Genomic DNA, 111,207 nt, shown 5'->3' on the forward strand with positions numbered 1-111,207 from the left:
GACAGGGTGGCCAGGGAAGAGTCGCTCAGGGTGAAGGTGACCAGCTTGCTGGCCACCACCGCGCCGGTGGTGTCGGTGACCTTGGCACGCGCCGTGTACCCGCCATCGACGCCGATGCTGGTGACCGCCGTGCCGGCGGAGTTGTAGAGCGCGACGCTCACGGCCGCGGCGATCGTGGTCGAGCCGCCCGAGCCGCCAGTACTTCCGCTGCTGCCGCTTCCGCTGCTCGACGAACCGCTTCCCGTTCCGCTCAGCGAGGTACCCCCGCCGCCGCCACCGCCGCCGCAGGCGACCAGTGCGGTGGCCAGCAGGCCAGCCGCCACGAAACGCGTCCAGCGCGCCAGAGTTCCCATCCCGTTCTTCATAGCTCTTCTTCCTCGTCTTGTCCCGGACTGACGCGCTGCCTCAGCGCGCAGCGTTCTGGTCGGTGATCATCTTCGGCGTGATGAAGACCAGCATCTCGGTCTTGTTGTTCACGTCGGCGCTGTTGCGGAACAACACCCCCAGGTAGGGGATGTCGCCCAGCAGCGGCACCTTGTTGATGGTAGTGGTCTGCGTCAGCTCGAAGATGCCGCCGATCACCACCGTGCCGCCGTTCTCCACCAGCACCTGGGTCTTGATGTGCTTGGTGTCGATGGCGATGCCGGCGGTGGTGGTCTCGCCGCGCGAATCCTTGTTGATGTCCAGGTCCAGGATGATGTTGCCTTCGGGCGTGATCTGGGGCGTGACTTCCAGCTTCAGATTGGCCTTGCGGAAGGCCACCGAGGTGGCGCCGCTGGCCGTCGCCTGCTGGTAGGGGAACTCGGTGCCCTGCTCGATCAGCGCCTTGGTCTGGTCGGCGGTGACGATGCGCGGGCTCGACACCAGCTTGCCCTTGCCGTCGGCCTCCAGGGCGGAAAGCTCCAGGTTCAGGAAACGGTTGGCCGAGGCATTGAAGATCGACAGCGCGAAGGTCGCCGCGCTGGTGCCGGTGGCGGTGGTGGCGGGCAGGTTGACGAAGTTCGAGGTCGTGTCGACCGTGCCGCCCGCGCCGGTGGTGGCCACCACGTTGTTGTAGGTGGTGCCGACCGCCAGCCGGTTGCCGCCGCCCAGGCTGTAGCCCGAGGTGCCGCCCTGCTGGGTGCGCAGGTCGGAGCTGCCGAGCTTGACGCCCAGCGAGCGGCTGAAGGTGTCGGAGGCCTCGACGATGCGCGCCTCGATCAGCACCTGGCGCACCGCCTTGTCCAGCCGGGTGATGAGTTCCTGCACCTGGCGCAACTTCTCGGCCGTGTCGGTCACGAAGAGCTGGTTGGTGCGCGGCTCGGCGATCACGCTGCCGCGCTGCGACAGGAATCGCGCGTTGTTGGTGCCGCCGATGGCGGAGGTTGCGCCGGCGGCGCCGGCCAGCGGCACGCCCAGCAGCTGGCCGACCATGTCGGTGGCCTTGGCGTAGTTGAGCTGGTAGGCCTGGGTGCGCAGCGGCTCCAGGTTCTGGATGGCCTGCAGGGCTTCCAGGTCCTTCCGGGTGCGCGAGTCGATCTCGTCCTTGGGCGCGATCCACAACACGGTGCCGTTCTTGCGCATGCCCAGGCCCTTGGCGTCCATGATGATCTGCAGGGCCTGGTCCCAGGGCACGTCCTTCAGCCGCAGCGTCAGGGTGCCGACGACCGTGTCGGAGGTGACGATGTTGAAGTTGGTGAAGTCGGCGATGACCTGCAGCAGCGAACGCACGTCGATGCTCTGGAAGTTGAGCGACAGGCGGTCGCCGGTGAAGCCGGGGCCCTGCGTGAGTTTGGTGGGGTCGACCTTCTTGGGCCGCACTTCCACCACGAACTGGGTGTCGCTCTGGTAGGCGCTGTGCTCCCAGTCGCCGCGCGGCTCGATGGTCATGCGCACCCGGTCGCCCAGCTGCGAGGTGCTGACGGTCTGCACCGGGGTGCCGAAGTCGGCCACGTCCATGCGGCGGCGCAGGCCTTCGGGCAGGGAGGACTTGAGGAATTCGACCACCAGGTTGCCGCCCTGCTGGCGCAGGTCCACGCCGACACGGTTGTTGGGCAGGCTCACCACGATGCGGCCGGTGGCGTCGTCGGCGCGGCGGAAGTCGATGTCGCGCAGCGGCTCGACATCGCTGGTGGTGGCCTCGGCGAACGAGGGGCGCGGCGCCAGCGTGGCGGCGCCGGCGGCCGAGGGCTCCAGCGAGACCAGCAGCGCATTGCCCTCGATGCGGGCGGTGTAGGCGGTGGGCCGGCGCAGGTTCAGCACCACCCGGGTGCGGTCACCGGCCTCGACCACGGTGGCCGTGCGCAGGTTGCCCTGGTTCAGGTCGACCGAGGGCTTGCCCAGGCCGTTGACGATGCCGGGGAAGTCCAGCGCGATGCGGGCGGGCGACTGGATGGCGAAGCCGGTCGGCAGCGCCTGCGGCGGCGCCGAGAAGTCGATGCGCAGCAGCTCGCCGCTGCCCTGAGCGAAAGCCGTCATCGACTGGATGCTGGACTGCGCCCATGCACCGGCGCACAACATCCCTCCCGCCAAGCCTGCCGCGACGCAGCGCAGGAGGCGGCGCACTCGTCCGTGGCATTGAATCATTTCGTTATCTCCTGAAGCTGCAGGCTCGTGTTGCGCTCGATCCAGTCGCCGCCCGGGTCCTGGACGACCTCACGGATGCGGGTTTCGGTTTCGGTAATGGAGGTGATGCGGCCGAAGTTCTGGCCCAGGTGTTCGCCGATGCGCACCTGGTAGAGCAGCGTGCCGACCTTGATCAGCGCGGCCGGCCGGCCGTCCTTCTGCAGGCTGCCGACCATGGTCAGGCCGTCGAGCGGATAGGCTTCGAGCGGCTCCTTGCGGCGCGCCAGCTCGGGCGCCAGCAGCACGGTGTCGCTGGCGCTGCGTTTGGTGTCGCGCTGCAGGGCCTGGGTGAGTTTCTCGGCGCTGAAGGGGTCGACCGCACCGCCCTGCAGATAGTCGGCGGGGGTGAACTCCTTGGGCGGGCTGAGCGGCGGCACGCGGGTGCGGGCCTGGGCGCGCTGCTCGGTCATCCAGGTGCTCAGGTCTTCGTCCACCGCGTCGCCGCAGGCCGACAGCAGGCTGGCCAGCGGCAGCAGGCACAGGGCCAGGAGGGGCAGGCGCCTCATTTCTTGGCTCCCGCGGCGGCCTTGCGCTGGGCCTCGATCTCTTCCTGGTCGAGGTAGCGGAAGGTGCGCGCCGTGACGTCCATGGCCAGCAGGCCTTCCTTGGTCGGCGTGATGGAGAGGTTGTCCAGCGTGACGATGCGCGAGAGATGGGCCACATCGGCGGTGAAGGCGCCCATGTCGTGGTAGCGGCCGGTCACGCGGACCTGGATGGGCAGCTCGGCGTAGTAGTCACGCACCTGCACATTGCCCGGGCGGAACAGCTCGAACTGCAGGCTGCGGCCCAGGCCCGCCTGGTTGATGTCGGACAGCAGGGCATCCATCTCGGCCTTGCTGGGCAGCTGCTTTTCCAGCTGGTTCACATAGACGCGGATCTGCTCGCGCTGGGTCTTCAGGGCCTGCAGGTTGATCGCCTTGGCCATCTTGACCTCGTAATCATGGCGCAGCACGGTTTCCTTGGCGACTTCCTCGTCGAGCTGGGTCTGGAAATCGCTCAGCCACACATACCAGGCCACGCCGACCACGGCCAGCGCGATCAGCAGGTAGACCAGAAAGCGCGGCGCCGCCGGCCAGACGGAGGGGTCCTTGGGATCGAGCCCGCGGAACTGGCTCTGCAGCCGCTCCGACAGCTCGGCGAAATCGATTTTGGAGAAAGACGAGGTGGCCATGGCGGATACGTCTTTGTCAGCGTGCCGGCGCCGGCACGGCGGCGGCGGCGGGCGCGGCAGGCTTGGCGGCGGCCGGATTGGCGGCGTTGGCGGCGGCCTGCATCTCGCTGGAGCGCAGCAGCCGCACCGAAATCGTGAAGTTGGCCACCCGGCGCTGGTCGCGCGGGCCGAGGGTGACCGAGCCGGTGACGATCTCGATCAGCTGCGGCTTGGCGAAATACGGCGTGTTGTTGCCCAGGTTGCGCAGCAGCTCGGACACCCGTTCGTTGCTCTGGGCCGAACCCTTGAGGGTGACGGTCTGGTCGACCTGGCGCATGTCGGTGAGGTAGACGCCGTCGGGCAGCTCGCGCACCAGCTCGTTGAGCAAATAGACCTGCAGGTTGCGGTCGGACTGCAGGTCTTCCACCGCCTTCTGGCGCGCACGCAGGGCGGTGATCTCCTGCTCGATGGTGGCGATCTCCTTGATCTGGCCTTCGAGCGTGCGGATGGCGCCTTGCAGCGTCTGGTTGCGCAGCTGCTGGTCGTCCAGCCGGGTCTGGAAATAGAAATACACGCCGGCCGACAGCAGCGCGCCGACCAGCACCGCGGCACCGGCCGCGCCGTTGAACGCGTCCTTGCGGCGCTTGCGGGCGGCCTCGCGGTGCGGCAGCAGGTTGATCAGGATCACTGCAGGAACCTCCGCATCGCCAGGCCGCAGGCCGTCAGATAGGAGGACGCATCACGCAACGTGCGGCTCGATGAGCGCACACCGGCGCCCACCGTCATGCCCTCGAAGGGATTGGCGATGGCGCAGGGGAAACCCGTCTGGGTGGCCACCGACTCCGGCAGGCCCGGCAGCGACGCGGAGCCGCCCGCCAGCAGGACATGGTCGACCCGGTTGTAGGGCGTGCTGGTGAAGAAGAACTGCAGCGCCCGCACGATTTCGCCGGCGGTGTTCTCGACGAAGGGTGCCAGCACGGCGGTGGAATAGTCGTCCGGCAGGTCGGCGTTGCGCTTCTTGATCTCGGCCTCCTCGGCGCTGAAGCCGTACTGGCGCACGATCATCTGGGTGAGCTGGCTGCCGCCGAAGGCCTGGTCGCGCTCGTAGACCACCTCGTCGTTGCGCACCACCTGCAGGCTGCTGCCCACGCCGCCGATCTTGAGCAGGGCGACCATGGAGTCCTGGCCGCTGTGCGGCAGGGTCTCGATCAGGCGGGCGGCGGCCAAGCGGGCGGCATAGGACTCGATGTCCAGGATCACCGGCTTCAGGCCGGCGGCTTCGGCCAGGCCCTGGCGGTCCTGCACCTTCTCCTTGCGGGAGGCGGCGATCAGCACCTCGATGTCCTCGATCGCGCCGGGGCTGGCGCCGACCACGCAGAAATCCAGGCTCACTTCGTCGAGCGAAAAGGGGATGTACTGGCTGGCCTCGGATTCGACCTGCACTTCGAGGTCGTTCTCGTTGAGCCCGCCCGGCAGCACGATCTTCTTGGTGATGACCGCGGAGGACGGCAAGGCCATCGCCACGTTGCGGGTGCGGGTGCCGCTTTTCTTGACCAGGCGGCGCAAGGCCTCGGCCACGTCGTCGAAACGCTCGACGTTGCCGTCGACGATCCAGCCCTTTTCCAGGACTTCGATCGCACAGCGCTCCAGGGTCAAGGTGCCGTCCTTCGCACGGCCCAGCTCCACCAGCTTGATGCTGGACGAGCTGATGTCTATGCCCAGGAGCGGCGCGGCCTGGCGGCTAAAGGGCAAAGCCAGCGAAATCAATGAGGCACCTTGCTCAACATTTTTATGAAACAAAACGCTAACGGTACGCCGCATCCTATCAGCACCGTCAGACACCATGACCAATTCGCCACCGCGCATCCGGAGAACGCGCGGCGCCAAAACAACATCGGCGCGGGCGGTTTGCGGCGGAAGTGCTCGCCCACGCCTGACAGTTGCTGACATCCCTCCCACAGTTCCGACGAATCGCCGCCTCCCCGGATTTCTATAATGCCGGGTTACCCAACGCGAGACGCCATGGCCACCGAACCCCGCGAGCCCCGCGAAACCTCCCCCGGCCGCAAGGCCAGCAAGCCCCCTGCTCCCCGCTCCTGGTGGTACTGGCCGCTGCGTGTGCTGCTCGGCTGCGTCGGCCTGGCCGTGGCGCTGGTGCTGGCCGCGACACTGACGGTGGGCGTGGCCCTGGCCGTGGCCTATCCCAACCTGCCCGACATCTCCGACCTGGCCGACTACCGGCCCAAGCTGCCGCTGCGTGTGTTCTCCACCGAAGGCGCGCTGCTCGGCGAGTTCGGCGAGGAGCGGCGCAACCTCACGCCGATCGCCGACATCCCGCAGGTGATGAAGAACGCCGTGCTGGCGGCGGAAGACGCGCGTTTCTACAACCACGGCGGCGTCGATTACGTGGGCGTGCTGCGCGCCGGCCTGGCCAACGTGAACCGGGCCAAGAGCCAGGGCGCCTCCACCATCACCATGCAGGTGGCGCGCAACGTCTATCTCTCTTCCGAGAAAACCTTCACCCGCAAGATCTACGAGCTGCTGCTCACGCTCAAGCTGGAACACATGCTCTCGAAGGACCAGATCCTCGAGATCTACATGAACCAGATCTACCTGGGCAACCGCGCCTACGGCTTCGCCGCCGCCTGCGAGGCCTATTTCGGCAAACCGCTGCAGAAGATCACCATCGCCGAGGCCGCCATGCTGGCGGGCCTGCCCAAGGCGCCCACCGCCAACAACCCGATCAACAACCCGCGCCGCGCCCGCGCCCGGCAGCTCTACATCATCGACCGCATGGCCGAGAACGGCTTCATCGACCGCGACGACGCCGCCACCGCCAAGGCCGAGGAACTGCACCTGCGCAACGCCAGCGACAACAACCGGGTGCATGCCGAGTACATCGCCGAGATGGTGCGCCAGATGGTGTTCAACCAGTACGGCAACGATGCCTACACCCGCGGCCTGAACGTCTACACCACCGTCAGCGCCGGCGACCAGGAGGCCGCGTACAAGGCGCTGCGCAAGGGCCTGATGGACTACGAACGCCGCCAGATCTACCGCGGCCCCGAGCAGTTCATCGACCTGCCCTCCGACCCCAAGGAAGTCGACGAGGCGGTGGACGACGCCCTGGCCGACCATCCCGACAACGGCGACGTGCTTTCGGCCGTGGTGCTCGATGCCGGCCCCAAGCGGGTGGTGGCGGTGCGTGCCGACGGCGACCGGGTGGAGATCACCGGCGATGGCCTCAAACCCGCCCAGTCGGGCCTCAGCGACAAGGCCGGCCCCAACATCCGCATCCGCCGCGGCGCGGTGATCCGGGTGGTGCGCACGCCCAAGGGCAGCTTCGAGATCACCCAGATCCCCGAGATCGAAGGCGCCTTCGTGGCGCTGGATCCACGCAGCGGCGCGCTCAAGGCCCTGGTCGGCGGTTTCGACTTCGGCAAGAACAAGTTCAACCACGTGACCCAGGCCTGGCGCCAGCCGGGCTCCAGCTTCAAGCCCTTCATCTACTCGGCCTCGCTGGAAAAGGGCTTCACGCCGGCCACCGTCATCAACGACGCGCCGCTGTACTTCGACGCCGGCACCACCGGCGGCCAGCCCTGGGAGCCGAAGAACTACGGCGGCGGCTACGACGGCCCGATGACCATGCGCCACGCGCTGGAGAAGTCCAAGAACCTGGTCTCGATCCGCATCCTGCAGTCCATCGGCACCAAGTACGCACAGGACTGGATCACCCGTTTCGGCTTCGACAAGGAAAAGCACCCCGCCTACCTGCCGATGGCGCTGGGCGCCGGCTCGGTCACGCCGATGCAGATGGCCGCGGCCTATTCGGTGTTCGCCAACGGCGGCCACCGGCTCAACCCCTGGCTGATCGCCAAGGTGGTCGACCAGAAGGGCCGCGTGCTGCTGGAAACCCGGCCGCCTGCGCTCGACGCCAGCAACCAGGTGATCGAGCCGCGCAACGCCTTCATCATCGACAGCCTGCTGAACTCCGTGGCCCGCGTGGGCACGGCCGCACGCACCCAGGCCATGCTGAAGCGCCCGGACATCTACGGCAAGACCGGCACCACCAACGATTCCATGGACGCCTGGTTCGCTGGCTTCCAGCCCACCCTGGCGGCCATCAGCTGGATCGGCTACGACACGCCGCGCAACATGGGCGACCGCGAAACCGGCGGCGGCCTGAGCCTGCCGGTGTGGGTCAACTTCATGGAATATGCGCTGCAGGGCGTGCCGGTGCAGGAATACCAGCCCCCGGCCGGCGTGGTGAACAACGGCGGCGAATGGTTCTACGAGGAATACGCGCGCAACGGCGGCATTCCGAGCCTGGGCGGCGATCCGGGTGCTGCGCCGACCGGCGCCACGCCGGATGCCGCGGTGCCGGCCGCGCCGCCGGCCACCGAAGAGCGCAACAAGATCCTCGACCTGTTCCGCTGAACGGCGTCTAGAAGGCCAGGCTCAGTCCCGACTGGGCGCTGGCCTCGCGGCTCAGGATCTGCAGCATCTCGCCCTGGCCCTTGGTGTCGGTCCAGGCGCCTTCCTGCCATTTGAAGTGGTAGCCGCCGGACTTGGCCGCCAGCCACATCTCGTGCAGCGGCTTCTGCTGGTTCAGCACGATCTGGCTGCCGTTGGCAAAGGACAGGGTCACCATGCCGCCGGCGCGCTGGGCGTCGATGTCGGCATCGGTCTCGTCGTTGAAGCGGTCGCAGCTGGCCTCGACATGCCTCAGCAACAGCTCGGCAAGGTTCAGGAACTCGAGGTCGGTCATTACTACAATCTGCTGATGTTGAAAGTGCCGCAAATTCTAGTCAGGGCCATCACCCTTGTCGGCGGGGTGGCTGTATTGGCGGCCTGCGGACAGAAGGGCCCGCTGGTCCTGCCGACCGAAGTGGCCGCGCGGCAGCGCGCCACGATGGTCCAGACCCTCAAGCCCGACTGGGCACGCAGCCGCGATACGGGCGCGGGCAAACCGGCGGCGGCCGCCGCCGCACCGGCCGAGCCGGAAGCCAACGTCACGCCGCCGACCCCCACCGACCTGGTGCCCGAATCCTTGATGACGCAATAAGACCGGCCCGGCCGGCACGATCGAGGCGATCGTGTTCTTTCGACCCCTTCTTCTTTTCACGCCATGATCCCCTCCCCCCTGCCGGGCGCGCCGCAGCTCGCCTACCGTGACGACGCTCTGCACCTGGAAGACGTCGCCCTGGCCGATCTGGCCCGCAGCCACGGCACGCCCCTCTACGTGTATTCCAAGGCCGCGATGCTGGGAGCGCTGGCCGCCTACCAGCGCGGCTTCGCGGGCCGCGAGGTGCAGATCTGCTACGCCATGAAGGCCAACTCGACCCTGGGCGTGCTGCAGCTGTTCGCCCGCGCCGGCTGCGGCTTCGACATCGTCTCCGGCGGCGAACTGCGCCGGGTGCTGGCCGCGGGCGGCGAGGCGGCCAAGGTGATCTTTTCCGGCGTCGGCAAGACGCAAGCCGAAATGCGCGAGGCGCTGGCCGCCGGCATCGGCTGCTTCAACGTGGAGAGCGAGGCCGAGATCGACGTGCTCGACGCCGTCGCCCGCGAGATGGGCGCGGTCGCGCCGATCAGCATCCGGGTCAATCCCAACGTCGATCCCAAGACGCATCCCTACATCTCCACCGGCCTGAAGGGCAACAAGTTCGGCGTGGCGCACGAACGCGCGGTGGCGGTCTACCAGCATGCGGCCGCACTGCCCGGCCTGCGGGTGCTGGGCATCGACTGCCACATCGGCTCGCAGATCACCGAGGAGACGCCCTACCTCGACGCCATGGACCGGGTGCTCGACCTGGTCGCGGCCATCGAGGCCCAGGGCATCCGCCTGCACCACATCGATTTCGGCGGCGGCCTGGGCATCGACTACCAGGGCGACACGCCGCCCGCCGCCGACGCCCTCTGGACCCGGCTGCTGGCCAGGCTCGACGCCCGCGGCTACGGCCAGCGCAAGCTGCTGATCGAGCCCGGCCGCTCGCTGGTGGGCAATGCCGGCGTCTGCCTGACCGAGGTGCTCTACAACAAGCCCGGCGAAAGCAAGAACTTCTGCATCGTCGATGCCGCCATGAACGACCTGCCGCGGCCGGCCATGTACCAGGCCTATCACGCCATCGTGCCCCTGCGCCTGCCCGCCGCGGGCGCGGCGACGACGACGGTGGACGTGGTCGGCCCCGTCTGCGAAAGCGGCGACTGGCTGGGCCGCGACCGCGTGCTGTCGGTGCGGCCGGGCGACCATCTCGCGGTGCTGTCGGCCGGCGCGTACTGCATGAGCATGGCCAGCAACTACAACTCGCGCGGCCGCGGCGCGGAAGTGCTGGTGGACGGCGCGGTGGCCCATCTCATCCGCCAACGCGAGACCAGCGAAGACCAGATGCGCGGCGAACGCCTGCCGGACTGAGATCGCGGGCCGGCTTCGGCCGGACCCCTTGCCGACTTTTCGCTTCCGCTGCGCGGTCTTCGCCGTGTCGGCGTACAAGCCTCCAGCGCCCGGCAAAGTGGCGGACCTTATTGACCCAAAGGCCCGTCATGTTCGACTCTCCAGTGGCCGCCACCCGAACATCGGGCATGGCGTCGACCGCCCCTCATGCCACCGAAGGCACGCTGATCCGGCTGCACGTCAGCAGCGACGACGTATCGCGCACCAGCCTGAGCTGGCAACAGATCCCCTCCGCCGTGCTGGCCAGCCTGGCAGCCCTGCCGCGCACCGCCAGCAACGCCGCCTTCGCAGCAGCCAACGCCGCCACCGCCCTGATGCCCGACCGGCAGACCCTGGGCAACTTCACCACCGGCGTGGTGCGTGTGGCCGAAGTCTTCACCCTGGTGACCACCGCGGCGCTGGTGGCCAACCTCTACCGCCAGCACCGCCACCATCTGCCCGGCGAATGCGGCCGGCCGCCCACGGACTACCAGGACTACATCAACGACTAGGAGCCTGGGCGGCCGCACGCACCTGCCCGCCCTTCTTGTTCTTCTTGCCGATGAAGCGGTACCACAGCCGCCACAGCAGCAGCAGCGCGATGATGCCGGCGTAGACGAACACCTCGTTGAAGTTGTTCTTTCCCGCGCGCATCCAGAAGAAATGCAGCAGCCCCAGCCCGGCGATCAGGTAGACCAGCCGGTGCAGCGCCTGCCAGCGTTTGGCGCCCAGTGCCTTGATGGCGCGGTTGAAGGAGGTGGCGGCCAGCGGCGTCAGCAGCACGAAGGCCGAGAAGCCCACCAGGATGAAGGGCCGCTTGGCGATGTCGGCCAGGATCTCGCCGAAGTCGAAGCCCATGTCGAACCAGCCGTAGCACAGCAGGTGCAGCACCACGTAGAAGTACACATACAGCCCGGTCATGCGCCGGTAGCGCGCCAGCGCGTTCCAGCCGCTGATGACCCGCAGCGGCGTCACCGCCAGCACGATGCAGATGAAACGCAGCGCCCAGTCGCCGGTGCCGCGCACCAGGGCCTCGGGCGGGTTGGCGCCCAGGCGGTCGGTGAACGCCGCGTAGAGCAGCCAAGCGAACGGCGCCAGGCACAGCAGGAAGAGCAGCGGCTTGGCGGCGGGATGCAGGAGGATCTTGTTCATCGTGGCGGGGCCGGTGGCGGCCTGATCGGAGGTTGCGCAGTTTACGCAGCAAGCCCTCGCCCGGATGCGGCTAGCGCCACAAGCACCGGCGCGGCGGGCGGATAAGCACGGAAAACACGGCTCACTTCAAAGCCGTCGATGGCCTCGGCGCCCTTATGGTCATGGACCACAGGCCCGCCCTCCTCCGCACCGCCGAAACACCGTCGCACGCCGATGTCCGACTTTTTCAAGATTGCCCTCAGCACCGCCTTCTTCTGGCTGATCACCTTCGGCATCGTCTTCGCGCACGAATATGCAGGACAGAGCCGCTGCCTGAGCACCAAGCTGGTCAATGCCACGCTGCTGTCGGTGCTGCTGACCGTGCCGGTCTTTCTGCTGGTCTGCCACGCAGTGCTGTTTCTCTGCCCGGGCTGCAGGGCCTGAGGCCGCCAAGCGCTAGAAATTCTTCTTCAGATCCATGCCGGCGTAGAGCTTGCCGACCTGTGCTTCGTAGCCGTTGAACATCTCGGTCTTGCGGCGCTTGGCGAACAGGCCGCCGCCGTCGCCGATGCGGCGCTCGGTGGCCTGGCTCCAGCGGGGATGGTCGACGTTGGGATTCACATTCGAATAGAAGCCGTATTCGTTGGCCGCCGCCTTGTTCCAGGCGGTGCCCGGCTGCTGCTCCACGAAGCGGATCTTCACGATGGACTTGGCGCTCTTGAAGCCGTATTTCCATGGCACCACCAGTCGCACCGGCGCGCCGTTCTGGTTGGGCAGCACCTCGCCGTACATGCCGAAGCCGAGCATGGTCAGGGGATGCATGGCCTCGTCCATGCGCAGGCCTTCGGCATAGGGCCAGTCGAGCACATGGGAGCCGACATAAGGCATGGTCTTGGGATCGGCCAGCGTCAGGAATTCGACGTATTTGGCGTTGCCCAGCGGCTCCACCTTCTTGATCAGCTCCGACAGCGAATAGCCCACCCAGGGAATCACCATCGACCAGCCCTCGACGCAGCGCAGCCGGTAGACACGCTCTTCCTGCGGGCTGAGCTTGAGCAGGTCCTCGATGTCGAAGTTGCCTGGTTTCTTGACCAGGCCCTCGACCGCCACGCTCCAGGGCCGGGTCTTGAGGGTGTGGGCGTTCTTCGCGGGATCGGCCTTGTCGGTGCCGAACTCGTAGTAGTTGTTGTAGGTGCTGGCGTCCTTGTATTCGGTGGGCTTGTCCATGGCCATGGCGCCGTCGACCTTGGACGGCGTGGAGGCCAGCGCCGCCAGCTTGCCCGGCTTTTCGGTCGCGGCCATGGCCTGGCGGCCCGCCCAGGTAGCCAGGACGCCGCCGGCGGCGCCGCCGGCCAGCTGGCGCATCAGGCGCCGGCGGTCCTCGTAGACCGCCTGCGGCGTGATCTCGCTGGAGTGGGGATGGTCGAAACCGGAATCGCGGGAGCGGATCAGCATGGGTAAACCTCTTGATGGACCATTGGACTACGCGCTTCGAGCCGTGCCGGTTTCACAAAGTTCGCCGCTGCTACAGCGTGCCGTAGCTGTGCAGGCCGGACAGGAACATGTTCACGCCCAGGAAGGCGAAGGTGGTGACGGCCAGCCCGCCCAGCGCCCACCAGGCCGACACGGTGCCGCGCAGGCCCTTCATCAGGCGCATGTGCAGCCAGGCGGCGTAGTTGAGCCAGACGATGAGAGCCCAGGTCTCCTTCGGGTCCCAGCTCCAGTAGCCGCCCCAGGCCTCGGCCGCCCACAGGGCGCCCAGCACGGTGGCGATGGTGAAGAAGGCGAAGCCCACGGCGATGGCCTTGTACATCATGTCGTCGAGCACCACCAGCGGCGGCAGCTTGGCGGCGATGCGTTTTCGTCCGGCGAGGATGCCGGCCACGATGAGCGCCGACAGGCCGAAATACACCATCCAGTAGGCGCTGCCGTTACCGCCCGCCGTCTTGCGGAACACGATGGGCTCGAAGCACAGCACGATGCCCAGCAGCCACAGCGGCGCCAGCTTCACCCAGCGGGTCTCGCCCGCCTGCTGCTTGATGAGATAGGCGAAGGCCACCATGGCCGACAGCGCGAAGGTGCCGTAGCCGATGAAGTTGGCCGGCACATGCAGCTTCATCCACCAGCTCTTGAGGGCCGGCACCAGCGGCTGGATCTCCTGTGCCTCGCGCGCCACCGTGTACCAGAGCAGGAAGCCGACCGCGCCGCTGACCACCAGCATCACGAAGCCGCCCAGGGCGCGCGTTTTGTAGTGGTCTTCGTAGTAGAGATAGAAGGTGGTGGTGAGCCAGCAGAACAGCACGAAGACCTCGTACAGATTGCTCACCGGGATGTGGCCGATGTCGGTGCCGATCAGGTAGCTCTCGTACCAGCGCACCATGGTGCCGGTGAGCGCCATGGTCACCGCCACCCAGGCCAGCCGGGTGCCGACACGCGACATGGCCACGCCTTCGCCGCGCGACAGGGTGCCGATCCAGTAGAAGACGGTGCTCATGCAGAACAGCACGCTCATCCACAGGATGGCCGACTGGCTCGACAGGAAGTACTTCAGCCAGAAGACGTTGTCGGCACGCTCCAGCTCGCCCTGCCCGCCGTTCTGGTAGCTGGCCAGTGCCAGCAGCGAGAGCACGGCCACGGCCAGCATCAACCTGGCGGCCGGCCGCCAGAACCAGCCCAGCCAGGCGAAGAAGGGCATGGCGGCGATCAGGATGCCCTTCTCGTAGACGTCCATGAAGGCGCCGTAGCGGTGCAGGGTGAACAGGCCGCCGGCCAGCACGATGGCGGCGAAGATCCAGTCGAAGGCATTGCGCCGGGCGAAGAAGCCGGATTCGAGCGTCAGCGTCCGCGGGGCGGAGGACGGGTTCGAAGGGCTGGCGGTGGTGGTATTCATCGGAACTCCGGTGGTTCTCTCAAGGGGCGGCGTGCCGTGGGGGCAGGCGTCAGGTCGGGCTGGCGAGCAGGCGCTCGCGCAGGCGGTCGAATTCGCGGTCGGCGTCCAGGGTCTTGCGGTTGGCCGACAGCGCCATGGTGGCGTCGGAGCCGCCCGTGGCGGACGGCGCCAGCCAGATCCACAGCCGGCGCTCGCGCACGAAGAGCATCGAGAAGACACCGAGGATCAGCAGCGCGCAGCCGCCGTAGACCACGATGCGCCCGGGCGCGCGTGTCACCTGGAAGACGCTGGCCTGCACCTGCTTGAAGTCATCCAGCCGGAAGGCCATGGGCACCGGATACAGCGCCATGTCGCCGAGCGACAGCACCGCCTGGGTGAGGAAGGCGCGTGTGGTCGCCTCGCCCGCATCCAGGGGCTTCAGGCCGGCCTGGCTGCGTGTCTGCTGCAGCAGTTCGAAGAGGCAGCCGTTGAGGATGCGCACCAGCACCTCGCCGGCGCGCGAGCGCTCGGCCTCGGGCACGTTGGCCTCCATGAATTGCGAGATGGCCTGCAGGCCGCCGTGGCGCTGGGGGCTGCCCTCGGGCGCCTGCGGATCGCCGGCGAACAAGGACAGCGCGCGCAGGGCCGAGGCCTGCAGCTGCTCGGCCAGCTCGGGCCGCTGGCTATCCACCGAGGACGACACATAACGCCGCACCGCCTGCTCGCGCTGTTTCGGATCGGCCAGCGCCGCATGCAGGCGCATGAAACCGTCGAGGCTGCCGTTCTCGTCGGCCGGCAGGCGCAGGTAGCGGAAGGCGTCTGCCAGATCGGTGCGCAGGCCGAAGAGGAACACCGGCACGCCCTCGCCCAGGTCCACCGGCAGCATGTAGTTCTGGAACTCGGTGGCCTGGCCGGCCGCGTCGCGCAGCCGGTAGGTGATGCTGGGGCCGACGTTGCGCAGCGCGCGGTCTGCGTTGGGGCGGTTGGGCGCGCCTATGCGCGATTCGAACTGCTGCCGCAGGTCGACCTTGCGTACATCGACCGGGCCGCCGGCCGCGTTGGCGCCCGCATTGGCGCCGAAGTTCTCGACGTTGATGGTGCGCAGCGCGGCGAACTCCAGCGTCATCTTGCCGCCCTGGCGGTTGTCCAGCGTGGTGCTCTCGCCGATGGTGCCGTTGACCTCGAAATCCGCCGCCGCGCCCTGCATGGGCACGGCCTTGAGTTTGACCTGCGAGCCGCCGTCGTCGAAGCTGGACTGGTAGATCTCCACGCCGCGCCAGCTCACCGGATGGTTCACCTCCACCCGCGCGCTGTGCGCCTGGCCGGTGTCCCGGTCGTGGATCACGATGTCGCTGGCGAAGAGCTTGGGCATGCCGGTCGAGTAATGCTCGACGATGAACTTCTTCAGCTCGATGGAGAAGGGCAGGTCCTGCACCAGGATGCCGTCGGACTGGTTGAGGATGGCGCTGGACGACTGCGTGCCCTCGGACACCAGCAGGTTGCCGCGGAAGGTCGGGTTGGACGGCGACAGCCGGTGCTGCGGCGCCACCTCGGCGATGGTGCCGCCGCCCCGGTACGCCGTCTTGCCGTGCAGCAGCATCTGGGCACGCACCACCAGGTCGCCGTCGAGCAGGCCGCCGATGCACACCAGCACGATGGCCGAATGCGCCGCGATATAGCCCAGCTTGTGCGCCGCGCCGGCCTTGGCCGCGAGCATCCAGCCCTGGCCCGGCCGCTCCTGCAGCCGCACCCGCCAGCCGGCGCCGACCAGCGCGCCGCCCAGGCGCCGAGCCGCGGCTTCGGGGGCGTCCGGCAGCACGGCCTCGGCCCGCTGGCCGAAGGCGCGCAGGCTCTGCACCCGCAGGTTCTCCTTGTAGATGCGCAGGTCCGCCAGGATCTTGGGCGCGCTGCGGGCGATGCACAGCGAGGTGCTGGTCACCAGGAAGGCCAGGATCAGCAGGAACCACCAGGCGCTGTACACCCGGTAGAGCGATGCCGCGTCGAAGACCTCGGCCCAGAAGGGCCCGAACTGGTTGACGTAATTGCCGTAGGGTTGCTGCTGCTGCAGCACGGTGCCGATGACGGAGGCGATGCAGATCAGGCTGAGCAGCGAGATCGCGAAACGCATCGAAGACAGCAACTCGACGCCCGAGCGCACGAAGGCGGATGCGGAGCGGACTCGGATGCCGTGGGTGGAAACGGACATGAAGAAGACGGCGGGACGGCGGAAACGAAAGGCGCGGGAAAGCACGGAAAGAGCGGTCCACCCCGAGGGAATGGACCGCTCCAAGGCTGGAGTGTGCCGCAGCCTGCTTAGTTCAGTGGGATAGTGGGCCGTTGCCGAAAAATCAGTGCAGGCCGGCTATGAAGTCGGCCAGGGCCCGGATCTCGCGGTCGTTGAGCTTGGCGGCGACGTCGGTCATCACGTTGTTGTTGGTGCGCACCCCGTCGCGGAAGGCGGTGAGCTGGGTGGCCGTGTAGTCGGCATGCTGGCCGGACAGGCGCGGATACTGGGCCGGCATGCCGGCGCCGTTGGGGCTGTGGCAGCTGGCGCAGGCGGGCACCTGGCGGTCGGCGATGCCGCCGCGCCAGATCTTCTCGCCGGCGGCGACCAGGGCCTTATCCTTGGCGAAACCGGCCTTGGGCGCCTTGCTGGCGGCCCAATAGGCGATGTTGCGCATGTCGTCTTCCGACAGCGCCGCGGCGAAGCCCTGCATGATCGGGTTCTTGCGGGTGCCGGCCTTGAACTCGCGCAGCTGCTTGATGAGGTATTCCGGATGCTGCATGGCCAGCTTGGGCTGGGCCGGCACGGCCGAATTGCCGTCGGCGCCGTGGCAGGCGGCACATACGGCCGTGTAGCTTGCTTCGCCCTTGGCCAGGTCCGGCTTGGCGGCTTTCTGCACCGCGGCCGGGGCGGCCGCCCCCTCTGCCGCGAGGGCCTGCGAGAGGGACATCAGCAACGCGCATGCGCCCAACGCGGCCTGCAGCAAGACGGACAACTTCATATCGAGGGTCTCTTCTTATCAGCGCAAAACCCCATGATTCTACAATCGCCCCCCTGGCCGCAAGCCCGGTTTTCCCGGGGACGGCCCCCTCACTTTCCCTGCCCTCCAGACCTTCGGCTGGCCGACTTCCGGCTTTTGCCCAGGCCTGGGCACCCGCCCTGCCCATGACCACCAAGACACCCATCGCGCGCCACGTCGGCCTGCCCGAGACCGATCCCGCCGCCAAGGCCGCCATGGGCTGGATGCACACCGCGCGTTTCCTGACCACCGCCGCCCAGCTGCACCAGCTGCCGCAGCTCGACCTGCCGGAGATCGCCTTTGTCGGCCGCTCCAACGCCGGCAAGTCGACCTGCATCAACACCCTAGCGCAGCAGAAGCAGCTGGCCTACGCCTCGAAGAAGCCGGGCCGCACCCAGCACATCAACCTGTTCTCGCTGGGCCGCCAGGGCGGCACCGACGCCGTGCTGGCCGACCTGCCCGGCTACGGCTACGCCGCCGTGCCCATGCAGGACAAGATCCGCTGGCAGCGGGTGATGGGCCAGTACCTGGTGGCGCGCGAGAACCTGGTCGGCGTGGTGTTGCTCTGCGATCCGCGCCTGGGGCTGACCGAACTCGACGAGCTGCTGCTGGAACTGATACGCCCGCGCGTGGCCGACGAGGGCCTGAAGTTCCTGATCCTGCTGACCAAGTCCGACAAGCTGACCCGCCTGGAAGCCACCAAGGCGCTGCAGATCGCCAAGCTCAACGCGGGCGGCGGGGATGCGCAGCTGTTCTCGGCGCTCAAGCGCAAGGGTGTGGACGAGGCCGCGCTGAAGCTGCGCACCTGGGTGGACGAGGTTTCGCCGGCCTTTGCCGAGAAGGCTGCTGCCCGGCAGGCCGAGCAAGGCGAGAGTGAAGACGGGCTTTCGTCGGCAGGCGAGGCGGCGTAGGCAAACAGTCCGGGACCTTCGGTGATCGTCGGCCAAGCGAAGGCAGCACAAGTCCATGAACACGACAGTTCCTGGCAAGTTAAAATTGGTCCAGGAGCTGCCATGCAACACCACACATCTTTCCTCGCCATCCATCCCGCAGAGCAAAAATCTCGCGGAGATGCTGTGCCGGCCCAAAAGCAAGTCAAGCCGCGGGGCCCCAGCCCTGCGATGAGCGAGCTTCTGGCCAAAGTCAATGGCAGTACGCGCTATAGCGCGAGCAACGTCAAAGCTAGCCTGACCGACGCGCTGACGAAACGCAAAAACCCGGCTTGACGGAGTAAGTCCGTTAATAAAAACCCGCTCAGGCGGGTTTTCTTTCGCCCAATTTTTTGATGGCAACAAAAAGAGCTGTTCCGGCGGTCCAGTTAACGAAACTATTTCGTGCAGCGCTGATTGCCGATGGTGCGAATCCGCAAGTCATGCTCGCTGCGTTTGCGGACTGGAAGACCGATTGGCCGGCGTGGGAAGATCTGGATTACTACTTTGGCAAGGATGCTTTTTACACCGTGCCGAAGCGCTCAAATCGCAGCGTAGTGCGCCAAGTCCATATGCCACCTGAAGACCCGGCAAACTGGCCTGCCTCGACTTCGCCCCTCAGCTCGGCCAGCAGGAAAAAAATCGAGGCAGAACTCAGGGAGTGGAACAGGTTGTGGACCATTTCAGAGCGGCAACCGGGCAAACCCACCTCTGCACGATATCGGGTAAGCAGCCGGGTGCTTGTCTATGTCGATGGTGGACGCCACGGTTACCTGCTCCTTCATCTGGGCCGCGAGCCGGAGGGCCACGATGAAACAACAGCGGATATTTGCACCATGGAAATGTGGGCTGACGTGGCCGAGGCCTTTATCCACGACGGCACGATTTTGATTTGACTGCCGGGCGAGGCGACTCAGGCAGTCTTTTCGAACCTGGGCTGCATGACTCCCTGGTGGAAGATCATTTCAAAAAACATCGCGTGGGGTCGCACCCAAAATCCCGTGTCCTTATCGAGCTGCCGATACACCACCAACGCTTCTTCGGTTTCGCTGTGACGCGCGATGCATATAACTTCATATTCACCCCCTTTGTAATGCCTGAACCGCCCCAAAGGATGCTGCAAACGTGGCCACATAGGAATATATTCTTCCATGACTGACTCCAATATCGACACGTCATTAATCGATGCTGACTAGAATCTTTCAGACATGGCGCCCCGCCTCAAGCCCACGAAATGTCAGCAACGCATTTTCAAATTCAAAAGTTTCCGCCGGCAGTTCGGAAATAGAATTGACGACCAAAAACATCAATAGACCGTCGAATTTTCCTTGCTGCCCACATATACACCGTGAACAGTGACGGAATTTGTCTTCCGCACCGCGCAATCGCCGAAAGCTCCGGTGACGGCCGAAGCGCGTGCCGAAGCTCAATACACCGACGGCTCGCCCTCAGGCCGCGTCTTGAACCGCTTGTGCACCCAGTAGTACTGCTCGGGCATGCGGTCGATATAGCCTTCGAGCCGCCGGTTCATCAGCGCCGTGTCCTCGGTGGCGTCGGCGCCGGGAAAATCCTTCCAGGCCGGCAGCAGCTCGACGGTATAGCCCTGCGGCGTCAGACGCGGCAGCACGGTGATGATCTTGGCGCGGCCCAGGCGGGCGAAGCGCGGCACCGAGGGCAGCGTGGCGGCCGAAACGCCGAAGAAGGGCACGAAGACCGAATCGGCGGCGCCGAAGTCCATGTCCGGCAACAGGTAGAACACATCGCCAGCCCGCAGCGAGGCCACGATCTCCTTGATGCCGGTGGCGCGCGAGAACACCCGGCAATCACCGAAACGCAGGCGCCCGGCCTTGATCCACTCGTCCACCGCCGGATCGGCCTGCTGGGTGTAGATCGAGGTGTAGCGGCGCGGAACGCGGATGGCGATGGCGGTGGCGGCGGCGTCCAGGCCGTAGAAATGCGGGCCGAAGAGGATGGTGGGCGCATCGCCTTCGAGTTCCTCCACCGCGCCCACCAGGTTCAGCCGCCGGGCCACCACGGCCGGTGGCGCATGCCAGAGCCAGCCGCGGTCCATCCAGGACTGGCCGAAGGCCACGAAGGTGCGGCGCGCCAGGGCCCGCCGCTCGCGCACCGCCATGGCGGGGAAACACAGGCGCAGATTGGTCTCCACCACATGGCGGCGCGAGCCGATCAGCAGATAGAGCAGATGGCCGAGCAGCCAGCCGATGGCGCGCACCCAGCGCAGGGGCAGCACGGCGCTGCGCTGCATCAGCCAGATTCCGAGGCGGCTCATCATCGGGACAGTGTCCTCGGCTGCTTGTAGCGGGCATAGCCCCACAGGTACTGGCCGGGGGCCGAACGGATCAAGGACTGCATGTCTTCATTCAACGCTGCTGTGGCAGCGCTCAGGTCATCGGGCAGCGGCGTGCCGCGGGGGCGCACATGCACCACGAAACCACGGCCCCGGGAGAGGCGTTCGGTCCAGGCCAGCAGCACGGTGGCGCCGGACTGCTGGGCCAGCCGCGCCGCCAGGGTCATGGTGTAGGCCGGCTGGCCGAAGAAGGGCACCCACACGCCCATGCCGTCCGGCGGTACCTGGTCGGGCAGCAGGCCGACGGCCTCGCCGCGCCGCAGGGCGCGCAGCAGGCCGCGCACGCCGGCCAGGGTGGTGGGCACCGCTTCGAGATGCGGGCGGGCGCGGGCGCCGGCCATGCGGCGGGCCAGCCAGGGCTGGCGGGCGGGGCGGTACAACACGGTCATGGGGCCGTGCTCGGCGCCGTAGTCGGCGGCCAGCGCCTGGGGCGAGAGTTCGAAGCAGCCGATGTGCGGCGTCAGGAACAGGATGCCACGCCCGGCCGCATAGGCATCGGCGATGCAGCCGGCGTCGTCCCAGCTCCAGCGCGGCGGCCGGCCCCACCACAGGCGGGGCAGCTCGGCCACCATGCGGCCGGCGTGCGCCACCGCGCCGCGCACCTCGGCGAAGCGGTAGCCGGCCAGGGCGGCGTTGGCGAGAAAGCGCCGCCGGTAGCTGGGCGACAGGCCGAAGGCGCACCAGCCCAGCAAGGCGCCTATGCCCTGCAGCAGCCACAGCGGAGCGCGGGAGAAAAGCCAGATCACGAAGAAGTCGAGGGAGGGGAAAGGAGGGCCGGAGCATAGGGCCATGAAGTAACGGTCTGGAAAAGACCGCCAGACCCTCGCTAGAATTCGCGGGTCGCCGAGTTAATTTTGAGCAACTTGCAGGGCGACGTTAAACACAACTGCTAAAGCGTTCGCCAGAGCTCCGAGAGGACCGGGCAACGCCCAATGTCTTTCAACCCGGAGTTTATTCAATCACATGGCGAACGACTTTCTCTTCACTTCCGAATCCGTCTCCGAAGGCCACCCCGACAAGGTCGCCGACCAGATCTCCGATGCCATCCTCGATGCCATCTTCGAGCAGGACCCGCTCAGCCGCGTCGCCGCCGAGACCCTGACCAACACCGGCCTGGTCGTGCTGGCCGGCGAGATCACCACCAACGCCCACGTCGACTACATCCAGGTGGCGCGCGACACCATCAAGCGCATCGGCTACGACAACACCGACTACGGCATCGACTACAAGGGCTGCGCCGTGATGGTGGCGTACGACAAGCAGTCGAACGACATCGCCCAGGGCGTGGACCACGCCTCCGACGACCACCTCAACACCGGCGCCGGCGACCAGGGCCTGATGTTCGGCTACGCCTGCGACGAGACGCCCGAGCTGATGCCCGCGCCGATCTATTACGCCCACCGCCTGGTGGAGCGCCAGGCGCAGTTGCGCAAGGACGGCCGCCTGCCCTTCCTGCGTCCCGACGCCAAGAGCCAGGTCACGATGCGCTATGTGGATGGCAAGCCGCACAGCATCGACACCGTGGTGCTGTCCACCCAGCACAGCCCGGACCAGAGCGAGTCGCCCAAGAAGATGAAGGCCAGCTTCATCGAGGCGGTGATCGAGGAGATCATCAAGCCGGTGCTGCCCAAGGAGTGGCTGCAGGACACCAAGTACCTGATCAACCCCACCGGCCGTTTCGTCATCGGCGGCCCGCAGGGCGACTGCGGCCTGACCGGCCGCAAGATCATCGTCGACACCTACGGCGGCGCCTGCCCGCACGGCGGCGGCGCCTTCAGCGGCAAGGACCCGAGCAAGGTCGACCGCTCGGCCGCCTACGCCGCCCGCTACGTGGCCAAGAACATCGTGGCCGCCGGCCTGGCGCGCCAGTGCCAGATCCAGGTGGCCTACGCCATCGGCGTGGCCAAGCCGATGAACATCACGGTCTACACCGAAGGCACGGGCGTGATCCCCGACGAGCAGATCGCCGCGCTGGTGCAGGAGCATTTCGACCTGCGTCCCAAGGGCATCATCCAGATGCTGGACCTGCTGCGCCCGATCTACCAGAAGACGGCTGCGTACGGCCACTTCGGTCGTGAAGAGCCGGAGTTCACCTGGGAAAAGACCGATAAGGCTGCCTTGCTGAAGGCAGCGGTCGGCCGCTAAGGCCGTCTAGGACAGGCCGGCTTACATCGCCGGCCTTGTCCGACACCTGTCCGGCGGGGCCGGACGCATGGTGACTCCTGTACCCATTCCACAGGAGCATCGCCATGAACGAAAAACCAGACCGCGCCAAGGCCAGGACCACCCCCGTCGATCCCGCTGCCGAGGCCACGCGCGATGCGGCGCCCGACCGCATCGGCCCGTCCGACAGCGGCCAGCTCCCCGGCGGCCATGCCGAAGGCGGCTCCACCGGCGACCAGGTCGCCATGAATTTCGACGACGACGAGGTCTATTCCGGCACCGGCCGCAACGAGCGGCGCGGCGGCACCACCCATGCCAGGGGTGGCGACAGCGGCAAACTCGACAAGCCCGTCGAAGAGCTCTCGCGCAGCAACAATCCGCGCGAGCGCAACTTCTAAAAGCCGCTTATTGCCAGCCGCCGCCCATGGTCTTGTACAGGGCCAGGCGGTTGGATTGCTCGGCCAGCTCCAGCGTGATCAGCGTCTGCCCCGCGGCATACAGCGAGCGCTGGGTGACCAGCGTGTCGAGATAACTGTCCACGCCCGTGCGGTAGCGCTCCTGCGACAGGCGGTAGGCCTGGGCCGAGGCATCGCGCAGCGAGCGCTGGGCATCGAGCTGCTCGCCCAGCGTGGCGCGGGCGTCCAGGGCGTCCGACACTTCGCGGAAGGCCGTCTGCACCGCCTTGTCGTATTGCGCCACGTTGATGTCACGGGTGATGCGCGCCACATCCAGGCTGGCCCGCAGCGCGCCGCCGCTGAAGATGGGCAGCACGATCTGCGGTGCGAAGCTCCAGGCGCCGTTGCCCGAGTCGAAGAGATTCGACAGGTCGCGTGTGCCGGTGCCGCCCGAGGCGGTCAGCGTGATGCGCGGAAAGAAGGCGGCGCGGGCGGCGCCGATGTTGGCGTTGGCGGACTGCAGCGTGTGTTCGGCCGCGAGCACGTCCGGACGGCCCTGCAGCAGATCGGACGGCAGGCCGTCCGGCACGTTGACCAGCGCGGTCACCGGCTTCAGGCCCTCGTCGATGGACGGCAGCAGCGTGTCGGACACGGCCGAGCCCACCAGCAGCGTGAGCAGGTTGCGGTCCTGCGCCACGGCGCGGCTGTAGGCGGCCACGTCCGAGCGGGCGCTGTCCACCGTGGTGCGGGCCTGGGCCAGCGTCAGGCCGGACTCGTTGCCGATGTCGCGCGCCTTCACGGTGAGGTCGTAGGAGGCCTGCTGGCTGCGCAGGGTTTCCTGCGCCAGGCGCAGGCGGCGCTGGTCGGCCGCCAGGGTCAGCCAGGCATTGACCGTGTCCGAGATCAGGCTGATCTGCACGCTGCGCCGGGTCTCGTCCAGCGAAAGGTAGGCCTCCAACGCCGCGTCGTTGAGATTGCGCACCCGCCCGAAGAAATCGAGTTCGTAGCTCGCCAGGCCGACGCTGGCGCCGAACTGGTTGAGGGTGGTCGCCCGGTTGTTGGTGGTCAGGTCGGCCGGTGTGCGGGTGCGGCTGGCCGTCCCGGTGGCGTTGATGGTGGGCAGCAGGTTGGCGCGCTGGATGTTGTACTGGGCGCGCGCGCGGTCGATGTTGAGCGCCGCCACCTTCAGGTCGCGATTGCTGTCCAGAGCCTGGGCCACCACCTGGCGCAGGCGCTCGTCGGTGATGAAGGTTCGCCAGGCCAGCGCTGGCGCGGCGGTGGGCACGGCCTCGGCCACCGGCTGCGAGCCGGCCTTCCAGCCTTCGGGGATGGGCGCGGCGGGGCGCTGGTAGTCCGGCGCCAGGTTGCCGCAGCCGGCCAGCACCAGGGCCGCGGCGAGGGTCAGGAGACGCGTCTTCATGCCGCCACCTCCGCTGCCGGAGCATGCGGCGCATGGGGCGTGTGCGGATCCGGCGGCGCCGCCTCGTCCTTCTTGCCCGACTGGAACAGGCCGCGGATCAGCACGAAGAACACCGGCACGAAGAAGATGCCCAGCACCGTGGCCGAGACCATGCCGCCGAACACCGCCGTGCCGATGGCCTGGCGGCCCGCCGCACCCGCGCCGGTGCCCACCACCAGCGGCAGCACACCGAAGCCGAAGGCCAGCGAGGTCATCAGGATGGGGCGCAGCCGCAGGCGCACCGCCTCCAGGATGGCCTCCACCAGCGAGCGCCCCTGCTCCTGCAGCTGCACCGCGAATTCCACGATCAGGATGGCGTTCTTGCAGGACAGGCCCACCGTCGTCAGCAGCCCCACCTGGAAGTACACGTCGTTCGACAGCCCGCGCAGCCCCGTGAAGGCCAGCGCGCCGATGATGCCCAGCGGCACCACCAGGATCACCGAGAAGGGCACCGACCAGCTCTCGTACAGGGCCGCCAGGCAGAGGAACACGAACAGGATCGATACGGCATAGAGCAGCGGCGCCTGCGCGCCCGAGCGGGCCTCCTCGAAGGAAGCGCCGGTCAGCGCGTAGCCGATGCCCTGCGGCATCTGCTTCATGATGTCGGCCACCTTGAGCATGGCTGTGCCCGAGCTCACGCCCTGCACCGCGCTGCCCAGGATTTCATAGGCGGGCACGCCGTTGTAGCGCTGCAGCTGGGGCGAGCCGAAGGTCCAGCGCTGGCTGGAGAAGGACGAGAAGGGCACCATCTGGCCGGTGGCGTTGCGCACCGTCCACTTGTTCACGTCGGTGGGCAGCATGCGGTAAGGGGCGTCGCCCTGCACATAGACCTTCTTGACGCGGCCGCGGTCCAGGAAGTCGTTGACGTAGGTGCCGCCCAGCGCCGCCGACAGGGTGGAGTTGATGTCGGCCGTGGCCAGCCCCAGCGCGCCGGCGCGCCGGTCGTCGATGTCGATGGCGAACTGGGCGGTGTCGTCCAGGTTGTTGTTGCGCACGCCGGTCAGCTCCGGGTCCTTGCGCGCCAGTTCCAGGAACTTCGCGGTGGACTTCACCAGCGTGTCGTGGCCCAGCGAGGCCGTGTCCTGGATGAAGAAGTCGAAGCCCGACGAGGCCCCCAGCCCGCGCACCGCCGGCGGCAGCAGCAGCAGCACACGGGCGTCGCGGATCTTGGCCAGCTCGGCATTGGCACGCTTCACGATGGCCGCCGAGGTGTGCTCCGCGCCCAGGCGCTCTTCCCAGGGCTTCAACTTGATGAAGGCCCGGCCCGAGGCCTGGTCGCCGTTCTGGCCGGTGCTGGTGTTGATGTTCACCACCTCCGGCTGCTTGCGCATGATGTCCTCGAACTGGCGCATCACCTGCTGGGTGCGTGCGTCGGTGGCGCCGGCCGGCAGGCGGATGTCGGCCTGCAGCGTGCCCTGGTCCTCCACCGGCAGGAAGGAGGTGGGCAGGCGCACGAACATGAAGGCCATCACGCCGGCGATCACCAGATACAGCACCATGCTGCGCTTGCCGCGCTTGACCACCTGGCGCACTCCGCCCTCGGTGGCGGCCGCGGTGCGGTCGAAGCCGCGATTGAACAGCAGGAAGAAGCGGTCCAGCCAGCCCAGCGGCCCGCGCCGCACCTTCTTGTGGCCGTGCTCGTCGTGCTCGTGGTGCTTGAGCATGGTGGCGCACAGGGCCGGGGTCAGCGTCAGCGCCACCAGCACCGACAGCGCCATGGCCGCGACGATGGTGATCGAGAACTGCCGGTAGATGATGCCGGTCGAGCCGCCGAAGAAGGCCATCGGGATGAACACCGCCGACAGCACCATGGCGATGCCGATCAGCGCCGGCGTGATCTCGTCCATGGACTTGCGGGTGGCCTCCTTGGGAGACAGGTTCTCCTCGGTCATCACCCGCTCGACGTTCTCCACCACCACGATGGCGTCGTCCACCAGCAGGCCGATGGCCAGCACCATGCCGAACATGGTGAGTGTGTTGATCGAATAGCCCAGCACCGACAGCACGCCGAAGGTGCCCAGCAGCACCACCGGCACGGCGATCGTGGGGATCAGCGTGGCGCGGAAGTTCTGCAGGAACAGATACATGATCAGCACGACCAGGATCATGGCTTCGATCAGCGCCTTGACCACCTCGTGGATCGAGGCGTTCACGAAGGGCGTGGTGTCGTAGCCGACCAGCGGCTTCATCTGGTTGGGGAAGTAGGGCTGCAGCTCCTTGACCTTGGCATTGACCGCGTCGGCCACCTTCAGCGCATTGGCGCCGTTGGCCAGCACGATGCCCATGCCGGCGGCGGCGCGGCCGTCGAGGCGCGACTGCACGGTCAGGCTCTCGGCGCCGAGTTCCACCCGGGCCACGTCCTTGATCAGCACCAGCGAGCCGTCGGTGTTGGCGCGCAGCACCACGTTCTCGAACTGCTCGGGCGTCTGCAGCTTGCTGCGCGCGGTGACGGTGGCGCTGATCTGCTGCTGGGCCACCGCCGGCAGGCCGCCGAGCTGGCCGGCCGAGACCTGGGCGTTCTGCGCGTTCAGCGCGGTCACGACGTCCGAGGGAATCAGCGCGTATTTCTCCAGCTTGGCCGCATCCAGCCACATGCGCATGGCATAGCCCGAGCCCAGCACCTGCACTTCGGCCACGCCGTCGAGCCGGCTGATCGGATCGACCAGGTTGCTGTTGATGTAGTCGCCGATGTCGGTGCGGCTCATCGCCGGGTCTTCCGAATACAGCGAGACGATCATCAGGAAGTCGTTGCCGGCCTTGGTGACCGTCACGCCCTGGCTCTGCACCGCCGTGGGCAGGCGTGGCATGGCCTGCTGCAGCTTGTTCTGCACCTGCATCTGGGCCACGTCGGGGTTGGTGCCGGCGTTGAAGGTCAGCGTGAGGCGCGCCTGGCCGGAGGAACTGCTGGTCGCCCCCATGTAGATCAGGTTGTCCAGGCCCTTCAGCTGCTGCTCGATCACCTGGGTGACCGAATCCTCCACCGTCTTGGCCGAGGCGCCGGTGTAGGTGGCCGAGATCGAGATCGAGGGCGGCGCGATGTTGGGGTACTGCTCCAGCGGCAGGGTGCGGATGGAGATCGCGCCCGCCAGCATGATGACGATGGCGATGACCCACGCGAAGATGGGCCGGTCGATGAAGAAACGTGCCATGGGTGGTCGGCCCCGGGATCAGCGGGCGGCGGCGCCGGCCGTGGCGCCGGCAGCGGCGTCGGCGGAGCCTGCGGCGGCGGGAGCGGCGGCCGGTGCACGGGCGGGGGCAGGCGCGGAGGGATCGACCTCGACCACCTTCACCGTGTCGCCCGGCTTGATCCGCATCGAGCCTTCCACCACCAGGCGGTCGCCGGCGGCCAGGCCGTTGCGCACCAGCCAGCGGTTGCCCACGGCACGGCCGAGGGTGACGGCGCGGCGCTGCACCTTGTCGTCCTTGTCGATCACCAGCGCGGTGGCGCGGCCGACGGCGTCGCGCACCACGCCCTGCTGGGGTGCGAGCACGGCGTCCTGGTCGGCGCCCTCCTCCACCACCGCCCGCACATACATGCCGGGCAGCAGCAGGCCGTCGGGGTTGGGAATGGTGGCGCGCAAGGTCACGGCGCCGGTGGTCTGGTTCACGCTGATGCCGGCGAACTGCAGCTTGCCGTCGCGGCCGTAGGGGCTGCCGTCTTCCAGCAGCAGCTTGATGCGGGCGGCGTCGGCGCCGCTGCGGGTGAGCCGGCCGGCGGCGAAGTCGCGTTTCAGGCGCAGCACCTCGGCGCTGGACTGGGTGACGTCCACATAGAGCGGATCCATCTGCTGCACCGTGGTCAGCGCGATCGTCTGGTTGGCGGTGACCAGCGCGCCCGGCGTGACGGTGGAGGTGCCGATGCGCCCGGTGATCGGCGAAGTGAGCCGGGTGAAGGCCAGGTTGATGCGCGCCGTGTCCACCGAGGCCTGGGCCGTGGCCACGTCGGCCTTGGCCTGGGCCAGCGCGGCCTGGCTCTGGTCGTTGACCTGCTTGCTGACCGCGTCGATCTTGACCAGCTCGGCATTGCGCCCGGCCGTCGCGTCGGCCGCGATCGCCGTGGCCTTGCTGCGCGCCAGCGCCGCCTGGGCGCTGGAGAGCGCCGCCTGGTAGGTGGACGGATCGATCTGATAGAGCGCCTGGCCGGCCTTGACCGTCGCGCCCTCGGTGAACAGGCGCTGCTGCACGATGCCGCCGACCTGGGGGCGGATATCGGCGCTGAGGAAGGCGCTGGTGCGGCCGGGCAGCTCGGTGGTGAACACCGTGCGTTCGGCCTTCAGGGTGACTACTCCCACCTCGGAAGGACCTGCCGGCGGCGGTGGCGGCTTCTTCTCGGAACAGGCGACCAGGAGGACGAGAGCCGTCAGCGCACCGAGCGCTGGCAGCCGTTGCGCTGCGCGGCGCAGCGTGGGAGAAACAGTCATGGGCGGTTTGGAGCGAGGGGCGGGGCGAAGGTTCGCCGGATTCATCGTCGGAAGATTGCGCGCATTTTGTTGCAATTTTCGCGCCGCGACGGCTTTCTATAGGGCCATCGCGGGTCAAGCAACTGGAAATTTTGTGCGCGGCATCTTTATCACCGACTTATTGCCTGCCAGCTTTACCGCGACTTTTCAATCCCAGGCCGGCGCCAGGCCTGGCGGGCTGACCAGGCGGTCGCCGCGCTCCAGTTTCGCTATGGCTTCCATATCAGACTGCGATAGGCGCAGCCCGGTCGCCGCCAGATTGGACTGGAGGTTCTCCCGCCGGGTGGACGAAGGAATCACCGCATGGCCCAGCTGCATCGCCCAGGCCAGCGCCACCTGCGCGGGCGTGGCGCCATGCGCGGCGGCGATCGCCTGGATCACCGGATCGCCCAGGACCTTGCCGTAGCCCAGCGTCATGTAGGAGGTGATGGCGATGCCCTGGCCGCGCGCGAACCCGGCCACCTGGCGGTTCTGCAGATAGGGATGCAGCTCGATCTGGTTGGTGGCGATGCGTTCGGCGCCCACGCTCGCGATGGCCTCCTGCATCAGCGCGATATTGAAGTTGGACACGCCGATCAGCCCGGTCAGCCCCTGCGCCTGCGCCTCGGCCAGCGCGCCCAGCGTCTCGGCCAGGGGGATGCCGCTGCCCGGCGCGGGCCAGTGGATCAGGGTCAGCTCGACGCGCTCGGTGCGCAGCTTGTGCAGGCTGTCCTTCAGGCTGGGGATGAGCTTGCCGGCGGCATAGTGCTCGGTCCAGATCTTGGTGGTGAGGAAGATCTCGCCGCGCGCGACACCGCTGTCCGCGATCGCCTGGCCGACTTCGGCCTCGTTGCCGTAGATCTGCGCCGTGTCGATGGCGCGGTAGCCCAGCGCCAGGCCGGTGGAGACGGAGTCGACGGCGGCTTGGCCCTTGAGGCGGAAGGTGCCGAGGCCGAAACGGGGGATGGTGGCGGAAGTGTTCATGCTGTTTGTCCTGCGGTCTTGAAGGAAGAGGTCCGGGCGTCGCGCCGGTCCAGCGCGCCGCTCCAGTGGGTCAGGGCCAGGGATACCAGCACCACCAGGGCGCCGATCCAGGGCGTGTGCATCAGCCCGAAGTGGCTGACGATGGCGCCACCGGCCCAGGCGGCGCCGGCGATGCCGAGATTGAAGGCGGCGATGTTCAGGCCCGAGGCCACGTCCACCGCCTTGGGCGCGAAACGCTCGGCCTGCCGCACCACATACACCTGCAGGCCGGGCACATTGCCGAAAGCGACCGCGCCCCACAGCAGCACCGTGGCCAGCGCCAGCCAGGGATGCGGCGCGGTGAACTGCAGCAGCACCAGCACGGCAGCCAGCAGGGCGAAGATGATCTTCAGCGCGCCGATCGCCCCCAGCCGGTCGGCCAGCCGGCCGCCCCAGAGATTGCCCGCCGCCACCGACACGCCATAGACCAGCATCACCCAGCCCACCGCACCGGCGCTGAAGCCGGCGATGTCGGTCAGGATGGACGCGAGAAAAGTGAAGGGGATGAAGGATCCGCCGTAGCCGATGGCGGTCGTGGCATACACCAGCAGCAGCCGCGGCTCGGCCAGCACCCGGGCCTGCTGGCCCAGCGAGGCCGGCGCGGCGTGGCGGATGTTGCCGGGCACGAAGAGCGCGCTGCCGACGAAGGCGAGCACCCCCAGCGCCGAGACGGCCAGGAAGGTCTCGCGCCAGCCGAAATGCTGGCCGATGAAGGTGCCCAGCGGCACGCCGGTCACCAGCGCCACCGTCAGGCCGGTGAACATGGTGGCGATGGCGCTGGCCGCCTTCTCGCGCGGCACCAGGCCGGTGGCGATGGTGGAACCGATCGAGAAGAACACGCCGTGCGCCAGCCCGGTCAGCACCCGCGCCGCCACCAGCGACCCGTAGCCCGGCGCCTGCCAGGCCAGCAGGTTGCCGACGGTGAACAGCGCCATCAGGCCCAGCAGCAGGCTTTTGCGCGGCAGCCGGCCGGTGAGCGCGGTCAGCACAGGCGCGCCGATGGCCACGCCCAGGGCGTAGAGGCTGACCAGCAGCCCGGCCGAGGGCAGGCCGACGCCGAGATCGGCCGCCACGGTGGGGATCAGGCCGACGATCACGAACTCGGTCGTGCCGATGGCGAAGGCGCTGAGGGTCAGCGCGAGTAGGGCAATGGGCATGGGGAGCACTCCTGCGAGGAATCGGAATGCTGCGCAGTGTGGAAGATCTTCTTTTGCCGAAAAAGCCGTGCTGCCGCAGGAGATACTTGCCGGAAAATCAACAATTCTCCCCATGAAAACCAGTCTGGACGAATTGCAGGCCTTTGTCGCCGTGGTGGACGGCGGCTCGATCACCGCGGCGGCCGAGCAGCTGGGCCAGACCGTCTCCGGCATCAGCCGCGCCCTGGGCCGGCTGGAGAAGAAGCTCGACACCACCCTGCTCAGCCGCACCACCCGCCGGCTGCAGCTGACCGAGGAAGGCACGCTGTTCCTGGCGCGCGCCCGGGCCATCCTGGCCTCGATCGAGGATGCCGAAGAACAGATGGCGCTGCGCCGCCAGCAGCCCGCCGGCCGGCTGCGGGTGAATGCCGCCACGCCCTTCATGCTGCATGCGGTGGTGCCGCTGGTGCCGGATTTCCGCGCCGCCTATCCGCAGATCACGCTGGAGCTCGATACCGACGAGCTCTACATCGACCTGCTGGAGCGGCGCACCGACGTGGCGATCCGCATCGGCCCCCTGCGCGACTCCACCCTGCATGCCCGCACCCTGGCGACCAGCCGGCTGCGCCTGCTGGCCAGCCCGGCCTACCTTGCGACCCACGGCAAGCCGCGCAGCGCGGCCGATCTGGCCGGGCACATGCTGGGCGGCTTCAGCCAGACGGAATCGCTCAACCGCTGGCCGCTGCGCGGCGACACGGGCGACGGCTGGCCGATCACGCCGCAGATCTCGGCCTCCAGCGGCGAAACCCTGCGCCAACTGGCGCTGCAGGGCACGGCCATCGTCTGCCTGTCGGATTTCATGACCGCCGCCGACCGCGCCGCCGGCCGGCTGGTGCAGGTGCTGCCGCGCGAGACCCTGGAGCAGCGCCAGCCGATCAGCGCCGTCTACTACCGCAACACCCAGCTGGCCTCGCGCATCGGCTGCTTCCTGGATTTCCTGCAGCAGCGCCTGGGCGACGGCGCCTTCGGTTAGGCCGAGGCGCGTTCCCTGGCCAGCTGGCGGATCGCCTCGACATAAGCCTCGGGCGGCTGGCCGCCCTGGATCAGGTAGCGCTCGCCCAGGATCACCGAGGGCACGGCCGTGATGCCGTGCTGCTGGTAGAACTGCTCGCGCTCGCGCACTTCCTCGGTGTAGCGGTCGCTCTCGATGACGGTGCGGGCGCCGTCCGCGTCCAGCCCCGCCTCGACGGCGCAGGCCAACAGCACGGCCGGGTCACCCGGGTTGAGCGCCTCGCCGTGATAGGCCTTGAGCAGCGCATGCTTCAACTCGCGCTGGCGGCCCTGCTCGCCGGCCCAGTACAGCAGGCGGTGCGCATCGAAGGTGTTCCAGATGCGGCCGCGCCCGGCCGGGTTGAAGGCGAAGCCGACCGCCGCGCCGCGCTCGCGGATGGCGGCGCGCGAGGCTTCCTGCTGGGCCGGCGTGCTGCCGTACTTGCGGCCGATGTGCTCGGTGACGTCCTCGCCTTCGGGCGGCATCTGCGGATTGAGTTCGAAGGGCTGGAAATGCAGTTCCACCGGCACGTTGCCCTGCAGCTGCTCGAGCGCGCGCTCCAGTCCGCCGAGCCCGACGGCGCACCAGGGGCAGGCCACGTCGGAGACGAAATCGATGCGGATGGGTGTGTTGGGGGTGGAGGTATCGGCCATGGGCCCAGAATAAGGGCAAGTCCAATCCCCGAGAGCGTCTGCGCCCATGTCCACCGCACCGTCCAACCTGATCGGAAACTATTTCGGCCGCGCCGAGGCGCTGGAGAACGTGGTCGACTGCATCCTGCCCCTGCTGACGCCCGACCAGAAGGAAGCGCTGGCCACCGCGCTCACCAACCTGTCGCTGAACCCGCCCGAAGGCACGCCGCAGAACTGGCAGTACGACCCGGAATATTCGGCGGCGCTCGACGGCGTCTACCAGACCCTGCTGGTCGAGCTCTGGCGCGAAAGCTGAAAAACCGCCTCAGGGCCTGATCTGCGGCTGAAAGACGATCAGCCCCATGCCGCACAGCGCCACCGCCACACCGGCGGCATCCCACCAGGTCGGCCGCACCTGGTCCACCAGCCACAACCAGGCCAGCGCCACGCCGATATAGACACCGCCGTAGGCGGCATACACCCGGCCGGCGGCGCTCTCGTGCAGCGTCAGCAGCCAGGCGAACAGCGCCAGGCTGGCCGCGGCCGGCAGCAGCAGCCAGGCGCTGCGACCCTGTTTGAGCCACAGCCAGGGCAGGTAGCAGCCCACGATCTCCGCCAGCGCGGTGGCCACATACAGCAGGAATGTCTTCATCGCGGAGATTCTGCAACGGTGCCGGCCGTGGCAGCCCGGACGAAAGCCGGATAAACGGGGTAAAGCGCCTCGCGGGCCTGAATTCCCGACTTAAGCAATTGACGCCCAACAGAACTTCTTGATTCAATGCGCTTGCGGATGGTCACGAGTCCATTCATTCCATTGAAGCAGCGCCAGGCAAGAAGGCGCATAGGAGCCCTCATGTTGAAAACTTTGTCGGTCAAGACCAAGCTGGCCTTGAATTTTGGCGCCCTCACCGCATTGGTCATGCTGGTGGCCTGCATCTGCCTGATGGCGCAAGCCGATGCCAACCGGCAATTCAGCAACTACGTCAACGGCCTGAGCGCCCGCGCGGATGTTGCCGAGACCGTCAGGACCGCCGTGGACCGGCGTGCGATCGCCGCACGCAATCTGGTGTTCGCCACCAAGCCCGAGGACCAGAAGCGGGAATACGAGGCGGTGGTCAGCGCGCACAAGGACGTGGGCGAGCGCCTGAGCAAGCTCGGCCAGATGCTGCGCGACGCACAGGACCCGAATGAAAAGGCCAACGAGCTCTACGCGCGCATCGTGAAGATCGAACAGCAGTACGCACCCGTGGCGCTGAACATCGTGCAGCTGGCCCAGGCGGGCAAACGCGACGAGGCCACGGCCGACATCCTGGACAAATGCATTCCGCTGCTGCAACAGCTGGTGCAGGCCAGCCGCGATTTCAGAGCCTTCACCGACGCCCGCGCCCACGACCTGATCGGTCAGGCCGAAGCCCGCTTCGAACAGCAGCGCGCCATCATCATCGGCTTCTGCATCGCCGCTACGCTGCTCGCGCTGGCCTTCGCCTACATCATCACCACCAGCATCACCCGGGCGCTGGACCGCGCCGTGACGGTGGCCGACCACATCGCCGAGGGCGACCTGTCCAACGACATCACCGTCACCTCGACCGACGAGACCGGCCGGCTGCTGCTGGCCCTGCGCGAGATGCAGGGCAAGCTGGTCGGCATCGTCGGCACGGTGCGCAGCAATGCGGTGCAGGTGGCCTCGGCCAGCTCCGAGATCGCCGCCGGCAACCACGACCTGAGCATGCGCACCGAGCAGCAGGCCTCCGCCCTGCAGCAGACCGCCGCCTCGATGGAGCAGCTGGGCTCCACCGTGCAGAACAACGCCATGCATGCGCAGAGCGCCAACAAGCTGGCCTCCGAAGCCTCGCAGATCGCCCAGCGCGGCGGCGGCGTGGTCGAGCAGGTGGTGCAGACCATGAAGGGCATCCAGGACAGCTCGGGCCGCATCAACGACATCATCGGCGTGATCGACGACATCGCCTTCCAGACCAACATCCTGGCGCTCAACGCCGCGGTGGAAGCCGCCCGTGCCGGCGAACAGGGCCGCGGCTTCGCGGTGGTGGCGGCCGAGGTGCGCAACCTCGCCAGCCGCAGCGCATCGGCGGCCAAGGAGATCAAGACGCTGATCAGCGAAAGCGTGCAGCAGGTCTCGCGCGGCACCGACCTGGTGGACCAGGCCGGCAACACCATGCAGGAAGTGGTGCAGGCCATCCAGCGCGTCAGCACGCTGATGGGCGAGATCAGCCTGGCCAGCGACGAACAGAGCGAAGGCGTGCGCCAGGTCGGCGAGGCGGTGGTGCTGATGGACCAGGCGACGCAGCAGAACGCCGCCCTGGTCGAACAGGGCGCGGCCGCCGCTTCGGGCCTGCGCCAGCAGGCCGAGCAGCTGGTGACGGCGGTGTCGGTGTTCCACGCCGAACGCGGCCATGCCGGCGGCGGCGGCGCGCTGATGCTGGCCTGACGCGCGGCCAGCCCGTCCCCTATATGCAGGCGCACAAACAGCGGATCTTCGTAGGCGCCTGGATCGCCGGTGTGCTGGCGGTCGTCGTGCCGCTGGCCTTGTCGCTGTATCTGTCGCACCGCTGGGGCGATGAACGGGTCACGGCCGAGCTGCGCCAGCTCGATACCGACCTGCTGCGCCGGGTGCGGGCCTCGCGGGAGCAGTCGCAGGCCATCTTCGAGGCGCTCAAGGCCGAGCCGGGCGGCCCCGCCTGCGGGCCTGCGCAGCTGGCGCGCATGCGGGTGCTGGCGGCCAAGGCCAGTTACCTGCAGGCGGTCGGCCGTATCGAAGACGAGGTGCTGACCTGCTCGACGCTGGGGCTGGAGACGGCCATCCGGCTGGGCATCCCCAGCCGCGTCGATGCCGATGGCACGGCCTGGTGGAACACGGTGGAGTTCCCGCAGATCCCCGGCGCGAAATTCAACGTCGCCGAGCGCGAGGGCTATGCCGCCATCGCCTCGCCCGACCTGGTGATCGACATCCTCAAGCCGGACTCGGTCATTTCGCTGGCCCAGATCAGCACCCGCGACCACGAGATCATCCGCTCGCGCGGCACCATCCTGCCCGAATGGTTCGCCCGCTTCGAGGGCGAACCCATCCTGTTCGAGGACGACGAATACCTGGTCGCCATCCAGCCCTCCAACACCGGCAACAGCGCGGCCATCGCCGCCATGAAGCAGAGCGATGTCAGCCAGCGCATCCTGCAGCTCGGCCTGCGCCTGGTGCCGCTGTACCTGCTCGGCGGGCTGCTGCTGGCCGGCGCCATCTATGCCCTGGCGCGGCAGCGGCTGTCCTTCAAGGCCGACCTGCGTTATGCGCTGGAGCACAAGCAGTTCTACATGGTCTACCAGCCGGTGATGGAGCTGGCCACCGGCCGCTGCGTGGGCGCCGAGGCGCTGATCCGCTGGAATCAGAGCGACGGCCAGATGGTGAGCCCGCTGGTGTTCATTCCGGCGGCCGAGGAGCATGGCCTGATCCAGCAGGTCACGCTGCAGGTGATGGAGATGGTGGCGCGCGACGCGGCCGACCTGATCCGCGACTATCCCGAGACCCACATCGCCATCAACTTCTCGGCCGAGGACCTGCACTCGCCCGAGACCGAGGCCCGGCTGCAGACCCTGCTCAAGGACGCCGGCGCCGCATCCAGCAACATCCTGATCGAGGCCACCGAACGCGGGCTGATGACGCCGGAGAAGGCCAAGGCGGTGCTGATCTCGGTGCGATCCAGCGGCTTCAAGGTGGCGATCGACGACTTCGGCACCGGCAATTCCAGCCTGTCCTATCTGGCGACCTACGACCTGGACTTCCTGAAGATCGACAAGATGTTCGTCGATGCGCTCGGCTCCGACGCGCCGACCGCGCGGGTGGCCTTCCACATCATCGAGATCGCCCGCTCGCTGGGCCTGCAGATGATCGCCGAGGGCGTGGAGACGCAGGCCCAGTGCGACATCCTGACCGGCGCGGGTGTGCAGTACGCCCAGGGCTGGCTGTTCGGCAAGCCGATGCCGATGCGCAGCCTGGTCGAGTTCATCGGCCAGCGCCATCGGCTGGCGGACGTGCCGCCCGAGCATGTGCCCGCCACGACCGCCTGACAAAGAGTCACCGCCAGTCGAAACGCAGCCCCAGCGTCACGAAGTTGGAGCCCACGCCCTGGGGCGCCACCAGGCCGTAGACGCCCGATCGGTGGTGCAGCCGCAGCACCAGGGCCGTGCCGGGCGCATCGGCCAGCCGGCCCTCCAGCTCCAGGCCTATGTAGTTCTGCAGGCGGGAGCGTCTGTCGGGCTCGTCCTGCGGTCCGTCCTCGGCCGAAGGCCGGCCCAGCGCCAGCGAAGGCCCCATGCCGCCGCCGGCGCGCAGGCGCAGCCCGCCCCAGTCCGAATAGGCGGTGTGCGCCATGTAGGCCAGGGCCAGCTCGCCGTTGTGCTGGCCGCTGAAGTGCTTCAGGCCTATCCATTCCAGCTCCGTGGTGACCGGCTGCATGCCGAGCGAGCCGAAAAAGCCGCCCAGCCACGGCGGCGTGCCGACCGGTTCGAGCCAGCTGCCGCCGAGGAAATACGAGTCGCGCCAGTCCAGGCGCCCGCGCACCGCGTCGAAGGCGAAGGGCGGCAGGTCGTTGGCCACCAGCTGGCCGGCATACAGGGTCCAGCGGCTGGGATCCGCGGCCTGGCAGGCGCCGCTGGCCAGGGCCGCCGCGCAGGCCACGGTCGCCAGCAGCAGGGCTGTGGAAGGGGAAAAGCGCATGGGAAGCCTTCGTCGCATTCATCGCATTCGTCGCAGCACTGCGGATTACAGCGCTGGCGCCCGCCGCCGTCCGGCCATGTTTTGTTAACGATTCGACAAACCGAAAGACCCGACGTGCGCCTGCGGATGACGCCGCGGCGGCGAGGACCGCCGTACCATCGGCCCGTCCATCCCAGCCCCGTCGCTGCGCAGTCCTTCCATGGCCCCTCCCCGCTGATGCAATGACAGCGCCCTCCCCACCACCGCCGCCGTCCGCCGACTCCGGCACCGACCTCGACGCGCTGGACGGCGGCCTGGCCCGCAGCACCGCCTCCCAGCGGGCGGCCGGCGGCCTGCGCGGCAATGCGGTGCGCGCCACCCAGCTGCTGATCGCCTTCGTCTGCCTGGCGCTGATCTGCCTCAACGGCTGGCTGGTCTCGGTGGCGCGTGGTTACGAGACGGCGCAGATCTCCCAGGCCAACGGCAACCTCGCCCGTTCGGTGGCCCAGCAGGTCGATTCGGCGCTCTCCGATGTCGAGCATGTGCTGGACGACACCGTGTTCGACCTGGAAAGCGCGGAGTTGTCGCCCCAGGCCCTGGAGCGGCTGCAGCCGACCCTGGTCAACAAGGTCGCCCGGGTGGAGCAGCTGCAGGGCCTCTATGTCTTCGGCGCCGACGGCCGCTGGCTGGTGACCTCCGAGGCCCTGTCCAACGAGGGCCGCAACAATGCCGACCGGGACTATTTCATCCACCACCGCGACGACCCAGCACCGCCAGCCGGCTGGGCACGCCGGTCGCGAGCCGCTCCTCGGGCGAATGGGTGATTCCGCTCTCGCGCCGGCTCAACGACGCGAACGGGCAATTCGCCGGCGTGGCCCTGGCGACGCTGCACCTGAAGTATTTCCAGCAACTGCTGGCCCAGTTCCATATCGGCCAGGAAGGCGCCATCGCCCTGGTGCTGACCGACCGGCTGATGCTGCGCATCCCCCATGTCCAGGCCGACATCGGCCGCCAGATGCCGGCCTCGCCGCTCATGGAACAGGCCGCGCGCCAGGCTTCCGGCTCGCTCGAACAGCTCTCGCCCTTCGACCAGACCGTGCGCATGATCAATTTCGACCACGCGCGCAACTACCCGGTGCTCGTCGCCGTGGCCACCGGCAAGGACGAAGCGCTGGGCGAATGGCGCCGGGGCGCGCTGATCCTGACGGCGGTCATGCTGTCGCTGTGCGCCGTCATCGCCGTGGCCGGCCATTTCCTGATCCGCTCCATGCAGTTGCGCGCCAGGGCCGAAGCCGGACTGCGCCAGGCCCGGGACGCACTCGGCACCGCCAACGAAAAACTGGCCCACATGGCGCGCGACGACGGCCTGACCGGCATACCGAACCGGCGCTATTTCGACATGCGGCTGGAAAAGGTCTTCGCCCAATGCCAGCGCATCCAGCGGCCGCTGGCCATCGTCATGATCGACGTGGACCACTTCAAGCAATTCAACGACCTGTACGGCCACCCCGCCGGCGACGAATGCCTCAAGCGCATCGCCACGGCATTGCGTTCCTCGATACGGCGCCCGGAAGACCTGGTGGCCCGCTACGGCGGCGAGGAGATGGTGCTGCTGCTGCCCGAGACCGGCGCGGCGGGCGCGCTCTGCGTGGCAGAGACCGCCCGCAACGCCGTGGCGGACCTGCGCATCGTCCACGCCGGCAGCGACGCGGGGCAGGTGACGGTCAGCCTGGGCGTGGCCGCCTGGACGCCGCAACCCGAGGATCTGCCGCTGGAGATGCTCAATGCCGCGGATGCCGCCCTCTACCAGGCAAAGGCGGCCGGCCGCAACCGGATCCAGTTGCACGGCAGCTGAAGCGGCCAGCGTCGGCCCGCTTGAAACCCGACAAAACGTCGCTATGATTAGCACTCGCCGGGGACGAGTGCCAACAAAACCGAAATGGTGGTTGGCGACTCCCCGGCGATGCCAAGGCGGTGCTGTTGCGCCGCCTCTCGGCTCCCGACAAAACCCTGTTGTTTCGGCTTCCTCCAAGGAGATGCAATGAAGAACCTTCGCCCTCTGCACGATCGCGTGATCGTCAAGCGCCTCGAACAAGAAACCAAGACCGCCTCCGGTCTGATCATCCCCGACAACGCTGCAGAGAAGCCGGACCAGGGCGAAGTCCTGGCCGTCGGCCCGGGCAAGAAGAACGACAAGGGCGAGCTGTCGGCTCCCGGCGTCAAGGTCGGCGACCGTGTCCTGTTCGGCAAGTACTCGGGCCAGACCGTCAAGGTCAACGGCGACGAGCTGCTGGTCATGAAGGAAGAAGACCTGTTCGCGGTCGTCGAAGGCTGATCCAGCCCTCGCCCCTTCTCATCCCTTTTCACAGAATTCCGGAGTAATTAATCATGGCAGCAAAAGACGTAGTCTTCGGCGGCGACGCCCGCGCACGCATGGTCGAAGGCGTGAACATCCTGGCCAACGCGGTCAAGGTCACGCTCGGCCCCAAGGGTCGCAACGTGGTGCTGGAGCGCTCCTTCGGCGCCCCCACCGTGACCAAGGACGGTGTGTCCGTGGCCAAGGAAATCGAACTCAAGGACAAGCTGCAGAACATGGGCGCCCAGCTCGTGAAGGAAGTGGCCTCCAAGACCAGCGACAACGCTGGTGACGGCACCACCACCGCCACGGTCCTGGCACAAGCCATCGTGCGCGAAGGCAGCAAGTACGTTGCCGCCGGCCTGAACCCGATGGACCTGAAGCGCGGCATCGACAAGGCGGTCACCGCCCTGGTCGCCCAGCTCAAGGCTGCCTCCAAGGCCACCACCACCTCCAAGGAAATCGCCCAGGTTGGCGCCATCTCGGCCAACTCCGACGAATCCATCGGCAAGATCATCGCCGACGCGATGGACAAGGTCGGCAAGGAAGGCGTGATCACCGTCGAAGACGGCAAGTCCCTGGACAACGAACTCGACGTCGTCGAAGGCATGCAGTTCGACCGCGGCTACCTGTCGCCCTACTTCATCAACAACCCCGAGAAGCAAGCCGCGCTGCTGGACAACCCGTTCGTCCTGCTGTTCGACAAGAAGATCAGCAACATCCGCGATCTGCTGCCGGTGCTGGAACAGGTCGCCAAGGCTGGCCGTCCGCTGCTGATCATCGCTGAAGAAGTCGAAGGCGAAGCCCTGGCGACGCTGGTGGTCAACACCATCCGCGGCATCCTGAAGGTCGTGGCTGTCAAGGCTCCTGGCTTCGGCGACCGCCGCAAGGCCATGCTGGAAGACATCGCCATCCTGACGGGCGGCAAGGTCATCGCCGAAGAAGTCGGCCTGACCCTGGAAAAGGTCACCCTGGCCGACCTGGGCTCGGCCCAGCGCATCGAAGTGGGCAAGGAAAACACCACCATCATCGATGGCGCCGGTGTTGCCGCCGACATCGAAGCCCGCGTCAAGCAGATCCGCATCCAGATCGAGGAAGCGACCAGCGACTACGACCGTGAAAAGCTGCAAGAGCGCGTGGCCAAGCTGGCCGGCGGTGTTGCCGTGATCAAGGTCGGCGCTGCCACCGAAGTCGAAATGAAGGAAAAGAAGGCCCGTGTCGAAGACGCCCTGCACGCAACCCGCGCAGCCGTCGAAGAAGGCATCGTGGCTGGCGGCGGCGTGGCTCTGCTGCGTGCCAAGCAGGCTGCTGGCGAGATCAAGGGCGACAACGCCGACCAGGACGCCGGCATCAAGCTGATCCTGAAGGCCATCGAAGCGCCCCTGCGCGAGATCGTCTACAACGCCGGCGGCGAGCCGAGCGTGGTGGTCAATGCCGTGCTGCAAGGCAAGGGCAACTACGGCTTCAACGCCGCCAACGACACCTATGGCGACATGATCGAAATGGGCATCCTGGACCCGACCAAGGTGACGCGTACTGCCCTGCAGAACGCAGCATCGGTCGCTTCGCTGCTGCTGACGACCGAAGCCATGGTCGCCGAAGCACCGAAGGACGAAGCTGGCGCCGGCGGCATGCCTGGCGGCGGCATGGGTGGCATGGGTGGCATGGGCGACATGGGAATGTAATGTCGGCCCCCCGGCTTTTCACTGCGCTTCGCTCCGTGTAACGCCACCCCCGAGGGGGAGGCTTCGCCTGCGCCAGGGAGACCCTGGCGCGGCTCTACTCGGAACACGGCGCTGCGTAAGCCGACGCCATTGAAAAAACCCCGCGGTCTTTGACCGGCGGGGGTTTTTCTTTGGGTGCTGGCTTTCTTTAGCTTGGCTGGCGCAGTCTGGCCAGCAGGCCGGCTGTGGAGGGGTCCAGGGCTGTTGTGTCGCCTGTTTCCAGCCTTGGCTCTATGTCTCTTGCCAGGACCTTGCCCAGTTCCACGCCCCATTGGTCGAAGCTGTTGATGCCCCAGATCGCGCCGCTGACAAAGACCCGGTGTTCGTAGAGGGCGATCAAGGCTCCCAGCGATGCGGGGGTCAGCTTTTCCAGGACGAAGAAGGTGCTGGGGCGGTTGCCGGGGAAATGCTTGTGGCCGCCCTCGTCCTGCTTGCCTTGCAGCAGCGCCTGGGCCTGGGCCAGGGCGTTGGCCAGGAGCTTGGGGTGGTGGCCGGGCAGGTCGTGGGCGGCGTCGCGGATGGCGATGAATTCCAGGGGGACCACGTCGGTGCCCTGGTGCAGCATCTGGAAGAAGGCGTGCTGGCCGTTGGTGCCGGGCTCGCCCCAGACGACTGGCGATGTGGAGAAGGGGACCGGCTCGCCGTTCAGGTCCACGCGCTTGCCGTTGCTCTCCATCTCCAGTTGCTGCAGGTAGGCGGGCAGGCGGCGCAGGGCCTGGGCGTAGGGGGCGACGCAGCGGCTGGTGAAGCCGTGGAAGTTGCGGTACCAGATGTCCAGCAGGCCCAGGCGCACCGGCAGGTTGCGCTCCAGGGGGGCCGTGCGGAAATGCGCGTCCATCGCGTTCGCGCCGGCCAGCAGGTCCTCGAAGGCCTTGGCGCCGATGGCGATCGCCAGGCTCAGGCCGATGGACGACCACATCGAATAACGGCCGCCCACCCAGTCCCAGAAACCGAAGGTGGTGGTGATGCCGAACTCGGCCGCGGCCTCCACGTTGGTGGTGAGGGCGGCGAAATGGCGGGCGATGTCGCGTCCGCCGGCCGCCTCGAACCAGGCCTTGGCGCTCTGCGCGTTGGTCATGGTCTCGATGGTGGTGAAGGTCTTGGACGAGACCAGGAACAGGGTGTTCTCCGCCTTCAGGCCGGCCAGCACGCCGGCCAGTTCATGGCCGTCGACGTTGGAGACGAAGTGCAGGCGCTTGGCCGGCGCGCGGAATTCCTCCAGCGCCAGCACCGCCATCTGCGGGCCCAGGTCGGAGCCGCCGATGCCGATATTGACGATGTCGGTGATGTGCAGGTCGCCGCGCACCTGCTCGGCGTAGGCCAGCATGGCTTGCCGCACGGATGCGACTTCGCTGTCGTCGGTGCCCGGCTCGCGCAGGCGGGTGTGCTGCACCGCGCGGCCCTCGGTGCTGTTGATGGCTTCGCCGGCCAGCATGGCGTCGCGTCGCGCCTCCAGGCCGCATTCCCGCGCCAGCTGCAGCAGCAGGGTCTCGGCTTCGGCGTCGATGCGGTTCTTCGACAGGTCGGCGAAGAGGTGAGGCGCCTCCTGGCTCAGCGTGTCGAAGCGCGCCGGGTCGGCGATGAAGGCGTGGCGGGCATCGAAATCGCGGGCGCTTCCATCGAAATGGGTCCGCAGGTTTTTCCAGGCATCGGTTTGGTCGCAGCGCACAAGACTCATCGTGGGATTCGGATTGGGAGGGTTGTCGGATCAGGCCAGCAGCAGGGCGTCGAGCTTGGCGGCATCGACGGCGAAGGCGCGGATGCCTTCGGCCAGCTTCTCGGTGGCCATGGCGTCTTCGTTGTGGGCGTAGCGGAAGCCCGCTTCGTCGTATTCGACGGCGTCGAGCGCGATCGACTTCGCGGCCTCGGGGTCGAGCGCGCGCTGCAGCGGGGCCTCGCTGGCGGCCAGTTGGGCCAGCAGTTCGGGGCTGATGGTGAGCAGGTCGCAGCCGGCCAGGGCGGTGATCTGGCCGATGTTGCGGAAACTCGCGCCCATCACCTCGGTGCGGATGCCGAAGTGCTTGTAGTGCTCGTAGATGCGGCGCACCGACTGCACGCCGGGGTCGTGGGCGCCGGAGCGGGCCGCCTCGTCCCAGGCGCTGCCGGCGGTCTTCTTGTGCCAGTCGTAGATGCGGCCGACGAAGGGCGAGATCAGCTGCACGCCCGCCGCCGCGCAGGCCACGGCCTGGGCGAAGGAGAACAGCAGGGTGAGGTTGGTGCGGATGCCGCGGCGCTCCAGGCGCTCGGCCGCGCGTATGCCTTCCCAGGTGGCGGCCACCTTGATCAGCACCCGGTCGATGTGCACGCCGGCGCCTTCGTACAGTTCGATCAGGCGTTCGCCCCGGCTGTAGGTGGCTTCCTCGTCGAAGGACAGGCGTGCATCGACCTCGGTGGAGACGCGGCCCGGGATGATGGACAGGATCTCGGTGCCGAAGCGCACCAGCAGGCGGTCGACCACCTCGTCGAGCGCCTTGCCCTTGAAGCGAGCCACGGTCTCGTCGAGCAGCGGCCGGTATTCGGGCTTCTGCACCGCCTTGAGGATGAGCGAGGGATTGGTGGTCGCGTCCTGCGGCTGGTAGGCGGCGAGCTGGCGGAAATCGCCGGTGTCGGCGACGACGGTGGTGAATTGCTTGAGCGAGTCGAGTTGGTTCATGGCCTGCGAAACAACGCCTGGATGGATGGGAAAGGCGGATAAAAATGTAACCGGGTTACGGCCGGGCCGATGTCGGAAATTCTCCCGAATGCGGAGCTTGTCGGGCATGGCGCAGGCGAAGGTCCGGTCGGAGAAACTGGATTACAGTTCCCGCTCCTTTCATCGCCCACCCTCCTCCCATGTCCTTCGACCTCGTCCTCTTCGGCGGCACCGGCGACCTCGCCTGGCGCAAGCTGATGCCCGCGTTGTTCCAGGCCTTTCGCCACGGCAGCCTGCCGGCCGGCGGTCGCATCATCGGCGTCGCGCGTGACGATTTGACGGACCAGGCCTATCGCGAGCTGATCCAGGCCCGCTTCGAGGAGGTGGAGGGCGCCAAGCGGCCCAACGCGGCGGAGTTCGAGAAGTTCGCCAGCCTGCTGCATTTCGTGCGGTTGGATCTCTCCAAGCCCGAAGACTATGCCCGGCTCAAGGAGCGGCTCGACAGCCGCTCGGCAGATACCGTGGTGATGTACCTGGCCACCTCGCCGGCCCTGTTCACCACCGCCTGCGAGCAGATCGGCAAGTCGGGCCTGGCCACGCCGCGCACCCGCATCGTGCTGGAAAAGCCGCTGGGCCACGACCTGGCCAGCAACCGCCAGATCAACGAGACGGTGCGTTCGGTGTTCGAGGAACAGCAGATCTTCCGCATCGACCACTACCTGGGCAAGCCCGCGGTGCAGAACCTGTTCGCCCTGCGTTTCGGCAATGCCCTGTTCGAGCCGATCTGGAAACGCGAATACATCGCCAACATCCAGATCACCATCGCCGAGGACCTGGGCGTGGAAAAGCGCGGCGCCTTCTACGAGAACACCGGCGCGCTGCGCGACATGGTGCAGAACCATGCGCTGCAGCTGCTCTGCGCGGTGGGCATGGAGCCGCCGATCGACTCCAGCGCCGATGCGATCCGCGACGAGAAACTGAAGGTGCTGCGCTCGCTCAAGCCCTGGACCCAGGAATCGCTGGAGCGCCACACCGTGCGCGGCCAGTACATCGCCGGCACCGCCTACGGCGAGCGGGTGCAGGGCTACCGCGAGGAGCCGGGCGTGGACCCGGACAGCCGCACCGAGACCTTCGTGGCCCTGCGCACCGAGATCCAGAACTGGCGCTGGAGCGGCGTGCCCTTCTACATCCGCACCGGCAAGCGCCTGGCCTCGCGCGATGCGCGCATCGAGGTGAATTTCCGGCCGACGCCGCATCCGATCTTCCCGGCGCCCGAAGGCGCATCGAACCAGCTGGCGATCAGCCTGCAGCCCAAGGACGGGCTGGAGCTGCACCTGCTGGCCCAGGGCCAGGACGGCCGCGGCAAGGGCGCGCGGGCCGACGGCACCGCCCTTTCGCCGGTGCAGCTCGACCTGGACTTCGACAAGCGTTTCGGCGCCGAACGCGTGGGCGCGTACGAACGCCTTCTGCTGGACGTGATCGCCGGCCGGCTCAACCTCTTCGTGCGTTCCGACGAGCAGGAAGCCGCCTGGCGCTGGGTGGAACCCATCCTCGACTTCTGGCAGACCGGCAAGCCGCGCAGCTATGCGGCGGGCACCTGGGGGCCGAGTGCTTCCAGCGCCATGATCGCGCGCGACGGCTACAACTGGTCCGAAGAGAATGGTTGAAGCAGGCGCGGCCGGGCACGAGCAGAACGGGATGCTGGAGCGCATCCGCGCGTCGCTCGCCTCCCTGGCCCCGGCTGAGCAGCGTGTCGGCAAGCTGGTGCTGGAGGACCCGCGCGTGTTCGCCCAGCTGCCGGTGACCGAGCTGGCCGACCGCGCCCATGTCAGCAAGCCGACGGTGGTGCGTTTCTGCCGCAGCATCGGCTACGACGGCCTGGCCGACTTCAAGTTGAAGCTCGCCGGCAGCGTCAGCGAAGGCGTGCCCTTCGTGCACCGCAGCGTGGACAGCGACGACAAGACCGGCGACGTGATGGTCAAGGTGATCGACAACACCGTCGCCGCCTTCCTGCGCTACCGCAACGAGGCCAGCACCGCGATGCTGGAGCGGGCCGCCGTGGCGCTGTCCGCCACCTACCGCACCGGCCGGCGCATCGAGTTCTACGGCGCCGGCAATTCCGGCATCGTGGCGCAGGACGCGCAGCACAAGTTCTTCCGCCTGGGCATCACCTCGATCGCCTACAGCGACGGCCATATGCAGGTGATGGGCGCGACCATGCTCGGGCCGGGCGACTGCCTGGTGATCATCAGCAATTCGGGCCGCACCCGCGACCTGATGGACGCGGCCGACATCGCGCGGCGCAACGGCGCCACCACCATCACCATCACCGCCAGCGGCTCGCCCCTGGCCGCCGCCGGCCACATCCACCTGGCGGCCGACCATCCCGAGGGCTACGACCGCTACAGCCCGATGGTGTCGCGCCTGCTGCACCTGATGGTGATCGACATCCTGGCGACCTGCGTGGCCCTGCGCATCGGCAGCCCGCTGCAGCCGATCCTGCAGCAGATGAAGTCGAACCTCAGAAGTAAACGCTACGCGTAGGCCTGGGCGCCGGACAGGCGATGGGCCGGCGCCGCCCGGTGTGCCATGGCCGGCGTCCATTCGCGCGCCGGGTTCGGCGGCTCGTAGATGTAGCCGCAGCCGCGCACCGTGCGGATCAGCGGCGCGGCGGTCGAATCGTCCTCCAGCTTGCGGCGCAGGCGCGACACCAGCAGGTCGATGCCGCGGTCAAGGTCACGCATGTCGCGGCCGCGGGCGGTGGTCATCAACTGCTGGCGGCTGAGCACCATGCGCGGCGCGGCCAGGAAGGCCATCAGCAGGCGGTATTCGGATGCCGACAGCGACACCACCTCCTCGTCGGCCGAGACCAGGCGGCGTTCGTCGCGCCGCAGCTCCCAGCGGCCCACCTGCAGCCCGCGCGGCGCGGCGGCCGGCAGCGCCTCCCGCTCGGGCAGGCGGCGCAGGATGGCGCGCATGCGGGCCAGCAGCTCGCGGGGCTCGAAGGGCTTGCACATGAAGTCGTCGGCGCCCAGCTCCAGGCCGACGATGCGGTCGGCGGTGTCGTTGCGGCGGCTGGCCAGGATCACCGGGATCTGCGCATCGCGCTTGAGCTGCTGCATCAGCGCCAGGCCGTTGGCGCGCGACAGCACCAGGTCCATCACCACCAGCTGAGGGCGCTCGCTGGCGATCAGGCGCTGCACCGTCTCGCTGTCCTGCGCGACCTGCACGGTGAAGCCGAAATCGCTCAAGAAGCTGCGCAGGCCGTCGGTTTCGGCCAGGTCGTCGTCGACCAGCAGGACCAGGGGGCGGGAAATGCGATTCATAGGGTAAACCTGGAAAGAAAACAAGGTTTGGTGTGTGTTTGTAAGTTGACTGTATGGGATTTTTTCCCATACAGTCAACCCAATCCTCGAAGCTTTGCACCCCGGACATGATGAAAACCGACGCCTCCACGACGCCGCACGAACACGATCTCGGCCTTGCGCACGACCTGAAAATCCTCGAACGCCAGAGCCGCGAACGGCGCCGCATGCTGGGCCTGATCACCGGCGTGGGCGGCTCGCTGCTGCTGCCGGCCTGCGGCGGTGGCGGCGGTGAAAGCGGCAGTTCGACCACCACCAGCGCAGCCAGCACGGCCAGCGCGACGACGTCCGGCACCACGACGACGACCAGCACCAGCACGACCACCACCTCCAGCCTGAGCAGCTGCGTCGCCGACCCCACCGAGACCGCCGGCCCCTACCCCGCCGACGGCAGCAACAGCCGCAACGGCAGCGTCGTCAACGCCCTGGTCAGCAGCGGCATCGTGCGCAGCAACATCCGCTCGAGCTTCGGCAGCTCCAGCACCACCGCCGCGGGTGTGCCGGTGGCGCTGACGATCTCGCTGGTCAACACCAATGCCTCCTGCGCGGTGCTGTCGGGTTATGCGATCTACCTGTGGCACTGCAATGCGGCCGGCCAGTACTCGCTCTACGACCTGCCGGCGGAGAACTACCTGCGCGGCGTGCAGTCCACCGACGACCTGGGCCAGGCAACCTTCCTGACCATCTTCCCGGGCTGCTACGCGGGCCGCTATCCGCACATCCATTTCGAGGTCTACCGCAGCACCGGCACCGCCACCCAGGGCAGCAACAGCCTGCTGACCTCGCAGATGTGCCTGCCGCGCGATGCCTGCAGCGCGGTCTACAGCGCCAACAGCTCGGTCTATTCCGGCAGCACGGCCAACCTGGCCGGGGTCACCATCGCCAGCGACAACGTTTTCGGCGACAACAACGCCGCGCAGATCGCCGCGCAGACGCCCACCCTCAGCGGCAGCGCCAGCGCCGGCTACACCGCCACCATCGTGGTCGGCCTGGCCCTCTGAGGGCTTCGGGGCCGTCCAGCGACAATCTCCGGCTCCAGTCCGCTCCTTTTATGCCCACCGAACCCGAATCCGCCGCGCTGAACCAGCCGTCGCAGACCCTGGCCCATGTGCTGCGGGTCATGCGGCCGCTGGCGCGCTGGCTGGTGCGCGCGGGCGTGGGACACAAGCTGCTGGCCGAAGCCTTGAAGCCCGTCTTCCTGGAAGCCGCCCGCGCCGAACTGCAGCGCCACGGCCAGCGCGAGACCGATTCGGGCCTGAGTGTGCTGTCCGGCCTGCACCGCAAGGATGTGCGCGCCCTGGGCGAGGAAGCGGCCAGCGAACTGCCGCCCGAGCGGCCGGCGCGTGCCACGCCCGCCCAGGTGCTGGTCAGCCGCTGGCTGGCCGAGGGCCTGCCGCTGCGCCTGCCGGTGGCCGGCGACAGCGCCTCCTTCGATGCCCTGGCGCGCGGCGTCTCGCTCGATGTGCACCCGCGCACCCTGATGCGCGAGCTGCTGCGCCTGGGCGTGGCCGCCGAGGAGGGCGATTTCATCGAACTGCGCCGCGAGGCCTTCGTGCCCGACCGCGCCCATGCCGAGGCCGGCCAGATGGTGGCCGACAGCGTGGCCGACCACCTCGCCGCCGGCGTGCACAACCTCACCGGCGACGGCCCGGTGCGTTTCCTGGAGCAGAGCGTTTTCGCCGACCAGCTCAGCGAAGCCTCGGTGCGTGAACTGGAAGCCCTGGGCAACCAACTCTGGAAGCAGGTGCTGGGCCAGATGGTCCAGGCCGCCACCGTGCTGGAAGCGCGTGACGCCGCCCTCGGCAGCAGCCCCGCCGTGCCGCGCGCCGACCAGCGCATCCGCCTGGGCATGTTCTGTTATTCGACCCGCATGGCCGCCCTGAATCCGCCAGCCTCCGCCCCCGAGAAGGACCCCACCCCATGATGCGGCCCTCCATCACAACGCCTCTTGCCACGGGCTGGCGCCGCGCCTGCATGCCGCTGCTGTTTTTCATCTGCAGCCTGCTCGCGGGCTGCGGCGGCGGCGGCCTGTTCGCCGGTGTCGGCAGCGGCGGCAGCGGCGTCGCCGAAGGCACGCTGAGCGGCTTCGGCAGCGTCATCGTGGACGGCATCGAATACAGCGAACTCGCCCTGCTCGACACCGACCGCAGCGCCCTGCGCCTGGGCCAGCGGGTGCGCCTGACCTTCGGCAGCGACAACGCGGCTCAGTCGATCTCGGTGCTGGCCCAGCTGCGCGGCCCGGTCACCCAGGCCAGCGACGACACCGGCTGGCTGCGCATCGCCGGCCAGTGGGTGCGGCTGGTGCAGAGCAACACCGACGCCACGCGCAGCGGCATCACCCTGCTCGACGGCTTCGGCGGCACGCAGATCGACACCGGGCAGGATGCCGTCGCCTACGGCTCCTGGAGCTGGGACGACAGCAAGGCCGCCTATGTGCTGGTGGCCACCCGCATCGAAAAACTGGCCGAGCCGGCCGACCCGGTGCTGCTGGGCGGCGTGGCGGTGCAGGTCGGCAGCGCGGGTTTCCGGCTGGGCTCGGCCAGCGGCACGCAGGTGGTCGCGGCAAGGCTGCCCTCGCTGGCGGAAGCTTCGGTGGTCTCGCTGCAGGTGGACCGCAGCGGCTTGCTGGCGGATGCCGGCGGCGCCGTGGCCTCGGTCACCGCACAGGACGTGCAGGACGCCAGCCTGGGCGCGCAGGATCTTTCGGGCTACCAGACGGTGCGGGTGGGCGGACTGGCCACTGCCTACGACGGCGCCGCCGGCACCGTCGTCATCCAGGGCACGCAGCTGCGGGTGGCGCCGAACGGCACCCCGCTCGCCACCGGCCAGTTCGTGCGTGCCCAGGCCGACGGCAGCGGCGGCAGCTTCGGTGCCGCCACGGTGCAGCCGCGCAACCGCTCGCCGATCGGCATGGCAGGCGACGACGGCACCGGCGCGGTGACGGAATTGAAGGGCCAGCTGTCAGGGGTGAACTGGACGGCCTCGTCCGTCACTTTCGTGCTGCGCGGCGTGACCGTGCAGGCCGACGCGGCGCAGATCGCTTCGAGCTGCCGCGCTGCCAGCAGCACGCAGACGCTGTATGTGGTCGTCAGAGGCTATTCGCCCTCGCCCACCGCGCCGCTGCGCGCCAATGCGGTCAACTGCACCAGCGATCTGAGCGCGGCCGACGACGTCTGAGCGACCGGCTCAGATGTTGGTGACGCCGCGATTGCGCGAGGGCTGCGTCTTGCGCTGCTCGATCATGGCGGCCTCGCTGCCGGCCTGGGGCGGCTGCGGCTGCTGCTTGACATCGTTGTCCTGATCCGCGCCGTCGATGCGCGAAGGGCTGGGCTGGCGGACGGCTTCGGGCTTGTGTTCGTTGCTCATGGATATCTCCTGGGATGACCTGGGATGTGGGTTCAGCCGCAGCGCACGGCCACGATGCGGCCGAGGGCGTCGGTCTGCAGATCGAGCCGCGAGGGGCGCTGCTCGTCGTCGTGGGTGACGTCGGGCCGCAGCACACGCACCAGCCGTGCGCCGGCGCGGATGCGGGCCTCGTCGGCCAGGCGTTCATCGACCGTCTTGCCGAGCACGAAGCGCGCGGCCGTGTCGTTGCAGGTGCCGCCGGCGTCCAGCGAAGGATCGGGCACGGCAGGAAGCTGTGGCAGCTGGCGGGGCGACATGCAGCCCGACAAGGCGGCCAGCAGGAGCGCCGGGAGTAGGAGGGCAATCTGCTTCATCGGCTGGCGGGGGTGGAGTCGCGCGCCGGTGCGGCCTGCCGCTCGCGGTAGGCGCCATCGAGCGCCAGGGCGCGCTGGCCGCTGTTCTGCGGGCCTTCGGCGGGATCGGCCACCGCCGGCAGGTCGCGCTGGGCATTGGCCCGCGCGCGCGGGCCGCTCAGGGCATTGTTGCCGCCGTAGCGCCCTTGCACGTTCACGCCGGCACCGGAATTAACGCCCGGGTTGATCGTTACCCCCGGCCCCACGCCACCCAGCCCCACGCCGCCGGTGCCGCCATTGGCGGAATTGGAGGCGCCCGGCGCGCTGGCGGCGGCCGCCGCGCCAACCGAGACCTGGGCGGTGGCCGACAGGCCATAGGCGGCGGCGGTGAACACCAGCGCGCGGCCCACCCAACGCAAGGGGGAACGGCCGAAGGCGATGGAATGGAAGATCGAGGGGGCAGGCGAGGAATGCATGGAAGTCTCCCTGTGGGAGTGGCTCAGACCTCGAAGACTATGCCCTGCCGCAAGCAGACCGGCTCGGCCAAGCCTGCGTCGCCCTGTCAGCCGCGACCGATAGAAACACCGGGCATGCGGCCGTCGGCGGTGGACTGACGGTCAAAGCACGTCGCCGCCGTCACGCCCTGCATGACAAGACCGTAACACTCGGTTCCGTGGCGCAGTCGCAAGACGAAACCGCGAAACCATCACAACAACCATACGAAACCAACAAGAGGGCACGACCATGAAATCGCTCATTCTCTGGATCTGCGGCGTTCCGATCAGCGTCATCATCCTGCTGAAGGTGTTCGGCGTGTTCTGAGCACCGACGCAGCAAGCAAAAAGGCCACCCGAGGGTGGCCTTTTTTCGTCCGGCGCGGATGGGCTTACTGCGTCGCGCCCGCGCCGGCGGGCGTGGTGCCGCGCCGCAGGTTCTCCAGAAGGTTCAGGTCGAGCTGGCTGGACGCCGCCTTCACCTCGTCGAGGTTCATGCGCTGCCCGGTCAGCTCGGCCACCACGCCGTTGCGCAGGGTGGTGGTGAATTGGGCGAAGCTGCCGTCCTTGCGGTAGTTCTCGTGCAGGATGCGGCCGGCCTCCTGCCAAGTGCGTTCGGACTCGACCGCGTTCTCGCGCTCGCCCTGCACCACCGCGCCGGCATCGGTCATCAGGCGGCGCATGTGGCCCAGGTCGGTCAGCTCCACCCGCAGGCGCTGCTCGCCGCTGGCGTAGTCGGCCTTGGCGTTGCTGGACTCGCGCTCGCCGACCTTGCCGCCCTGCATCTCGATGGACTTGCGGGCGAAGGGGCCCAGGGTCTCGGGCAGCGCCGCCTTCAGCGATGCGGCGGGCACCACACCCTTGTCGGGATCCTGCACCGCCGGTGCGCCGGGCGCGGCCGGCAGGCCCTGCTGCTTTTGCGCCTGCAGGGCGGCGTCCTGCTTCTCGGAGGCCGAGGCGATGCGCTGGGCCGCATCCGCCATCTGGTTGGAGGCGGCCGCCAGCCCGGCCGCATCCAGGCGCAGCAGGCCGCCCGGTGTATGCAGGGCGACTTCCGCGCCGCCCAGGCCGGAGAACAGGAAATGCGTCATCGCCGAATTGCCCAGCACGCCCACCACCGCGCCGGCCAGCACCACCACGGCGGTGTAAGGCACGCTGCGCCGGGGTGCGCAGCGCATGACGATCGGGATGCCGGTGAACACCAGGTAGGCCGAATACAAGGCGCACAGCAGGGCCAGCGGCGCCAGCGGCGGCACCAGCAGGAACACACCGCCCAGCAGCGCGGCGGTGGCGCCGTGCACCGCCAGCTTGAAGCCGCGTGCCGGTTCGGCCCGCGCGCCGAAGGTGGGCGCGACCAGCGAGGTGATCAAACCCACCGCCGCCAACCCCACCACCGCCAGCAGGTACAGCGACAGGGCCTGCAGCGCGCCCACGGCCCAGGGCAGGCGCACCGCGGCGCCGCCGCCGCGGATGCCGACCAGGCACAGGCCGAGCGCGCTGCACAGGGCCGGCACGGCGGCCAGCGGCAGCAGCACCCGGATCACGGTGCTGGCGACGCCAGCGGGTTCCGCTTCGATCCGGCGCCATTCGGCACGCGGTTGCAGCAGGAGGTTCTTGGCGCGGACGATCACACTCATGGGTCGGGAAACGGCAGCGCCGCCAGCAAGGCGGGACTGCATCGGAAAGGGGCTGAAGGGTCGGGCGAAAAGGCCGCACATCATGCGCGCAAGCGCCGGCTTCACGGGGCCGGCGGGGCCTGGAGTTGTTTCAGAGCGTTGCGAGCGCAGGCCTCAGCGGCGCAGGCCGTCCACCTCGGCATGCAGGGCCTCGGCCCATTCCCGCCGGTCGCGCCCATCGGCCTGCTGCGGCCTGCCGAAGTGCACCACCGCGCACAGCGGCTCGGCGCGCAGGGTGCGCCAGAGCGATCCGATCAGCGTGTCGTCGTCGATATAGGTGGCCACGCCCGAACGCTGTCCGCTGGCAGCGTCCACGAAATGCACGCCCACCGGCAGCGCCGCCGCACCGCTGGAGATGGCCGCCTGCAGCAGGTTGCCGTGGAAGGGCAGCAGCCGGCTGCCGTCGCCGGTCGTGCCTTCGGGGAACACCGCCACGATGTCGCCCGCCGCCAGCGCCTCGGCCGTGCGGTGCACGGTGCGCAGCGCATCGCGGCGGGAAGCCCGCTCGATGAACAGCGTGCCGGCGCCCGCCGCCACCACGCCCACCAGCGGCCAGGCGCGGATCTCCGACTTGGCGATGAAACGCGACCTGCGCGCCGACTGGATCGCCAGGATGTCGAGCCAGGAGGTGTGGTTGGACACCAGCAGCAAGGGCCCGCCGGCCGGCCGCTGCCCTTCCACCCGCAAACCGATGTTGAGGATGGCCAGCATGCGCGCCGCCCAGCGCTCGGTGCAGGCCTCGCGCTCGGCTTGCGTCCAGCGCGGGAAATGCCGGCGGATCAGCCACAGGCCCTTCAGCCCGTGGCCCGTGGCATGCACGATGCGGGCGGCGGCCCGCAGGTCGCGAAGCAAACCCACGTGCGGATCAGCGGCCGTCGGCTTCGTGCACGACCATGCCGCCGACCAGCGTGTAGCGCACACGCGCCGGCAGCTCGTAGCCGCCGAAAGGCGTGTGTTTGCCCTGGCTGCGCAGGGCGGCATCGGCCACGATCCAGCGCGCCTTGGGGTCGAACACGCAGATGTCGGCCACGCCGCCGTCCACCAGCCGTCCGCAGCTGGCCTGCAGCGTGCCCAGGGCCCCGCCCAGCACGCCGGCCGGCGCGCTGGTCAGGGTGGCGATGGCGCGCATCAGCGCATCGGGCGTGGCGCGCTCCTCGGCCCATTTCACGGCCAGGCTCAGCAGCAGTTCCAGGCCGGTGGCGCCGGGTTCGGCTTCGGCGAAGGGCAGCACTTTCATGTCCTCGTCCACCGGCGCATGGTCGGAGACCAGCGCGTCGATGGTGCCGTCGGCCAGGCCCGCGCGCAGGGCGTCGCGGTCGCGCTGCTGGCGCAGCGGCGGATCGAGCCGGGCGCGGCTGTCGAAGAAGCCGATGTCGACTTCGGTCAGGTGCAGGGAGTTGATGCTGATGTCGCAGCTGATCTTCAGCCCCTCGGCCTTGGCGCGCCGCACCAGCTCCACGCCGGCCGCGCTGGACAGCCGGCACAGGTGCACATGGGCGCCGGTGGTCTTCTGCAGTTCGAAGATGGTGTGCAGCGCGATCGTCTCGGCCGCCACCGGCACGCCCGACAGGCCCAGGCGCGTGGCCAGCGCGCCGCTGGCGGCCACGCCCTTGCCCAGGTGGCCGTCCTGCGGCCGCAGCCAGACGGTGTAGCCGTAGGTGGCCGCGTACTGCAGCGCGCGCTGCAGTACCTGCGGGTTCATCAGCGCCACGTCGGCCTGGCCGAAACCGACGCAGCCGGCCTCGGTCAGCTCGGCCATCTCGGTGAGGTTCTCGCCCTGCAGTCCGCGGGTGAGCGCGCCCAGCGGGAAGAGCCGCGCCTGGTGCAGCTTTTCCGCGCGGAACTTGAGCATCTCGACCAGGCCGGGTTCGTCCAGCACCGGGTCGGTATCGGGCGGGCAGACCAGGCTGGTGACGCCGCCGGCCACGGCCGCGGCCATCTCGCTCTCCAGCATGCGTTCATGCTCGTGGCCGGGCTCGCGCAGGCGCGCGGTCAGGTCGATCAGGCCGGGCACGACGATGCAGCCGGAAGCATCCAGCGTGCGCTCGGGCGTGAAGTCGGCCGGTGCGGAAGCCGGGCCGATGCCGACGATGCGCCCGCTGGCGATGGCCACGTCGGCCAGGCCGTCGAAGCCGGAAGCCGGGTCGATGACACGGCCGTTCTGGATCAGGATCTTCATGCTTCGTTCCCTGCGACGATGCTCATCACTGCCATGCGCACTGCGATGCCGAAGGTGACCTGCGGCAGGATCACGCTCTGCTTGCCGTCCACCACCGCCGAGTCGATCTCCACGCCGCGGTTGATCGGGCCCGGATGCATCACGATGGCGTCCGGCTTGGCCAGGCGCAGCTTCTCCGGCGTCAGGCCGAAATGCTTGAAGTACTCCTGCGAGGACGGCAGCATCGCGCCCGACATGCGTTCGTTCTGCAGCCGCAGCATGATGATCACGTCGGCGCCGCGGATGCCGTCTTCCAGGTTGTGGAACACCTTCACGCCCATGCTGGCCATGTCGGAGGGCACGAGCGTCTTGGGGCCGACCACCCGCACCTCGGGGCAGCCCAGCGTGGTCAGGCCGTGGATGTCGGAGCGGGCCACACGCGAATGCAGCACGTCGCCGACGATGGCCACCGTCAGGTTCGAGAAGTCCTTCTTGTAGTGGCGGATCGTGAACATGTCGAGCAGCCCCTGCGTGGGATGCGCATGGCGGCCGTCGCCGGCATTGACGACATGCACATGGGGCGCCACATGCTGGGCGATCAGGTAGGGCGCGCCGGACTCGCTGTGGCGCACCACGAAGATGTCCGCCGCCATGGCCGAGAGGTTGGCGATGGTGTCGAGCAGCGACTCGCCCTTGCTCGCCGAGGAACGGGCGATGTCGAGGTTGATCACGTCGGCCGACAGGCGCTTGGCGGCGATCTCGAAGGTGGTGCGGGTGCGCGTGGAGTTCTCGAAGAACAGGTTGAACACGCTCTTGCCGCGCAGCAGCGGCACCTTCTTCACCTCGCGGTTGTTCACGCTGGTGAAGTTGGCCGCCGTGTCGAGGATGTGGGTGACGATGTCCTTGGGCAGCCCCTCGATGGACAGCAGGTGGATCAGCTCGCCGTTCTTGTTGAGCTGGGGGTTGTGCTTGGCGAGCATGTCAGGCGGTCTCGACTTGGAAGGTGAAGCGGCCTGCGCCGTCGCGGCCCAGGGCCAGCTGCTGGCTGGCGGGAAGCGCCACGCGGGCGGCGGCGAAATCGGCCTGCACCGGCAGCTCGCGGCCGCCGCGGTCGACCAGCACCGCCAGCTTCACGCTGGCCGGCCGGCCGTAGTCGAACAGCTCGTTGAGCACGGCGCGGATGGTGCGGCCGGTGTAGAGCACGTCGTCGAGCAGCACCACGTCGGCGCCGTCCACGTCGAAGGGCAAGGTGGTGGTCTGCGCGCTGGCCGACATGCCGCGCTGGGCGAAGTCGTCGCGGTGCATGGCGGAAGAGATGATGCCGGGCGCATCGTGCAGGCCGAGTTCGGGCTGCAGCCGCTCGGCCAGCCAGACGCCGCCCGAGGCGATGCCGACCAGCCGGGTGCGCGGCGTGAGCAGGCCGCGCACGCCGCGCAGCAGCTCGCCGTAGAGCGCCTCGGCGTCGAGGAACAGGGCGCCGGACGCGCCAGGAGGGGCAGAACTCAATCGAGGCTCCTGAGGAATTGTTCGAGGATGATGCAGGCCGAGGCGGCGTCGGCATCGCGGGCGCCCTGGGACAGGGCCTCGGTGGTGCTGTAGCGCTCGTCCACCTCGTAGACCTTCAGGCCGAAACGGCCGTGCAGCTGGCGGGCGAACTTGCGGGCGCGCACGGTGTTCTCGTGCTCGGCACCATCGGGATGGAAGGGCACGCCGACGACCAGGGCGTCGGGCTGCCACTCCTTGATGCGGGCGGCGATCAGCGCGAAACGCGCATCGCCCTCGGCCTTGACGGTGGCCTGCGGCGTGGCGCTGCGCAGCAGGCGGTTGCCGCTGGCCACGCCGGTGCGTTTCTGGCCGTAGTCGAAAGCAAGAAAGGTCTGGAAGCCCGGCGGGACGGCGGCCGGGGCGGGGCCACCGCTCATGCGTGCCCCGCGCCGGGCGCCAGCATCCACATCTCCAGGCCGAGCAGCTTGAGCGCCAGGTCGTAGCGCTTCTCGACGGGCGCATCGAAGATCACCGACAGGTCGGCGCCCACGGTGAGCCAGCTGTTCTCGGCCAGCTCGCTCTCCAGCTGGCCCTCGCCCCAGGCCGAATAGCCGAGCGTGACCAGCACGCGTTTGGGGCCGGCGCCGGTGGAGATGGCTTCGAGCACGTCCTTGGAGGTGGTCATCTCCAGGCCGCCGGGGATCGTCATGGTGGAGGCGTAGACCGACTCGTCGGCCGGCACGCCGATGGCCTCCAGCGCCTCGTGCAGCACGAAGCCGCGTTCGGTCTGCACCGGGCCGCCGTTGAAGACCGGGGTCTCGCGCAGATCGCTGCGGCCGAGCGAGAGATCGACCTTGTCGAACAGCTTCTTGAGGTTGATGTCGCTGGGTTTGTTGATGATCAAGCCCAGCGCCCCCTTGGAACTGTGCTCGCACAGATAGACGACGCTGCGGTCGAACGGGGCATCTTCGAGCCCCGGCATGGCGATCAGGAAATGATGCGTCAGGTTGATGGGGGCAGAATCGGCAGACATGGCCCGATTTTAGGCCCGCCACGAAACCGCCCCGCCAATGGACAAGAAGTATTCCGCCGGCCTCGTCTGGTTTCGCCGCGATCTGCGCACCGACGACCATGCCGCCCTGCACCATGCCCTGCGCAGCTGTGCCAAGGTCTATTGCACCTTCGTCTTCGACACCGCCATACTGGAGGCGCTGCCGCGCGCCGACCGGCGGGTGGAGTTCATCCACGATTCGCTGGTCGAGGTCGATCGCTCCCTGCGCGAACTCTCCGGCCACGAGGCCGGCGGCCTGATCACCCTGCACGGCAAGGCCCAGGCGGTGCTGCCCCACCTGGCACGCGACCTGGGCGTGCAGGCGGTGTTCGCCAGCCACGACGACGAGCCCTATGCGCTGGAGCGCGACGCCCAGGTGCTGGGCGCGCTGGCCAATGCCGGCATCGTGCTGCACCTCGGCAAGGACCACACGATCTTCGAACGCGACGAGGTGATGACCCAGGCCGGCACCGCCTTCAGCGTGTTCACGCCCTACAAACGCGCCTGGCTGAAGAAGGTGGATGACTTCTACCTGCGCGGCTATCCCGTCGAGAAGCATGCCCATGCGCTGGCCGCGCGGCCCGAGCGTTTCCGAGAGGCGGTGCCGCCGCTGTCCGCGCTGGGCTTCGAGCCGACCAACCTCAAGCAGCTCGGCATCCCCACCGGCATGAGCGGCGGCCAGCAGCTGTGGGAAGACTTCTTCGACCGGCTCGACGACTACGACGACACCCGCAACTTCCCCGCAGTCAAGGGCCCGAGCTACCTGGGCATCCACCTGCGTTTCGGCACCGTGTCGGTCCGCGCGCTGGCCCATGCGGCCTACCAGCGGCTGCAGCACGGCGGCAGCCGAAAGGGCGCGGAGACCTGGCTGGGCGAGCTGATCTGGCGCGACTTCTTCACCCAGATCCTCTACCACCAGCCGCATGTGGTGGGCCATGCCTACCGCCCCGAATACGACGCGCTGAAGTGGGAGCACGGCAAGCAGGCCGACGCCCACTTCCAGGCCTGGTGCGAGGGCCGCACCGGCTACCCGCTGGTGGACGCCGCCATGGCCCAGATCAACCAGAGCGGCTACATGCACAACCGCCTGCGCATGGTGGCGGCGAGTTTCCTGGTGAAGGACCTCGGCATCGACTGGCGCCGGGGCGAGGCCTATTTCGCCGAGCACCTCAACGACTTCGAACTCTCCAGCAACAACGGCAACTGGCAGTGGGCGGCCTCCACCGGCTGCGATGCCCAGCCCTGGTTCCGCATCTTCAACCCGGTGACGCAGAGCCGGCGCTTCGATCCGCACGGCAAGTTCATCCGGCGTTACCTGCCGCAGCTGGCGCGCCTGTCGGACGACGAGATCCACGCGCCCTGGACCGCCACGCCGGTCGAGCTGGAAGCCGCCGGCCTGGTGCTGGGCCGCGACTATCCCGAGCCCATCGTGGACCACGAGACGGCGCGGCAGAAAACCCTGGCGCGTTATTCGGCGGCGCGGCCGCCGAAGTAGTCCATCAGGTCGAGTTCCTCGGTGTCCTGCCGGGCCGCGGGCGGGGCCTGCATGCCCATGCCCCGGCTTTCCAGCAGCAGGGTGAGACGCCACAGATGGCCGTCGCGCAAGGCGTGGCGCAGCCAGCGGCCGTCCGGTCCCTGCAGGCTTTCGGACAGTTTTTCCAGATGCGCGGGTGTCGTGCCGGACCGCTGGACGGGCTTGAGCATGGCGATTCCTCCGGTTGGGTTCGAAGGCCCACGCTAACCCGCACGCCCGGCGCGCAAGGGCGCCGGGCGCAGGGCTTCAAGCCGGCCCGAAATCCTCCGGGGCCGGCGCCGCCGTGTAGCGCCGCACCAGGCCCAGCAACTCCTCTTCCGGATAGGGCTTGCCGAGGTAGTGCGTGGCGCCCAGCGCCATCGCATGCTCGCGGTGCTTGGCGGCGATGCGCGAGGTGATCATCACCACTGGCAGATCCGCCGTGGCCGGGTCGGCGCGCAGCTGGCGCAGCAGGTCGAAGCCGTCCAGGCGCGGCATCTCGATGTCCGAGAGCACCAGGGCCGGGCGCTCCTCGCGCAGCCGCTCCAGGGCCTGCAGGCCGTCGATGGCCAGCGCCACCCGGTAGCCCTCGCGCCGCAGCAGGCGCTGGGTGACGCGGCGCACGGTGATCGAGTCGTCGACCACCAGCACCAGCGGCTGGTCGGCGCCGGTATCGACCACCGGCGGCGCATCCCCCTCCACCAGGCCGGAAGCCGCGCCGGCCGCGATGGCCGCCCGCACCCGCTCGCCATAGACATTGACCAGCGCCACCGGGTTGTAGACCAGCACCACCGCGCCCGAAGGCAGCACGGTCATGGCCGACAGCCCGGGCAGGCGCGAGAGCTGCGGTCCCAGGTTCTTGACCACCACTTCCTGCTGGCCGAGCACTTCATCCACATGCAGGGCCACGCCCTGCTGGGCGCTGCGCAGCACGACCACCGGGCGCGTCCGGCCGACCGGCTCCTGGCTGGCCAGCGAGGCCTGCAGCAAGGCGCCGCACCAGAAGAAGGGCAGCTCCTGGCCGCCATGGGTGAGGCTGCCCTTGGCATAGGCGGCATCGAGATCGGCGGCGCTGGCGCGGCGCACCAGCTCCACCACCGTGGCCGGCACACCGATGGTCAGCCCGCCGGCGCGCAGCAGCAGCACCTGGGTGACGGCGGTGGTCAGCGGCAGGGTCAGCGAGAAACGCATGCCCTGCCCCGCCAGCGAATGGATGCCCACCCGGCCGCCGGCCGACTGCACTTCCGAGCGCACCACGTCCATGCCGATGCCGCGTCCGGCCAGCGCCGTGAGTTCGTCGGCGGTGGACAGGCCGGGCGCGAAGATCAGCTCGGCCAGCGCGCTCTCGCTGGGCTGCGCATCGGCGGCCAGCAGGCCGCTGGCCAGGGCCTTGTCGCGGATGCGGCGCAGGTCCAGGCCCGCGCCGTCGTCGCTGATGTCGATGCCGACGTCGTTGCCCTCCTGGCGCAACGCGATCGCCACGCTGCCGGTGGCCGGCTTGCCGAGCGACTGGCGCTCGGCCGAAGGCTCGATGCCGTGCACCACCGCATTGCGCAGCAGGTGTTCGAAGCTGGGCATCAGCCGCTCCAGCAGGCCGCGGTCCATCTCGACCGAGCCGCCGGTGATCTCCAGGGCCACCGCCTTGCCGGCCTCCTTGGCGGTCTGGCGCAGCACCGCGTGCAGGCGCTCGGCGATGCTGTCGAACTCCACCATGCGGGTGCGCAGCAGGTCGCGCTGCAGCTCGCGGGCCTGGCGGCCCTGGGCGACGAGTTCGTCCTCGGCCTCCTGCAGGCCGCGCTGCAGGTTGCGCTGCACGGTGGCCACGTCGTCGACCGACTCGGCCATCATGCGGGTCAGCTCCTGCACCCGGGTGAAGCGGTCGAACTCCAGCGGATCGAACGCAGCGGCGCTGTCCTTGCTGAGCGCCAGGCGCGACTGCATCTGGGATTCGGACTGCACTTCCACGTCGCGCAGTTGGCCGCGCAGGCGGTCGAGGTTGCCGCCGAGTTCACCCAGCGACTGGCGCATGCGCGACAGGCGGGCGTCGAGCCGGGAGCGGCTGCTCATCACTTCGCCGGCCTGGTTGAGCAGGCGGTCGAGCAGCGCGGCCCGCACCCGGACCGCGCCGCCGGCCTGGCGTTGCGGCGCGACCAGCGGGGGGCGCACCGGCACGGTGATGCCCGGCGGGGCGGCGGGCGGTTCGGCGCCTGATTCTGTCGTCGTGGTGACGGCCGGGGCGGCGCTTCGGCAACGGGGGCGGCGCTCGCCTGCGGCTGATGGCCGTCATCGTTTTCGCGCAGGGCATCGAACAGGGTCTGCAGCGCATCGGCATGGCCGAACAGGGCCTGCCATTGCGCATCGTCGATCTCCTCCCCGTCGCCCCAGGCTTCGATGTCGGTCTCGAAGGCATGGGCACGGGCGCCCAGGCGCATGGCGCCGGCCAGGCGGGCGCTGCCCTTGATGGTGTGCAGCAGGCGCAGCAGTTCGGCGCGCGGCGCCTGGTCCGCGGGCTCGCGGGCCCAGCGGCGCAGCGCACCGCCCAGGCGGGGCAGCAGGTCCAGGCCTTCCTCCTCGAAGATGGGGAAGAGGTCGGGGTCCACCCGGTCGGGGATTTCGGGCGGCGTGTCCTCGGGCTCGTCCAGCGAGGGCTCGTGCAGGAAATGCGCGGCCGAAGGGGTTTCCTGCGGCGGCTGGCTGTCGATCAGGGCCTGCAGCGCGCGCACCAGGCGCGGCGTGGGTTCCTTCAGGAAACCGGCGGCGAACTGGTGCAGCAGGCGGCGGATGTCCTCGGCCGCATCGACCAGCACACCGGCCTGGTGCGGCGTGCCTTCGGTGTGGCCGTGCAGGCGGTCCAGCGCCTGCTCCATCAGCCGGGCCAGGCCCGACAGCGACTGGAAGCCCACCGTGCCCGAGCTGCCCGCCAGCGAATGCGCCAGGGCGCTGGCCGAGGCGGGCAGCGCATGGTGCAGCTCCAGCGACCATTCGCCGAGTTCGGTGAGCAGGCGGCGCGACCATTCGTCCGCCTCGTTGAGGTAGACGTGGTAGAGCGGGATGGGGATGCGCAGGCCGTCGATCACCTTGATGCTGTCGGTGTCGGGTTCCTCGGGCTCTTCGATTTCGGGTGCGGGCTCGGGCTCGGGCGGCTCCGGTTCCGGAGCCGGTTCTGGTTCCGGTTCTGGCTCCAGCGCCGGTTCGGGCTCGGGCTCGGACACCGTTTCCAGCACCGGCAAGGATTCGTGATCGACCGGCGGCCGCGCCGGCAGCAGCACCGGCTCTGGCTCTGGCTCTGGCTCTGGCTCTGGCTCTGGCTCTGGCTCCGGCACTTCGGCCACGGCCTCCGGCTCGCTTGCAGGCGCGTCCACGACCGCCTCCTGCACCCCAAGTCGCAGTGCGTCGGCCGCGGCGCGTATCGGCGCCGGATCCCGGGCGCCGTCCTCGCCGCGCGCGATGTCCTCCACCCAGCGCGCCAGCTCCTGCAGCGCATGGCGCGACTGCTGCCGGTATTCCGTCGGCAAGGCCTCCTGCTCGGCCAGCCAGCTGTTGAGCAGTTGCTCCAGCGCCCAGGCGGCTTCGGCGAAACCGTCCAGCCGCACCATGCGGGCGCTGCCCTTGAGGGTGTGGAAGGCGCGGCGCAGGCCGACCTGTTCGGCCAGTTCGCCCGGCTCGGCATCCAGCCGGTCCAGCGAGGCGAGTCCGGCGGCGATCACCTCGCGGGCCTCGTCCAGGAAGATGTCGCGCAGCTCTTTCTCGCCGTCGTCATCGACCTCGTCGAGCACCGGCACGGGCGGCGAGGAGGAGGGCACCGGCAGATCCGGTTTCGTCGGCGAAGCAGGCGGCGCGGCGCTTTCGGACGGCGGCGCCTGCGCCGCTTCCTCGCCCTGCCGGCCCATCACCGCGCGCAGCACGCCGCGGCCCTCGTCGAAGACGAACAGGCGCCGCGCCAGCACCGGCTGGTAGGCCAGCATGTCGATCAGAAAACCCAGGGCGCCCAGGCTGCTGCCCAGGGCCTCGAACACGGCGGCGCGTTCCGGGCCGGCCGCGGGCAGGCCCAGCAGCAGGCGTTCCACATGGTCGCGCATGCGCACCGCCGCCTGCGCCGCCTGGTCCAGGCCCAGCACCGACAGCACGCCGCGCATCTGGCCCAGCTGGCTGGGCACCGGCAGCAGCGGGCCGGTGTCGGCGGGCGCGCGGAAGTAATGGTCCAGCGCCTGCTCGGATTCATGCAGCGTGGCGCGCAGTTCCTCGACCACGCTGCCCATGGTCTGGCGTTCGCTGACGCGGTGGTAGAGCGCCTCCATCCACGGCGCCAGCGGCTCGGGCAGTTCGGCATCGGCCGCGCGGTCGAGCCGGCCGGCCAGCACCGCGGCCTGTTCGGCCATGGTCTCGTCGCTGACATCCAGGGCCTCGTAGGCGGCCTGCAGATAGAGCATGGAGGTGGCGACCTCCATGGCCAGTGCGGTGGCGGGCGGCCTGCCGCGGCTCACCGTGTGTTCCAGCGCGCGGGCGAGCGCGCCGGCCAGCACCGTGTCGGCCGGATGCAGGCGGCGCAGCGAATCGGCCACCAGGCCGAACTGGTCGGCCGCCGTCTTCAGCCGGCCGCGGTCGCCGCCGGCCAGGGCCGACCAGCTGTCGGCCGCCGTGGCGATGCGTTTGCGCGCCTGGGCCAGCAGGGCCGGGTCGAAGCGGCCGAAGCGGCGGCGTTCGTAGTCCGACGGGGCGTCGTCCGGCATGGCCCAGGCCTGGCGCACCGCCGCCAGCGCGGGAGCCTGGCCGGGCGCGGCCGGGCGGGCATGGGCGCAGAAGAACAGCATGTCGTGCAGCAGCTGCGGCTGCAGCGCCTCGCCGCGCGCCAGGCTGCTGTACTGCATCAGCACCCGCGAGGCGACACGTTTGGCATGCAGGTCGCGCGGCAGCAGGTCGAGCGCCTGGGCTTCGAAGAAGGCGGCGCAGACCTGCCAGAAGTGGCGGGTCGCGCCCTCCGGCTGGCCGGCGGCCAGGCGCAGGGAAAGCTCGGACAGGGTGCGGGCCGCGGCCGGATCGCCGCTCTTGACCACACTCAGCACCTTCTGGTCGAACTGCCCCCGCGCGGCCGTGCCGTAGGCCAGCGGCGCGGGTGTGCCGACCAGGGCGATGACGGCCGGCGCCGCGGCCGGCTCCCACAGCTCGGCCGGATGCACCCGCTCGTTGCCGGCCAGGGCCTGCAGCTCGCGGTATTGCGCGAACAGCGCGACGGCGGACGGCGCCTTGCCGGCCAGCAGCGCATCGAGGTATTCGGCCAGGGCCGCGCAGGCGCGTTCGATGGTGGCCACGGCGGCCTCGTCGCAGCGCTCGGGTTCGGCGGCGAACTTCTGCGCCAGCGCCTCCATCGCGGCCGGCAGCCGGGACAGCGGCCGCATGCCGACCATCTCCAGCGCGCCGGCGGCCTGGTGCAGGTGCTGGCGCACCGAGCGCAGCAGGGCCGCATCGGGCGCCGGCGCATCGGGATCGGTGGCGGCCAGCAGGCCGCGCAGATAGCGGCGCAGTTCCCGGCCGGCCAGGTCGAACTGGCGGCGCAGCTCGGGTTCTATCCAGGCCAGCGGGCCGAGGTCGGCGGCGGGGTCGGTGATGTCTTGGGCGATGGCCATGCGTCAGCGTCCGCGCTTCAGGCGATCTTGAAACGCGCGACGGACTGGCGCAGCTCGTCGGCCATGCGCGAGAGCTCGCGCACCTGCTGGGCGGTCGAGCGGGTGCCCTCGCCGGTCTGTTCGGTCACGGCGAAGATGTGCTGGATGCTGTCGGCCACCACATTGGCCAGCCCGGCCTCGCGCGAGGCCGAGCGCGAGATCTCCTCGATCAGCTCGGCCAGGCGGCGCGAGACGCGGTCGATCTCGGTGAGCGCGGTGCCGGCGCTGTCGGACAGGCGGGCGCCCTGCACCACGCCCTGGGTGGAGCGCTCCATGGCGGCCACCGCGTCCTGGGTGTCGGTCTGGATGGCGCGCACCAGGGCGGAGATCTGCCGGGTGGCGTCGGCCGAACGCTCGGCCAGGCGCTGCACTTCCTCGGCCACCACCGAGAAACCTCGGCCCGCCTCGCCGGCCGAGGCGGCCTGGATGGCGGCGTTGAGCGCCAGCACATTGGTCTGCTCGGTGATGTCGGAGATGAGTTCGGTGATCTCGCCGATCTCCTGAGAGGACTCGCCCAGGCGCTTGATGCGTTTGGAGGTGTCCTGGATCTGGTCGCGGATGGCGTTCATGCCGCCGATGGCGTCCTGCACCGCCTTCAGGCCGGTGTCTGCCGCCTGCAGCGACTGGCGGGCCACCGAAGCGGACTCCTGCGCCTGGCCGGACACGTCGTTGATGCGGCTGGCCATGTCCAGCACCGAGCGGCCGGTCTCGCGGATCTCGCGCAGCTGCTCGGTGGAGGATTCGAGCAGCCCGCTGGAGGTGTCGTCCACCCGGGCCGTGGTCTGCGCCACGCGGGCCGCCGTGGTCTGCACGGCGGCGACCAGGGCGCGAAGTTCCTCGACGGTGTAGTTGACCGAGTCGGCGATGGCGCCGGTGATGTCCTCGGTGACGGTGGCTTCGTGGGTCAGGTCGCCCTCGGCCACGGCCTGCAGCTCGTTCATCAGGCGCAGGATGGCGGCCTGGTTGGCATCGTTGACGCGGCGCGCCTCCTGCTGCATGGCCTCGGCCTGATGCTGCTGGAATTCGGCGCGCAGGCGCTCGTGTTCGGACGCGGCCTGGCGGCTGCGGCTGTCGAGCAGCAGCACCCGCGCCAGGCCATAGGCCGCGGCCAGCACCACCAGCACGGCCACCAGCATGGCCAGCAGGGAGGGCACATCCAGGCCGGCGTCGCGCGAGAGGTGCGACTGCAGGTTCTCCAGCGCGCGGCGCAGCGGTTCGCTGTCGCCCAGGATGGCCACCTGCGCCTCGCGCGCCGAGACCAGGCCCTGCAGGCTGCCGAGGATGGCGGCGGCCTGGCTGCGCGTCTGGCCGTACTGGGCCAGCAGGGACTGCAGCTGTTCGCGCTGCTGGGCGTCGCGGGAGGCCGTCAGACGCAGCTCCACGCTGCCGCCGAGCAGGCCCTGGGCGATCTCGCTGAAGGTGTTCAGGTCCTTGCCGAGCAGGAACACCGCTTCGGGGCTGACGCCCTCGGCGGTCTGGAATTCGTTGGCCGACTTGCCGATGCGCTGGGTCAGCATCACCAGCTGGTTGGCCGCGGCCAGTTCGGAAGCCGGCGCGCCCTGCTGCAGCTTGAGCGCGGCCACCGCCTCCGCGGTTTCCAGCAGTTCGGCCGAGCGCTGGTTGATGCTGCGCAGCGAGGTGCTGACCTGGGTCAGGGTGCGTTGCTGCGCCATCACCGAGCGGGCATTACGCGCGGCGCGGTCGATCAGCGGCTTGGCCGCGAGGATGTCGTCGCCATAGGCCGAGGCCACCGGGCGGATGCCGAGTTCGCTGTCGCCCTCGACCAGCGCGGTGCCGATGCGGCTCAGGGTGGCGGCGCTGTCGGCCACGTCCGGGAACGCCTGCTGGCTGCCGGTGATGGCCTGGGACACCGCCTTGGCCAGCCGCTGCGACTGCATCAGCGCCTGGCCGGTGACGGCCAGCTGCTGCGCATTGGTGTTGGCCTGGCTCAGCGCGCGTGCGCCCAGCACGGCCAGCACCAGCAGCGCGGCCGCCAGCACCAGGTAGAGCACCCGCTGGTGGCGGTTGAGCGTGGCCCGGCCCAGCAGGGGCAGCGCCACCAGTTCGGAATTGTCGAAGCCGGGCGGCTCGACCATGCGGCTGGGCTCGTAGCCGGGCGACAGCGCCGCCGGCTGCGGGCGCTGCGGCGGCGGGGCGCCCGCACTGTCGGCCGCGGGATGGGCCAGCAGCGCGCCGGCCGTGGGTGCCTTGTGGGCACCGGCGGGCAGCGAGCCGAAGCCGCCGGCACGGGCCCGGGCGATCTCGGCCGAGCGGGCCGCCGCCGGTCCGCCGGCAGGGCCGCGGCCCGTCTTGCGGCTGAAGAATTTTCCGATTTGGTCGGCAACGGACATGGTGCGCTCGGGGCAGGAGGGACGACAACCGCCTTCAGGCGGCAATGCTGAGAAAGGACGGATGCGCAGCCAGCGCCTGCAGGTCGATTTCCTGCCAGCGCTGCTGCCGGGCGTCGGTGTAGACGGCGCCGTGCCAGGCGGGCGCCTGTTCGCCGCGCGGCTCGGCCGCCACGAAGGCCTCGCCGCCGCGCAGGCCCAGCAGCCGGTCGATCACCAGCGCGCAGGGCACGCCCAGCAGGGCATTGAGGCTGAGCAGGCTGGCTTCGGCGGTCAGCGGCCCGGCAGGCGGGCCGCTGACCTCGCCATCGGTGAAACGGGCCAGGTCCACCACCCCGGCGAGCGCGCCGCGCAGGTTGGCCACGCCGCGGAACCAGGGCGCGGCATAGGGCACCGGCTGCACCGGCGTCCACGGGAATATCTCGCCGGCCTGCGACAGCGGGAACAGCAGCCGGGCACCGCCGGCCTCGGCCGCCAGCCAGACCAGTGAAGGGCCTTCGTCACGGGCGGCCTGCAGGCGGCTGGCGAGACGGCTCTGGAGTTCGCGCAGGGCCTGACGATTGGCCATGGTGCGCTCAGCCGAGTTCGGCGATGCGGGCCTTGAGTTCGGCCGGATCGACCGGCTTGGTGAGATAGGCGCGCGCACCCTGGCGCATGCCCCACACCTTGTCGGTCTGCTGGTTCTTGCTGGTGCACATGAAGACCGGCACGTCCGCATAGGCGGGGTTGCGGGTGATGGTGCGGGTGAGCTGGAAACCGCTCTGGCCGGGCATGACCACGTCCATCAGGATCAGGTCGGGCTTTTCCTCGGCCAGGCGCGACATCGCCTGCTCGGCGTTCTCCGCCGTGCGCACCAGCATGCCGTTCTTCTGCAGCAGGTCGGTGAGGAACATGAGTTCGGTCTTGGAGTCGTCGACGACAAGCACCTTCTGGATGGGCATCAGCGGGCTCCGGTCTGCGAGGGGGCCAGTTGCTGCACTACCGTGAGCAGCTGGTCCTTGGTGAAGGGTTTGGTCAGATAGTCCTGGCAGCCGACCATGCGGCCGCGCGCCCGGTCGAACACGCCGTCCTTGGAGGAGAGCATGACCACCGGGGTGCCGGCGAAGCGCGGGTTGCGCTTGATGATGGCGCAGGTCTGGTAGCCGTCGAGCTTGGGCATGAGGATGTCGCAGAAGATCAGCTCGGGCTCGTAATCGTTGACCTTGGCCAGGGCGTCGAAGCCGTCCTCGGCCAGCGTGACCTCGTGGCCGCCCTGCTTGAGGAAGATCTCGGCGCTGCGGCGGATGGTGTTGCTGTCGTCCACCACCAGGACCCGGCAGGGTTTCACGTTCGTGCTCACGGTGGCTCCCTGTCGCGGTCTGTCGTTGAGGCCCGAGGGCGCGGCCCGCGGGCCCACGGCCCTTAGATCTGCACCATCTCGAAATCTTCCTTGCGTGCACCGCACTCGGGGCAAGTCCAGTTCATCGGAACCTGGTCCCATGGCGTGCCGGGGGCAATGCCGTCTTCGGGTACGCCGGTGGATTCGTCATAAATCCATCCGCAGATCAGGCACATCCAGGTTTTGGGGTCGGTCACAGCTTATCGGGGGTTCGAATGCGAAGTCAACGATTGTATCGACTGGTACCGGACCCTCCGATGTCCGGCTCGTTGCACAATGACAAACCGGCTTTTCCGATCTCCCCGTCGTCCTCATGCCCCTGCCACCCTCCTCCGCTGCCGAACCCGACGACATTCCCCTTGACGACGAAGACGATGGCCGTCCGGCCTGCATCCTGGTCTTCAATGCCAACGATCCGAGCGGCGCGGGCGGCCTGTCGGGCGACGTGCTGGCGATCGCCTCGGTGGGCGGCCATGCGCTGGCGGTGGCCACCGGCACCTATGTGCGCGACAGCGCCCGCATCTTCGAGCACTTCGCGCTGGAGGAAGAAGCCGTCTCCGAGCAGGCCCGGGTGGTGCTGGAGGATGTGCCGGTGGATGCGATCAAGGTCGGCTTCGCCGGCACGCCGGCCAATGTGAGCGCGATCGCCGAGATCGCCGCCGACTACGACGGCCTGCCGCTGATCGCCTACATGCCCGACCTGTCCTGGTGGTCGGAAGACGAGATCGATGCCTACCACGACGCCTTCCGCGAACTGCTGCTGCCGCAGACCACGGTGCTGATCGGCAACCACGGCACGCTGTGGCGCTGGCTGCTGCCCGACTGGGAGCACCAGCGCAGCCCGAGCGCCCGCGACATCGCCCGCGCCGCCAGCGAAGCCGGCACGCCCTACACCCTGGTCACCGGCATTCCGCTGCCGGAGCAGTTCGTCGACAACAGCCTGGCCTCGCCCGAGACGGTGCTGGCCACGGTGAAGTTCGAACTCTTCGACGCCACCTTCTCCGGCGCCGGCGACACGCTGGCCGCGGCCTTCACCGCCTTGATCGCCAACGGTTCCGACCTGGGCGAGGCGGTGGCCGAGTCCCTGCACTACCTCGACCGCAGCCTCGACGGCGGCTTTCGCCCCGGCATGGGCAATGTGCTGCCCGACCGCCTCTTCTGGGCCCAGCCCGACGAGGAGGACGAAGATGACGAGTCGCCCGGCGACGTGGCATCGCCCGACATCGCCAAGGCGCTGGAAGGCTTCGTCATGCCGCCGCCCGACACCCAGCACTGAGCCCGCCGCCCTTCTTTCGAATCCCCTGCCCCAGTAGATCCATGACCGCTTCCGAAGACCGCAACCTTCCCCTGTTCGAACGTGCCCGCCAGGTCATCCCCGGCGGCGTCAACTCGCCGGTGCGCGCCTTCCGCGCCGTCGGCGGCACGCCGCGTTTCGTCAAGCGCGCCGAGGGCGCGTATTTCTGGGACGCCAACGACCAGCGCTTCATCGACTACATCGGCTCCTGGGGCCCGATGATCCTGGGCCACGGCCATCCGGCGGTGCTGGAAGCCGTGCAGAAGGCGGCGCTGGACGGCTTCTCCTACGGCGCGCCGACCGAACGCGAGATCGAGCTGGCCGAGAAGATCATCGAGATGATGCCGTCCATCGAGATGGTGCGGCTGGTGAACTCCGGCACCGAGGCCGGCATGAGCGCCATCCGCCTGGCGCGCGGCGTGACCGGCCGGCGCACCATCGTCAAGTTCGAGGGCTGCTACCACGGCCATGCGGATGCGCTGCTGGTCAAGGGCGGCTCGGGCATGGCGACCTTCGGCCATCCCACCTCGGCCGGCGTGCCGCCGGAGGTGGTGCAGCACACGCTGGTGCTGGAGTTCAACAACGTGGCCCAGCTCGAGGAAGCCTTCGAGCAGTACGGCGTGGACATCGCCTGCGTGATCCTGGAGCCGATCGCCGGCAACATGAATTTCGTGCGCGCCAGCCCCGAGTTCGCCAAACGCGCGCGCGAGTTGTGCACCGAGAACGCCGCACTGCTGATCTTCGACGAGGTGATGACCGGTTTCCGCGTGGGCCTGAACAGCGCCCAGGGCGTGATGGGCATCACGCCCGACATCACGGTGATGGGCAAGGTGATCGGCGGCGGCATGCCGCTGGCGGCCTTCGGCGCCTCGCGGGCCATCATGGAACACCTGGCGCCGCTGGGGCCGGTGTACCAGGCGGGCACGCTGTCGGGCAACCCGATCGCCACCGCCTGCGGGCTGGCCACGCTCAACGAGATCAGCAAGCCCGGCTTTTTCGATTCGCTGTCGGCGCGCACCACCCGGCTGGTCGACGGCCTGGCCGGCGCCGCTGCCAAGGCCGGGCTGGATTTCGCCAAGGACAGCCAGGGCGGCATGTTCGGCTTCTTCCTGCTGGACCACCTGCCGCAGCACTACACCCAGGTGCTGAAGACCGATACCGAGAAGTTCGGCCGGCTGTTCCACGGCCTGCTGGACCGGGGTGTGTACATCGCGCCGGCGCTGTACGAAGCGGGTTTCGTCAGCGGCGCCCATACGGACGCCGACATCGACGAGACGGTGGCCGCGGCGGCCGAGGTCTTCGCGAAGCTCTGAGGCTCAGTCGAAGCGTCCGCGCAGGCCCACGGTGAGCCTGCGGCCGGGCGCCGATTCGTAGAAGCGGCTGTTGCCGTCGTTGACGATCAGCGAGCCGGCATAGGCGCGGTCGAACAGGTTGTCGACGCGGCCCCAGGCGTACCAGGAAACGCCGCCGGCCTTGAACTCGTGGCCGGCCTTCAGCGCCACCGTGCCGTAGCCCGAGGCGGCCTGGCTGTTGAGGTCGTCCGCGAAGGCCTTGGCCGAGACCGATACCTCGGCGCCGACCTTCCAGCCGGCAAGCGGCATGGCGTCCAGGCCGAATTGCGCGGTGTCCTGGGCGGTGCCGGGCAGCTGGTTGCCGCGCTTGACGGGCGATCCGCCCGCCGTCGAATAGGCGCTGTCGAAGAAGGCGTCGAGATGGGTGTAGGCCAGGCGCGGCGTCCAGCGCATCGCACCCCAGGGCTTGCCGGCGATCGCCAGCTCGCCGCCGCGGCGCACCACCGCGTCGGCGTTCTGGTAGACGGTGCGGCCATTCACCGTGGCGGCCGGCACGATCTCGTGGCGGCTGCGGGCTTCGAAGAGCGATGCCTGCAGGTCGAAGCGTTCGGCCTGCCACTTGGCGCCGATCTCCACCTGCTTGCTGCTGGCGGCGGCCAGTCCGAAGTTGGGGCCGGTGCTGCCCACGCTGTAGGCCATCTCGGCCAGCGTCGGCGTTTCGAAACCCTGGCCGGCGTTGGCGTAGAGGTTCCAGTTGTCGGCCACGCTCCAGACCACGCCCAGCGCGGGGCTGGTCTGGCGATAGGTGCGGCTGCCGCTGTCGTCGGGATTGGTGGCGGTGACGTAGTTGTCGTCCACCGACAGCTTCACCTGGCTGGCGCGGGCGCCGGCGATGAAACGCCAGTTCGGCGTGGCCTGCCAGTCGACCTGGGCGAACAGGTCGTTGTTGCCGGCGCGGTCGATCTCGTTGCGGCGCAGGTCGCCGGCATCGCCGTTGTTGTTGACAAAGCCCTGGCGGTGTTCGCGCTGACGGTCGGCGGTGGCGCCCACGGTCCAGGACAGCGGCAGGCCGGAAGCGGTGGGCACGCTGTGCGTCCAGCTCAAGCCCGCGCCGCCGTAACGGCGCGACAGGTCCACCACGCCGCCCGCGCTGGTCAGCGCCGCGCCGCTCATCGAAAGGTACTGGGTCAGGTCGCGCTGGCCGCCGTAGACACGCGCCTGGATACGGTCCTGGGCGCCCAGGCGCTGGTCCAGCACCAGGCCGAGCTGGTTCTGCTCGACCGACTTGCGGGTGTTGAAGCTGCCGGCGACGCTGGCCGACTGGCGCGGATCGGCCTTGAGCTGCGCCGCCGTCAGGCCCAGCGGGTCCTGCGCGCGCGGCTGGTTGAAGAGATTGACCAGGGCAGTGACGGTGGTGTCGCTGCTGGGCCGCGCCACCAGCTTGCCGTTGAGCTGGGTGCGCTCGGCGGCGCTGTGTTCGCGCCAGCCGTCGGTTTCCATGTGCGAGATGTCGAGCAGGCCGCCGAGGGTGCGGTCGCCAAAGTCGAAGGAGGCATCGGCCGCGCGCAGGCCGTAGGCGCCGGCGGTGACCGAGGCGCTGGCGCCGCCGCCGGGCTTGGGATCGCGGGTGAAGACCTGCACCACGCCGCCGGCCGAGTTGCCGTACTGCTGGGCCAGCGGGCCCCGCAGCACGTCGATGCGTGCCGCGGAGGCGAGCTGGGCGGTGGCCGCCTGGCCCTGGCCGTCGGGCGATGTGGCGGGGATGCCGTCGACCAGGATGCGCACCCCGCGCACGCCGAAGGTGGAGCGCGAACCGAAGCCGCGCACGGCGATCTGCAAATCCTGCGCGTAGTTCTGGCGGTCCTGCACCACCACGCCGGGCTGGGCGAAGAGCAGTTCGGACAGGTTGATCAGCGGGGTTTCGGCGCGGAAACCATCGACCGCGATGCTGGTCTGGCTGGCGGCGGAGTCGAATCGGCGCTGTGCTTCGGCGCTGGCCTCGACCTGGACGGTGGGCAGAGCGGTCTGAGCGGCGGTCTGGGCCAAGGCGGGCAAGGCGGCCAGGGCAGCGGCCAGGGCGGACAGCGCGGGAACACCGCGCGGGAACAGGACGGGCATGGGATCTTGGGAATTCTGAAAGCGCGGATGCGGCGGAACGCATTGTTCACACAAAGCCTGTTCGGCGATGGCGCAGGGGATTGCGTAAAAACAGAACAGTTTGCACCCACTTTCTCTCTCGCTTCGCTCAGGCCTCCGGGGCACGGGCCGGATTCAGCAGCTGGTACGGCTTTTGCCCATGGGCCAGCCGGCAAGCTTTTCAACCGAAACGGAATCCCATGAACATCGCTCCGAGCAGCCCTTCCGTCCACCATCCCCGCCGGTCCAGCGCGGCGCGCCTGCTTCCCTGGAGCGAGCGCATCCTGGCCACGGCGAACGCGCGTGCGCTGATCGCCCGGCTGCATGCGGAACACGGCCCCTTGATGTTCCACCAGGCCGGCGCTGGCGCCGGTGCGGAACCCAGCCTGCCGCTGTGTTTCGTGCAGGGCGACTTTCCCCTGGTCGAGATGGATGTGCTGCTGGGCGATATCGGCGGCACGCCCTTCTATGTCAGCCACGGCCAGTACCGCGCGCTCGAGCATTCGCAGCTGCGGCTGGATGCGACCGAGGGGCTGGCCGGGGTGTTCTCGCTGGAGCGCTCGACCGGCATGCGGTTTTCCACCACGGTCAGGCCGCTGCTGCGTCCCGTGGCGCGGCGGACCGCGGCCACGTCGGCCGCGCGGCCGGACATGCGCGGCTAGCGCGCACGCAGCCGGCGATAGACCGTGTTGCGGGCGACACCCAGCGAACGCGCGGCCGCCGAAACATTGCCTCCATGTTGCTGCAGTGCATGGTCGATCGCCGATGCGGTGACGGTCTGCAGCGACAGGGCCTCCTCCGGCCTCGGCCGGTGGGGCCGCGCATCCGGCGCCCCATCCACCGGGGCCTCGGCGAAGACCGGCGACGGTCGGATGGGCGATGACAGGTCTTCCAGGAAATCGTCCGGCAGGTGCCGCAAGCCGATCAGGGCTTCGCCGGCACCGAGTGCGCAAGCCGTCCGCAGCAGGCTGGCGAGTTGCCGCAGATTGCCGGGCCAGGGATGGCGCACGAAAAGGGCCAGCACTTCCTCGTCCAGGCGCTGCGGTGCCATGCCGGCGGCGGCACATTCCTGCTGCAGCAGCCGGCTCGCCAGGGCAGGCAGGTCGCAGCGCTCGCGCAGCGCCGGCAGGCGCAGCACCAGGCCGTTGATGCGCCAGTAGAGATCGTCGCGAAAGCCGCCCGAAGCCCGCAGCGCCCGCAGGTCGCGGTGGGTGGCGCAGACGATGGAGAGATTCACCGGCACCGGTCGGCCACCGCCGAGCGGTGTGACTTCGCGCTCCTGCAGCACCCGCAGCAGGCGCGATTGCAGGGCCAGCGGCATGTCGCCGATCTCGTCGAGAAACAGGGTGCCGCCATCGGCCTGCTGGATGCGGCCGGGGCTGCCCTTGCGGCGCGCGCCGGTGAAGGCGCCCTCCTCGTAGCCGAAGAGTTCCGATTCGATCAGATGCTCGGGCAGCGCGGCGCAGTTGACCGCGACCAGCGGCCGCCCGCGCCGCGGCGAATCGTGGTGGATGGCGCGCGCCAGGATTTCCTTGCCGGTGCCGGTTTCGCCCTGGATCAGCACCGGGATGTCGCGTCCGGCCAGGCGCTGCAGGCGGTCTATCAGTGCCGAGACGGCGGGGTCGCCGGTGCGCAGCGCTTCCAGGCCCGGGCTGGCGGCATCGCCGTGCGGTCGCCGGGTGGGCGCCGATGCCGGCGCGAGCGGCGCGGCTTCGCCGGCCACGTCGCAGTTGGCGGCCACCAGCACAGGCAGGCTGGCCGGCGGTCGGCGCAGGCGCACCCGGGCGATGACCTTCACCCCGCCGGTGATGTGCAGCTCCATCGGCTCGCCGCCGGCCGAGCGGCCATGCGCCAGCAGCTCGGAAACCGGACGGCCGAAGAGCGAACCGAAGGTGTGGGCCTGCAAGCAACGCAGCGACATGCCCAGCTGGAAGGCCGCACTGCGGTTGGCCGAGAGAAAACGCCCGTCCATGTCGAAGGCCGCGATGCCTTCGAGCAGCGTGCCCAGGAACTCCGGCCGCGCATGGAAGTGCAGCTGCACCTGGGCATCGAAATGCCGCACGAACAGGTGGTTTTCCACCATCTGGGCCGACATGCGCACCAGCGCCAGCGTGTGTTTGCCCTGGCTGCGGTGGTCGCTGCTCACATCGAGCGAGCCGAGCAGCTCGCCCAGCGGATCGACGATGGGTGCACAGGAGCAGCTCAGGAACTGGTTGACCCGCAGGAAATGCTGTTCCGCATGGATCTGCATCGGCTCCCCTTCCGCCAGCGCGGTGCCGATGGCGTTGGTGCCCCGTGTTTCCTCGGACCAGGCGACGCCGGGCTGCAGCGCGACCCGCTGCGCGCGCGCGAGGAAGTCGGCATCGCCCAGCGAATGCAGGATGGTGCCGTGCCGGTCGGTGAGCAGCACCATGCTGTGGGTGCCGGCGACCTGGCTGTAGAGGTTCTCCATCACCGGGCGTGCATGGGTGCCCAGCGTGGAATTGCGTTCGCGCAGCACCTTGAGTTCACGTGGCGCCAGCACACAGACTTCGGGCGTGCGGTTGCGCTGCAGTCCGAACGCATGGGATCGCTGTCGCGAGCGCTGCAGCACGGCCATGGCATCGGCATGCTGGACCAGCGCGGGGGATCGCACCGGCGCGGATTCGGTGAGCGGGTCGTGCATGAGATTCGGAGGTCAAAACGATCTCCGAAGTTAGCATTTGCCAACCCAAATATCCAGGTGAAATCGCGCTGGCGGCGGCATGCCCGCCGGCAGGCGCGATGGGGGCCTCAGTGGCGGAAGTGACGCACGCCGGAGAACACCATGGCCACGCCGCGCTCGTCGGCCGCCGCGATCACTTCCGGGTCACGCATGCTGCCGCCCGGCTGGATGACGCAGCTGGCGCCGGCATCGACCACCACGTCCAGGCCGTCGCGGAAGGGGAAGAAGGCATCGCTGGCCACCGCCGTGCCGGCCAGGCTCAGCTTGGCATGCTCGGCCTTGATGCTGGCGATGCGGGCCGAGTCGAGCCGGCTCATCTGGCCGGCGCCCACGCCCATGGTCATGCCGTCCTTGCAGAAGACGATGGCATTGCTCTTGACGTACTTGGCGACCTTCCAGGCGAAGAGCAGGTCCTGCAGTTGCTGCGGCGTGGGCTGCACCTTGGTGACGACCTTGAGTTCGGCCAGGGTCAGCTCGCGGTTGTCGGCGGTCTGCAGCAAGAGGCCCGAGCCGATGCGCTTGACGTCCATGGCGTTGCGGCCCTGGGCCCAGGCGGTGTCGCCGCCCGGCGGCAGGGCGATCTCCAGCAGGCGCACATTGGCCTTGGCCTTGAAGATCTCCAGCGCCTCGGCCGAGAAGCCGGGCGCCATCAGCACTTCGACGAACTGCCTGGAAACCGCCTGCGCCGCCGCCGCATCCACCGGCTGGTTGAAGGCGATGATGCCGCCGAAGGCCGAGGTCGGATCGGTCTGGAAGGCCTTGGAATAGGCTTCCAGCGCATCGCGTCCCACGGCCACGCCGCAGGGGTTGGCGTGCTTGACGATGACGCAGGCGGGCAGCTCGAAGCTCTTGACGCATTCCCAGGCGGCATCGGCATCGGCGATGTTGTTGTAGCTGAGTTCCTTGCCCTGCAGCTGCTTGGCGGTGACCAGCGAGCCGGGCGCCGGGTACAGGTCGCGGTAGAAGGCGGCCTGCTGGTGCGGGTTCTCGCCGTAGCGCAGGTCCTGCAGCTTGATGAAACGGCCGTTGGACTGACCGGGGAACAAGGCGTGGCTGCCGTCTTCCTGGATCTGCGAGAGGTAGTCGCTGATCGCGCCGTCGTACTGGCTGATGCGGTTAAAGGCGGCCACCGACAGGGCGAAGCGGGTCTTTTTCGACAGCTCGCCGGCCTGCAGCTCGGCCAGCACCTCGGCGTATTGCGAGGCGTCGGTCAGCACGCCGACATCCTTCCAGTTCTTGGCGGCGCTGCGCACCATGGCCGGGCCGCCGATGTCGATGTTCTCGATGGCGTCTTCCAGCGTGCAGCCGGGGCGGGCCACGGTGGCTTCGAAGGGATAGAGGTTGACCACCAGCAGGTCGATGGTCTCGATGCCGTGCTCGGCCAGTGCGGCCATGTGCTCGGGCAGGTCGCGCCGGGCCAGCAGGCCGCCGTGCACCTTGGGATGCAGGGTCTTGACGCGGCCGTCGAGCATCTCGGGGAAACCGGTGACTTCGGCCACTTCGGTGACGGGCAGGCCTTCCTTGGCCAGCAGCGCGGCGGTGCCGCCGGTGGAGAGCAGGCGGATGCCCAGGGCGTGCAGGCCACGGGCGAAGTCGACGATGCCGGTCTTGTCGGAAACGGAAAGCAGTGCGTTCATGGGGCGGAGGTGTTCAGGCAAGGAGGCGCGTGGGGTGCGGCGGCACGAGGCCTGCCGCGCGGATTCATTTCAGGAGCTTGTGCTCCACCAGCTTCTTGCGAAGCGTGTTGCGGTTCAGGCCCAGCCAGTCGGCGGCGCGCGACTGGTTCTGCTCGGCCTCGGCCATGACGACTTCCAGCAGGGGCCGCTCCATCACCTGGATCAGCATGTTGTACATGCCGTGGGGCTGTTCTCCGCCCAGGTCGCGGAAATAGCCTTCCAGGCTGTCGCGTATGCAGGTTTCGATCATTTGTTTGCTCATGCTCTTCTCTCTACTCAACTCTTTTTTTCTTGCAACGGATGGGCCGGGCTGCCGGCCTCGCGTCAGCCGCAGGCGTCCTGGGCGTGCCCGTCTTCCTCGCATTCGGGCGCAGGCGCGGCTTTCACCGGAAGGCGATCCGAGCGCGTTCCGAGTTCGTCGAAATAGTCGGCGACAGCCTGCCACTGCACGCGGCAGTCGGCTATGCCGTTCATACGCTTGCGAAATTCCTCGCCGCCGGGCAGGCCGTGGACGTACCAGCCGATGTGCTTGCGTGCGCTGCGCACGCCGGTGCTTTCGCCGTACAGAAGATAGTGTTCGTCCAGGTGGTCCAGCAGCAGGCGGCGCACTTCGGCCACCAGCGGCTGCGCGAGATGCTCGCCGGTCGCCAGGAAATGGGCGATCTCGCGGAAGATCCAGGGCCGGCCCTGGGCCGCGCGGCCGATCATGACGGCGTCGCAGCCGGTGGCGGCGAAGACATCGCGTGCACGCTCGGGGCTGCTGATGTCGCCGTTGGCGACCACCGGTATCCGCACCGCGGCTTTCACCGCGGCGATGGTTTCGTATTCGGCTTCGCCCCGGTAGCCCTGCTCGCGGGTGCGGCCGTGCACCGTCAGCATCTGGATGCCGGCCGACTCGGCGGCGCGGGCGATGGAGACGGCGTTGCGGTGGGCCTGGTCCCAGCCGGTGCGCATCTTCAGCGTCACCGGCACGCCATGCGGCGCGGCGGCGGCCACCACGGCCTCGACGATGGACAGCGCCAGCGGCTCGTCCTGCATCAGCGCCGAACCGGCCCACTTGTTGCAGACCTTCTTGGCCGGGCAGCCCATGTTGATGTCGATGACCTGGGCGCCGCGTTCGATGTTGTAGGCCGCGGCCTCGGCCATCATGGCCGCGTCGGTGCCGGCGATCTGCACCGCGATCGGCGTGGTTTCACCGCGATGGTCGGCCCGGCGCGAGGTCTTCAGGCTGTTCCACAGATCGCGGCGGGAGGTGACCATCTCGCTGACCGCGTAACCGGCGCCCAGGTTCTTGCACAGCTGCCGGAACGGCCTGTCCGTCACACCGGCCATGGGGGCGGCGAACAAGCGATTGGCAAGCGCAATGGGGCCGATCTGCATGGCAAGAGGTGGGATGGAGGCGGGGGTGGGGAGAAAGACGTTCGCAAAAGCGAAGGGCGTGATTCTAGCTGCCCAAAACTTCAGCACCGGAAATGCGTTACAGCGCCGCAACGGCCGCTGCGATACTCGCTCCACATGCAATCCTGGCTTGACACATTCCTGCAGTTATTGGCTCTGCCCCAGTACGGGCTGAGCACCCTCTTCATCGCGTCCTTCATTTCGGCGACCCTGCTGCCGATCGGCTCCGAGCCCTTTCTCTTCGGCCTGCTCAAGCTCAATCCGGACATGTTCTGGCCCGCCATCCTCGTGGCCACGGCCGGCAACACCCTGGGCGGCGCCTTCGACTGGTGGCTGGGCTACGGCGCGCACAAGGTGGCGGACCGGTACAGCCACTCCAAGCATCACACCCGGGTGATCGAATGGCTGGAACGCCTGGGCCCCAAGGCTTGCCTGCTGAGCTGGCTACCGCTGGTGGGCGACCCGCTGTGCGCCGTGGCGGGCTGGCTGCGCCTGCCGTTCTGGCCCTGCCTGTTCTACATGCTGACCGGCAAGTTCCTGCGCTACCTGGCCATGACGGCGGTGCTGGTGCACTTCTTCGCCGATTGATGCGGCGGCCGTGGCCCCGGAAAACTCAGGGCGCGGCGGATGAGGTTTGCGCGACGGTCGAGTCGAAACGCAGCGGACCGTACCAGGCGCGGGCCTGGGTGCGGGTGTTGTCGCTATCGGTCATCAGGGCGACGCCGGTGAGTTTGCCGGGCGCCTCGCCGAAGGCCCGCTCGAAATCGGCACGCACATCGCGCTGGTAGGCCGTCCACTGGCCCAGCCGGCCCGGACCGGACTCCACCACGATGGAGCGCACACGCGCGCTGCGCGGATGAACGATGACGGCACCCGGCGGCCGGTGGTTGCACCAGACGTACATCAGCGTTGCATAGGGCATTTCTTCGCCGGTGACGGCGCGGGCCAGTTCCGCCATGGCCGACTCGCGCACGGTGAAACGGCTGCGGTCCCCGTCGAAGGCCAGCACCACACGGGCGGGTGCATCGTCGGTCTCGCGCACGCCGAGGTCGGCGGTAGCGATCAGCGAGGACACCTTCCACGAGAACTGCATGTTGCCCAGCAATTCGGGGGCGACCTCCATGTGCGTGCGCAGCATGCTGGCGGAGGACTCCGAGGTAGCCCGCACCGCCACCCGGCCGTCGTCGCGCACGTAGTCGTAGCGGGTTTCCTGCTTGCCCGGCAGCGGGTAATGCTCCCAGCGGGGCACCTGCCGCATCTGCCCGGCGACATCACCGAGCGAGCGGCTCCAGCTGCGTTCTTCCGCGCTGGCCGGTGCCGCCGCGGCGACCGGGTCACCACCATCGCGGCCGGAACGGTCCGTGGCACAAGCACCCAGCACGAGGGGAATCAGGGCAAGCGCCAAACGCGGCAAGGCATGGACAGGCAAGGGCATGGAGGCGCAGCTTAAGCCTTTCCATCTGCAATCGGAATGAACCGGATGATTCGTATGGGGTATTCGATGGCCCTGAACTGCGGCGCCCATAAAAAAAGCCCCCGGCTTGCGCCAGGGGCTTTTTGACTTCTGTCTGCATGCTGGCTCGAGGCCAGCTTGCAAATTAGAAGGAGTGCTTCACGCCGACAGCGAAAGCGGTGACGTCGCCGCCAACGGTCGGGGCGCCAGCAGCCAGGCCGCCCACGCCGCCGTTCAGGCCGAATTGGCCGCCGTTCTTGTTGGTCAGGCGAGCCAGGTCAGCGTACAGAGCGGTGCGCTTGGACAGGTTGTACACGTAGCCGACAGAGTACTTGTTGGCATCAACGTTGTTGCCCTTGGTGTCGTAGCGGCTGACTTGCACGCGCAGAACGCCAGCACCCAGGGGAGCGGTAGCGCCCAGAGCGTAGGTGTTCAGCTTGTAGTCGGCGATCGTTGCACGGCCGTCGATCTTGTCTTGCTGGATGAAGACCATGGGCTTGACCACGCCGAAGTCGTAAGAAGCGCCGATGTTGGCGATCTTGTAGTCTTCTGCGTAGAAGGTGGTGCCGACGGTACGGACGGCGTCAGCGAACTGGCCGTACGAAGCGGACACGTCCAGGGGGCCGTTTGCGTAGCCCAGACGGCCACCCATGTAGTTGCCGGTCTTGTCGGTGATGGCGTTGGCAGCCGAGGTGCTCAGGCCGTTGGCCAGGGTCACAGCGGTCTGGGTGGAAGCGCGCTCGCCGAAGGCGTATTGCACGTTACCGTAGAAGCCGCCCAGGTTCGAAGGCAGGAAGTACGACACGGCGTTGCTCACGCGGGTCGTGCCGTTCAGGCCGGTCACGCCAGCGCCAGCAGCGCCGAACTGTTCGATCTGTTCGAAGCCACGCTGGCCGGACACGTCGTACGAGATCGACGGCAGGTAGGTAGCAGCGAAGTCACGGCCCAGGCGGATTTCACCGAAGGTGCCCGACAGGCTGATGGTCGAACGACGTTGGAAGTCGTAGCCGGTGGTTTGCGAAGCGCCACCGCCGACGTCGTTGTTCAGAGCGCCTTCCAGCCAGAAGCTGGCAGCCAGGCCGCCACCGAGGTCTTCGGTGCCGCGGAAGCCCAGACGAGCGGTGGAGTTGCCGCCGGTCAGCAGGCCGGTCACGTGACCAGCGCCGTCAGCCTTGATGTAGCCAACGCCAGCATCAACGATACCGAACAGGGTGACCGAAGATTGGGCCATTGCGGCGCCGGAAGCAGCCAGCACAGCCAGGGCGATCAGAGATTTTTTCATTGCGAGTTCTCCAAGGTTAAACAGAGGGCGCCGGATCGAAAGAAACACTCGTGCACTGTGTCGCACATCCCTGTTCCCACCGGTTCCCCGGGCCAACCTCCTCTTCGGAAGTTGGACGTATTCGACCAGACGCGTCCTTGGGGCGCAAAGGATTTATGGGCGCAGAGGACCACAATTCGGGGTTTCGTTGCATCACAACAACGAATAAATCCGACGATGGCTGCGCACTGACAACAACGTCGGAGAGGTCCTACATGCACACCCCGAGCCCGACCCCAGCTGTAGTTGGTCCGGGACCACAATCCAATGGCGGCATGTTGCCATCCGCCACCGAAAGCGGCGCTCGCAGCTGCTGCGATACGAAAGGGAAAAACTCAAATGGAAAAACTCCTGCAGACCGCCGACGCAGCCCTGCGCACGCTTTTTGCCGAGCATCGCGCCGCGCGTCCGCTGCCTTCGGCCAGCCCCGACACGCCGTCAGCGGAACTGTCCGCCGACGAAAAAAGGCTGTCGGCTGCGTACATGCGCGTCAACCATGTCGGCGAAATCTGCGCACAGGCGCTCTATACCGCTCAGGCGGCCAGCACGAACAACCGTGAATTGCGCGCGCAGTTCGAAGCTGCCGCGCGTGAGGAAACCGACCATCTGGCCTGGACACGCCAGCGCCTGGATGCCCTGGGCTCGCGCCCCAGCCTGCTCAATCCGCTCTGGTATGCAGGCGCATTCGCCCTGGGGCTGGTGGCCGGCAGGATCGGCGACCGGGTCAGCCTGGGCTTCGTGGCCGAGACCGAAGACCAGGTCAGCGAGCATCTCGGCAGCCACCTGAGCCGGCTGCCGGCCGGTGACGGCGCTTCACGCGCCATCGTCGCGCAGATGAAGATCGATGAAGAAGAGCATGCGGACGCCGCCCGCCATGCAGGAGCCGTCGAGCTGCCGGCGCCGGTCAAGGCGCTGATGCGCGGTGCCGCCCGTGTCATGACGACGACGGCGCATTACATCTGATCAGCGCCTCAGGCGACTTCGATCAGCTCGAAGCCCGTGGTGATCTCGGCCATCTGGCCCAGCATGATGCTGGCCGAGCAGTACTTCTCATGGCTGAGCGCGATCGCCCGCTCGACGGCCGAAGCCGGGATACCCTTGCCGGTCACCGTGAACTGCATGTGGATCTTGGTGAAGATCTTGGGATCGACCGCCGCACGTTCGCTGCTGAGGCGGACGGTACAGCCGCGAACGTCGTGCCGGCCGCGCTTGAGGATCAGCACCACGTCATAGGCCGTGCAGCCGCCGGTGCCGGCCAGCAGCAGTTCCATCGGCCGCGGCGCCTGATTGCGGCCGCCGTTCTCCGGCCTCGCCTCGTCAGGCGCGCCATCCATGGCGACGACGTGGCCGCTGCCGGTCTCGGCGACGAAACCCATGGGCGAGCGGGTTCCCGCGCCGCCGGTCCAACTTACAGTGCATTCCATTGCTCGGCTCTTTCTGTTTTCGATGTCTGCGGAGGCCATTGTCGCTTTTCGCACACAGATCCCGGAAGGGGGTTGTTGCAACGCAGCAAGAGGCCGCTATACTTCGATCCATCGCAGCGCCCATCGGGTTTTTCCCGAAACAGGTTTTTACCTAGGTCGCCGCACCAGTTGTCTCCTCCACCTCCTCCTTTGGTGGATTTAGCCCCGAGTCGCAAGACTCGGGGCTTTTTTCTTTGGCGCCTATGATCGCGCGCCATGACCCAAGCACCGCAGCCGCTGACGCCGGCCGACTACCTCACCCGCATCCTCAACGCCCGTGTGTACGACGTGGCGGTCGAAACCCCGCTGGAACGCGCCCGCAACCTGAGCGCGCGCCTGGGCAACACGGTGCTGCTCAAGCGCGAGGACCAGCAGCCGGTGTTCAGCTTCAAGCTGCGCGGCGCCTACAACAAGATGGCCCGGCTGTCGGCCGAGCAGTTGGCCCGCGGCGTGATCTGCGCCTCGGCCGGCAACCATGCCCAGGGCGTGGCGATGAGCGCACGCAAGCTCGGCACCCGGGCGGTCATCGTGATGCCCACCACCACGCCCCAGCTGAAGGTGGATGCCGTGCGCGCCCTCGGCGGCGAGGTGGTGCTGCACGGCGACAGCTACACCGACGCCTACGGCCATTCGGTCGAACTGGAAAAGGCTCAGGGCCTGACCTTCGTCCATCCCTTCGACGACCCCGACGTGATCGCCGGCCAAGGCACCATCGCCATGGAAATCCTGCGCCAGGTCCAGGGCATCGGCCAGGGGCCGGGCTCCGACCGGCTCGACGCCGTCTTCGTGGCCATCGGCGGCGGTGGGCTGATCTCGGGTGTCGCCAACTACATCAAGGCGGTGCGCCCGGGCGTGAAGGTGATCGGCGTGCAGATGAACGACTCGGACGCCATGATCCGCTCGGTGGCGGCGCACCAGCGGGTCACCCTGGCCGATGTCGGCCTGTTCTCGGACGGCACCGCGGTCAAGCTGGTGGGTGAAGAGACTTTCCGCATCGCCGCCAGCGGGCTGGTGGACGAGTTCATCACCGTCGACACCGATGCCGTCTGCGCGGCGATCAAGGATGTCTTCGTCGACACCCGCAGCATCGTCGAGCCGGCCGGCGCGCTGGCCGTGGCAGCCATCAAGCAGTACGCCGCCGCGCGTGGAACGCAGGGCGAGACCTACGCCGCCATCCTGTGCGGCGCCAACATGAATTTCGACCGGCTGCGTTTCGTGGCCGAACGCGCCGAGGTGGGCGAGGAGCGCGAAGCCCTCTTCGCCGTGACCGTGCCCGAGGAGCGCGGCAGCTTCCGGCGCTTCTGCGAATCGATCGGCAAACTTCCCGGCGGCGCCCGCAGCGTGACCGAATTCAACTACCGCATGCGCGACAGCGCCGATGCCCGCGAGGCGCAGGTCTTCGTCGGACTGACGACCTGGAAGCCGGGCGAGTCGGCCAGCATCGCGGAATTCTTCAGCGGCCTGGGTTTCTCGACCCTGGACCTGACCCACAACGAGATCGCCAAGGAGCATCTGCGCCACCTGGTGGGCGGCCGGCTGGGCACGGGCAGCGGCGCGCCGGAGCGGCTGCTGCGCATCGTCTTCCCGGAGCGGCCCGGCGCGCTGCTGAAGTTCCTCAGCCTGATGCAGCCCAACTGGAACATCAGCCTGTTCCACTACCGCAACCAAGGCGCGGATTACGGCCGCATCCTCGTGGGCATGCAGGTGCCGGACGAGGACGACGCGGCCTTCTCGCAGTTCCTCGGCACCCTGGGCTACCCGTGGTTCGAGGAAACCGGCAACCCCGCCTACCGGCTGTTCCTGCGCGGCTGAGGCGCTGGAGATGCTGGCCGAGGCAGCCCGCCACTTCCTGCTGGCGCTGCAGTTCTTCACCCGCATCCCGGTGACCGGTGCGCTCGCCGACTGGGCCGGCTACACGCCGGCACGGCTGCGTGCGGCGGCGGGACATTTCCCGGGCATCGGCTGGATCGTCGGCGCCTGGGCCTGCACGGTTTTCGCGGCGGCCCGCTGGCTGTGGGGCGATGGACCCATCGTGCCCCTGGCCGCAGCCGCCGCCAGCACGGCCGCAAGCGCCTGGCTCACCGGCGCCTTCCACGAAGACGGCCTGGCCGATACCGCCGACGGCCTGGGCGGCAGCGCCGGCAAGGCACGCGCGCTGGAGATCATGAAGGACTCGCGCATCGGCAGCTACGGCGCCCTGGCCCTGTGCCTGGCGGTCCTGGGCAAGATCGCCCTGCTGGCGGTGCTGGACGGCCACGGGCTCTGGCCCGCCCTTCTGCTACTGGGCACGGGCCATGTGTTTTCGCGCTTCTTCCCGCTGCTGCTGATACGTTCGCTGGTGCATGTGGGAGACGACGCACACACCAAGAGCAAGCCGCTGGCCGAACGCATCGCGACCGGCTCGCTGCTCACGGCCGCCCTGTGGTGCCTGCCGCCGCTGGTGCTGCTGCTGGCCTGCCTGGGCCCGGTTTGCGTGGCGGCCGGACTGGCCTGCGCGCTGGCCGCGCTGGGGTGGCTGCGCGGTCTTTTCCTGCGCCGGCTGGGCGGCTTCACCGGCGATTGCCTGGGTGCTGCGCAGCAGCTCTGCGAGATCGCCTTCTACGCCGGCGCCGCCGCCGCGCTGCGCTGATGCCGAGTCTCTGGCTGGTGCGGCACGCCAGGCCGCTGATCGCGCCGGGCCTGTGCTACGGACAGCTGGACGTGGCCGCCGATGCAGCGGAAACCGCCGCTGCAGCAGCCGAGCTGGCCAGCGCCCTGCCATCCGGCCTTCGGCTGCTGAGTTCCCCCTTGCAGCGCTGCACCAGCCTGGCGGAGGCACTGGCGGAGCTACGCCCTGATTTGACAGTACGACACGACAGCCGCCTCGCCGAGATGGCCTTCGGCCGCTGGGAAGGCCAGGCCTGGGACACGATAAGCGCCGACGCCCTCGCCGCCTGGACCGCCGATTTCGCCCACCATGCGCCGGGCGGCGGCGAGACGGTGAGCGCCTTCATGGCGCGTGTCTGCGATGCGTTCGATGCGCTGGAGGAACGCCCGCCGCAGCTGTGGATCACCCACGCCGGCGTGATCCGCGCCGCCAGCCTGATCGCCCAGGGGCGCCGGCAGGTGCATTCGGCCCAGGACTGGCCGGAGCAGCCCATCGGCTTCGGCAGCCGCACGGAACTGCGCTGGACCGCGAGCCCCTGATTACTTCAGCGCCGCCATGTCCAGCGTCAGCCCGGCGCCCGAGGAACCATCGCCCGGGCCCATCACCACCCGGCGCGGAGACACCGACTGCAGCACATAACCCGGCACCACCGTGCTGCCGACCCGGTAGGGCCGGGGCGACTGCCCATCCACCGCGATCAGCGCGGCACCCGCATGGGTGCTGCCGGCCAGCACACCCAGCAACTCGAAGCGGCTGGCGGCCGCCGGTGCCGAGGGCGCCGGGCCATCCGGCAGCACACCCAGCACCCGGCCCAGGGCCATGGCATCGGGCGCGCCGGCCGACGGCGCGGCGGCGGGCGGATAGGGCGCGCCGGCCAGCGGCGCGGACAGGCGCAGCGCCCAGAAAGCCGTACCGGCCAGGGCCAGCGCCCAGAGGGCGGATGTAGCCACAGGCCGAGCGAAGCGGGAGGGGAGGATCTGTCGCATCAGGGGATTATCATGGTGCGACGGCCCTGCCGCAGCCTTTTCCGCATCGCTTCGTTGCCCTTTCGTCCGCCTTATGCCCGCCTCCTTCCGACGCCTTCCACGCCGCCTCCAGGCCGGCTTCACCCTGATCGAACTGATGGTGGTGCTGGTCATCATCGGTGTGCTGGCCGCGCTGATCGTGCCCAATGTGCTCGAGCGCGCCGACGATGCGCGGGTGACCGCCGCCCGCACCGACGTCAACAACCTGATGCAGGCGCTCAAGCTCTACCGGCTGGACAACCAGCGTTATCCGACCGGCGAACAGGGCCTGCAGGCGCTGATCGCGCGGCCGACCAGCGCGCCGGTGCCGGCCAACTGGAAGCCTTATCTCGACAAGCTGCCCAACGACCCGTGGGGCCGGCCGTACCAGTACCTGAACCCGGGCGTGAAGGCGGAAGTGGACGTGATGTCCTTCGGTGCGGACGGCCAGTCCGGCGGCGAAGGCAAGAACGCCGATGTCGGCAGCTGGCAGTAGCGTGGGCCCCTCGGCTTCATCACTTCGTGTATTGCGCCATCCCCCGAGGGGAGGGCGCGGCCGCCTTGGGGCGGCCCGGCGGCGGCCGCTGGACGTGGCCGCTTAGGACATTTGGATGCGAGCGCTGTCTTCATCGACGCCCCGGACGACGGCGTCGGTTTTTGCAGGCGCGCGTCGCCATGCGGGGTTCACGCTGCTGGAGTTGCTGGTGGTGCTCGCGCTGATCGCCGTCGCGACCGCGGCGGTGACCCTGTCCATCCGCGATCCCTCCGAGACCCAGCTCGAACGCGAAGCCAGCCGGCTCGCCGCGCTGCTGGAAGCGGCGCGCGGACAGTCCCGCGCCAGCGGGATTCCGGTGGTCTGGCGGTCCGTCCCCGGGGGTTCGCGTTCGATGGCCTGGTGGGCAGCACGCTGCCCACACGCTGGCTCGATCCGGGCACGGGCACGGTCAGCGCCAACCCGGTGCTGCGACTGGGGCCGGATCCGCTGATCGGACGCCAGCAGGTCACCATCGCCATCCTCGCCAAGCCCGAACGCACGCTGCGCATCGGCACCGATGGCATCCGCCCGTTCACGGTCGAGACGGCCGCCGCGCCATGACTGCGCCGCTTTCGCGCTGCCGCGGCTTCACGCTGATCGAGGTGCTGGTCGCCGTCGCCATCGTGGCGATCGCGCTCATCGCCGGGCTGCAGGCCACCAGCGCGCTCACCCGCAATGCACAGCGGCAGTCCGACACGGTGCTGGCCCAGCTCTGCGCCAGCAACGAACTCACCCGCATCCGCCTGGCCCGGCAGCTGCCCGGCGTGGGCGACAACGACGCGAGCTGCGAACAGGCCGGGCAGATCCTGCATGTGCGGGTCTCCGTGCGGCCCACGCCCAATCCGAGTTTCCGGCGGGTGGATGCGGCGGTGGACGACGGGCGCTACCCCATCCTGCGGCTCTCCACCGTGGTCGGGCGGTACTGAGCATGCGGCGCGCACGCGGTTTCACGCTGATCGAACTGCTGGTGGCGATCAGCATCATGGCGCTGCTGGCGGTGCTGAGCTGGCGCGGGCTGGACGGCATGTCCCGGGCGCGCGAGCAGGCGCGCGTGCGCGGCGACGAAGTGCTGGCGCTGCAGGCCGGCCTGGCGCAGTGGGGCGTGGACCTGGACTCGATCACCGAACGCCCGGACGGCACCGGCGCCAGCCAGATCACACCGCTGGACTGGGACGGCCGCGCCCTGCGCATCACCCGCCGCAGCAGCGGCCGCGCCGCCGAAGGCCTGCGGGTGGCCGCCTGGTCGCGCCGCACCCTGGCCGACGGCAACAGCTGGTGGCTGCGCTGGGAGTCCGGGCCGCTGGTCACCGTCGGGCAGTGGACGCAGGCCTGGGCACAGGCCGCCCTGTGGGCGCAGAACCCGGGTGACGCCGAACGCCAGCGCGAGGTGCCGGTGGCGCGCGCCGACGCGATGCAGCTCTTCTATTACCGCAACAACGCCTGGACCAATCCGCTGTCCTCGGCCGATGCCACGACCTCCACCGCGGCCAGCGCCGCCGCGGCCGCCAGCGCGGTCGCCACCGCCACGGCACTGCCGGACGGCGTGCGCCTAGTGCTCTCGCTCAGCCCGGGCCAGGCATTTGCCGGCACCATCACCCGCGACTGGGTGTCTTCCCGCGTGGTACCCGGCACATGAACCATCGCCGCACACTCCTGAAGACACGCCGCCAGCGCGGCGCCGCGCTGCTGGCCGCCATGCTGACGGTGACCATGGTCGCCACCCTGGCCGCCTCGGCGCTTTGGCAGCAGTGGCGCGACGTGGAGATCGAATCCTCCGAGCGCAACCGGGTGCAGGCCGCCTGGATGCTGAGCGGCGCGCTCGACTGGTCGCGGCTGATCCTGCGCGAATCACGGCGCGCGCAGATCGCCGGCAATACCGCCCTCACCGACAACCTGAGCCAGCCCTGGGCCGTGCCGCTGCAGGAGGCACGCCTGTCGAGCTTTCTGGCGGCCGACCAGAACAACACCACGGACAGCGAGGACGACGACGTCTTCCTCTCCGGCGCCATCACCGACGCACAGGCCTTGTTCAACCTGCGCAACCTGGTGTCGGCCGACGGCAAGAAGCTCGACGAGAACTCGCTGGTGGCCCTGCAGGGCCTGTGCTCCCTGCTCAACCTGCCGGAGCAGCAGGCCAGCCTCATCGCCCAGGGCATGTTCAATGCGCTGGCGGGCGGGCAGGACGCGCCGCTGCTGCCGCAGCGCCTGGACGAGCTGGCCTGGTTCGGCGTATCGGCCGAGGTGATCCAGGCGCTGTCCGCCTACGCCACCATCCTGCCCAAACGCGCCGCCGTGAACCTCAACACCGCGCCGGTGCCGGTGCTGGCCGCGGTGATCGGCACCAGCAACTCGGTGGCGCAGCGCCTGGTCACGGCGCGCACCAACGCGCCCTTCCGCACCCTGGCCGAAGCCAGGACGGCATCGGGCGCCGAGCTGACGCTGGACGACGAACACGAGTCGGTCACCTCCAGCTATTTCGAGGTGCGCGGCCGGCTGCGGCTGCAGCAGGCGGCGGTGGAAGAACATTCGCTGGTCACCCGCGAAGGCACCAGCGTCAAGCCCGAGTGGCGCGAACGCGGCGCACTCGGCCTGGCGGCGCAAGCCACCACTAACCGTTGAACCGAATCGCAACAGGCCGGATTGTCACAGGCTCTCTCTACAATCTCGCCCACTTCCCATGAGCACGCTACTCGTTTCCCTCCCCCTGCCGGATGCCGTGGGCGCCGCGCCCGGCAGCCCGGAGTTCGCCTATGTGCTCACGGCCGACGGTGTGTCGGTCCTGCAGCAGTCCACCGCCCCGGCCGCGCTGCTGCCCCAACCCGGCCGGGCCGGCGAGACGGTGGCGGTGGTGCCGATACGCGCCCTGTCCTGGCAGCGGGTGAACCTGCCGCCGGGCCTGCGCGCCAGCACCCGCGGCAACACCGCGCCGCGCCTGCGCGCGGTGCTCGACGGCCTGCTGGAAGAACACCTGCTCGACGATCCCGCCAGCCTGCATTTCGCCCTGGCGCCCGACGCCGGTGCCGGCGAAGCGGCCTGGGTCGCCGTCTGCAACCGCGCCTGGCTGCGCGCCGCGCTGCAGACCCTGGAAGCCGCCGGCCATCCGGTGGCGCGTGTGGTGCCCGAATGGGCGCCCGGCTCGCAGGAGCCTTCCCTGCACGCCTTCGGCACACCGGAGGACGCCTGGCTGCTGGCCGGCGGCCTGCCGCCCGGCGGCGCACTGGCGCTGCTGCCGCTGGTGCCCACCGCCCTGTCCATGCTGCCGCTGGACGTGGCCGGCGCCCCGCTGCAGGCCGAACCGGCCGTGGCCTCGCTGGCCGAAGCCGCCGCCGGCCGGCCCGCCGAACTCGAAACCGCCGCCGCGCGCTGGCTCGAAGCCTCGCGCAGCCGCTGGGATCTGGCGCAGTTCGACCTGGCCAACAGCGGCCGCGCCCGGGTCGCCAAACGCGCCGGCGCCCTGATGGGCGAACTGCTGCGTGCGCCGCAATGGCGGGCCGCACGCTGGGGCGCCGGGCTGGCGGTGGCCGCCCAGGTCATCGGCCTGAATGCCTGGTCCTGGAAGGAACAGGCCGCCGTGCAGGCGCAGGACGCCACGGTGCGCGGCGTGCTCACCCAGAGTTTTCCGAACGTGCGGGTGGTGGTCGATGCACCGGTGCAGATGCAGCGTGAACTGACCCGGCTGCGCCAGGCCAGCGGCGTGGCCTCCAATTCCGGCGTCGAAGCCCTGCTGGCCGCCGCCGGCGCGGCACTGCCGCCGGGCCGCAGCGCCCAGGCCCTGGAATTCAACGGCAACGAGTTGCGCCTGGTCGGGCTGCAGCTGCAGGGCGAGGAAGCCGGCACCACCGTGGCCAACCTGCAGAACCAGGGCATCAGCGCCCGCACCGAGGGCGAAGCCCTGCTGCTGCGCTCGGAGGCCACCCCATGAAACGCCCCGCACCCACACCGCTGTCCGTTCGCCTGGGCACCGCCATGGCACCCTGGCGCGCGCGCTGGGAAGCGATGTCGCCGCGCGAGCGTTATCTCAGCACCCTGGCCGCCTCGGCCGTGGCCATCCTGCTGGTCTGGGCCATCGCCCTGGCGCCGGCACTGCGCAGCCTGCAGAAGGTGCAGGTGCAGCGCCAGCAGCTCGATGCCCAGCTGCAGCAGATGCTGGCCCTGCAGGCGGAAGCGCGCCAGCTCGCCGCCCAGCCGCGCATCGGCCGCGAAGCCGCGCTGCGTGCGCTGCAGGAATCGGTCACGGCGCTCGGCAGCGGCGCGCAGATGCAGGTCAGCGGCGAACGCGCGGTGATCAACCTGCGCGCCATTCCCGCGGCCAGCGTGGCGTCCTGGCTGGGCCAGGCGCGCACCAACGCCCGGGTCGCGCCGGTCGAGATGCGCCTGGTGCGCAGCCCGGCCCGCGCCGCCGCGCCGGCGGCGGCAGCAGCGCCTTCGGCAAGGCCCGGCGTTCCGCCCACGGCCGCACCGCCGGCCGCGGCGCGCACGCCGACCAACGACGACATCCGCTGGGACGGCACCATCGTGCTGGCCCTGCCGGCGGCCTGACCCGATGGCCCGCCGACTGCCCAGCCAGCGCACGCCCGCCTTCCGGCGCAGCGGCGGCAACTCGCCCGGCCTGGCCGCACCCATCGTCGGTGCGTTCATCGGCCTGCTCCTCGCCCTGCTGCTGTTCGCGCCCGCACGCTGGCTGACCGGCGACATCGCCTCGGCCAGCGGCCGGCATGTGCTGCTGGCCGACCCGCGCGGCACCGTCTGGAACGGATCGGCCCAGCTGGTGCTGGCCGGCGGCAGCGGCAGCAGCGACGCCGTCGCCCTGCCCGACCGCATCGAATGGCAGCTGCGCCCGCGCCTGACCGGCCTGCGCCTGCAGCTGCTGGCCGGCTGCTGCACCGCGCAGCCGATCGCCATGACGGTGGCCATCGGCTGGAGCGGCGTGCACCTGGCCATCGAGGACAGCGGCTCCTCCTGGCCGGCCTCGCTGCTGTCCGGCCTGGGCACGCCCTTCAACACGGTGCAGCCCGAAGGCACGCTGGCGGTGCGCACCACCGGCATGGCGCTGCATTTCGCCAGCGGCCGCATGTCCATGGCCGGCCGGGCCGACATCGACATCCAGAACCTCGCCTCCAGCGTCTCGCAATTGCGCCCGCTGGGCAGCTACCGCCTCAGCCTGCAGGGCGGCGACGTGCCCCACCTGCAGCTGAGCACCCTGGGCGGCGCGCTGCAGCTCTCGGGCGAAGGCCGCTGGGTCGGCAACCGCCTGCGTTTCAACGGCCTGGCACGCGCTTTGCCGGAACGTGAAGCGGCGCTCTCCATCCTGCTGAATCTCCTGGGCCGTCGCGACGGCGCCACCTCCGTCATCACCTTGGGCTGAACGCCATGCCATTCCATTCGTCCACCACGCCGCGTCCCGCACCCTTCGTGCGGCTCACGATCGCCGCGCTGCTGACCATCCTGCTGGCCGACGCCAACCCCGCCCTGGCGCAGACCGCCGTCGGCGCCCTGCCCTCGGCCGTCGGCTCGCGCGAGCCGGTCACGCTCAACTTCACCAATGCCGAGATCGAGGCCGTGGCCCGCACGCTCTCCACCATCACCGGCCGCAACATGGTGGTGGATCCGCGGGTCAAGGGCACCATGTCCCTGATCACCGAACGCCCGGTGCCGCCCACCGTGGCCTTCGACCAGTTCCTGGCCGCGCTGCGCCTGCAGGGTTTCACCGTCGTGGAATCCGCCGGCCTGTACAAGGTGGTGCCCGAGGCCGACGCCAAGCTGCAGGGCGGCTCGGTCACCGTGGGCAACGGCCCGCGCACGCAGGGCAACCAGATCGTCACCCAGATCTTCCGGCTGAACTTCGAGAACGCGGCCAACCTGGTGCCGGTGCTGCGGCCGCTGATCAGCCCGAACAACACGATCAACGTGAACCCGGGCAACAACTCGCTGGTCATCACCGACTACGCGGACAACCTGCAGCGGCTGGCGCGGATCATCGCGTCGATGGATGTGTCCAACGCCACCGACGTGGAAGTGATTCCGCTGCGCTACGCCAACGCGGTCGATGTGGTGCCGCTGGTGTCGCGGCTGATCGAAGGCAGCGGTCAGGCCGCCACCGGCGCCGGCGCCGCGCCGGCCGCGGGTGCCGCCGGCGGGCAGAGCGACACGAGTTTCCGCACCACCCTGATCGCCGAGCCGCGCAGCAATGCGCTGATCGTGCGCAGCGCCAACCCGGCGCGGCTGGCGCTGGTGCGTTCGCTGGTCGCCAAGCTGGACCAGCCGACGGCGCTCGGCCCGAACGGGGATGCGGGCAACATCTACGTGGTCTACCTGAAGAATGCCGAGGCCACCCGCATCGCCGTCGCCCTGCGCGCCGCGCTGGCCTCGCTGACCGCGGGCACCGGCGGCACAGCGGGCGGCGCCACGGGAGGCACGACGACGGCCTCGGCCGCGCCCACCTCCGGCACCAGCGCGCTGCCGACGGCGCTGACCAACCTCAGCGGCTCCAGCAGCAGCGGCGCATCCGGCGGCTTCGGCAGCGCCTCGCTCAGCAGCGGCGCCTCGGGCAACTTCGCCAACAGCGCCATGCCGTCCACCGGCGGCAGCATCCAGGCCGACCCGGCCACCAACTCGCTCATCATCACCGCCACCGAGCCGCAGTACCGCCAGCTGCGCGCGGTCATCGACAAGCTCGACGGCCGCCGCGCCCAGGTGCTGGTGGAAAGCCTGATCGTCGAAGTCAACGCCAACAAGGTCGCCGACTTCGGCATCCAGTGGCAGAGCGTGCTGGGCAATTCCGGCAGCACCATCGGCGTGCTGGGCACCAATTCCAGCGTGGCCGGCACCAACATCATCAGCGCGGCCGTCGCCGCCGCCAGCGGCACCACCGCCCTGGCCAGCGCCGCCGCGGGCCTGGGCAACGGCTTCAACGCCGCGCTGATCCCGCGCATCAACGGCAAGTACTACCTGGGCGCCCTGGCCACCTTCCTGCAGAACACCGGCGACGGCAACGTGCTGTCCACCCCCAACCTGCTGACGCTGGACAACGAGGAAGCCAAGATCGTGATCGGCCAGAACGTGCCCTTCATCACCGGCTCCACCATCCTCACCTCGGGCGCCACCACCAGCCCCTACACCTCCGTCACCCGGCAGGACGTGGGCCTGACGCTGCGGGTGAAGCCCCAGATCAACGCCAACGGCACGGTGAAACTCGCGATCTACCAGGAAGTCTCCAGCGTCGACGCCAGCACCACCAACAACACCAACGGCCCGACCACCAACAAGCGCTCCATCGAATCCAACGTGCTGGTGGACGACGGCAGCATCGTGGTGCTGGGCGGCCTGCTGTCGGACGACTATTCGCTCAGCCAGGACAAGGTCCCGGGCCTGGGCGACGTGCCGGTGCTCGGCGCCCTGTTCCGCAGCGAGAGCCGCTCGCGCAAGAAGACCAACCTGATGGTCTTCCTGCGCCCGGTGGTGGTGCGCGACGCCAGCGAGACCGACGGCCTGACGCAGGACCGCTACGACGCGATCCGCACCCTGCAGCAGAACATGCAGCCCGCCCCCAGCGCGGTGATGAACAGCGTGGACGGCGCGCCCATCCTGCCGGTCTTCCCGACGCCGCCGGCGCGGCCGTCCAGTGATCCGGTGCAGGGCACCACGCTGATCCCGCCGCCCATGCCGCCGTCGGTGACGGCCCCCTCCGGCCCGCCCCGCCGCGGCGCCCTGCCGCCCACCGCCGATCCGCTGACCCGCCAGGACACGCAGTGACCCGCTACCCGCTGCCCTACGCCTTCGCCCGCACCCACCAGCTGCTGCTGGAGGACACGGACGGCACGCTGACGCTCTGGCACGGCCCCGCGCCGGACCCGGCCGCCAGCGGCGAGGTGCTGCGCCGCCATCCGGTGCGCCTGCTGCAGCGCATCGAGGCGCCCGCTTTGGCGCAGCGCATCAGCGCGGCCTATGCCCAGGGCGAATCCAGCGCGGCCACCGTGGTCAGCGAGGTCGAGAGCGATGCCGACCTCTCCCGCATGATGCAGGAGCTGCCCGCCATCGAGGACTTGCTGGAGACGGCCGACGACGCGCCCATCATCCGCATGCTCAACGCCCTGCTCACCCAGGCCGCGCGCGACGGCGCCAGCGACATCCACATCGAGCCCTACGAACGCCAGTCCAGCGTGCGTTTCCGCGTCGACGGCGCCCTGCGCGAGGTGGTGCAGCCCAACCGCGCCCTGCATGCCGCGCTGATCTCGCGCCTGAAGATCATGGCCGACCTCGACATCTCCGAGAAACGCCTGCCGCAGGACGGCCGCATCTCGCTGCGCATCGGCACCCGGGCGGTGGACGTGCGTGTCTCCACCCTGCCCTCGGCCTGGGGCGAACGCGCCGTGCTGCGCCTGCTCGACAAGAGCGAGAACCGCATCAGCCTGGAGGCCGTGGGCATGCAGGGCGTGGTGCTGCAGCGCTTCGAGAAACTGATCTCCCAGCCGCACGGCATCGTGCTGGTGACCGGCCCCACCGGCTCCGGCAAGACCACCACGCTCTATGCCTCGCTGGCGCGGCTGGACGCCACGCAGAACAACATCATGACGGTCGAGGACCCGATCGAGTACGAGTTGGCCGGCGTCGGCCAGACCCAGGTCAACCCGAAGATCGACCTGGACTTCGCCCGCGCCCTGCGCGCCATCCTTCGCCAGGACCCGGACATCGTCATGATCGGCGAGATCCGCGACTTCGAGACCGCGCAGATCGCCATCCAGGCCTCGCTCACCGGCCACCTGGTGCTGGCCACGCTGCACACCAACGACGCGGCCAGCGCCGTCACCCGGCTGATCGACATGGGCGTGGAGCCCTTCCTGCTGTCGAGTTCCCTGCTCGGCGTGCTGGCCCAGCGCCTGGTGCGCCGGCTCGACCCGAGCGACCCCAGCGGCTACCGCGGCCGCACCGGCGTGTTCGAGCTGCTGGTGGTGGACGACGTCATCCGCGAACAGGTGCACGGCCAGGCCGCCGAAGCCAAGATCCGCGAGACCGCCCTGGCCGCCGGCATGACCCTGATGCGAGAAGACGGCGAACGGCTGGTCGCCGCGGGCATCACCTCGCCCGAGGAAGTGCTGCGGGTCACGCGCGACTGAAGTCGCGCCCGGCCTTCAGCCGTGGCGCACGGCGATCGGCTTGAGAGTCGTGAAACCCAGCAGCGCCTCGAAGCCCATTTCGCGCCCGTAGCCGCTGGCCCTCATTTCGCCGAAGGGCAGTCCCACGCCACCGGCCGCGCTGTAGTTGTTCACGAAGACCTGGCCGCAGCCCAGGCAGCACGTCATCTTCGATCAGGAGTTCCATCTCCAGCTTCTGCGTCGGCGCACCGGCAGTACCGTGCGGAAACGTTCGACAGCAACACGATCACCTCTTTCTGGATCGACCGCGCCACCAGCAGCCGGCACGCGCTCGCTTGCAGTGAAGTGATTGGCTGTCAAGGTTGATTTCCGAAATAAAGATCGATTTATCGCAGAAGAAGATAAAAAATGGCGGTAGTACTTCCCGGCAGCGGGCGCCACGCACATAAAGCCCGCGTGCCCGAATAACGCACTTCGTCATCACGCTCGCATAGTCCGTGCGAACCGTGTTGTGCATACGCCATACGCACAAACACAACGCTGCAACAAAAAAAGTGGTCTTCATTCCACGCCACGCCTGAATCAAGCAGATTTTGCTAAATCATTTCACCATGAGTTTCATGCCACGATATTTTTTACCATTATCTTCTTCGGATATATGGCAATCCAATGCATGCTTGCCGGCGTTTCCATCGCCTGACGGCGGACCGAATAATGCGGCCGCCGCGAACCTATTTCTCCGCAGAATCTATGAACACGGTGTATCGCGTCGTCTGGAGCAAGACCTTGCTCGATTGGATTGTCGCGCCCGAAACATGCCGGGCAGCCCGGACCTCCGCCATCCAGGCCGGGGCAGAACCGAAAATGGCCCAGGAAACCGGCACATGCCGCGCGACGCCGGTGCATCTCCGCTTGAAGCGCATCGCGGGCATGTTGTTCCTGGCCGGCTGGTTTTCTCCTGGTTTCGTGCACGCCCAGACACCTGTCATCCAGACCATCGATCAGGTCTACGGGCGCCCAGGTTCAGGCGGACAGCGCCCCTGCAATGCCGATGTCGGCAACGACGGGAATTACTGGGTCGGTGCCGCATCGGCCTGCACTCCCGACGCGGCATCCGTCCAGCAGGCGGTGAATGTCCTCAGCAACGCGGCCAGCGCGGCCCAGCAGTCTGCCAATGCAGCGCAGCAGTCGGCTAATGCAGCTCAGCAATCGGCCAATGCGGTTCAGGGTCAACTCGTCGATTACCTGGACAGCATCAAGGAAAAAGCCGCCATCGGTAATAACGCGCAAACCAATAATGGCTTTGCGGGGGGCAACAACGCAAAATCCAATGAGGGCGGCTCATCCGGCAATAACTCGAGTACGGATGGCGGCGGGTCCACCGGCAACAACTCCAGTTCGAGAGATGGCGGCTCCTCGGGAAACAACGCCCACACCAATAATGGATCGTCCGGCGGCAACAATTCCGGCTCCGACGATGGGGCTCGGCCGGCAACAACGCACACACCAATAATGGGTTTGCAGGCGGTGGTAATTCCGGCTCCATCGATGGCGGGTCTTCAGGAAACAACGCCCATACCAATAACGGATCGTCCGGAGGCAGCAACTCCGGCTCCGACGATGGGGGCTCGGCCGGCAACAACGCACATACCAACAATGGGTTTGCCGGCGGTGGAAACTCCAGCTCCATCGATGGCGGGTCTTCAGGAAACAACGCCCACACCAATAACGGATCATCCGGCGGCAGCAACTCCGGCTCCGACGATGGGGGCTCGGCCGGCAACAACGCGCATACCAACAATGGGTTTGCCGGCGGTGGAAATTCCGGCTCGATCGATGGTGGGTCTTCAGGGAACAACGCCCATACCAATAACGGTTCATCCGGAGGCAGCAACTCCGGCTCCAACGATGGGGGCTCGGCCGGCAACAACGCCCATACCAACAACGGGTTTGCTGGCGGTGGCAACTCCGGCTCCATCGATGGCGGGTCATCAGGGAACAACGCCCACACCAATAACGGCTCATCCAGCGGCAGCAACTCCGGCTCCGACAATGGGGGCTCGGCCGGCAACAACGCACACACCAACAACGGGTTTGCCGGAGGTGGCAATTCCAGCTCCATGGATGGCGGGTCATCAGGAAACAACGCCCACACCAATAACGGCTCATCCAGCGGCAGCAACTCCGGCTCCGACAATGGGGCTCGGCCGGCAACAACGCACACACCAACAACGGGTTTGCCGGAGGTGGCAATTCCAGCTCCATGGATGGCGGGTCATCGGGAAACAACGCCCATACCAATAACGGATCATCGGGCGGCAGCAACTCCGGCTCCGACGATGGGGGTTCGGCCGGCAACAACGCACACACCAACAACGGGTTTGCCGGCGGTGGAAATTCCGGCTCCATCGACGGCGGGGCGTCGGGAAATAACGCCCATACCAATAACGGCTCGTCCAGCGGCAGCAATTCCGGCTCCAACGATGGCGGTTCGGCAGGCAACAACGCACACACCAACAACGGGTTTGCCGGCGGTGGAAATTCCGGCTCCATCGACGGCGGGGCGTCGGGAAACAACGCCCATACCAACAACGGCTCATCCAGCGGCAGCAACTCCGGCTCCGACAATGGTGGCTCGGCCGGCAACAACTCACACACCAACAACGGGTTTGCCGGGGGCGGAAATTCTGGATCGATCGATGGCGGGTCATCGGGAAACAACGCCCACACCAATAACGGATCATCCAGCGGCAGTAACTCCGGCTCCGACGATGGCGGCTCGGCAGGTAACAACGCACGCACCAACAACGGGTTTGCCGGCGGAAGCAACTCCGCTTCGATCGATGGTGGATCTTCCGGAAACAACGCGCATACCAACAACGGGTTTGCCGGCGGAAGCAATTCCAGTTCGGGCGATGGCGGCTCAACAGGCAACAACGCCCATACCAACAACGGTTCGGCCGCCGGCAGCCAATCCAGGTCGGACGACGGCGGCTCGGCCGGCAGGCAGGCATCCACCGCCAACGGTTTCTCTGGCGGCAGCAACGCCGCTTCGATCGATGGTGGATCTTCCGGAAACAACGCCCACACCAATAACGGCTCATCCAGCGGCAGTAACTCCGGCTCCAACGATGGGGGCTCGGCCGGCAACAACGCCCATACCAACAACGGATCGGCCGCCGGCAGCCAATCCAGATCGGACGACGGCGGCTCGGCCGGCAGGCAGGCCTCCACCGCCAACGGTTTCTCTGGTGGCAGCAACGCCGCTTCGATCGATGGCGCAGCCGCAGGCAACCACGCAAGCAGCAGCAATGGTTTTGCCGGCGGCGCCAACGCCCGGTCGCTGGACGGCGGGGCTGCAGGCAACGGCGCAGCCACTCAAAACGGCTCTGCCACCGGCAATAACGCCCACTCCGCCGACGGCGGAGCAGCCGGCAACCAGGCGCAGGCCGGCAACGGTTTCGCAGGCGGCGCGAACGCCCGTACGACGGACGGCGCCGCCGTCGGCAACCAGGCCGCATCATTCAACGGCTTCTCGGGCGGCAGCGGGTCGGCCTCGATCGATGGCGGTGCGGCTGGTCAGGGCGCCAGTTCCGAGGACGGCGGCGCCATCGGCAAGCTGTCCTACACCCTGAGCGGTTTCGCTGGCGGCGCATCTGCGCGTTCGACCACCGGTGCCGCCGCGGGCAACGGCGCCAGCACCACCACCGGCGCAGCCATCGGCACCAACAGCACATCCACCACCGGCTTCGCCGGCGGCACCAGCGCGCATACCGAAGACGGCGTGGCCATCGGCAGCAATGCCAGCGCCTTGCCCACCAATGCGGTGGCGATCGGCACCGGCGCTGTCGCGGGCCAGGCCAACGCCGTGGCCATCGGGGCAGGTGCCGTTGCGGCAGCGCCCGGCGCGGTGGCTCTGGGGGCCGGCTCGGTCGCATCGGAAGCCAATACCGTTTCCGTGGGCGCGCCCGGCGCCGAACGGCGCATCACCAATGTGGCCAATGGCGTCAAACCCACCGACGCCGTCAATCTCGGCCAGCTGCAGGCCCTGCAGAAAAACGCCTACGCCGGTATCGCCAGCGCATTGGCATTGCAGGCTCCGGCATTATCCGTACCGGGCAAGGTGACCTTGCGGCTGGGCGTGGGAAGCTACAAGGACGTGGCCGCCCTGGGAATATCCGTCCGATCCACCGCGGAAAATGGGCGCTGGAGCGTGAGCGGTGGTGCAGGATATTCGACGTCGGGCGGCGGAATCGCTACGCAGGTCGGTGTGGACATGGTTTTCCCATGATCCAGAACCAATTTCCCATTTCATTTTCTTTCGCCCCATGAAAACGACCAGGATCGATTTTCTGCCGATGGCCGCCGCGCTGCTGCTTGGCTGCACTGCCGGCATCTGCGTGGCCCAGCCCTGGGGTGAACCACCGGGCAGCACACCGGCTGAAGCTGAGATTTTCCCCGACCCGGCGCAAGCTCACCCGCCGGAAGGAATCCCGCTCACTCCCAGCCAGGCCGCACTCATACAGCCAGGCCTCACCAAGGATCAGGTACGCGCCCTTCTGGGACCACCGCACTTCAATGAAGGCATATTCGAGGTGGTGCAATGGAGTTACCTGGTTTTCCCCGTCGGCACCGCAGACCTTGGTGCGGCATGCCAACTGAACCTGCACTTCTTCAAGGAACGTTTCAACGATCCGTACCGAATTTCCAGAATCGCCTGGAACAGTCCGAACTGCCTACCGCAGGCAAGCTGAAACGGACAACACTCGATGCGCCCCGCCATACGATGCGATGGCGCAGCTGCGCGCTCCACCCGTCGCGTTTGGCACATTCCCGAAAAACCGAGTTCCTCCCATGGACCGTGGCCCCTGCCCCATTGCCTGCTCCATCCATGATTTTCAAGAGCATCCCGAGGCGCTGAGCACCGAGCAAATCGCGCAATTGGGAAGACAGATCTTTCAGCTCCCGGAGAAAAACGATGCACTGGCCCAGGTACTACGCCAACTGATCCATCGCGAAAGCTGGGACGAACTCGAATCCCTCGTCAAGGACTGGTCACGCAACGGTTATCCGGCGCATCCCGAACTGCTGTTTTGCATGGGCCTGTATTTCGACAAGGCCCAGAAAAACACCGAAGGCCTCGCCTGTCTCGAGCGCGCCGTCGCGCTCAGCCCGCGGGTGGCCATGTACCACAACAATCTGGGCGTGTTCCTGGAGCGGCTCAAGCGCCACGACGACGCGTATGCCGCTTATTCCAAAGCCGCCGAACTCAACCCCGACGAGCCCCTGCATGCCGTCAATCTGGCGAAAATCTGCATTCACCACCTCGACCGCTTTCGGGAGGGCATGCGGCATTACAACTATGCGATCGCGCTGGATTTCGAGAATACCGACCTGCTGCTCAATACCGCGAACGCATTCCACAAATTCGGTTTCCGGCGCGAGGCGGTGGCGCGCGCGCGCCTGGCGATCCGGCTGGCGCCGGGCCGGGCGGCGGCGATATTTCTCAAACCGACTTTTTTCCTGAGTGTTTCCTACGAAACCGTGGAACAGATGCAGGAACTGCGCCGCCAAATGGAAACCGAATTGCAAAAACTCCCGGCGGAAGTCGATGCGGCCCTGGCCTCACCCGGTTACGCGGCCGAGAAACTTTCGTCAGTTGCCTGGCCCACGCTTTTCCTGCTGGCCTATCAGGGCGGAAACGATGTGAAATCCATGCAGGCATACAGCCGTGAACTGGCTCGCGCACTGCGCCCATATTTTTCCCGAGTGACAGCGTCGGGAGATTCAGCGCCGGACTCCGGCGATGGCAAGCGCAAACTGCGCATCGGCATCTGCACCGCTTTTCTCTACCACCATTCGGTATGGAAAATACCGCTTCATGGGATTTACCAGCACCTGAACCGCCGGAAATTCGAGATCCATTCCTTTCACATGGGTGGATTGGTGGACTTCGCGACGGAAGACATCAAGAGCCGTTCCGATTCCTATTTTCGGACGGAAGATGTCCACCGCATGGCGGAACGTCTGGCCGGCAGTGCGCTCGACATTCTGGTATTTCCGGAGACCGGCATGGATTCCGCCACCTTTCTGCTGTGCATGACGCGTTTCGCGCCGGTGCAATGCCAGGCGCTGGGGCATCCGGTCACCTCCGGATCCGACGCCATCGATTACGTTCTTTCTTCCGACCTGATGGAGCCGGCCGAGGGGCAGGCGCATTACACGGAAAAACTCGTCCGGCTGCCCGGTCTGGGTGTGACCTACAGCTACCCGTACCAATTCCATGCGGGCAGCAAGCAGGAATTCGGCTTGCCGCAGGACGCCATCGTTTTTCTGTCGCCGCAGTCGCTCTTCAAATACCTGCCGGAAAACGACGACATTTATCCCGCGATTGCCCGGCAGCTGCCGAAAGCCCGATTCGTGTTCATCGGGGCGACGGCACAGCGAGACACGCAGAAGTTCGAGCAGCGCCTGCAGAGATCCTTCCAGCAGGCAGACCTGGACCACCGGCAGTTCGTGAGCTTCATTCCCGGCCAGGGCAAGGAGGGGTTCATGAAGGCCTGCCAGATGGCCGACGTCTTCATCGACAACCCGTCCTGGTCAGGCCACAACACCATTCTGGATGCCTTGCACAGCCACACACCCGTGGTCACCCAACGCGGCGACGCCATGCGCAAGAACCACGGCGCGGCGATTCTGGAATTTCTGGGGCTGGGCCAGCATGTGGCAGAAGGCAAAGCCGGCTTCATCGACAAATGCGTGGAATTCGGCTCCTCGGCCGAATTGCGCAAACGCTTCAGCGAAACAGTGCCCGGCCTGCTGGAGCGCCTGCGTGATGTGGCGCCGATACGTGCGCTGGAGGATTTTTTCGAAGAGGCCAGTGCCTCCGCGGCACAACGCTGATGCCGGGCGCCGGCGGGCCGGCGGGCCGGTCCGCAAGCACCGAAGAAGGGTCCCGAAAAGGAAAATGCCCCCGTATCTTTCGACACGGAGGCATACCTTTTTTGGTGCGGCTGGCAGGAATTGAACCCACGACCCCTTGGTTCGTAGCCAAGTACTCTATCCAACTGAGCTACAGCCGCCAAGCCTCGAATTATGCCCCACTTTTTCGAGTCTGGCAAACCCTCGGCAAAAAAACGCAAAAGAAGTTGTCTTGCGTGCATGGAGCCGCGAGTCCGGCGCTTCGGCGCCGACCTGCTTTTTCGGGTCACGGGACTGGCCGGGGACCGGCAGGCCGCAACCATCGCCAGCCTCTCATCCGCACGCTGCAGCCCATGGACCTCGACGCCCTCGCCCCCCGGAACTCCGCCTGGCGCGGCATGCCGCACGCATCCGCCCCCGCGCAGCCCGACGCATCGCCGGCAACTTCATCCCCGAGTGCGCCTTGCGTCGAAGCGCTGCTTGATCGGCCACGCGGCACCACCGCCACGCTGGGGATCGCACCGCCTGCGACGGCCGCCACCCGCAAGGACCTCTGCGACATCGTGCTGGCGCTGGAACACACAGGACTGGACTGCACGGTGGCCCAGCTTCAACAGGCATTACGCGAACGCCGTCTGTGGGCCGACCGTGACGAGATCCGTGTCTGCGCCCTGCTGGAGTCGCCACTTCCTTCCATCATCGGCCTGGGCCGGTTCCGGCGACTGCTGCAGTCGGCCTGGCAGCAGCAGGCCGATCTCTTCGACGATGCACAAAAGCTGGCCGCCGCCACCATCGGCAGCAGCTGCCAGGGCGAGGCCCGCCTCAAGCCGCTGCGCGCCTTCGTGATGCTGCACCTGGACTTCCTGCTGTCTTATCTGGCGCTGCGGCTGCGGGGCTTCGCGCCGCGGCCGGAGGTGATCGCGGCGGTGCGCAGGCAGTGCCAGCTCGCCCGGCTGGCCACCGTCCGGGACATGGTGGTGGCCTACGAGGAGGGCCTGACCGACTTCGTCGTGGCCTGGAGCCAGCGCGGGCTGGCGGCCCATGTCGACGATCTTCGCGGCTTCCTGGCCTGGCGCCACATCCGTGCCTCGCCCATACAGATGCCCTCCTTGTGTGCGCTGCTGCCCCGGGTCACGCGCCTGGGCCACTACCTGTTCCCGGTCGACCAGGCCCCGGTGGTGACGCATTTCGTCGTGCGAAAGCAGGAGGTCAAGGCGGCATTTCGCGGCCAGGCGCCCAGCTTGCTGGACGGCGCCGAACCGCCGGCCGCCACGCCAGCGCAGGCCGGCCTGTGCGCGACGCTGCTGCGGGACCATCCGCGCGGCTGCTCGAAACGGCAGCTCTGCGACCTGCTCGCGCAGATCCTGCCGCAGTTCAATCGCAAGCAGATCGATGCCTGCCTGCGCTCCATGCTCTACAACGCCCAGTGCGTACCCATCGGCGACGGGCGATACATGGTCAATCCCGACCTGCTATGCCGCGGCAGACGCGAGGCGCTCCTGGCGCGGCTGCCCGATCGACGGGGCTGGCCGCCGCCGTGGCGGGACCTCTCGCGGCCGCGGGCGAAAAAACCCCGGTATTTCTCCGCCTACGCCCGCCAGCAGATCGTCAAGGCCCGGCGCGGCAGCTTCGGCACGACCACCGTGGGCGTCGAACGGACAGCCGCCATCTTCGAAACCTTGAGCGCGCTGTCGGCCAGCGGAGCGCTGGCGCGCTACATCGTGCCGGACGAAGCCGGCGAACCCAGCTTCCACACCGGCAGGATCGCCGAGCAGGTCCAGCACAGGCGTACCGACGTCACCGGTTCGCATGTCTGGGAAGCCCTCAAATGCATCGACCCTCTGGCGATCGAGCACACCCTGCGGCAACGCCAGTGGGAAAAGACCCGCCTGCCGCCGCCGCTGATCACCGGGGCCCTGCGGTCCCTGTGCGAGGAGCTGCCCTTCGCCTACTGCATGCCTCTGAACACCATCGCCGCGCTGATCAACCAGCGCCAGCCGGACTTCTTTCTCGATGCACTCAGCCTGCGCGCCCAGTTCAGGCGGCTGCCGGTCGACATGCAGGCCATCGCGGACATCGTCGATGCGCTGTTCGCCGATGGCCGCATATCGCCGCTGCGCCAGCGCCGCGGCGGACTCATCAAGCTGTCGCGGCTCAACACCTACCTGGCCCTGCACGAACTGCATTGCGGCAGCGAGGAGCTGGAGGATCTGGTGGAGGCGCAGCTGCGATCCATGCCGCCCGATACCCAGGCCTACATCGACGCCGACCTGGCCAGCAACCCGCTGCACCGCCATGCCGCGGCGCGGGCGGTGCTGGCGCATCGGCTGCTGGCCACACAAATGCAGATGCCCTCGTGGCAGACCTTCATCCAGGCATTCCACGAACTCTTCTGCCAGCCGCCCGCACCGTCCGGCCCGCTGCTGTGCTACAGCGGCGCCGATGCCACCGAGATCTACTTCACGGTGCAAAGACTGCATGCCGCGCGCCGGCCGGCGATCGAAATGCAGGCGACAGATGAATGATTGTCTGACGATAATAAGAACATGACTTCTCAAGCCTCATCTTCCGCCTCGGCCCGCCTGGCCGCCTTCGCCTGCGCCGCCGAATGGGACGACATCCCCGAGCCGGTGCGCCACGAAGCCCGTCGCAGCCTGATGAACTACTGCGCCGTGGCGCTGGGCGGCAGCCACGACCCGACGATCGAGGCCGCGGTGCGCACCTTCACCCCGCTGCGCTCCGGTACCCAGGCCCGCCTGGCCGGGCGCGCCGAGCGCTTCGATCCGCTCAACGCCGCCGCGCTCAACGCCATGGCGGCCAATGTCTACGACTTCTGCGACACCCACATCCCCACCATCCTGCACCCCTCGGCACCGGTGTTCCCGCCGCTGCTGGCGCTGGCCGACCAGGCGCCGGTGCATGGCCGCGAGCTGCTGCTGGCCTTCGTGGTCGGCGCCGAGGTGGAATGCCGCATCGCCAACGCGATCTCGCCCTGGCACTACGCCCGCGGCTGGCACATCACCTCGACCTGCGGCGTGTTCGGCGCGGCGGCCGGCGTGGCCCGGCTGAAGCGGCTGGATGCCGCGGTGCTGGCCTCGGCCTTCGGCAGCGCGGCGGCGCAGTCCTGCGGGCTGGTCGAAACCCTGGGCAGTTCGGCCAAGAGCATCAGCGTGGGCAATGCCGCGCGCAACGGGCTGCTCTCGGTGCTGCTGGCGCTAGAGGGCTTCGAAGGGCCGGCCGCGCCGCTGGACGGCCCGCGCGGCTTCCTGCGGGTGGTGTGCGACCAGCCCGATTTCAGCAAGCTCGACGGCGGCGATCCAGCCTGGCAGCTCCTGGCCAATGCCTACAAGCCCTACCCCTGCGGCGTGGTGCTCAACCCGGTGATCGATGCCTGCCTGGCGCTCGCCGCCGATCCGGCCTTCGCCGCGCGGGCGCCGGAGACCATCGAAAGCATGGAACTCACCGGCCATCCCCTGCTGCGCCAGCGCACCGACCGGCCGGGGGTGACCAGCGGCCGGCAATCGCAGGTGAGCGCCCAGCATGCGGTGCCGGTGTCGCTGCTGCGACGGCGCGCCGGGCTGGAGGAATTCAGCGATGCGGCGGTACAGGACCCTGCCGTGCGCAGCCTGGGCGCCAAGGTCCGCTTCACCGACGACGACACCATGACGGTCGATGCCGCCCGGGTCCGCATCCGTTATGCCGATGGCAGCGAGCTGCAGCACTCGGTCGAATTCGCCCGCGGCAGCCTGGGCCGGCCGCTGACCGATGCCGAGCTGGAACAGAAGCTGCGCGAACTCGCCCGCTACAGCGGCGCGGCTGTGGACACCGCCGCGCTGATCGACGCGGTCTGGCTGATGGACCAGACCGCCGATGCCTCGGCCCTCATGGCCCTCACTGCATCTGCAGGCCCTTGTCCTTGACGACCTTGGTCCACTTCTCGGTCTCCGCCGCGATGAAGGCGCGTGCTTCGGCCGGGCTGTTGCCCATCACCTCCAGCCCGTCGCGGTCGGCCATCTGGCGCAGGGAGGGCCGGCGCATCGCCTCCAGCGCCGCCGCATGCAGGCGCTGCACCACGGCAGGCGGCGTCTTCGCCGGCACGGCCAGCACGAACCAATTGAGCGCCTCGAAGCCCGGCAGGGTCTCGGCGATGGTGGGCGTATCGGGCAGCGAGGCCATGCGTTTGGCGCCGGTGGTGGCCAGCAGCTTGAGCTTGCCCGAGCGCACATGCACCAGCGAGGAGGCCGGGTTGTCGATCATCAGGTCCACCTGCCCGCCGATCAGGTCGGCGAAGGCCGCGCCCGCGCCCTTGTAGGGCACCTTGGTGAGCTGCACATTGCCCATGGTGGACAGCAGCTCGGTGGCCAGCGACTGGATGCCGGTGCTGCCGCTGAGCGCGAAGTTCACCTGCTTGCCGCTTTTCGCCGCCTGCAGCACGTCGTTGACGCTGGCCACCGGATAGTTGGCATTGGCCACCAGCACCTGCGGCGTGGAGGCCAGGATGGTGACCATCTCGAAGTCCTTCACCGGGTGGTAGGGCACCTTGGGATAGAAGGCCGGCGTGCTGCCGAAAGCCGCCGAGCTGATCAGCATGGTGTAGCCGTCCGGCTGGGCATGGGCGACTTCCACCGCGCCGATCTGGCCGGTGTTGCTGGGCTTGACGTCCACGAACACGTTCTGGCCGAGGATCTCCGCCATCTCGCGGGCCAGCGGCCGGGCCAGGGCATCCACGCCGCCGCCCGCGGCGAAGGGAACGATCAGGCGGATCGGCTTTTCCGGGAATTCGGCGGCGCTCGCCAGCGCTGGCAGGCCGGCGACACACAGGGACAGGAGCAGCGTGCGCCGCAGGCGGGTCAGGGTATTCACTTGGAGTCTCCACTTTGTATGACGATCATTCACAGATTAAGCTGTCGTCATACAGTCCGTCAATCTGGTGAACCCAGGTCCAGGAGACCCTCATGTTTGAAGCGCCCATGCGCCGCCGCCCCCTGCTCGCCCTGCTGGGCGCCGCCTGCCTGCCCGGGGCCTTGCATGCCCAGGGCGGCGCGTGGCCCGAGAAGCCGGTCCGCCTGATCGTGCCCTTCCCGCCCGGCGGCGGCACCGACGCGCTGGCCCGCATCCTGGCCACCGGCCTGTCGCGCCTGTGGGGCCAGCCGCTGGTGGTGGACAACCGCGCCGGCGCGCAGGGCAATATCGGCACGCAGATGGCGATCAAGTCGCCGCCCGACGGCTACACCCTGGTGTTCGCCCACCAGGGGGTGATGACGGTCAATCCGCACCTGTATGCGCAGATCGGCTTCGATCCGCTGAAAGACATGCAGCCCGTCTCGCTCGGCACCGTGCAGCCCTTCCTGCTGGTGGCCCACCCTTCCGTGCCGGCCAGCAACCTGGCGGAGCTGACCGCCCTGGCCAAACGCGAGCCGGGCAAGCTGACTTTCGCCTCCAGCGCCTCCGGCCCGCAGATGGCCGGCGAGCTGTACAAGGCCACCGCCGGCGTCTCGATGCTGCACGTGGCCTACAAGGGCGCGGGGCCGGCGGTGGTCGATGTGCTGGGCGGCACGGTCAACCTGATGGTGGCCAATCCGACCTCGGTGGCGCCGCACATCAAGAGCGGCAAGCTGAAGGGCATCGTCGTCTTCGGCAACGAGCGCATCGACATCCTGCCGGAGGTGCCGACCGCCGCCGAAGCCGGCTTCCCCGAGCTGGGCCGCAACCCGGAGTGGTACGGCTTCGGCGTGCCCACCGGCACACCGGCGGCCGTGGTGCAGAAGCTCAACCACGACATCGGCTCGGTGCTGAACTCCGACGAGGCGCAGAAGGCCATCCGCGGCCTGGGCCTGATCCCCTCGCCCAGCACGCCCGAGGCCTTCGCCCAGCGCCTGCGCAGCGACTACGAAGTCTGGGGCCGCGTCGTGAAGATCTCCGGCGCCAAGGCCGAGGGCAGCTGAGCCATGTCCTGCCGCGCCGTCGCCACCAGCCAGCGCGAGAAGCGGGCATAGGGGTCACGATGGGCCTTGGCCATCTCGCAGACCAGCCAGTAGCCGTCCTCGCTGACGGCCGCATGCGGCAGCGGCCGCACCAGCACGCCGGTGGCGAACTCGCCGTACAGATAGGCCCGCTGCGTCACCGCCACGCCCAGGCCCTGGGCGGCGGCCTGCAGGCAGAGCGCGGCATTGGCCATGGGCACCATGCGTGTGTGTTCGCCCGGCGCCAGGCCGACCGACTGCAGCCAGCTGTCCCAGCTGCCCGGCGCGATCATGGACTTGAGCAGCTTCTCGCCCAGCAGATCGGCCGGCGTGTGGATGCGCGCCGCCACGGCGGGCGAGCAGGCCAGCACCAGCTCGTCGCGGAACAGCAGCTCGGCATGCTCGTCGCGCCAGTCGCCGCGGCCGCGGCGCACCACGAAATCGGCGTTGATCAGCTCGGTATCGTCGGCGCGCGCCACGGTGGCGATCTCCACGTCGATGTCCTGGTGCTCGGCATAGAAGCCGGCCAGGCGCGGCATCAGCCACTGGATGGCGAGGCTGGGAATCACCTTCACCCGGATCGGCGCCTGGGCCGAGCCGCCCATGGCCTTGGCCACCAGGGCCTCCAGCCGCTCGAAGGCCTCGGCCGCGCCGGTGGCCAGCTCCAGGCCGGTCTCGGTGAACTCCACCTGCCGGCCGGACTTCACCAGCACCCGCGCGCCCAGCTCGGTTTCCAGGCGCCGGATCTGGTGGCTGACCGCCCCTGGCGTGATGTGCAGCTGCGCCGCCGCGCGCCCCATGCCGCCGCAGCGGTGGATGGCTTCCAGCACCCGCAGCGGGCCCAGGATGTTGCGCAGTTCGGTCATGACAAAAACTTGAGCTGGATTGAAGGATCGCCCAAAGATTTGAACAGACGGCAGAGCCCTCGCTCACTAGAGTCTTCACTCATCACACAAGAAGAGCTGGAGACAAATCATGAGAAAAATTAAGGCATGGCGCGGGGCGCTCGCCCTGGGCCTGGGCTTGCTCTCGGGCCTCGTCCACGCGCAAGCGCCCAAGGCGTATCCGGACCGGGCGATCCGACTGATCGTGCCCTTCGCCGCCGGCAGCGCGGCCGACACCCTCTCGCGCACCGTGGCGACCCGGCTGGCCGAGCGCCTGGGCCAGTCGGTGGTGGTGGACAACAAGGGCGGCGCCGGCGGCACCATCGGCACGGCCGACATCGCCCGCGCCGCGCCGGACGGCTACACACTCGGC

General features: G+C 68.5%; 103 protein-coding genes, 1 tRNA gene and 4 pseudogenes (2 of these 108 cut by a window edge). 50 read left to right on the forward strand and 58 right to left on the reverse strand.

Annotated elements, in window-relative coordinates; translation table 11 throughout:
- The 6 genes in view from GT347_RS09575 to GT347_RS09600 are tightly spaced (at most 40 nt apart) and all read right to left on the reverse strand, a layout consistent with a single transcriptional unit that may run on beyond the window.
- Positions 1-365, reverse strand: partial view of an Ig-like domain-containing protein gene (locus GT347_RS09575; RefSeq protein ID WP_160551735.1) — the start only. 1,663 nt of this gene lie to the left of the window's left edge; the window shows 365 of its 2,028 coding nt (coding positions 1-365); the start codon lies at positions 363-365; its stop codon lies beyond the left edge, outside the window.
- A gap of 40 nt (positions 366-405) precedes the next feature.
- The gene (pilQ, locus tag GT347_RS09580; protein ID WP_160551736.1) at positions 406-2,565 is read right to left on the reverse strand and encodes a type IV pilus secretin PilQ; all 2,160 of its coding nucleotides are present in this window, start codon (positions 2,563-2,565) and stop codon (positions 406-408) included.
- On the reverse strand, positions 2,562-3,110 hold the full coding sequence (locus GT347_RS09585; RefSeq protein ID WP_160551737.1) for a pilus assembly protein PilP: 549 nt from the start codon (positions 3,108-3,110) through the stop codon (positions 2,562-2,564). Before GT347_RS09585 ends, pilQ begins: the two co-directional genes overlap by 4 nt.
- Complete coding sequence (locus GT347_RS09590) at positions 3,107-3,775, reverse strand: type IV pilus inner membrane component PilO (RefSeq protein WP_160551738.1); 669 nt, start codon at positions 3,773-3,775, stop codon at positions 3,107-3,109. Before GT347_RS09590 ends, GT347_RS09585 begins: the two co-directional genes overlap by 4 nt.
- Before the next feature lie 16 nt (positions 3,776-3,791).
- Positions 3,792-4,442, reverse strand: a complete 651-nt coding sequence (locus GT347_RS09595) for a PilN domain-containing protein (RefSeq protein ID WP_160551739.1) — start codon at positions 4,440-4,442, stop codon at positions 3,792-3,794.
- Positions 4,439-5,575 (reverse strand): pilus assembly protein PilM, encoded by a 1,137-nt coding sequence (locus tag GT347_RS09600; RefSeq protein ID WP_160551740.1) that lies wholly within the window; start codon positions 5,573-5,575, stop codon positions 4,439-4,441. Before GT347_RS09600 ends, GT347_RS09595 begins: the two co-directional genes overlap by 4 nt.
- A 201-nt stretch (positions 5,576-5,776) precedes the next feature.
- Between GT347_RS09600 and GT347_RS09605 the strand changes: the two genes are divergently transcribed.
- On the forward strand, positions 5,777-8,191 hold the full coding sequence (locus GT347_RS09605) for a penicillin-binding protein 1A (RefSeq protein WP_160551741.1): 2,415 nt from the start codon (positions 5,777-5,779) through the stop codon (positions 8,189-8,191).
- 7 nt (positions 8,192-8,198) lie between these two features.
- Here the strand turns inward: GT347_RS09605 and cyaY are convergent, their stop codons facing one another.
- A complete protein-coding gene (gene cyaY, locus GT347_RS09610) occupies positions 8,199-8,522 on the reverse strand; it encodes an iron donor protein CyaY (protein WP_160551742.1) in 324 nt (107 codons plus the stop codon).
- Here cyaY and lptM point away from each other — a divergent pair.
- The 3 genes from lptM to GT347_RS09625 all read left to right on the forward strand — a co-directional run bounded on the left by lptM (position 8,475) and on the right by GT347_RS09625 (position 10,696).
- On the forward strand, positions 8,475-8,819 hold the full coding sequence (gene lptM / locus GT347_RS09615) for an LPS translocon maturation chaperone LptM (protein ID WP_326830396.1): 345 nt from the start codon (positions 8,475-8,477) through the stop codon (positions 8,817-8,819). The genes cyaY and lptM overlap by 48 nt on opposite strands.
- A gap of 63 nt (positions 8,820-8,882) precedes the next feature.
- A complete protein-coding gene (lysA, locus tag GT347_RS09620) occupies positions 8,883-10,166 on the forward strand; it encodes a diaminopimelate decarboxylase (protein WP_160551744.1) in 1,284 nt (427 codons plus the stop codon).
- A 128-nt stretch (positions 10,167-10,294) separates the two neighbouring features.
- Positions 10,295-10,696: a hypothetical protein gene (locus GT347_RS09625; protein WP_160551745.1), complete on the forward strand. Its 402-nt coding sequence runs from the start codon at positions 10,295-10,297 to the stop codon at positions 10,694-10,696.
- Here GT347_RS09625 and GT347_RS09630 read toward each other — a convergent pair.
- On the reverse strand, positions 10,686-11,336 hold the full coding sequence (locus tag GT347_RS09630) for a protein-methionine-sulfoxide reductase heme-binding subunit MsrQ (protein WP_160551746.1): 651 nt from the start codon (positions 11,334-11,336) through the stop codon (positions 10,686-10,688). The genes GT347_RS09625 and GT347_RS09630 overlap by 11 nt on opposite strands.
- 213 nt (positions 11,337-11,549) lie before the next feature.
- Between GT347_RS09630 and GT347_RS09635 the strand changes: the two genes are divergently transcribed.
- A complete protein-coding gene (locus tag GT347_RS09635; RefSeq protein WP_160551747.1) occupies positions 11,550-11,759 on the forward strand; it encodes a hypothetical protein in 210 nt (69 codons plus the stop codon).
- Between the two features lie 12 nt (positions 11,760-11,771).
- On the opposite strand, the gene msrP is transcribed toward GT347_RS09635, so the two are convergent.
- The 4 genes from msrP to GT347_RS09655 form a co-directional block, all read right to left on the reverse strand.
- Positions 11,772-12,770 carry a protein-methionine-sulfoxide reductase catalytic subunit MsrP gene (msrP, locus tag GT347_RS09640; protein WP_160551748.1) on the reverse strand — a complete coding sequence of 333 codons (999 nt, stop codon included), beginning with the start codon at positions 12,768-12,770 and terminating at the stop codon, positions 11,772-11,774.
- 70 nt (positions 12,771-12,840) lie between these two features.
- Entirely contained in the window at positions 12,841-14,205 is a 1,365-nt protein-coding gene (gene ccsB, locus GT347_RS09645; protein WP_160551749.1) for a c-type cytochrome biogenesis protein CcsB, read from the reverse strand.
- A 49-nt stretch (positions 14,206-14,254) separates the two neighbouring features.
- Positions 14,255-16,390 carry a cytochrome c biogenesis protein ResB gene (locus tag GT347_RS09650; RefSeq protein ID WP_160551750.1) on the reverse strand — a complete coding sequence of 712 codons (2,136 nt, stop codon included), beginning with the start codon at positions 16,388-16,390 and terminating at the stop codon, positions 14,255-14,257.
- Between the two features lie 142 nt (positions 16,391-16,532).
- Positions 16,533-17,189: a c-type cytochrome gene (locus tag GT347_RS09655; RefSeq protein ID WP_160551751.1), complete on the reverse strand. Its 657-nt coding sequence runs from the start codon at positions 17,187-17,189 to the stop codon at positions 16,533-16,535.
- A gap of 164 nt (positions 17,190-17,353) precedes the next feature.
- Here GT347_RS09655 and yihA point away from each other — a divergent pair, with 164 nt between their 5' ends.
- The 3 genes from yihA to GT347_RS09670 all read left to right on the forward strand — a co-directional run bounded on the left by yihA (position 17,354) and on the right by GT347_RS09670 (position 19,032).
- The gene (gene yihA, locus GT347_RS09660; protein ID WP_160551752.1) at positions 17,354-18,118 is read left to right on the forward strand and encodes a ribosome biogenesis GTP-binding protein YihA/YsxC; all 765 of its coding nucleotides are present in this window, start codon (positions 17,354-17,356) and stop codon (positions 18,116-18,118) included.
- A gap of 102 nt (positions 18,119-18,220) precedes the next feature.
- Positions 18,221-18,433: a hypothetical protein gene (locus tag GT347_RS09665; protein ID WP_229722810.1), complete on the forward strand. Its 213-nt coding sequence runs from the start codon at positions 18,221-18,223 to the stop codon at positions 18,431-18,433.
- A 59-nt stretch (positions 18,434-18,492) separates the two neighbouring features.
- Positions 18,493-19,032, forward strand: coding sequence for a hypothetical protein (locus GT347_RS09670; protein WP_160551754.1), 540 nt, complete (start codon positions 18,493-18,495; stop codon positions 19,030-19,032).
- A gap of 17 nt (positions 19,033-19,049) precedes the next feature.
- Here the strand turns inward: GT347_RS09670 and GT347_RS09675 are convergent, their stop codons facing one another.
- The 3 genes from GT347_RS09675 to GT347_RS09685 all read right to left on the reverse strand — a co-directional run bounded on the left by GT347_RS09675 (position 19,050) and on the right by GT347_RS09685 (position 21,250).
- On the reverse strand, positions 19,050-19,289 hold the full coding sequence (locus GT347_RS09675) for a DUF1653 domain-containing protein (protein WP_160551755.1): 240 nt from the start codon (positions 19,287-19,289) through the stop codon (positions 19,050-19,052).
- 273 nt (positions 19,290-19,562) lie between these two features.
- Positions 19,563-20,429, reverse strand: a complete 867-nt coding sequence (locus GT347_RS09680; RefSeq protein ID WP_160551756.1) for a lysophospholipid acyltransferase family protein — start codon at positions 20,427-20,429, stop codon at positions 19,563-19,565.
- A complete protein-coding gene (locus tag GT347_RS09685; RefSeq protein WP_229722811.1) occupies positions 20,426-21,250 on the reverse strand; it encodes a lysophospholipid acyltransferase family protein in 825 nt (274 codons plus the stop codon). The genes GT347_RS09680 and GT347_RS09685 overlap by 4 nt, the downstream gene beginning before the upstream one ends.
- 217 nt (positions 21,251-21,467) lie before the next feature.
- Between GT347_RS09685 and metK the strand changes: the two genes are divergently transcribed.
- Positions 21,468-22,649: a methionine adenosyltransferase gene (gene metK, locus GT347_RS09690; protein WP_160551758.1), complete on the forward strand. Its 1,182-nt coding sequence runs from the start codon at positions 21,468-21,470 to the stop codon at positions 22,647-22,649.
- A gap of 104 nt (positions 22,650-22,753) precedes the next feature.
- Positions 22,754-23,065, forward strand: a complete 312-nt coding sequence (locus GT347_RS09695) for a hypothetical protein (protein WP_160551759.1) — start codon at positions 22,754-22,756, stop codon at positions 23,063-23,065.
- A 7-nt stretch (positions 23,066-23,072) separates the two neighbouring features.
- On the opposite strand, the gene GT347_RS09700 is transcribed toward GT347_RS09695, so the two are convergent.
- The 5 genes from GT347_RS09700 to GT347_RS09720 all read right to left on the reverse strand — a co-directional run bounded on the left by GT347_RS09700 (position 23,073) and on the right by GT347_RS09720 (position 31,140).
- On the reverse strand, positions 23,073-24,482 hold the full coding sequence (locus GT347_RS09700) for an efflux transporter outer membrane subunit (protein WP_160551760.1): 1,410 nt from the start codon (positions 24,480-24,482) through the stop codon (positions 23,073-23,075).
- Positions 24,479-27,670, reverse strand: a complete 3,192-nt coding sequence (locus GT347_RS09705; RefSeq protein ID WP_160551761.1) for an efflux RND transporter permease subunit — start codon at positions 27,668-27,670, stop codon at positions 24,479-24,481. The genes GT347_RS09700 and GT347_RS09705 overlap by 4 nt, the downstream gene beginning before the upstream one ends.
- A gap of 18 nt (positions 27,671-27,688) precedes the next feature.
- Positions 27,689-28,942 (reverse strand): efflux RND transporter periplasmic adaptor subunit, encoded by a 1,254-nt coding sequence (locus GT347_RS09710; protein ID WP_160551762.1) that lies wholly within the window; start codon positions 28,940-28,942, stop codon positions 27,689-27,691.
- 186 nt (positions 28,943-29,128) lie between these two features.
- On the reverse strand, positions 29,129-29,944 hold the full coding sequence (dkgB, locus tag GT347_RS09715) for a 2,5-didehydrogluconate reductase DkgB (RefSeq protein WP_160551763.1): 816 nt from the start codon (positions 29,942-29,944) through the stop codon (positions 29,129-29,131).
- Entirely contained in the window at positions 29,941-31,140 is a 1,200-nt protein-coding gene (locus tag GT347_RS09720) for an MFS transporter (protein WP_160551764.1), read from the reverse strand. Before GT347_RS09720 ends, dkgB begins: the two co-directional genes overlap by 4 nt.
- Positions 31,141-31,252: 112 nt before the next feature.
- Here GT347_RS09720 and GT347_RS09725 point away from each other — a divergent pair, with 112 nt between their 5' ends.
- A complete protein-coding gene (locus GT347_RS09725; protein ID WP_160551765.1) occupies positions 31,253-32,152 on the forward strand; it encodes a LysR family transcriptional regulator in 900 nt (299 codons plus the stop codon).
- Here the strand turns inward: GT347_RS09725 and GT347_RS09730 are convergent.
- Positions 32,149-32,823, reverse strand: coding sequence for a DsbA family oxidoreductase (locus GT347_RS09730; RefSeq protein ID WP_160551766.1), 675 nt, complete (start codon positions 32,821-32,823; stop codon positions 32,149-32,151). The genes GT347_RS09725 and GT347_RS09730 overlap by 4 nt on opposite strands.
- Before the next feature lie 46 nt (positions 32,824-32,869).
- Between GT347_RS09730 and GT347_RS09735 the strand changes: the two genes are divergently transcribed.
- Positions 32,870-33,118 (forward strand): hypothetical protein, encoded by a 249-nt coding sequence (locus GT347_RS09735; protein ID WP_160551767.1) that lies wholly within the window; start codon positions 32,870-32,872, stop codon positions 33,116-33,118.
- A 9-nt stretch (positions 33,119-33,127) separates the two neighbouring features.
- Here GT347_RS09735 and GT347_RS09740 read toward each other — a convergent pair whose 3' ends face one another.
- Positions 33,128-33,454, reverse strand: a complete 327-nt coding sequence (locus tag GT347_RS09740; RefSeq protein ID WP_160551768.1) for a YnfA family protein — start codon at positions 33,452-33,454, stop codon at positions 33,128-33,130.
- A gap of 201 nt (positions 33,455-33,655) precedes the next feature.
- Here GT347_RS09740 and GT347_RS27940 point away from each other — a divergent pair, with 201 nt between their 5' ends.
- Both GT347_RS27940 and GT347_RS09750 read left to right on the forward strand, forming a co-directional pair.
- Positions 33,656-35,251, forward strand: a complete 1,596-nt coding sequence (locus GT347_RS27940; protein ID WP_160551769.1) for a methyl-accepting chemotaxis protein — start codon at positions 33,656-33,658, stop codon at positions 35,249-35,251.
- Between the two features lie 23 nt (positions 35,252-35,274).
- A complete protein-coding gene (locus GT347_RS09750; protein ID WP_160551770.1) occupies positions 35,275-36,882 on the forward strand; it encodes an EAL domain-containing protein in 1,608 nt (535 codons plus the stop codon).
- Positions 36,883-36,889: 7 nt separating this feature from the next.
- Here GT347_RS09750 and GT347_RS09755 read toward each other — a convergent pair whose 3' ends face one another.
- Positions 36,890-37,531: a hypothetical protein gene (locus GT347_RS09755; RefSeq protein WP_160551771.1), complete on the reverse strand. Its 642-nt coding sequence runs from the start codon at positions 37,529-37,531 to the stop codon at positions 36,890-36,892.
- Positions 37,532-37,752: 221 nt separating this feature from the next.
- Between GT347_RS09755 and GT347_RS09760 the strand changes: the two genes are divergently transcribed.
- The 4 genes from GT347_RS09760 to groL all read left to right on the forward strand — a co-directional run bounded on the left by GT347_RS09760 (position 37,753) and on the right by groL (position 41,551).
- On the forward strand, positions 37,753-38,334 hold the full coding sequence (locus tag GT347_RS09760) for a PDC sensor domain-containing protein (protein WP_160551772.1): 582 nt from the start codon (positions 37,753-37,755) through the stop codon (positions 38,332-38,334).
- Positions 38,331-39,365, forward strand: coding sequence for a diguanylate cyclase (locus GT347_RS09765; RefSeq protein ID WP_160551773.1), 1,035 nt, complete (start codon positions 38,331-38,333; stop codon positions 39,363-39,365). The genes GT347_RS09760 and GT347_RS09765 overlap by 4 nt, the downstream gene beginning before the upstream one ends.
- Before the next feature lie 186 nt (positions 39,366-39,551).
- Positions 39,552-39,845, forward strand: coding sequence for a co-chaperone GroES (locus GT347_RS09770; RefSeq protein WP_160551774.1), 294 nt, complete (start codon positions 39,552-39,554; stop codon positions 39,843-39,845).
- Positions 39,846-39,898: 53 nt separating this feature from the next.
- A complete protein-coding gene (gene groL, locus GT347_RS09775) occupies positions 39,899-41,551 on the forward strand; it encodes a chaperonin GroEL (protein ID WP_160551775.1) in 1,653 nt (550 codons plus the stop codon).
- 187 nt (positions 41,552-41,738) lie between these two features.
- On the opposite strand, the gene pgi is transcribed toward groL, so the two are convergent.
- Both pgi and tal read right to left on the reverse strand, forming a co-directional pair.
- Entirely contained in the window at positions 41,739-43,268 is a 1,530-nt protein-coding gene (gene pgi, locus GT347_RS09780; protein WP_160551776.1) for a glucose-6-phosphate isomerase, read from the reverse strand.
- Between the two features lie 30 nt (positions 43,269-43,298).
- A complete protein-coding gene (gene tal / locus GT347_RS09785) occupies positions 43,299-44,243 on the reverse strand; it encodes a transaldolase (RefSeq protein WP_160551777.1) in 945 nt (314 codons plus the stop codon).
- 179 nt (positions 44,244-44,422) lie between these two features.
- Between tal and zwf the strand changes: the two genes are divergently transcribed.
- Together zwf and GT347_RS09795 are read left to right on the forward strand one after the other, a co-directional pair.
- A complete protein-coding gene (zwf, locus tag GT347_RS09790; RefSeq protein WP_160551778.1) occupies positions 44,423-45,889 on the forward strand; it encodes a glucose-6-phosphate dehydrogenase in 1,467 nt (488 codons plus the stop codon).
- Between the two features lie 31 nt (positions 45,890-45,920).
- Positions 45,921-46,766, forward strand: coding sequence for a MurR/RpiR family transcriptional regulator (locus tag GT347_RS09795; protein ID WP_160555288.1), 846 nt, complete (start codon positions 45,921-45,923; stop codon positions 46,764-46,766).
- On the opposite strand, the gene GT347_RS09800 is transcribed toward GT347_RS09795, so the two are convergent.
- The gene (locus GT347_RS09800) at positions 46,757-47,548 is read right to left on the reverse strand and encodes a response regulator (RefSeq protein ID WP_160551779.1); all 792 of its coding nucleotides are present in this window, start codon (positions 47,546-47,548) and stop codon (positions 46,757-46,759) included. The genes GT347_RS09795 and GT347_RS09800 overlap by 10 nt on opposite strands.
- Before the next feature lie 107 nt (positions 47,549-47,655).
- Between GT347_RS09800 and GT347_RS09805 the strand changes: the two genes are divergently transcribed.
- From GT347_RS09805 to GT347_RS09815, 3 genes are read left to right on the forward strand one after another with little or no spacing between them, the layout of a single operon-like run.
- Positions 47,656-48,588, forward strand: a complete 933-nt coding sequence (locus GT347_RS09805) for a peptidase associated/transthyretin-like domain-containing protein (RefSeq protein ID WP_229722812.1) — start codon at positions 47,656-47,658, stop codon at positions 48,586-48,588.
- Positions 48,589-48,638: 50 nt separating this feature from the next.
- On the forward strand, positions 48,639-49,511 hold the full coding sequence (locus GT347_RS09810) for a DUF6502 family protein (RefSeq protein ID WP_160551780.1): 873 nt from the start codon (positions 48,639-48,641) through the stop codon (positions 49,509-49,511).
- Positions 49,508-50,764, forward strand: coding sequence for a hypothetical protein (locus tag GT347_RS09815; protein ID WP_160551781.1), 1,257 nt, complete (start codon positions 49,508-49,510; stop codon positions 50,762-50,764). Before GT347_RS09810 ends, GT347_RS09815 begins: the two co-directional genes overlap by 4 nt.
- 9 nt (positions 50,765-50,773) lie before the next feature.
- Here the strand turns inward: GT347_RS09815 and GT347_RS09820 are convergent, their stop codons facing one another.
- From GT347_RS09820 to GT347_RS09865, 10 genes are all read right to left on the reverse strand, one after another.
- Positions 50,774-50,953 carry a hypothetical protein gene (locus tag GT347_RS09820; protein WP_160551782.1) on the reverse strand — a complete coding sequence of 60 codons (180 nt, stop codon included), beginning with the start codon at positions 50,951-50,953 and terminating at the stop codon, positions 50,774-50,776.
- Between the two features lie 32 nt (positions 50,954-50,985).
- On the reverse strand, positions 50,986-51,306 hold the full coding sequence (locus GT347_RS09825) for an I78 family peptidase inhibitor (protein WP_229722813.1): 321 nt from the start codon (positions 51,304-51,306) through the stop codon (positions 50,986-50,988).
- A complete protein-coding gene (locus GT347_RS09830) occupies positions 51,303-51,761 on the reverse strand; it encodes a hypothetical protein (protein WP_160551784.1) in 459 nt (152 codons plus the stop codon). Before GT347_RS09830 ends, GT347_RS09825 begins: the two co-directional genes overlap by 4 nt.
- 410 nt (positions 51,762-52,171) lie before the next feature.
- Entirely contained in the window at positions 52,172-53,416 is a 1,245-nt protein-coding gene (locus GT347_RS09835; RefSeq protein ID WP_160551785.1) for a Yip1 family protein, read from the reverse strand.
- Between the two features lie 153 nt (positions 53,417-53,569).
- Positions 53,570-54,307 (reverse strand): lysophospholipid acyltransferase family protein, encoded by a 738-nt coding sequence (locus GT347_RS09840; RefSeq protein ID WP_160555290.1) that lies wholly within the window; start codon positions 54,305-54,307, stop codon positions 53,570-53,572.
- Between the two features lie 13 nt (positions 54,308-54,320).
- On the reverse strand, positions 54,321-55,634 hold the full coding sequence (locus tag GT347_RS09845) for a dihydroorotase (RefSeq protein ID WP_160551786.1): 1,314 nt from the start codon (positions 55,632-55,634) through the stop codon (positions 54,321-54,323).
- Entirely contained in the window at positions 55,631-56,593 is a 963-nt protein-coding gene (locus GT347_RS09850) for an aspartate carbamoyltransferase catalytic subunit (protein WP_160551787.1), read from the reverse strand. The genes GT347_RS09845 and GT347_RS09850 overlap by 4 nt, the downstream gene beginning before the upstream one ends.
- A 1-nt stretch (position 56,594) precedes the next feature.
- Positions 56,595-57,119, reverse strand: a complete 525-nt coding sequence (gene pyrR / locus GT347_RS09855; protein ID WP_160551788.1) for a bifunctional pyr operon transcriptional regulator/uracil phosphoribosyltransferase PyrR — start codon at positions 57,117-57,119, stop codon at positions 56,595-56,597.
- Positions 57,116-57,535 carry a Holliday junction resolvase RuvX gene (gene ruvX / locus GT347_RS09860; RefSeq protein ID WP_160551789.1) on the reverse strand — a complete coding sequence of 140 codons (420 nt, stop codon included), beginning with the start codon at positions 57,533-57,535 and terminating at the stop codon, positions 57,116-57,118. The genes pyrR and ruvX overlap by 4 nt, the downstream gene beginning before the upstream one ends.
- Entirely contained in the window at positions 57,532-58,131 is a 600-nt protein-coding gene (locus GT347_RS09865) for a YqgE/AlgH family protein (RefSeq protein WP_160551790.1), read from the reverse strand. The genes ruvX and GT347_RS09865 overlap by 4 nt, the downstream gene beginning before the upstream one ends.
- 37 nt (positions 58,132-58,168) lie before the next feature.
- Here GT347_RS09865 and GT347_RS09870 point away from each other — a divergent pair, with 37 nt between their 5' ends.
- Positions 58,169-59,644 carry a cryptochrome/photolyase family protein gene (locus GT347_RS09870; protein ID WP_160551791.1) on the forward strand — a complete coding sequence of 492 codons (1,476 nt, stop codon included), beginning with the start codon at positions 58,169-58,171 and terminating at the stop codon, positions 59,642-59,644.
- Here GT347_RS09870 and GT347_RS09875 read toward each other — a convergent pair.
- The 7 genes and pseudogenes from GT347_RS09875 to GT347_RS09905 all read right to left on the reverse strand — a co-directional run bounded on the left by GT347_RS09875 (position 59,617) and on the right by GT347_RS09905 (position 69,227).
- Entirely contained in the window at positions 59,617-59,853 is a 237-nt protein-coding gene (locus GT347_RS09875; RefSeq protein ID WP_160551792.1) for a hypothetical protein, read from the reverse strand. The genes GT347_RS09870 and GT347_RS09875 overlap by 28 nt on opposite strands.
- 76 nt (positions 59,854-59,929) lie before the next feature.
- Positions 59,930-65,286, reverse strand: a pseudogene (locus tag GT347_RS09880) (Hpt domain-containing protein).
- A 17-nt stretch (positions 65,287-65,303) separates the two neighbouring features.
- Positions 65,304-67,676, reverse strand: coding sequence for a methyl-accepting chemotaxis protein (locus tag GT347_RS09885; protein WP_160551793.1), 2,373 nt, complete (start codon positions 67,674-67,676; stop codon positions 65,304-65,306).
- Between the two features lie 34 nt (positions 67,677-67,710).
- On the reverse strand, positions 67,711-68,241 hold the full coding sequence (locus GT347_RS09890; RefSeq protein ID WP_160551794.1) for a chemotaxis protein CheW: 531 nt from the start codon (positions 68,239-68,241) through the stop codon (positions 67,711-67,713).
- Positions 68,242-68,248: 7 nt separating this feature from the next.
- Positions 68,249-68,614: a response regulator gene (locus GT347_RS09895; RefSeq protein ID WP_160551795.1), complete on the reverse strand. Its 366-nt coding sequence runs from the start codon at positions 68,612-68,614 to the stop codon at positions 68,249-68,251.
- Positions 68,614-69,012, reverse strand: a complete 399-nt coding sequence (locus GT347_RS09900) for a response regulator (protein ID WP_160551796.1) — start codon at positions 69,010-69,012, stop codon at positions 68,614-68,616. Before GT347_RS09900 ends, GT347_RS09895 begins: the two co-directional genes overlap by 1 nt.
- A 62-nt stretch (positions 69,013-69,074) precedes the next feature.
- Entirely contained in the window at positions 69,075-69,227 is a 153-nt protein-coding gene (locus tag GT347_RS09905; protein ID WP_268236194.1) for a rubredoxin, read from the reverse strand.
- 137 nt (positions 69,228-69,364) lie between these two features.
- On the opposite strand from GT347_RS09905, the gene thiD reads away from it, so the two are divergent.
- Together thiD and hemL are read left to right on the forward strand one after the other, a co-directional pair.
- A complete protein-coding gene (gene thiD, locus GT347_RS09910; protein WP_160551798.1) occupies positions 69,365-70,327 on the forward strand; it encodes a bifunctional hydroxymethylpyrimidine kinase/phosphomethylpyrimidine kinase in 963 nt (320 codons plus the stop codon).
- 41 nt (positions 70,328-70,368) lie between these two features.
- Positions 70,369-71,658, forward strand: coding sequence for a glutamate-1-semialdehyde 2,1-aminomutase (gene hemL / locus GT347_RS09915; protein ID WP_160551799.1), 1,290 nt, complete (start codon positions 70,369-70,371; stop codon positions 71,656-71,658).
- Positions 71,659-71,661: 3 nt separating this feature from the next.
- Here the strand turns inward: hemL and GT347_RS09920 are convergent, their stop codons facing one another.
- Complete coding sequence (locus tag GT347_RS09920; RefSeq protein WP_160551800.1) at positions 71,662-73,755, reverse strand: TonB-dependent receptor family protein; 2,094 nt, start codon at positions 73,753-73,755, stop codon at positions 71,662-71,664.
- Between the two features lie 218 nt (positions 73,756-73,973).
- On the opposite strand from GT347_RS09920, the gene GT347_RS09925 reads away from it, so the two are divergent.
- Entirely contained in the window at positions 73,974-74,435 is a 462-nt protein-coding gene (locus tag GT347_RS09925; RefSeq protein ID WP_160551801.1) for a DUF779 domain-containing protein, read from the forward strand.
- Here GT347_RS09925 and GT347_RS09930 read toward each other — a convergent pair.
- The 4 genes from GT347_RS09930 to dusB all read right to left on the reverse strand — a co-directional run bounded on the left by GT347_RS09930 (position 74,432) and on the right by dusB (position 79,533).
- Positions 74,432-76,438, reverse strand: coding sequence for a sigma-54-dependent Fis family transcriptional regulator (locus GT347_RS09930; protein ID WP_160551802.1), 2,007 nt, complete (start codon positions 76,436-76,438; stop codon positions 74,432-74,434). The two genes, GT347_RS09925 and GT347_RS09930, sit on opposite strands and share 4 nt — an antisense overlap.
- A gap of 107 nt (positions 76,439-76,545) precedes the next feature.
- Positions 76,546-78,114, reverse strand: a complete 1,569-nt coding sequence (gene purH / locus GT347_RS09935) for a bifunctional phosphoribosylaminoimidazolecarboxamide formyltransferase/IMP cyclohydrolase (protein ID WP_160551803.1) — start codon at positions 78,112-78,114, stop codon at positions 76,546-76,548.
- A gap of 64 nt (positions 78,115-78,178) precedes the next feature.
- Positions 78,179-78,415, reverse strand: coding sequence for a Fis family transcriptional regulator (locus tag GT347_RS09940; protein ID WP_160551804.1), 237 nt, complete (start codon positions 78,413-78,415; stop codon positions 78,179-78,181).
- A 62-nt stretch (positions 78,416-78,477) separates the two neighbouring features.
- A complete protein-coding gene (gene dusB, locus GT347_RS09945) occupies positions 78,478-79,533 on the reverse strand; it encodes a tRNA dihydrouridine synthase DusB (protein ID WP_160551805.1) in 1,056 nt (351 codons plus the stop codon).
- Between the two features lie 135 nt (positions 79,534-79,668).
- On the opposite strand from dusB, the gene GT347_RS09950 reads away from it, so the two are divergent.
- Positions 79,669-80,139, forward strand: a complete 471-nt coding sequence (locus GT347_RS09950; protein WP_160551806.1) for a YqaA family protein — start codon at positions 79,669-79,671, stop codon at positions 80,137-80,139.
- 25 nt (positions 80,140-80,164) lie between these two features.
- On the opposite strand, the gene GT347_RS09955 is transcribed toward GT347_RS09950, so the two are convergent.
- Both GT347_RS09955 and GT347_RS09960 read right to left on the reverse strand, forming a co-directional pair.
- A complete protein-coding gene (locus GT347_RS09955; RefSeq protein ID WP_160551807.1) occupies positions 80,165-80,986 on the reverse strand; it encodes a DUF3047 domain-containing protein in 822 nt (273 codons plus the stop codon).
- Positions 80,987-81,149: 163 nt separating this feature from the next.
- A complete protein-coding gene (locus GT347_RS09960) occupies positions 81,150-82,286 on the reverse strand; it encodes a porin (RefSeq protein ID WP_229722814.1) in 1,137 nt (378 codons plus the stop codon).
- A 378-nt stretch (positions 82,287-82,664) separates the two neighbouring features.
- Between GT347_RS09960 and coq7 the strand changes: the two genes are divergently transcribed.
- Entirely contained in the window at positions 82,665-83,288 is a 624-nt protein-coding gene (gene coq7, locus GT347_RS09965; protein WP_160551808.1) for a 2-polyprenyl-3-methyl-6-methoxy-1,4-benzoquinone monooxygenase, read from the forward strand.
- Positions 83,289-83,296: 8 nt separating this feature from the next.
- On the opposite strand, the gene GT347_RS09970 is transcribed toward coq7, so the two are convergent.
- Positions 83,297-83,749 carry an OsmC family protein gene (locus tag GT347_RS09970; protein ID WP_160551809.1) on the reverse strand — a complete coding sequence of 151 codons (453 nt, stop codon included), beginning with the start codon at positions 83,747-83,749 and terminating at the stop codon, positions 83,297-83,299.
- A 255-nt stretch (positions 83,750-84,004) separates the two neighbouring features.
- Between GT347_RS09970 and ilvA the strand changes: the two genes are divergently transcribed.
- Genes ilvA through GT347_RS09985 form a run of 3 tightly spaced genes read left to right on the forward strand, consistent with a single transcriptional unit; the run spans position 84,005 to position 86,974 of the window.
- Positions 84,005-85,600, forward strand: coding sequence for a threonine ammonia-lyase, biosynthetic (ilvA, locus tag GT347_RS09975; protein WP_160551810.1), 1,596 nt, complete (start codon positions 84,005-84,007; stop codon positions 85,598-85,600).
- Between the two features lie 10 nt (positions 85,601-85,610).
- Entirely contained in the window at positions 85,611-86,417 is an 807-nt protein-coding gene (locus GT347_RS09980) for an adenosylcobinamide-GDP ribazoletransferase (RefSeq protein ID WP_160551811.1), read from the forward strand.
- A complete protein-coding gene (locus GT347_RS09985; protein ID WP_160551812.1) occupies positions 86,417-86,974 on the forward strand; it encodes a histidine phosphatase family protein in 558 nt (185 codons plus the stop codon). Before GT347_RS09980 ends, GT347_RS09985 begins: the two co-directional genes overlap by 1 nt.
- Here GT347_RS09985 and GT347_RS09990 read toward each other — a convergent pair whose 3' ends face one another.
- Positions 86,975-87,385, reverse strand: a complete 411-nt coding sequence (locus GT347_RS09990) for a type II secretion system protein N (RefSeq protein ID WP_229722815.1) — start codon at positions 87,383-87,385, stop codon at positions 86,975-86,977.
- A 109-nt stretch (positions 87,386-87,494) separates the two neighbouring features.
- Between GT347_RS09990 and gspG the strand changes: the two genes are divergently transcribed.
- Complete coding sequence (gspG, locus tag GT347_RS09995; RefSeq protein ID WP_160551814.1) at positions 87,495-87,935, forward strand: type II secretion system major pseudopilin GspG; 441 nt, start codon at positions 87,495-87,497, stop codon at positions 87,933-87,935.
- A gap of 102 nt (positions 87,936-88,037) precedes the next feature.
- On the opposite strand, the gene GT347_RS27490 is transcribed toward gspG, so the two are convergent.
- Positions 88,038-88,193 carry a hypothetical protein gene (locus tag GT347_RS27490; RefSeq protein WP_229722965.1) on the reverse strand — a complete coding sequence of 52 codons (156 nt, stop codon included), beginning with the start codon at positions 88,191-88,193 and terminating at the stop codon, positions 88,038-88,040.
- On the opposite strand from GT347_RS27490, the pseudogene GT347_RS10000 reads away from it, so the two are divergent.
- The 9 genes and pseudogenes from GT347_RS10000 (at position 88,138) to GT347_RS10040 (ending at position 97,087) form a co-directional block, all read left to right on the forward strand.
- A pseudogene (locus tag GT347_RS10000) lies at positions 88,138-88,535 on the forward strand (type II secretion system protein GspH). The gene GT347_RS27490 and the pseudogene GT347_RS10000 sit on opposite strands and share 56 nt — an antisense overlap.
- Positions 88,532-88,900, forward strand: a complete 369-nt coding sequence (gene gspI / locus GT347_RS10005) for a type II secretion system minor pseudopilin GspI (protein ID WP_160551815.1) — start codon at positions 88,532-88,534, stop codon at positions 88,898-88,900. The pseudogene GT347_RS10000 and the gene gspI overlap by 4 nt, the downstream one beginning before the upstream one ends.
- A gap of 2 nt (positions 88,901-88,902) precedes the next feature.
- A complete protein-coding gene (locus tag GT347_RS10010) occupies positions 88,903-89,610 on the forward strand; it encodes a PulJ/GspJ family protein (protein ID WP_160551816.1) in 708 nt (235 codons plus the stop codon).
- Positions 89,607-90,593: a type II secretion system minor pseudopilin GspK gene (gene gspK / locus GT347_RS10015; RefSeq protein ID WP_160551817.1), complete on the forward strand. Its 987-nt coding sequence runs from the start codon at positions 89,607-89,609 to the stop codon at positions 90,591-90,593. The genes GT347_RS10010 and gspK overlap by 4 nt, the downstream gene beginning before the upstream one ends.
- A 58-nt stretch (positions 90,594-90,651) precedes the next feature.
- Positions 90,652-91,896 carry a type II secretion system protein GspL gene (gene gspL, locus GT347_RS10020; RefSeq protein ID WP_160551818.1) on the forward strand — a complete coding sequence of 415 codons (1,245 nt, stop codon included), beginning with the start codon at positions 90,652-90,654 and terminating at the stop codon, positions 91,894-91,896.
- Positions 91,893-92,513 carry a type II secretion system protein GspM gene (gene gspM / locus GT347_RS10025; protein ID WP_160551819.1) on the forward strand — a complete coding sequence of 207 codons (621 nt, stop codon included), beginning with the start codon at positions 91,893-91,895 and terminating at the stop codon, positions 92,511-92,513. The genes gspL and gspM overlap by 4 nt, the downstream gene beginning before the upstream one ends.
- 4 nt (positions 92,514-92,517) lie before the next feature.
- Positions 92,518-93,339 (forward strand): type II secretion system protein N, encoded by an 822-nt coding sequence (gene gspN, locus GT347_RS10030; RefSeq protein WP_160551820.1) that lies wholly within the window; start codon positions 92,518-92,520, stop codon positions 93,337-93,339.
- A gap of 5 nt (positions 93,340-93,344) precedes the next feature.
- Positions 93,345-95,726 (forward strand): type II secretion system secretin GspD, encoded by a 2,382-nt coding sequence (gene gspD, locus GT347_RS10035; RefSeq protein ID WP_160551821.1) that lies wholly within the window; start codon positions 93,345-93,347, stop codon positions 95,724-95,726.
- A complete protein-coding gene (locus GT347_RS10040; protein ID WP_160551822.1) occupies positions 95,723-97,087 on the forward strand; it encodes a GspE/PulE family protein in 1,365 nt (454 codons plus the stop codon). The genes gspD and GT347_RS10040 overlap by 4 nt, the downstream gene beginning before the upstream one ends.
- A gap of 15 nt (positions 97,088-97,102) precedes the next feature.
- Here GT347_RS10040 and GT347_RS10045 read toward each other — a convergent pair.
- A pseudogene (locus GT347_RS10045) lies at positions 97,103-97,261 on the reverse strand (aldehyde dehydrogenase family protein); the annotation flags it as partial.
- 555 nt (positions 97,262-97,816) lie between these two features.
- Between GT347_RS10045 and GT347_RS28055 the strand changes: the two are divergent.
- Positions 97,817-97,864: pseudogene (locus tag GT347_RS28055) on the forward strand (hypothetical protein); the annotation flags it as partial.
- 457 nt (positions 97,865-98,321) lie between these two features.
- Here GT347_RS28055 and GT347_RS27495 read toward each other — a convergent pair.
- Entirely contained in the window at positions 98,322-99,248 is a 927-nt protein-coding gene (locus tag GT347_RS27495; protein WP_229722816.1) for a hypothetical protein, read from the reverse strand.
- Positions 99,249-99,329: 81 nt separating this feature from the next.
- On the opposite strand from GT347_RS27495, the gene GT347_RS10055 reads away from it, so the two are divergent.
- From GT347_RS10055 to GT347_RS10065, 3 genes are all read left to right on the forward strand, one after another.
- Entirely contained in the window at positions 99,330-101,357 is a 2,028-nt protein-coding gene (locus tag GT347_RS10055; protein ID WP_160551825.1) for a YadA family autotransporter adhesin, read from the forward strand.
- A 37-nt stretch (positions 101,358-101,394) separates the two neighbouring features.
- Positions 101,395-101,820, forward strand: coding sequence for an outer membrane protein assembly factor BamE (locus GT347_RS28060; protein WP_229722817.1), 426 nt, complete (start codon positions 101,395-101,397; stop codon positions 101,818-101,820).
- 100 nt (positions 101,821-101,920) lie between these two features.
- Positions 101,921-103,969 (forward strand): O-linked N-acetylglucosamine transferase, SPINDLY family protein, encoded by a 2,049-nt coding sequence (locus GT347_RS10065; RefSeq protein WP_160551826.1) that lies wholly within the window; start codon positions 101,921-101,923, stop codon positions 103,967-103,969.
- A 102-nt stretch (positions 103,970-104,071) separates the two neighbouring features.
- Here the strand turns inward: GT347_RS10065 and GT347_RS10070 are convergent.
- Positions 104,072-104,148: transfer RNA gene (locus GT347_RS10070), tRNA-Arg, on the reverse strand.
- Between the two features lie 192 nt (positions 104,149-104,340).
- On the opposite strand from GT347_RS10070, the gene GT347_RS10075 reads away from it, so the two are divergent.
- Both GT347_RS10075 and GT347_RS10080 read left to right on the forward strand, forming a co-directional pair.
- Complete coding sequence (locus GT347_RS10075; RefSeq protein ID WP_160551827.1) at positions 104,341-106,512, forward strand: hypothetical protein; 2,172 nt, start codon at positions 104,341-104,343, stop codon at positions 106,510-106,512.
- Positions 106,513-106,533: 21 nt separating this feature from the next.
- Positions 106,534-107,907 (forward strand): MmgE/PrpD family protein, encoded by a 1,374-nt coding sequence (locus GT347_RS10080; RefSeq protein WP_160551828.1) that lies wholly within the window; start codon positions 106,534-106,536, stop codon positions 107,905-107,907.
- Here the strand turns inward: GT347_RS10080 and GT347_RS10085 are convergent.
- Entirely contained in the window at positions 107,879-108,850 is a 972-nt protein-coding gene (locus GT347_RS10085; protein ID WP_229722818.1) for a tripartite tricarboxylate transporter substrate binding protein, read from the reverse strand. The genes GT347_RS10080 and GT347_RS10085 overlap by 29 nt on opposite strands.
- 92 nt (positions 108,851-108,942) lie before the next feature.
- Between GT347_RS10085 and GT347_RS10090 the strand changes: the two genes are divergently transcribed.
- Positions 108,943-109,932, forward strand: coding sequence for a Bug family tripartite tricarboxylate transporter substrate binding protein (locus GT347_RS10090; RefSeq protein ID WP_160551829.1), 990 nt, complete (start codon positions 108,943-108,945; stop codon positions 109,930-109,932).
- Here the strand turns inward: GT347_RS10090 and GT347_RS10095 are convergent.
- Positions 109,875-110,816 carry a LysR substrate-binding domain-containing protein gene (locus GT347_RS10095; RefSeq protein WP_160551830.1) on the reverse strand — a complete coding sequence of 314 codons (942 nt, stop codon included), beginning with the start codon at positions 110,814-110,816 and terminating at the stop codon, positions 109,875-109,877. The two genes, GT347_RS10090 and GT347_RS10095, sit on opposite strands and share 58 nt — an antisense overlap.
- A 109-nt stretch (positions 110,817-110,925) precedes the next feature.
- Here GT347_RS10095 and GT347_RS10100 point away from each other — a divergent pair, with 109 nt between their 5' ends.
- Positions 110,926-111,207, forward strand: partial view of a Bug family tripartite tricarboxylate transporter substrate binding protein gene (locus GT347_RS10100; RefSeq protein ID WP_160551831.1) — the start only. The gene runs 717 nt beyond the window's last position; only the first 282 of its 999 coding nucleotides appear in the window; the start codon lies at positions 110,926-110,928; its stop codon lies off the right edge, out of view.

Origin of the sequence: Xylophilus rhododendri (assembly GCF_009906855.1) — a bacterium.
Classification (GTDB): Bacteria; Pseudomonadota; Gammaproteobacteria; order Burkholderiales; family Burkholderiaceae_C; genus Xylophilus; species Xylophilus rhododendri.

What these genes read in the sequence shown, in the direction of transcription:
- GT347_RS09875 (WP_160551792.1), bottom strand. Translation starts at nt 59,853, where the DNA reads ATGCTCAAGCCCGTCCAGCGGTCCGGCACGACACCCGCGCATCTGGAA.
- ilvA (WP_160551810.1), top strand. Translation starts at nt 84,005, where the DNA reads ATGACCCAAGCACCGCAGCCGCTGACGCCGGCCGACTACCTCACCCGC.
- GT347_RS09865 (WP_160551790.1), bottom strand. Translation starts at nt 58,131, where the DNA reads ATGTCTGCCGATTCTGCCCCCATCAACCTGACGCATCATTTCCTGATC.
- GT347_RS09665 (WP_229722810.1), top strand. Translation starts at nt 18,221, where the DNA reads ATGCAACACCACACATCTTTCCTCGCCATCCATCCCGCAGAGCAAAAA.
- cyaY (WP_160551742.1), bottom strand. Translation starts at nt 8,522, where the DNA reads ATGACCGACCTCGAGTTCCTGAACCTTGCCGAGCTGTTGCTGAGGCAT.
- GT347_RS09735 (WP_160551767.1), top strand. Translation starts at nt 32,870, where the DNA reads ATGTCCACCGCACCGTCCAACCTGATCGGAAACTATTTCGGCCGCGCC.
- GT347_RS09940 (WP_160551804.1), bottom strand. Translation starts at nt 78,415, where the DNA reads ATGAGCAAACAAATGATCGAAACCTGCATACGCGACAGCCTGGAAGGC.
- gspN (WP_160551820.1), top strand. Translation starts at nt 92,518, where the DNA reads ATGGCCCGCCGACTGCCCAGCCAGCGCACGCCCGCCTTCCGGCGCAGC.
- thiD (WP_160551798.1), top strand. Translation starts at nt 69,365, where the DNA reads ATGCCCCTGCCACCCTCCTCCGCTGCCGAACCCGACGACATTCCCCTT.
- gspM (WP_160551819.1), top strand. Translation starts at nt 91,893, where the DNA reads ATGAAACGCCCCGCACCCACACCGCTGTCCGTTCGCCTGGGCACCGCC.
- GT347_RS09585 (WP_160551737.1), bottom strand. Translation starts at nt 3,110, where the DNA reads ATGAGGCGCCTGCCCCTCCTGGCCCTGTGCCTGCTGCCGCTGGCCAGC.
- GT347_RS09905 (WP_268236194.1), bottom strand. Translation starts at nt 69,227, where the DNA reads ATGTGCCTGATCTGCGGATGGATTTATGACGAATCCACCGGCGTACCC.
- metK (WP_160551758.1), top strand. Translation starts at nt 21,468, where the DNA reads ATGGCGAACGACTTTCTCTTCACTTCCGAATCCGTCTCCGAAGGCCAC.
- GT347_RS09750 (WP_160551770.1), top strand. Translation starts at nt 35,275, where the DNA reads ATGCAGGCGCACAAACAGCGGATCTTCGTAGGCGCCTGGATCGCCGGT.
- ruvX (WP_160551789.1), bottom strand. Translation starts at nt 57,535, where the DNA reads ATGAGCGGTGGCCCCGCCCCGGCCGCCGTCCCGCCGGGCTTCCAGACC.
- GT347_RS09655 (WP_160551751.1), bottom strand. Translation starts at nt 17,189, where the DNA reads ATGAAGTTGTCCGTCTTGCTGCAGGCCGCGTTGGGCGCATGCGCGTTG.
- GT347_RS09760 (WP_160551772.1), top strand. Translation starts at nt 37,753, where the DNA reads ATGACAGCGCCCTCCCCACCACCGCCGCCGTCCGCCGACTCCGGCACC.
- GT347_RS09805 (WP_229722812.1), top strand. Translation starts at nt 47,656, where the DNA reads ATGATGAAAACCGACGCCTCCACGACGCCGCACGAACACGATCTCGGC.
- GT347_RS09960 (WP_229722814.1), bottom strand. Translation starts at nt 82,286, where the DNA reads ATGAAAAAATCTCTGATCGCCCTGGCTGTGCTGGCTGCTTCCGGCGCC.
- GT347_RS09925 (WP_160551801.1), top strand. Translation starts at nt 73,974, where the DNA reads ATGAACATCGCTCCGAGCAGCCCTTCCGTCCACCATCCCCGCCGGTCC.
- purH (WP_160551803.1), bottom strand. Translation starts at nt 78,114, where the DNA reads ATGAACGCACTGCTTTCCGTTTCCGACAAGACCGGCATCGTCGACTTC.
- ccsB (WP_160551749.1), bottom strand. Translation starts at nt 14,205, where the DNA reads ATGAATACCACCACCGCCAGCCCTTCGAACCCGTCCTCCGCCCCGCGG.
- GT347_RS09810 (WP_160551780.1), top strand. Translation starts at nt 48,639, where the DNA reads ATGCCCACCGAACCCGAATCCGCCGCGCTGAACCAGCCGTCGCAGACC.
- GT347_RS28060 (WP_229722817.1), top strand. Translation starts at nt 101,395, where the DNA reads ATGAAAACGACCAGGATCGATTTTCTGCCGATGGCCGCCGCGCTGCTG.
- GT347_RS09825 (WP_229722813.1), bottom strand. Translation starts at nt 51,306, where the DNA reads ATGAAGCAGATTGCCCTCCTACTCCCGGCGCTCCTGCTGGCCGCCTTG.
- GT347_RS10075 (WP_160551827.1), top strand. Translation starts at nt 104,341, where the DNA reads ATGGACCTCGACGCCCTCGCCCCCCGGAACTCCGCCTGGCGCGGCATG.
- pgi (WP_160551776.1), bottom strand. Translation starts at nt 43,268, where the DNA reads ATGAGTCTTGTGCGCTGCGACCAAACCGATGCCTGGAAAAACCTGCGG.
- GT347_RS10095 (WP_160551830.1), bottom strand. Translation starts at nt 110,816, where the DNA reads ATGACCGAACTGCGCAACATCCTGGGCCCGCTGCGGGTGCTGGAAGCC.
- GT347_RS09630 (WP_160551746.1), bottom strand. Translation starts at nt 11,336, where the DNA reads ATGAACAAGATCCTCCTGCATCCCGCCGCCAAGCCGCTGCTCTTCCTG.
- GT347_RS09980 (WP_160551811.1), top strand. Translation starts at nt 85,611, where the DNA reads ATGCTGGCCGAGGCAGCCCGCCACTTCCTGCTGGCGCTGCAGTTCTTC.
- GT347_RS09670 (WP_160551754.1), top strand. Translation starts at nt 18,493, where the DNA reads ATGGCAACAAAAAGAGCTGTTCCGGCGGTCCAGTTAACGAAACTATTT.
- GT347_RS09710 (WP_160551762.1), bottom strand. Translation starts at nt 28,942, where the DNA reads ATGACTGTTTCTCCCACGCTGCGCCGCGCAGCGCAACGGCTGCCAGCG.
- GT347_RS09705 (WP_160551761.1), bottom strand. Translation starts at nt 27,670, where the DNA reads ATGGCACGTTTCTTCATCGACCGGCCCATCTTCGCGTGGGTCATCGCC.
- GT347_RS09650 (WP_160551750.1), bottom strand. Translation starts at nt 16,390, where the DNA reads ATGTCCGTTTCCACCCACGGCATCCGAGTCCGCTCCGCATCCGCCTTC.
- gspD (WP_160551821.1), top strand. Translation starts at nt 93,345, where the DNA reads ATGCCATTCCATTCGTCCACCACGCCGCGTCCCGCACCCTTCGTGCGG.
- GT347_RS09695 (WP_160551759.1), top strand. Translation starts at nt 22,754, where the DNA reads ATGAACGAAAAACCAGACCGCGCCAAGGCCAGGACCACCCCCGTCGAT.
- gspI (WP_160551815.1), top strand. Translation starts at nt 88,532, where the DNA reads ATGACTGCGCCGCTTTCGCGCTGCCGCGGCTTCACGCTGATCGAGGTG.
- GT347_RS09700 (WP_160551760.1), bottom strand. Translation starts at nt 24,482, where the DNA reads ATGAAGACGCGTCTCCTGACCCTCGCCGCGGCCCTGGTGCTGGCCGGC.
- GT347_RS09930 (WP_160551802.1), bottom strand. Translation starts at nt 76,438, where the DNA reads ATGCACGACCCGCTCACCGAATCCGCGCCGGTGCGATCCCCCGCGCTG.
- GT347_RS09835 (WP_160551785.1), bottom strand. Translation starts at nt 53,416, where the DNA reads ATGAGTGTGATCGTCCGCGCCAAGAACCTCCTGCTGCAACCGCGTGCC.
- groL (WP_160551775.1), top strand. Translation starts at nt 39,899, where the DNA reads ATGGCAGCAAAAGACGTAGTCTTCGGCGGCGACGCCCGCGCACGCATG.
- pilQ (WP_160551736.1), bottom strand. Translation starts at nt 2,565, where the DNA reads ATGATTCAATGCCACGGACGAGTGCGCCGCCTCCTGCGCTGCGTCGCG.
- GT347_RS09895 (WP_160551795.1), bottom strand. Translation starts at nt 68,614, where the DNA reads ATGCCCATCCAGAAGGTGCTTGTCGTCGACGACTCCAAGACCGAACTC.
- GT347_RS09725 (WP_160551765.1), top strand. Translation starts at nt 31,253, where the DNA reads ATGAAAACCAGTCTGGACGAATTGCAGGCCTTTGTCGCCGTGGTGGAC.
- GT347_RS09920 (WP_160551800.1), bottom strand. Translation starts at nt 73,755, where the DNA reads ATGCCCGTCCTGTTCCCGCGCGGTGTTCCCGCGCTGTCCGCCCTGGCC.
- GT347_RS09770 (WP_160551774.1), top strand. Translation starts at nt 39,552, where the DNA reads ATGAAGAACCTTCGCCCTCTGCACGATCGCGTGATCGTCAAGCGCCTC.
- GT347_RS09955 (WP_160551807.1), bottom strand. Translation starts at nt 80,986, where the DNA reads ATGCCCTTGCCTGTCCATGCCTTGCCGCGTTTGGCGCTTGCCCTGATT.
- GT347_RS09605 (WP_160551741.1), top strand. Translation starts at nt 5,777, where the DNA reads ATGGCCACCGAACCCCGCGAGCCCCGCGAAACCTCCCCCGGCCGCAAG.
- GT347_RS27490 (WP_229722965.1), bottom strand. Translation starts at nt 88,193, where the DNA reads ATGGACAGGGTCACCGCCGCGGTCGCGACGGCGATCAGCGCGAGCACC.
- yihA (WP_160551752.1), top strand. Translation starts at nt 17,354, where the DNA reads ATGACCACCAAGACACCCATCGCGCGCCACGTCGGCCTGCCCGAGACC.
- GT347_RS27940 (WP_160551769.1), top strand. Translation starts at nt 33,656, where the DNA reads ATGTTGAAAACTTTGTCGGTCAAGACCAAGCTGGCCTTGAATTTTGGC.
- GT347_RS10080 (WP_160551828.1), top strand. Translation starts at nt 106,534, where the DNA reads ATGACTTCTCAAGCCTCATCTTCCGCCTCGGCCCGCCTGGCCGCCTTC.
- GT347_RS09890 (WP_160551794.1), bottom strand. Translation starts at nt 68,241, where the DNA reads ATGGCCAATCGTCAGGCCCTGCGCGAACTCCAGAGCCGTCTCGCCAGC.
- gspL (WP_160551818.1), top strand. Translation starts at nt 90,652, where the DNA reads ATGAGCACGCTACTCGTTTCCCTCCCCCTGCCGGATGCCGTGGGCGCC.
- GT347_RS09625 (WP_160551745.1), top strand. Translation starts at nt 10,295, where the DNA reads ATGTTCGACTCTCCAGTGGCCGCCACCCGAACATCGGGCATGGCGTCG.
- GT347_RS10010 (WP_160551816.1), top strand. Translation starts at nt 88,903, where the DNA reads ATGCGGCGCGCACGCGGTTTCACGCTGATCGAACTGCTGGTGGCGATC.
- GT347_RS09985 (WP_160551812.1), top strand. Translation starts at nt 86,417, where the DNA reads ATGCCGAGTCTCTGGCTGGTGCGGCACGCCAGGCCGCTGATCGCGCCG.
- GT347_RS09795 (WP_160555288.1), top strand. Translation starts at nt 45,921, where the DNA reads ATGCTGGAGCGCATCCGCGCGTCGCTCGCCTCCCTGGCCCCGGCTGAG.
- GT347_RS09830 (WP_160551784.1), bottom strand. Translation starts at nt 51,761, where the DNA reads ATGCATTCCTCGCCTGCCCCCTCGATCTTCCATTCCATCGCCTTCGGC.
- GT347_RS10055 (WP_160551825.1), top strand. Translation starts at nt 99,330, where the DNA reads ATGGATGGCGGGTCATCGGGAAACAACGCCCATACCAATAACGGATCA.
- GT347_RS09635 (WP_160551747.1), top strand. Translation starts at nt 11,550, where the DNA reads ATGTCCGACTTTTTCAAGATTGCCCTCAGCACCGCCTTCTTCTGGCTG.
- lysA (WP_160551744.1), top strand. Translation starts at nt 8,883, where the DNA reads ATGATCCCCTCCCCCCTGCCGGGCGCGCCGCAGCTCGCCTACCGTGAC.
- GT347_RS09870 (WP_160551791.1), top strand. Translation starts at nt 58,169, where the DNA reads ATGGACAAGAAGTATTCCGCCGGCCTCGTCTGGTTTCGCCGCGATCTG.
- GT347_RS09815 (WP_160551781.1), top strand. Translation starts at nt 49,508, where the DNA reads ATGATGCGGCCCTCCATCACAACGCCTCTTGCCACGGGCTGGCGCCGC.
- gspG (WP_160551814.1), top strand. Translation starts at nt 87,495, where the DNA reads ATGCCCGCCTCCTTCCGACGCCTTCCACGCCGCCTCCAGGCCGGCTTC.
- msrP (WP_160551748.1), bottom strand. Translation starts at nt 12,770, where the DNA reads ATGCTGATCCGCTCCCGCGATTCCGGTTTCGACCATCCCCACTCCAGC.
- GT347_RS09850 (WP_160551787.1), bottom strand. Translation starts at nt 56,593, where the DNA reads ATGCTCGCCAAGCACAACCCCCAGCTCAACAAGAACGGCGAGCTGATC.
- GT347_RS09970 (WP_160551809.1), bottom strand. Translation starts at nt 83,749, where the DNA reads ATGGAATGCACTGTAAGTTGGACCGGCGGCGCGGGAACCCGCTCGCCC.
- lptM (WP_326830396.1), top strand. Translation starts at nt 8,475, where the DNA reads ATGCCTCAGCAACAGCTCGGCAAGGTTCAGGAACTCGAGGTCGGTCAT.
- GT347_RS09600 (WP_160551740.1), bottom strand. Translation starts at nt 5,575, where the DNA reads ATGCGGCGTACCGTTAGCGTTTTGTTTCATAAAAATGTTGAGCAAGGT.
- GT347_RS09680 (WP_160551756.1), bottom strand. Translation starts at nt 20,429, where the DNA reads ATGATGAGCCGCCTCGGAATCTGGCTGATGCAGCGCAGCGCCGTGCTG.
- GT347_RS09820 (WP_160551782.1), bottom strand. Translation starts at nt 50,953, where the DNA reads ATGAGCAACGAACACAAGCCCGAAGCCGTCCGCCAGCCCAGCCCTTCG.
- GT347_RS09885 (WP_160551793.1), bottom strand. Translation starts at nt 67,676, where the DNA reads ATGTCCGTTGCCGACCAAATCGGAAAATTCTTCAGCCGCAAGACGGGC.
- GT347_RS09590 (WP_160551738.1), bottom strand. Translation starts at nt 3,775, where the DNA reads ATGGCCACCTCGTCTTTCTCCAAAATCGATTTCGCCGAGCTGTCGGAG.
- gspK (WP_160551817.1), top strand. Translation starts at nt 89,607, where the DNA reads ATGAACCATCGCCGCACACTCCTGAAGACACGCCGCCAGCGCGGCGCC.
- zwf (WP_160551778.1), top strand. Translation starts at nt 44,423, where the DNA reads ATGTCCTTCGACCTCGTCCTCTTCGGCGGCACCGGCGACCTCGCCTGG.
- GT347_RS09950 (WP_160551806.1), top strand. Translation starts at nt 79,669, where the DNA reads ATGCAATCCTGGCTTGACACATTCCTGCAGTTATTGGCTCTGCCCCAG.
- dkgB (WP_160551763.1), bottom strand. Translation starts at nt 29,944, where the DNA reads ATGAACACTTCCGCCACCATCCCCCGTTTCGGCCTCGGCACCTTCCGC.
- GT347_RS09845 (WP_160551786.1), bottom strand. Translation starts at nt 55,634, where the DNA reads ATGAAGATCCTGATCCAGAACGGCCGTGTCATCGACCCGGCTTCCGGC.
- GT347_RS09720 (WP_160551764.1), bottom strand. Translation starts at nt 31,140, where the DNA reads ATGCCCATTGCCCTACTCGCGCTGACCCTCAGCGCCTTCGCCATCGGC.
- GT347_RS09730 (WP_160551766.1), bottom strand. Translation starts at nt 32,823, where the DNA reads ATGGCCGATACCTCCACCCCCAACACACCCATCCGCATCGATTTCGTC.
- GT347_RS09755 (WP_160551771.1), bottom strand. Translation starts at nt 37,531, where the DNA reads ATGCGCTTTTCCCCTTCCACAGCCCTGCTGCTGGCGACCGTGGCCTGC.
- GT347_RS10090 (WP_160551829.1), top strand. Translation starts at nt 108,943, where the DNA reads ATGTTTGAAGCGCCCATGCGCCGCCGCCCCCTGCTCGCCCTGCTGGGC.
- tal (WP_160551777.1), bottom strand. Translation starts at nt 44,243, where the DNA reads ATGAACCAACTCGACTCGCTCAAGCAATTCACCACCGTCGTCGCCGAC.
- GT347_RS10065 (WP_160551826.1), top strand. Translation starts at nt 101,921, where the DNA reads ATGGACCGTGGCCCCTGCCCCATTGCCTGCTCCATCCATGATTTTCAA.
- GT347_RS09740 (WP_160551768.1), bottom strand. Translation starts at nt 33,454, where the DNA reads ATGAAGACATTCCTGCTGTATGTGGCCACCGCGCTGGCGGAGATCGTG.
- GT347_RS09800 (WP_160551779.1), bottom strand. Translation starts at nt 47,548, where the DNA reads ATGAATCGCATTTCCCGCCCCCTGGTCCTGCTGGTCGACGACGACCTG.
- GT347_RS09675 (WP_160551755.1), bottom strand. Translation starts at nt 19,289, where the DNA reads ATGGAAGAATATATTCCTATGTGGCCACGTTTGCAGCATCCTTTGGGG.
- hemL (WP_160551799.1), top strand. Translation starts at nt 70,369, where the DNA reads ATGACCGCTTCCGAAGACCGCAACCTTCCCCTGTTCGAACGTGCCCGC.
- coq7 (WP_160551808.1), top strand. Translation starts at nt 82,665, where the DNA reads ATGGAAAAACTCCTGCAGACCGCCGACGCAGCCCTGCGCACGCTTTTT.
- dusB (WP_160551805.1), bottom strand. Translation starts at nt 79,533, where the DNA reads ATGCAGATCGGCCCCATTGCGCTTGCCAATCGCTTGTTCGCCGCCCCC.